Origin of the sequence: Peribacillus sp. TH16, from assembly GCF_016651095.1 — a bacterium.
In the GTDB taxonomy this organism is placed as follows: Bacteria; Bacillota; Bacilli; order Bacillales; family DSM-1321; genus Peribacillus; species Peribacillus butanolivorans.
Window position 1 is genome coordinate 230,687 of sequence record NZ_JAEKEM010000003.1, and the last position, 115,343, is coordinate 346,029.

At 37.4% G+C, this 115,343-nt stretch carries 102 protein-coding genes and 6 pseudogenes (2 of these 108 running past the window's edge); 18 read left to right on the forward strand and 90 right to left on the reverse strand.

Translation table 11 applies throughout. From position 1 onward, the window contains the following. Positions 1–409, reverse strand: partial view of a GTP pyrophosphokinase gene (locus JFV29_RS12450; RefSeq protein ID WP_201183926.1) — the 5' end (the start) only. It extends 572 nt beyond the left edge of the window; 409 of the gene's 981 nt are visible here — the first part of the coding sequence; the start codon lies at positions 407–409; its stop codon lies beyond the left edge, outside the window. Positions 410–521: 112 nt separating this feature from the next. On the opposite strand from JFV29_RS12450, the gene JFV29_RS30395 reads away from it, so the two are divergent. After that, complete coding sequence (locus JFV29_RS30395) at positions 522–644, forward strand: YolD-like family protein (RefSeq protein ID WP_242486853.1); 123 nt, start codon at positions 522–524, stop codon at positions 642–644. 698 nt (positions 645–1,342) lie between these two features. Here JFV29_RS30395 and JFV29_RS12455 read toward each other — a convergent pair. Next, complete coding sequence (locus JFV29_RS12455) at positions 1,343–1,525, reverse strand: hypothetical protein (protein ID WP_201183929.1); 183 nt, start codon at positions 1,523–1,525, stop codon at positions 1,343–1,345. A 577-nt stretch (positions 1,526–2,102) separates the two neighbouring features. On the opposite strand from JFV29_RS12455, the gene JFV29_RS12460 reads away from it, so the two are divergent. The 8 genes from JFV29_RS12460 to JFV29_RS12495 all read left to right on the forward strand — a co-directional run bounded on the left by JFV29_RS12460 (position 2,103) and on the right by JFV29_RS12495 (position 13,092). Then, on the forward strand, positions 2,103–3,032 hold the full coding sequence (locus tag JFV29_RS12460; RefSeq protein ID WP_201183931.1) for a sugar-binding transcriptional regulator: 930 nt from the start codon (positions 2,103–2,105) through the stop codon (positions 3,030–3,032). A gap of 19 nt (positions 3,033–3,051) precedes the next feature. Further along, positions 3,052–4,086 carry a galactitol-1-phosphate 5-dehydrogenase gene (locus JFV29_RS12465; RefSeq protein WP_201183935.1) on the forward strand — a complete coding sequence of 345 codons (1,035 nt, stop codon included), beginning with the start codon at positions 3,052–3,054 and terminating at the stop codon, positions 4,084–4,086. A 2-nt stretch (positions 4,087–4,088) separates the two neighbouring features. Then, on the forward strand, positions 4,089–5,648 hold the full coding sequence (locus JFV29_RS12470) for an FGGY-family carbohydrate kinase (protein WP_201183938.1): 1,560 nt from the start codon (positions 4,089–4,091) through the stop codon (positions 5,646–5,648). Next, entirely contained in the window at positions 5,614–7,095 is a 1,482-nt protein-coding gene (locus JFV29_RS12475) for a sugar ABC transporter ATP-binding protein (RefSeq protein WP_201183941.1), read from the forward strand. Before JFV29_RS12470 ends, JFV29_RS12475 begins: the two co-directional genes overlap by 35 nt. A gap of 18 nt (positions 7,096–7,113) precedes the next feature. Continuing rightward, on the forward strand, positions 7,114–8,091 hold the full coding sequence (locus JFV29_RS12480) for an ABC transporter permease (RefSeq protein WP_201183945.1): 978 nt from the start codon (positions 7,114–7,116) through the stop codon (positions 8,089–8,091). Between the two features lie 12 nt (positions 8,092–8,103). Continuing rightward, positions 8,104–9,099 carry a substrate-binding domain-containing protein gene (locus JFV29_RS12485; protein ID WP_201183947.1) on the forward strand — a complete coding sequence of 332 codons (996 nt, stop codon included), beginning with the start codon at positions 8,104–8,106 and terminating at the stop codon, positions 9,097–9,099. Positions 9,100–9,104: 5 nt separating this feature from the next. Next, positions 9,105–9,779: a deoxyribose-phosphate aldolase gene (deoC, locus tag JFV29_RS12490; protein WP_201183949.1), complete on the forward strand. Its 675-nt coding sequence runs from the start codon at positions 9,105–9,107 to the stop codon at positions 9,777–9,779. Between the two features lie 1,642 nt (positions 9,780–11,421). Further along, complete coding sequence (locus tag JFV29_RS12495; protein WP_201183951.1) at positions 11,422–13,092, forward strand: M4 family metallopeptidase; 1,671 nt, start codon at positions 11,422–11,424, stop codon at positions 13,090–13,092. Positions 13,093–13,882: 790 nt separating this feature from the next. Here the strand turns inward: JFV29_RS12495 and JFV29_RS12500 are convergent. The 14 genes and pseudogenes from JFV29_RS12500 to JFV29_RS12570 form a co-directional block, all read right to left on the reverse strand. Then, positions 13,883–14,056 carry a hypothetical protein gene (locus JFV29_RS12500; RefSeq protein ID WP_201183953.1) on the reverse strand — a complete coding sequence of 58 codons (174 nt, stop codon included), beginning with the start codon at positions 14,054–14,056 and terminating at the stop codon, positions 13,883–13,885. Positions 14,057–14,141: 85 nt separating this feature from the next. Beyond that, positions 14,142–15,281 (reverse strand): tyrosine recombinase XerS, encoded by a 1,140-nt coding sequence (gene xerS / locus JFV29_RS12505; protein ID WP_201183956.1) that lies wholly within the window; start codon positions 15,279–15,281, stop codon positions 14,142–14,144. Positions 15,282–15,419: 138 nt separating this feature from the next. After that, positions 15,420–16,163: a Fic family protein gene (locus JFV29_RS12510; RefSeq protein WP_201183959.1), complete on the reverse strand. Its 744-nt coding sequence runs from the start codon at positions 16,161–16,163 to the stop codon at positions 15,420–15,422. 784 nt (positions 16,164–16,947) lie between these two features. Next, a pseudogene (locus JFV29_RS12520) lies at positions 16,948–17,195 on the reverse strand (aldehyde dehydrogenase family protein); the annotation flags it as partial. An 11-nt stretch (positions 17,196–17,206) separates the two neighbouring features. Continuing rightward, positions 17,207–18,073, reverse strand: a complete 867-nt coding sequence (locus JFV29_RS12525; protein ID WP_201183964.1) for a sugar phosphate isomerase/epimerase family protein — start codon at positions 18,071–18,073, stop codon at positions 17,207–17,209. 18 nt (positions 18,074–18,091) lie between these two features. Beyond that, positions 18,092–19,336, reverse strand: a complete 1,245-nt coding sequence (locus JFV29_RS12530; protein ID WP_201183966.1) for an NAD(P)/FAD-dependent oxidoreductase — start codon at positions 19,334–19,336, stop codon at positions 18,092–18,094. A 13-nt stretch (positions 19,337–19,349) separates the two neighbouring features. Further along, a complete protein-coding gene (locus JFV29_RS12535; RefSeq protein ID WP_201183969.1) occupies positions 19,350–19,670 on the reverse strand; it encodes a MocE family 2Fe-2S type ferredoxin in 321 nt (106 codons plus the stop codon). Positions 19,671–19,862: 192 nt separating this feature from the next. Beyond that, on the reverse strand, positions 19,863–20,966 hold the full coding sequence (locus JFV29_RS12540) for a fatty acid desaturase family protein (RefSeq protein WP_242486854.1): 1,104 nt from the start codon (positions 20,964–20,966) through the stop codon (positions 19,863–19,865). A gap of 114 nt (positions 20,967–21,080) precedes the next feature. After that, on the reverse strand, positions 21,081–22,076 hold the full coding sequence (locus JFV29_RS12545; RefSeq protein WP_201183975.1) for an ABC transporter permease: 996 nt from the start codon (positions 22,074–22,076) through the stop codon (positions 21,081–21,083). Positions 22,077–22,095: 19 nt separating this feature from the next. Then, a complete protein-coding gene (locus JFV29_RS12550; RefSeq protein ID WP_201183978.1) occupies positions 22,096–23,586 on the reverse strand; it encodes a sugar ABC transporter ATP-binding protein in 1,491 nt (496 codons plus the stop codon). A gap of 122 nt (positions 23,587–23,708) precedes the next feature. After that, complete coding sequence (locus tag JFV29_RS12555) at positions 23,709–24,653, reverse strand: sugar phosphate isomerase/epimerase family protein (protein ID WP_201183981.1); 945 nt, start codon at positions 24,651–24,653, stop codon at positions 23,709–23,711. A 107-nt stretch (positions 24,654–24,760) separates the two neighbouring features. Next, positions 24,761–25,732: a sugar ABC transporter substrate-binding protein gene (locus JFV29_RS12560; protein ID WP_201183983.1), complete on the reverse strand. Its 972-nt coding sequence runs from the start codon at positions 25,730–25,732 to the stop codon at positions 24,761–24,763. A gap of 228 nt (positions 25,733–25,960) precedes the next feature. Continuing rightward, positions 25,961–26,983 carry a Gfo/Idh/MocA family protein gene (locus JFV29_RS12565; protein WP_201183986.1) on the reverse strand — a complete coding sequence of 341 codons (1,023 nt, stop codon included), beginning with the start codon at positions 26,981–26,983 and terminating at the stop codon, positions 25,961–25,963. 120 nt (positions 26,984–27,103) lie between these two features. Further along, positions 27,104–28,144, reverse strand: coding sequence for a Gfo/Idh/MocA family oxidoreductase (locus JFV29_RS12570; RefSeq protein WP_201183989.1), 1,041 nt, complete (start codon positions 28,142–28,144; stop codon positions 27,104–27,106). Between the two features lie 476 nt (positions 28,145–28,620). Here JFV29_RS12570 and JFV29_RS12575 point away from each other — a divergent pair, with 476 nt between their 5' ends. Beyond that, entirely contained in the window at positions 28,621–29,541 is a 921-nt protein-coding gene (locus JFV29_RS12575; protein WP_201183992.1) for an AraC family transcriptional regulator, read from the forward strand. A gap of 423 nt (positions 29,542–29,964) precedes the next feature. Here JFV29_RS12575 and JFV29_RS31035 read toward each other — a convergent pair whose 3' ends face one another. From JFV29_RS31035 to JFV29_RS30405, 5 genes and pseudogenes are all read right to left on the reverse strand, one after another. Next, a complete protein-coding gene (locus tag JFV29_RS31035; protein WP_274606942.1) occupies positions 29,965–30,093 on the reverse strand; it encodes a hypothetical protein in 129 nt (42 codons plus the stop codon). Positions 30,094–30,599: 506 nt separating this feature from the next. Then, on the reverse strand, positions 30,600–31,805 hold the full coding sequence (locus tag JFV29_RS12580) for a sugar diacid recognition domain-containing protein (RefSeq protein ID WP_201183995.1): 1,206 nt from the start codon (positions 31,803–31,805) through the stop codon (positions 30,600–30,602). Between the two features lie 182 nt (positions 31,806–31,987). Continuing rightward, a complete protein-coding gene (nhaC, locus tag JFV29_RS12585; protein WP_056520393.1) occupies positions 31,988–33,451 on the reverse strand; it encodes a Na+/H+ antiporter NhaC in 1,464 nt (487 codons plus the stop codon). A gap of 558 nt (positions 33,452–34,009) precedes the next feature. Further along, on the reverse strand, positions 34,010–35,005 hold the full coding sequence (locus tag JFV29_RS12590; protein WP_201183998.1) for an ornithine cyclodeaminase family protein: 996 nt from the start codon (positions 35,003–35,005) through the stop codon (positions 34,010–34,012). Positions 35,006–35,446: 441 nt separating this feature from the next. Then, a pseudogene (locus JFV29_RS30405) lies at positions 35,447–35,929 on the reverse strand (recombinase family protein); the annotation flags it as partial. 111 nt (positions 35,930–36,040) lie between these two features. Between JFV29_RS30405 and JFV29_RS12600 the strand changes: the two are divergent. Next, positions 36,041–36,724: an IS6 family transposase gene (locus tag JFV29_RS12600; RefSeq protein ID WP_201184001.1), complete on the forward strand. Its 684-nt coding sequence runs from the start codon at positions 36,041–36,043 to the stop codon at positions 36,722–36,724. Between the two features lie 218 nt (positions 36,725–36,942). Here the strand turns inward: JFV29_RS12600 and JFV29_RS12605 are convergent, their stop codons facing one another. The 6 genes from JFV29_RS12605 to JFV29_RS12630 all read right to left on the reverse strand — a co-directional run bounded on the left by JFV29_RS12605 (position 36,943) and on the right by JFV29_RS12630 (position 43,629). Beyond that, positions 36,943–38,385 carry an amino acid permease gene (locus JFV29_RS12605; protein WP_201184004.1) on the reverse strand — a complete coding sequence of 481 codons (1,443 nt, stop codon included), beginning with the start codon at positions 38,383–38,385 and terminating at the stop codon, positions 36,943–36,945. 62 nt (positions 38,386–38,447) lie between these two features. Continuing rightward, positions 38,448–39,722 (reverse strand): peptidase, encoded by a 1,275-nt coding sequence (locus JFV29_RS12610; protein ID WP_201184007.1) that lies wholly within the window; start codon positions 39,720–39,722, stop codon positions 38,448–38,450. Between the two features lie 24 nt (positions 39,723–39,746). Next, a complete protein-coding gene (locus JFV29_RS12615) occupies positions 39,747–40,928 on the reverse strand; it encodes a thiolase family protein (protein ID WP_201184010.1) in 1,182 nt (393 codons plus the stop codon). Positions 40,929–40,938: 10 nt separating this feature from the next. After that, positions 40,939–41,598, reverse strand: a complete 660-nt coding sequence (locus tag JFV29_RS12620; protein ID WP_201184013.1) for a 3-oxoacid CoA-transferase subunit B — start codon at positions 41,596–41,598, stop codon at positions 40,939–40,941. After that, on the reverse strand, positions 41,583–42,281 hold the full coding sequence (locus JFV29_RS12625; protein WP_201184016.1) for a CoA transferase subunit A: 699 nt from the start codon (positions 42,279–42,281) through the stop codon (positions 41,583–41,585). The genes JFV29_RS12620 and JFV29_RS12625 overlap by 16 nt, the downstream gene beginning before the upstream one ends. Beyond that, positions 42,262–43,629, reverse strand: a complete 1,368-nt coding sequence (locus JFV29_RS12630) for an aspartate aminotransferase family protein (protein ID WP_201184019.1) — start codon at positions 43,627–43,629, stop codon at positions 42,262–42,264. Before JFV29_RS12630 ends, JFV29_RS12625 begins: the two co-directional genes overlap by 20 nt. A gap of 159 nt (positions 43,630–43,788) precedes the next feature. Between JFV29_RS12630 and JFV29_RS12635 the strand changes: the two genes are divergently transcribed. Next, a complete protein-coding gene (locus tag JFV29_RS12635; RefSeq protein WP_201184022.1) occupies positions 43,789–45,348 on the forward strand; it encodes a PucR family transcriptional regulator in 1,560 nt (519 codons plus the stop codon). Between the two features lie 815 nt (positions 45,349–46,163). Here the strand turns inward: JFV29_RS12635 and JFV29_RS12640 are convergent. The 5 genes from JFV29_RS12640 to JFV29_RS12660 all read right to left on the reverse strand — a co-directional run bounded on the left by JFV29_RS12640 (position 46,164) and on the right by JFV29_RS12660 (position 54,105). Next, positions 46,164–46,541 carry a hypothetical protein gene (locus JFV29_RS12640; protein ID WP_207205138.1) on the reverse strand — a complete coding sequence of 126 codons (378 nt, stop codon included), beginning with the start codon at positions 46,539–46,541 and terminating at the stop codon, positions 46,164–46,166. A gap of 644 nt (positions 46,542–47,185) precedes the next feature. Continuing rightward, on the reverse strand, positions 47,186–47,848 hold the full coding sequence (locus JFV29_RS12645) for a DUF5710 domain-containing protein (RefSeq protein WP_201249279.1): 663 nt from the start codon (positions 47,846–47,848) through the stop codon (positions 47,186–47,188). A 201-nt stretch (positions 47,849–48,049) separates the two neighbouring features. Beyond that, positions 48,050–50,038 (reverse strand): oxidoreductase, encoded by a 1,989-nt coding sequence (locus JFV29_RS12650; RefSeq protein WP_201184031.1) that lies wholly within the window; start codon positions 50,036–50,038, stop codon positions 48,050–48,052. Between the two features lie 198 nt (positions 50,039–50,236). Beyond that, entirely contained in the window at positions 50,237–52,006 is a 1,770-nt protein-coding gene (locus JFV29_RS12655) for a hydantoinase B/oxoprolinase family protein (RefSeq protein ID WP_201184034.1), read from the reverse strand. Beyond that, entirely contained in the window at positions 52,003–54,105 is a 2,103-nt protein-coding gene (locus tag JFV29_RS12660; RefSeq protein ID WP_201184037.1) for a hydantoinase/oxoprolinase family protein, read from the reverse strand. Before JFV29_RS12660 ends, JFV29_RS12655 begins: the two co-directional genes overlap by 4 nt. Before the next feature lie 212 nt (positions 54,106–54,317). Between JFV29_RS12660 and JFV29_RS12665 the strand changes: the two genes are divergently transcribed. Beyond that, positions 54,318–55,838, forward strand: a complete 1,521-nt coding sequence (locus tag JFV29_RS12665; RefSeq protein WP_201184040.1) for a PucR family transcriptional regulator — start codon at positions 54,318–54,320, stop codon at positions 55,836–55,838. 997 nt (positions 55,839–56,835) lie between these two features. Here the strand turns inward: JFV29_RS12665 and JFV29_RS12670 are convergent. From JFV29_RS12670 to JFV29_RS30410, 15 genes and pseudogenes are all read right to left on the reverse strand, one after another. Then, positions 56,836–56,973, reverse strand: a complete 138-nt coding sequence (locus JFV29_RS12670) for an anti-repressor SinI family protein (protein ID WP_201184043.1) — start codon at positions 56,971–56,973, stop codon at positions 56,836–56,838. 1,144 nt (positions 56,974–58,117) lie between these two features. Next, a complete protein-coding gene (locus JFV29_RS12675) occupies positions 58,118–59,485 on the reverse strand; it encodes an MFS transporter (protein WP_201184045.1) in 1,368 nt (455 codons plus the stop codon). A gap of 621 nt (positions 59,486–60,106) precedes the next feature. Further along, complete coding sequence (locus tag JFV29_RS12680) at positions 60,107–60,895, reverse strand: 2-keto-4-pentenoate hydratase (RefSeq protein WP_201184047.1); 789 nt, start codon at positions 60,893–60,895, stop codon at positions 60,107–60,109. Next, positions 60,895–61,926, reverse strand: coding sequence for a 4-hydroxy-2-oxovalerate aldolase (gene dmpG / locus JFV29_RS12685; protein WP_201184050.1), 1,032 nt, complete (start codon positions 61,924–61,926; stop codon positions 60,895–60,897). Before dmpG ends, JFV29_RS12680 begins: the two co-directional genes overlap by 1 nt. Before the next feature lie 24 nt (positions 61,927–61,950). Further along, positions 61,951–62,850 carry an acetaldehyde dehydrogenase (acetylating) gene (locus JFV29_RS12690; RefSeq protein WP_201184052.1) on the reverse strand — a complete coding sequence of 300 codons (900 nt, stop codon included), beginning with the start codon at positions 62,848–62,850 and terminating at the stop codon, positions 61,951–61,953. A 15-nt stretch (positions 62,851–62,865) separates the two neighbouring features. Next, the gene (locus tag JFV29_RS12695) at positions 62,866–63,645 is read right to left on the reverse strand and encodes a 2-keto-4-pentenoate hydratase (protein WP_201184055.1); all 780 of its coding nucleotides are present in this window, start codon (positions 63,643–63,645) and stop codon (positions 62,866–62,868) included. Between the two features lie 62 nt (positions 63,646–63,707). Beyond that, positions 63,708–65,174 carry an aldehyde dehydrogenase gene (locus JFV29_RS12700; RefSeq protein ID WP_201184056.1) on the reverse strand — a complete coding sequence of 489 codons (1,467 nt, stop codon included), beginning with the start codon at positions 65,172–65,174 and terminating at the stop codon, positions 63,708–63,710. Positions 65,175–65,184: 10 nt separating this feature from the next. After that, entirely contained in the window at positions 65,185–65,646 is a 462-nt protein-coding gene (locus JFV29_RS12705) for a RidA family protein (protein WP_148359043.1), read from the reverse strand. Beyond that, positions 65,643–66,650, reverse strand: coding sequence for an amidohydrolase family protein (locus tag JFV29_RS12710; protein WP_201184263.1), 1,008 nt, complete (start codon positions 66,648–66,650; stop codon positions 65,643–65,645). Before JFV29_RS12710 ends, JFV29_RS12705 begins: the two co-directional genes overlap by 4 nt. Beyond that, positions 66,641–67,189 carry a 3-hydroxyanthranilate 3,4-dioxygenase gene (locus tag JFV29_RS12715; RefSeq protein ID WP_446728244.1) on the reverse strand — a complete coding sequence of 183 codons (549 nt, stop codon included), beginning with the start codon at positions 67,187–67,189 and terminating at the stop codon, positions 66,641–66,643. The genes JFV29_RS12710 and JFV29_RS12715 overlap by 10 nt, the downstream gene beginning before the upstream one ends. 96 nt (positions 67,190–67,285) lie before the next feature. Then, entirely contained in the window at positions 67,286–67,477 is a 192-nt protein-coding gene (locus tag JFV29_RS12720; protein ID WP_201184059.1) for a tautomerase family protein, read from the reverse strand. Between the two features lie 89 nt (positions 67,478–67,566). Next, positions 67,567–68,103, reverse strand: coding sequence for an NADPH-dependent FMN reductase (locus JFV29_RS12725; protein WP_201184062.1), 537 nt, complete (start codon positions 68,101–68,103; stop codon positions 67,567–67,569). Between the two features lie 97 nt (positions 68,104–68,200). After that, on the reverse strand, positions 68,201–68,737 hold the full coding sequence (locus JFV29_RS12730; RefSeq protein ID WP_201184265.1) for an FAD synthetase family protein: 537 nt from the start codon (positions 68,735–68,737) through the stop codon (positions 68,201–68,203). A 34-nt stretch (positions 68,738–68,771) separates the two neighbouring features. Continuing rightward, a complete protein-coding gene (locus tag JFV29_RS12735; RefSeq protein ID WP_201184065.1) occupies positions 68,772–70,247 on the reverse strand; it encodes a 4-hydroxyphenylacetate 3-hydroxylase family protein in 1,476 nt (491 codons plus the stop codon). A 477-nt stretch (positions 70,248–70,724) separates the two neighbouring features. Then, positions 70,725–70,859 (reverse strand): annotated as a pseudogene (locus tag JFV29_RS30410) (sulfite exporter TauE/SafE family protein); the annotation flags it as partial. A gap of 418 nt (positions 70,860–71,277) precedes the next feature. Here JFV29_RS30410 and JFV29_RS12740 point away from each other — a divergent pair. Continuing rightward, positions 71,278–71,907, forward strand: coding sequence for a Crp/Fnr family transcriptional regulator (locus JFV29_RS12740; protein WP_201184069.1), 630 nt, complete (start codon positions 71,278–71,280; stop codon positions 71,905–71,907). A 191-nt stretch (positions 71,908–72,098) separates the two neighbouring features. Here JFV29_RS12740 and JFV29_RS31045 read toward each other — a convergent pair whose 3' ends face one another. Next, positions 72,099–72,269, reverse strand: a complete 171-nt coding sequence (locus JFV29_RS31045; RefSeq protein WP_201184071.1) for a transposase — start codon at positions 72,267–72,269, stop codon at positions 72,099–72,101. A 134-nt stretch (positions 72,270–72,403) separates the two neighbouring features. Further along, positions 72,404–72,625 carry a transposase gene (locus JFV29_RS31050; protein ID WP_201184268.1) on the reverse strand — a complete coding sequence of 74 codons (222 nt, stop codon included), beginning with the start codon at positions 72,623–72,625 and terminating at the stop codon, positions 72,404–72,406. A 180-nt stretch (positions 72,626–72,805) separates the two neighbouring features. Between JFV29_RS31050 and JFV29_RS12755 the strand changes: the two genes are divergently transcribed. Then, positions 72,806–73,471, forward strand: a complete 666-nt coding sequence (locus JFV29_RS12755; RefSeq protein WP_201184074.1) for a Crp/Fnr family transcriptional regulator — start codon at positions 72,806–72,808, stop codon at positions 73,469–73,471. Between the two features lie 1,401 nt (positions 73,472–74,872). On the opposite strand, the gene JFV29_RS12760 is transcribed toward JFV29_RS12755, so the two are convergent. The 33 genes and pseudogenes from JFV29_RS12760 to JFV29_RS12915 all read right to left on the reverse strand — a co-directional run bounded on the left by JFV29_RS12760 (position 74,873) and on the right by JFV29_RS12915 (position 104,568). Then, positions 74,873–75,673 (reverse strand): carbon-nitrogen hydrolase family protein, encoded by an 801-nt coding sequence (locus tag JFV29_RS12760; RefSeq protein WP_201184077.1) that lies wholly within the window; start codon positions 75,671–75,673, stop codon positions 74,873–74,875. Between the two features lie 30 nt (positions 75,674–75,703). Beyond that, entirely contained in the window at positions 75,704–77,032 is a 1,329-nt protein-coding gene (locus JFV29_RS12765; protein WP_201184080.1) for an MFS transporter, read from the reverse strand. A 16-nt stretch (positions 77,033–77,048) separates the two neighbouring features. Further along, a complete protein-coding gene (locus tag JFV29_RS12770; RefSeq protein WP_201184082.1) occupies positions 77,049–77,696 on the reverse strand; it encodes an RraA family protein in 648 nt (215 codons plus the stop codon). 184 nt (positions 77,697–77,880) lie between these two features. Further along, complete coding sequence (locus JFV29_RS12775) at positions 77,881–78,651, reverse strand: creatininase family protein (protein WP_201184084.1); 771 nt, start codon at positions 78,649–78,651, stop codon at positions 77,881–77,883. A gap of 25 nt (positions 78,652–78,676) precedes the next feature. Continuing rightward, positions 78,677–79,306 carry a GntR family transcriptional regulator gene (locus tag JFV29_RS12780; protein ID WP_201184086.1) on the reverse strand — a complete coding sequence of 210 codons (630 nt, stop codon included), beginning with the start codon at positions 79,304–79,306 and terminating at the stop codon, positions 78,677–78,679. 348 nt (positions 79,307–79,654) lie between these two features. After that, positions 79,655–80,431 (reverse strand): annotated as a pseudogene (locus JFV29_RS12785) (IS3 family transposase); the annotation flags it as partial. A gap of 404 nt (positions 80,432–80,835) precedes the next feature. Beyond that, a complete protein-coding gene (locus JFV29_RS12790; RefSeq protein WP_201184089.1) occupies positions 80,836–81,642 on the reverse strand; it encodes a sugar phosphate isomerase/epimerase family protein in 807 nt (268 codons plus the stop codon). A 32-nt stretch (positions 81,643–81,674) separates the two neighbouring features. Next, positions 81,675–83,015 (reverse strand): MFS transporter, encoded by a 1,341-nt coding sequence (locus JFV29_RS12795; protein WP_201184092.1) that lies wholly within the window; start codon positions 83,013–83,015, stop codon positions 81,675–81,677. 246 nt (positions 83,016–83,261) lie between these two features. Next, positions 83,262–83,792, reverse strand: coding sequence for an MFS transporter (locus tag JFV29_RS30420; RefSeq protein ID WP_242486855.1), 531 nt, complete (start codon positions 83,790–83,792; stop codon positions 83,262–83,264). Then, a pseudogene (locus tag JFV29_RS30425) lies at positions 83,793–84,629 on the reverse strand (MFS transporter). It lies immediately after the preceding gene. 324 nt (positions 84,630–84,953) lie between these two features. After that, positions 84,954–85,766: a dioxygenase family protein gene (locus JFV29_RS12805; RefSeq protein ID WP_201184095.1), complete on the reverse strand. Its 813-nt coding sequence runs from the start codon at positions 85,764–85,766 to the stop codon at positions 84,954–84,956. Positions 85,767–85,810: 44 nt separating this feature from the next. Further along, positions 85,811–87,004 carry a thiolase family protein gene (locus JFV29_RS12810; protein WP_201184098.1) on the reverse strand — a complete coding sequence of 398 codons (1,194 nt, stop codon included), beginning with the start codon at positions 87,002–87,004 and terminating at the stop codon, positions 85,811–85,813. After that, positions 87,001–87,348, reverse strand: coding sequence for a DUF3870 domain-containing protein (locus tag JFV29_RS12815; protein WP_201184101.1), 348 nt, complete (start codon positions 87,346–87,348; stop codon positions 87,001–87,003). Before JFV29_RS12815 ends, JFV29_RS12810 begins: the two co-directional genes overlap by 4 nt. 64 nt (positions 87,349–87,412) lie before the next feature. Further along, complete coding sequence (locus tag JFV29_RS12820) at positions 87,413–88,537, reverse strand: muconate cycloisomerase family protein (protein WP_201184104.1); 1,125 nt, start codon at positions 88,535–88,537, stop codon at positions 87,413–87,415. A gap of 20 nt (positions 88,538–88,557) precedes the next feature. Continuing rightward, on the reverse strand, positions 88,558–89,190 hold the full coding sequence (locus tag JFV29_RS12825) for a 3-oxoacid CoA-transferase subunit B (RefSeq protein ID WP_201184107.1): 633 nt from the start codon (positions 89,188–89,190) through the stop codon (positions 88,558–88,560). After that, entirely contained in the window at positions 89,183–89,872 is a 690-nt protein-coding gene (locus tag JFV29_RS12830; RefSeq protein WP_201184109.1) for a CoA transferase subunit A, read from the reverse strand. The genes JFV29_RS12825 and JFV29_RS12830 overlap by 8 nt, the downstream gene beginning before the upstream one ends. A 20-nt stretch (positions 89,873–89,892) precedes the next feature. After that, on the reverse strand, positions 89,893–90,612 hold the full coding sequence (locus JFV29_RS12835; protein ID WP_201184112.1) for a carboxymuconolactone decarboxylase family protein: 720 nt from the start codon (positions 90,610–90,612) through the stop codon (positions 89,893–89,895). Positions 90,613–90,626: 14 nt separating this feature from the next. Further along, the gene (locus tag JFV29_RS12840) at positions 90,627–91,316 is read right to left on the reverse strand and encodes a cyclase family protein (protein ID WP_201184114.1); all 690 of its coding nucleotides are present in this window, start codon (positions 91,314–91,316) and stop codon (positions 90,627–90,629) included. A gap of 234 nt (positions 91,317–91,550) precedes the next feature. Next, positions 91,551–92,387 (reverse strand): alpha/beta hydrolase, encoded by an 837-nt coding sequence (locus tag JFV29_RS12845; RefSeq protein WP_201184117.1) that lies wholly within the window; start codon positions 92,385–92,387, stop codon positions 91,551–91,553. Positions 92,388–92,823: 436 nt separating this feature from the next. Beyond that, the gene (locus JFV29_RS12850; protein WP_201184120.1) at positions 92,824–93,285 is read right to left on the reverse strand and encodes a pyridoxamine 5'-phosphate oxidase family protein; all 462 of its coding nucleotides are present in this window, start codon (positions 93,283–93,285) and stop codon (positions 92,824–92,826) included. 101 nt (positions 93,286–93,386) lie between these two features. Further along, entirely contained in the window at positions 93,387–93,962 is a 576-nt protein-coding gene (locus JFV29_RS12855) for a non-oxidative hydroxyarylic acid decarboxylases subunit B (protein ID WP_201184123.1), read from the reverse strand. A gap of 104 nt (positions 93,963–94,066) precedes the next feature. After that, positions 94,067–95,554: a UbiD family decarboxylase gene (locus JFV29_RS12860; RefSeq protein ID WP_201184126.1), complete on the reverse strand. Its 1,488-nt coding sequence runs from the start codon at positions 95,552–95,554 to the stop codon at positions 94,067–94,069. Between the two features lie 132 nt (positions 95,555–95,686). Next, positions 95,687–96,583, reverse strand: a complete 897-nt coding sequence (locus tag JFV29_RS12865; RefSeq protein WP_207203186.1) for a MerR family transcriptional regulator — start codon at positions 96,581–96,583, stop codon at positions 95,687–95,689. A gap of 249 nt (positions 96,584–96,832) precedes the next feature. Then, positions 96,833–97,118 (reverse strand): annotated as a pseudogene (locus JFV29_RS12870) (IS110 family transposase); the annotation flags it as partial. A gap of 227 nt (positions 97,119–97,345) precedes the next feature. Further along, positions 97,346–97,486 (reverse strand): hypothetical protein, encoded by a 141-nt coding sequence (locus JFV29_RS12875; protein WP_201184128.1) that lies wholly within the window; start codon positions 97,484–97,486, stop codon positions 97,346–97,348. 51 nt (positions 97,487–97,537) lie between these two features. Then, a complete protein-coding gene (locus JFV29_RS12880) occupies positions 97,538–98,044 on the reverse strand; it encodes a GNAT family N-acetyltransferase (protein WP_201184131.1) in 507 nt (168 codons plus the stop codon). Positions 98,045–98,669: 625 nt separating this feature from the next. Further along, entirely contained in the window at positions 98,670–99,482 is an 813-nt protein-coding gene (locus tag JFV29_RS12885) for a dioxygenase family protein (protein ID WP_201184134.1), read from the reverse strand. A 252-nt stretch (positions 99,483–99,734) separates the two neighbouring features. Next, positions 99,735–99,980 carry a ferredoxin gene (locus JFV29_RS12890; protein WP_201184137.1) on the reverse strand — a complete coding sequence of 82 codons (246 nt, stop codon included), beginning with the start codon at positions 99,978–99,980 and terminating at the stop codon, positions 99,735–99,737. Positions 99,981–100,011: 31 nt separating this feature from the next. Further along, a complete protein-coding gene (locus JFV29_RS12895) occupies positions 100,012–101,025 on the reverse strand; it encodes an NAD(P)/FAD-dependent oxidoreductase (RefSeq protein ID WP_201184139.1) in 1,014 nt (337 codons plus the stop codon). Positions 101,026–101,063: 38 nt separating this feature from the next. Then, positions 101,064–102,278: a Gfo/Idh/MocA family protein gene (locus JFV29_RS12900; protein ID WP_201184142.1), complete on the reverse strand. Its 1,215-nt coding sequence runs from the start codon at positions 102,276–102,278 to the stop codon at positions 101,064–101,066. 25 nt (positions 102,279–102,303) lie between these two features. Then, a complete protein-coding gene (locus JFV29_RS12905; RefSeq protein ID WP_201184145.1) occupies positions 102,304–103,032 on the reverse strand; it encodes a class II aldolase/adducin family protein in 729 nt (242 codons plus the stop codon). Between the two features lie 16 nt (positions 103,033–103,048). After that, a complete protein-coding gene (locus JFV29_RS12910; protein ID WP_201184148.1) occupies positions 103,049–103,249 on the reverse strand; it encodes a hypothetical protein in 201 nt (66 codons plus the stop codon). 62 nt (positions 103,250–103,311) lie between these two features. Further along, positions 103,312–104,568: an aromatic ring-hydroxylating dioxygenase subunit alpha gene (locus tag JFV29_RS12915; protein WP_201184151.1), complete on the reverse strand. Its 1,257-nt coding sequence runs from the start codon at positions 104,566–104,568 to the stop codon at positions 103,312–103,314. A gap of 318 nt (positions 104,569–104,886) precedes the next feature. Here JFV29_RS12915 and JFV29_RS12920 point away from each other — a divergent pair, with 318 nt between their 5' ends. Together JFV29_RS12920 and JFV29_RS12925 are read left to right on the forward strand one after the other, a co-directional pair. After that, positions 104,887–105,069, forward strand: a complete 183-nt coding sequence (locus tag JFV29_RS12920; RefSeq protein WP_201184154.1) for a hypothetical protein — start codon at positions 104,887–104,889, stop codon at positions 105,067–105,069. 357 nt (positions 105,070–105,426) lie between these two features. Further along, a complete protein-coding gene (locus tag JFV29_RS12925; RefSeq protein ID WP_201184157.1) occupies positions 105,427–105,642 on the forward strand; it encodes a hypothetical protein in 216 nt (71 codons plus the stop codon). Between the two features lie 192 nt (positions 105,643–105,834). Here JFV29_RS12925 and JFV29_RS12930 read toward each other — a convergent pair whose 3' ends face one another. Then, a complete protein-coding gene (locus JFV29_RS12930; RefSeq protein WP_201184160.1) occupies positions 105,835–106,611 on the reverse strand; it encodes an IclR family transcriptional regulator in 777 nt (258 codons plus the stop codon). A 73-nt stretch (positions 106,612–106,684) separates the two neighbouring features. Continuing rightward, the gene (locus tag JFV29_RS12935) at positions 106,685–107,623 is read right to left on the reverse strand and encodes a DMT family transporter (protein ID WP_201184162.1); all 939 of its coding nucleotides are present in this window, start codon (positions 107,621–107,623) and stop codon (positions 106,685–106,687) included. A gap of 990 nt (positions 107,624–108,613) precedes the next feature. On the opposite strand from JFV29_RS12935, the gene JFV29_RS12940 reads away from it, so the two are divergent. Then, positions 108,614–109,906: an SLC13 family permease gene (locus JFV29_RS12940; RefSeq protein ID WP_201184165.1), complete on the forward strand. Its 1,293-nt coding sequence runs from the start codon at positions 108,614–108,616 to the stop codon at positions 109,904–109,906. Positions 109,907–110,350: 444 nt separating this feature from the next. Here JFV29_RS12940 and JFV29_RS12945 read toward each other — a convergent pair whose 3' ends face one another. The 6 genes from JFV29_RS12945 to JFV29_RS12970 form a co-directional block, all read right to left on the reverse strand. Next, on the reverse strand, positions 110,351–111,022 hold the full coding sequence (locus JFV29_RS12945) for a class II aldolase/adducin family protein (protein WP_201184168.1): 672 nt from the start codon (positions 111,020–111,022) through the stop codon (positions 110,351–110,353). Positions 111,023–111,046: 24 nt separating this feature from the next. Further along, positions 111,047–111,991 (reverse strand): EamA family transporter, encoded by a 945-nt coding sequence (locus tag JFV29_RS12950; RefSeq protein ID WP_201184171.1) that lies wholly within the window; start codon positions 111,989–111,991, stop codon positions 111,047–111,049. Between the two features lie 9 nt (positions 111,992–112,000). Then, the gene (locus tag JFV29_RS12955) at positions 112,001–112,237 is read right to left on the reverse strand and encodes a hypothetical protein (protein WP_201184174.1); all 237 of its coding nucleotides are present in this window, start codon (positions 112,235–112,237) and stop codon (positions 112,001–112,003) included. A gap of 856 nt (positions 112,238–113,093) precedes the next feature. Beyond that, entirely contained in the window at positions 113,094–114,368 is a 1,275-nt protein-coding gene (locus tag JFV29_RS12960) for a Rieske 2Fe-2S domain-containing protein (RefSeq protein ID WP_201184177.1), read from the reverse strand. A 155-nt stretch (positions 114,369–114,523) separates the two neighbouring features. Beyond that, positions 114,524–115,330: an ABC transporter permease gene (locus tag JFV29_RS12965; protein WP_201184179.1), complete on the reverse strand. Its 807-nt coding sequence runs from the start codon at positions 115,328–115,330 to the stop codon at positions 114,524–114,526. After that, positions 115,330–115,343 carry the final stretch of an ABC transporter ATP-binding protein gene (locus JFV29_RS12970; RefSeq protein WP_201184181.1) on the reverse strand. The gene runs 802 nt beyond the window's last position, so 14 of the gene's 816 nt are visible here — the last part of the coding sequence; its start codon lies beyond the right edge, outside the window; it ends in the stop codon at positions 115,330–115,332. The genes JFV29_RS12965 and JFV29_RS12970 overlap by 1 nt, the downstream gene beginning before the upstream one ends.

The following is a 115,343-nucleotide window of genomic DNA, read 5'->3' on the forward strand; positions in this document are numbered from 1 at the left end:
CATCATACCTTGGACCGCTATACTCTTCCTTTAATTTAACAATATAATGATAGGACATATATCCAAATTCAGTTTGGTTTCCATCTATTTTATTATCTTCTTCAATTAATAAAAAATTATCTTTAATTATTGTTTCAATTCGCTTTATATCAGAGCGGAATAAGCAAACAACTCTTAATCCTACAAAATCTGTAATCTCTTTAAAAGGCTCTTTAATTTCTTTCCTTTTGACTTTATTTATAAAAGAAACTTCATCCTTTACTCTAAAAGATATAGGTTGAGTTTTGATATCTAATGCTTTAATTTCTTTATCTAATATAAATAATGCTTCATCAATTAAAGAATTATAAAAAGGAACATTTGTTTTGTATGGCTTTAAATAATCAAGATAGTCGGTAGTAAAGTCCAAGTTGTAAACCTCCGTAAGATAATTTATATTATCCTATTATATGATAAAGATACCAACAATGGAATTTAATAGTTTTTATTCAGAACATATATTCGTGTATAATGTTTGCTAAATGATAGTAGGACGCGTTCATTACGTTGATCCTGTACGTAAGGAGGTACGCCTTAAAATGGAAGCAGACGAAGTGAACCGAGTAAAGATAGCCGACATAATTGCCGTTGAGGTTAACGAATAAATTTCGCAGATATTTGCGTGTTTCTTCCTATTATATAGGCGAGAAAACGAAGGCTGAGCGTTAATAGTTATTATTGCTTTCCGAAGTCTGTCCGTGTACAATTACGTTTAAGTGATACAATCGTACGCATCGTAATACTCGTAAATACTGAACGATAATATATAAACGCTGACGTCATCGTTCTCTACTCGTTAGGGAAACGGAGACTCTTTATAGCACGACTCAAAATCGTGTTCCTCTGGAGTGACGGTTCGACCCGGCCACTGGTATCATAAAAGCAATTGAATCAGGACTTCAACGATTACGTTGAGGTCTTTTTTCTGTTTCTAAATACGACAAAAATAACTCAGAATCGTGCCGCGCTTAAGTGTAGGCGGGAATTAAATTGAGACTAGCAAATTTGCTAGTCTTGACTTATATTTAAAGGTATTTAATTCTAATGCGCATACGATGATGAAAGGGGAGTTTGAAAACTCGCAAACTAAAAATTACATAATTTACTAAATGTGGATTATTCCATTAAGAGGATAATCCGTTCACTTTTTCTTTCTAGTTTACATAACATATATTATAGGAAGTTATTAAAAACTCAAAATCACATCTCAAAATGCCAAGTAATTTTGTAATAGTGAGACGGTATAGATAATTTCAAGAAACTTCATATTTTATAATAAAGGCAATCCCAATTAATTCTCTGTTCACGGTTCTTCACCTTCACCTACATAGTACCAGCCCTTTTGGCCAGAGTTTCGATATTCATATCCAGCATTGTGTAACGCTTCTTTCAACTTCTTTTCACCAATACCAACTTTCTTTTTTGCAATCTTGGCTATGGTGTTGCCGGTTATCAATAAGTCGTCCAATATCTCTTTTACCTTCATGCCTCACATTCCTTTCACACTGATATCATTCTAGGTTCACATATTCTAAATTTTGATGTGAATTTCCTCCAATACTTCGAACAAATCCCTGAAAATGAACGGTATTAACCAACCTATAGGCGATATCCCCTATAGGTGTCCTACCAACAAAACGCGGAAAACATACGTTAAGGAAAATACTGTAGGAAACAACGATTATTGTCTGTAAATCCGTACCAATAACGGTTATTAAACTGCTATCTTGGAGATTTGTTTTTGGTTTTTCTTTTGATTATAGAAAATCTTTAAGAAATCCACGTTACAAACTACACCTTAATCTTCACCAAAAACGTGTACCGTTTTCCGCGAAATGTTGGCGGTTCGCCTTTATTGATCTTGTTGTAAGCCCTACGGTTGATTCCTAAGCTCATATAGGGTTTTGAGCGTGCCAGACATCACACTAGTAGCACTATTTAAACACAATTGAAATTATGTTCAAAAATAAATAAAGCGTTTTCATTTATCAGAAAGTTAATTATAATCTAAATATGAAATTAATTTTAACGAGTGAACATAATTTCTCAGAAGGGAGGATGAAATGTACTCAAATGAAGAAATGATTGTAATAGCAAAGATGTATTATGAGATGAATCTTACACAGAAGGAAATAGCAGAAAAACTAAGCTATTCAAGACCAACAATAAGCCGGATTATTGATGCGGCGTTTAAAGCGGGGATTATTGATGTCAAAATAAATTACTCACTCAATTCAGTTCAGGAGTTAGCAAATAAGATAAAGGAAAAGTATAAATTAAAAAAAGTGTTCGTTTTACCGGTTTATGTAGATGATGTCCCACTCATTCAAAATGATATAGGCAAAGCGGTTGCAGGATATTTATATGAAATCTGTGAGAGACACTCGATTTTAGGTGTTTCTTGGGGGACATCCATGAGTTACGTTATTCCTCATTTAAAGGAAAAAAAATTACCCTTTATGAAAATAGTTCAATTAAATGGGGGAATAGCTAAGAGTAACTTTTCCACAGGATCAGGGGCGCTGCTTGAAAAGTTTTCAGAGGCGTTTTCAGCCGACCATTATCTTTTACCCGTTCCATCCATTGTGGATACTTCGATTATAGCTAATTCAATTATGACAGATTCTAGTATTGAACAAGTTTTAAATCTCGGTAAAAAAAGTAATATTGCGGTATTTGGAATCGGGAATGTGTCATATGAATCAGTTCTCTATAAAGGTGGGTATTTTAAAGGAGATTCGTACGAAACATTAATGAATCAAAAAGCAGTAGGCGATATTTGTTCAAGATATTTCTCGTTGGCGGGGGAAATAGTCGATAAAGACTTGAACAAACGAACCATTGGGCTAGAGTTAGAAGAATTACGAAATAAAGAGTTTTCAATCGCTTTAGCTGCAGGCAGGGCAAAAGCCGGTAGTGTAAAAGGAGCTTTAAATGGAGGGTATGTAAACGTACTTTTCATAGATGAAGAATTAGCAAAAGAAATAGTTTAATTTAAATGGGGGAAAAATCATGAAAGCAGTCAAATTGTACGAGCCAGGCAATTTACAGGTAGAAGAAGTAGAATTACCGTCAATCTCGGAAACAGAAGTATTAATTAAAGTGAAGGCAATCGGAATTTGTGGATCAGATATTCCTAGAGCACTAACAAAAGGTGCTTACTATAAAGGGTTAACACTAGGTCATGAATTTTCAGGACAGATTGTAGAATGTGGATCAGATGCTTCGGAATGGTCCGTCGGAGATCGTGTAACTATTGCTCCGTTAGAACCTTGTATGGAGTGCGTTTATTGTAAACAAGGAAAATTTGGTTTATGTGACACATACAACTATTACGGTTCAAGAACAGATGGTGCAATGGCGAACTACATTAAAGTAGGAAAAGCTAATATCCTGAAGCTTGAAGATACTATATCGTACGATGCAGGAGCAATGGTTGATCCGGCTGCAAATGCAGTTCATGGACTTTGGAGAGGAAACCTAAAAAAAGGTGATACAGCTGTAGTTATGGGACTTGGAGCGATTGGAATGTTTGCCGTGCAATTTGCACGTGAAATGGGTGCAAAAGAAGTTATTGCTGTTGATATTTTCGAGGAGAAACTTGAAATTGCTAAAAAGCTAGGAGCAGATCGGGTAGTCAACTCGAAAAAGAAAAATATAGTGCAGGTATTAATGGATACTCACGTGGACTTTGTTATTGATACATCAGGTTCTCCGATTGCACAAGATCAAGCGGTCTTGATTACTGGGAAAATGGGACGTGTTGTATTTCTTGGAATCTCTAATCAGCCATTAACCCTATCTGCTAAAACAGTTGATCGTCTATTACGATATGAAATTGGTATTCACGGCTCTTGGAATTCTTTTTCCGATCCCTTCCCTGGTAAGGAATGGTCATATGTGATTGAGAGTATGGCACAAGGGAAGATCAAAACCGAAGAAATTGTGTCCCATCGTTTTGATTTAGACGAAACACCAGCCGTGTTTAAAAAAATAAAAAACAAAGAAATTGTTTTTAATAAAATTTTGCTTTACCCCGGAGAATAATTATGAAGAACGATATCGTACTAGGTATTGATTTTGGAACACAGTCTTTAAAAGTTGGTGTCTACACAGTAGAAGGAAAGCATGTTTATACGGCAAGCGCTTCTTATCCAACATACCATAGAAAAAATGGGTATTCCGAACAAAATGCGAACGACTGGTGGGGAGCGCTGCAGAAGGCCATGCAATACGTTACTCAAGCGGTCGATTCAAAAATGATAAAAGGGATATCGCTTTGTGCTACCTCTTCAACCGTTGTCTTAACAGACGAAAGCTTGAATCCGACAACCCCAGCACAATGCTGGATGGATCAGCGGGCTACAGCCGAAGAAGAAGAGATTAATAGTAATCAGCATTTTCAAGTGGAAAATCATCTGCTATTCTCTGGCAAGAAAACATCAGTTGAGTGGATGACTACAAAATCCTTATGGTTGAAAAAGCATTATGACTTAACAGGCAAAAGAATCGTCGAACAAATTGATTGGATCAATTATCAATTAACAGGAGAGCTTGTGGCATCAAAATGTAACGCCAGCTGTAAATGGAATTATGTTGATCGACTAGAAGGATTTTCTGAATCCTTCTTCAAGGAGATTGGTCTTGAAGGCATTACTGAACACTGGCCTTCAAAAGTTCTGAGTGTCGGTGATCAAGTGGGTAACATAACATCCAATGCAGCGGAGTATTTAGGCTTGGTTACAGGAATACCGGTTTTTCAAGGAGGCATTGATGCCCATATCGGTATGATTGGCTCAGGGGCTCTTGAGCCTGGTCAGCTCAGTATGATTACAGGTACAAGTTTTGTTCACTTAATGCACCACGATAAACCGGTTTTTAATGATTCACTTTGGGGTCCTTATGATTCACCGCTTCTTGAGGAACACTGGCTTCTTGAAGGTGGTCAATTATCATGCGGATCTATCATTTCATGGTTTCTACAAGAGTTTTATGGACACCGGACGGACAAAAAAGAAATTTACAAAGAACTTGAAATGGAAATTAATAAGATTGATCCAGGTTGTGAAGGGTTGCTCGTTTTAGATAGTTGGAAAGGGAATCGAACGCCATATAAGACGCCATATGCTACTGGTGCCTTTGTTGGTCTTACACTATCACATAACAAATATCACATTTATAGAGCCATTCTTGAAGCGATTGCGTTTGGTACAAAAAATGTAATCCGAACCATGAATCATTCTTCGATCCCAGTTGAAAGAATCATTGCAGGGGGTGGTGGAACACACAATGCTTGCTGGATGCAAATCATTAGTGATGTCATTGGACTTCCAATCTCGATTCCTAAAGATATTGAAACCGGTTCAAAAGGAGCAGCCATTATCGCTTCATACGGTCTAGGATTCCACCCCACCTTGAAGGATGCGTCGATATCTATGGTAGAGATGGAAAAAACCTATTACCCAGATATGGAGAAAACAAAAAAATACGATAAGTTATTTGAAATCTATTTACATTTAAATCAGGTATTATTTCCTATTATGAAACGATTGAAAAATGGAGGGGGTGACCAGAGTGAGCAACATACTCGAAATGAAGCAAGTGTCTAAATCTTTTCCAGGTGTGAAAGCGGTGCAAAATGTAAACTTCACTCTTAAAAAAGGAGAAGTACATTGTCTAATTGGGGCGAATGGAGCTGGAAAATCTACTTTAATGAAGATCTTATCAGGTGTATATACAAAAGATGAAGGCGAGATAAGATTAGAAGGAAAGCCGGTAACAATTAAAACACCTGTTGATAGTATGTCTCTTGGAATCTCAACTATTTATCAGGAGCTCTCCCTAGTAGAAGAATTGAGTTTAGCAGAAAATATTTTCCTTGGAAACTATCTAAAGCCAAATGGAGGCTTTGTAAAATGGAGAAAGATTAATGAAGAGGCAAAAAGGCTATTTTCTGTACTAGGATTATCTGTATCACCTACCATGCAAACATCTAAGGCCAGTATGGGTTTAAAACAAATGACGGAAATCGCAAAAGCCATAGCAGCTGAATGCAAAATAATAATCATGGATGAACCCTCAACTGCATTGTCCAATGATGAAGTGTTAAAACTATATGATGTTATTAAACTATTAAAAAAACAAGGGTATACGATTGTTTATATTTCTCATAAACTCGAAGAATTATACGCTGTGGGAGACCGGGTAACCGTACTTAGAAATGGAAAATGGGTTATCACAGATGAGATGAAGAATCTCGCACAGCCTGATTTAATCCGCCACATTACCGGACGTTCTATTGAAAAAAGGGATAAGGTCCATACAGAAACAAATAGGGAAGAATTCTTAAAAGTGAAAGGGTTTACAAACCATAAAATACAAGACGTTTCTTTTTCAGTAAGTAAAGGAGAAATCGTTGGTTTATACGGACTGGTAGGTTCTGGAAGGACGGAATTACTAAGAGCGATATACGGAGCAGATCCGATACAAGCAGGGGAACTAATGATGGATGGGATGAAAAAGAGTATATCCTCTCCACAAAAAGCAGTGGATGCTGGCATGGGACTTGTGCCGGAAAATAGAAAAACTGAAGGGGCTAACCTGGACTTGTCCATTTTAGAAAATGCATTTCTGCCTTCCCTTCACACCTTTTCTAAGCGGAGTTTTGTAAAACAACAGCAAATGAAAATGGTTATGCAAGAGATGATTAAGAAATTAAATATTAAAACAAGCGGTAGTGATGTGCCCATGAGGAACCTAAGCGGGGGCAATCAGCAAAAAGTCATAATTTCCAGGTGGCTCATTAATGAATCCAAACTTCTACTATTCGATGAACCTACGCAAGGAATCGATGTAGGAGCAAAAGACGAAATTTATGGCATTATGAAGGAACTTTCAAATCAAGGGACTAGCATAATAATGGCAACATCAGAAATTGAAGAATTACTCACCGTTTGTGACAGGGTACTGATAATGTTTGAAGGTAAGTTGATCAAGGAATTTTCGCACCCTTCCAATTATAAAAGCGAAATTATGAATATCGCCGTATCTGGTTAATACAAAAGGAGGCGTACTATGAATGCAAATATAGAAGTAGCTCGAGTAAAGCAAACAAAATCCCTTTCAATTAAGAATATTTTAAAGAAGTATAATCTTTTCTTTATCTTTTTAGGTTTCATCCTGATTGGCAGCATACTATCTGATCAATTTCTTTCTGTACAAAATTTACTGAATCTTCTTCAACAGTCTTCTTTTGTAGGAATCGTTAGTATTGGAATGACGTTTGTCATTTTAGTTGCTGGTATTGATTTATCTGTTGGAGCAGTGTTAGCGCTAACAGGCATGTTAGTATCGATTTTGCTCGGTACAGGAATGAATCCTATACTAGCCATAGTCATTACACTTATAGCAGGAGCCTTCTTGGGCTTCGTAAATGGATTTGTTTCCACTAAATTTAAAGTTCCGGCCTTCATCGCAACTCTTGCCATGATGGTAAGTGCAAGAGGACTTGCCTTACTATCAACAAATGGAGAGCCAATATACGATCTCCCGGAAGGCTTTACAGCATTGGGCGGGAATGTTTTTGGAAAGATTCCATTCACCGCGATTGTTTGGATTGCTTTAACGATTGTAGCCCTGGTGGTTTTAAAATACACAACATTCGGAAGAAAAATATATGCAGTAGGCGGAAATGAAGAATCATCTAGACTCTCGGGTATTCCAGTCGAGAAGTATGTTACATGGTGTTTCGTAATCGCAGGGTTGTTAGCGGCAGTGGCCGGCATTCTCATGAGCGCGTGGCTAACCGTCGGACAACCAACGGCTGGTACTGGTCTTGAGTTAGATGTTATCGCGGCAGTTGTCATAGGTGGTACAAGCCTTATGGGCGGAAAAGGTAGCATAGGTGGAACATTCATTGGTGTGCTGATCATGAGCATGATCGTCAATATCTTCAACCTGTTAGGTTTATCATCTTACTACCAATCTATATTTATGGGCTTAATCATTGTACTAGCATTAATTATGAACCAATATATCATTAATAAAAAATAAGGGGTGTTTAATTTGAAGAAAAAGTGGATGACAGGTTTAGTGGCAATGGCACTTACGTTTACGTTAACGGCATGTGGAGGCGGTGCAGCAAAAGACTCTGGTTCAAACACAAGTAAAGATGGAGGTGGTGAATCATTAGTGATTGGTTTCTCCCAAGCAACTCTTGAATCTCCTTTTTATACATCATTGGTTGATGGAGCTAAAGCAGAAGCTAAAAAAGAGAACGCCGAATTAATCGTAGTGGACGCTCAAAATGATATAGAAAAACAAAATACAGATGTGCAATCTCTTATTACAAAAGGAATCGATGTTTTGCTCATTAATCCGGTCAATCCATCAGCTGTAGCACCCGCTTTAAAAGCAGCTGAAACAGCGGGTATACCAGTTATCACAGTGGATCGTCAAACAAAAGAAGACGTCGTTTCTTATATTGGCAGGGATAATGTAGAAATGGGTCGTCTTGCTGGTGAAAAAGCTGTCGAGCTTCTAGGGGGTAAAGGAGCTACCGGTAAGGTTATTGAATTACAAGGGGACGCTGGTGGCACAGTTATGAAGGCTCGTCATGATGGATTTCATGAAGTTGTAGAGAAAGAAAAGGGAATTAAGATTATTGAAGGTCCTTACAGTGAGTATATACGTGCAAAAGCCGTTTCATCTATGCAGGATTTACTGCAGGCTCATCCGGATGTAGAACTGGTATACGCTCATAATGACGATATGGCACTTGGGGCAATGAAAGTATTAGAGCAGGCAGGAAAACTGAAAGATGTTAAAATTGTTGGAATCGATGGGTTAATGGAAGCCGTGAAAAAAATTGAAGCAGGCACGTTTCATGCAACAGTTATCAACGATCCGATTTCCCTTGGGACACTTGCTATCCAAACAGCAATCAAAACAGGAAATGGAGAAGACGTTGAAAAAGTAATGAATGCAGATACAGGATTAATTGATGAAAAAAATGCAACGAACTATGTGGACGATTCGAAAAAATTCGCGGAAATAAAATAATGGAGATGAATGAATTGAATTATGTAAAATTGATTGATCATACTTTACTTAAAGCAGAAGCCAAGAAAGAAGACATTATTAAGTTATGCGAAGAAGCAAAACAATTCGGATTTGCCTCCGTATGTGTGAATCCATCTTGGGTAGCGAAGTCAGCGGAAATCTTACATGACACGGATGTAGAGGTTTGTACGGTCATTGGTTTTCCATTAGGTGCGAATACTCCTGAAACAAAAGCGTTTGAAGCAAAAAATGCACTGGAGAATGGAGCAACAGAAGTCGACATGGTCATAAATATAGGGGCTTTGAAAGATAAAAATGATGAACTTGTCGAACACGATATACGTTCAGTAGTTGAAGCGGTGAAAGAGAAGACAATAGTGAAAGTGATTATAGAAGCTTGCTTGTTAACAGATGAAGAGAAAGTGCGGGCTTGTGAAATATCGGTAAAAGCTGGAGCCGACTATGTTAAGACTTCAACAGGATTTTCCTTACACGGAGCAACTGTTGAGGATGTAGCTTTAATGAGGAGATCTGTTGGACCAAATATCGGAGTGAAGGCTTCAGGGGGTGTCCGAAACCTTCAAGATATAGAAGCTATGGTAGAGGCAGGGGCAACTAGAATAGGGTCTAGTTCAGGTGTCCAAATATTTACTGGAAAAGTAGCCACTCCTGACTATTAATAAATGTCGGAATACAATATTAAAGATTCTTAAAAATAGAATTACTTTCTTAAGAAGTTAGCTTATACCTTATCATTGTGAGCAGAAAGTTTACACTCATTCTCTTACTCAATAAAACTAAAGGTCGGTGTTTCCTTCGCGTAAGAAATATTAGCCTTTTTCATCCTTAAATTAGGGGGGGGTTAATTCATTAATAGTCTACCGAGGTTATGTTAAATGACGAGGTAGTAGGGATATATAATGACTGCTTTTAGAGTAAATGAAGAAGGAGGTTTAAAATCGCCGTTAAGGTATCTACCTCTGCTCAAAAGCTTGACTACGGGGGTTCGAATTGCCTTCGCATTGAAGGGATTTAAAAACCTATACGGGTTATATGCGAAGTTCACCATGGTTTTCAAGATCCTAAATATTTATATGACCTACCAAAGGGAATGTGTTCTGGAAAGAGTATGATTGAAAATTGGATACTAAAAAAGAGAATTAAGGTAGCTTGAATCAGATGGAATTAGACGCTAACCTTAGTGATATAGGGCTAAACCTAAGAAAAAGGGGATAAAACAATGGAATTTTACGTTTTAAAAGGTAATTTCTCTGAGATAAAATATGATCATTGGGGTGACAGTTAGGAGAATCTAATCACCTACCAGCTAAGGTTCTTTCACAGCCGATAAAGTCTAAGTTCCAATAACTATCTATTTTCGGAACTTAGACTTTTTGTAAATAAATCTAAGTCCTAGATTCAGATTTAAGAGATATACAATAAGATATCTCTTAAAATAGTGTGTTTCTAAAAGCTTCTATATTAAATCAAATGACATTATCCATAAAACAAAAGTTAATTTTGCTGTAGAGCGAATCTCATCATCAAAAATTAGACATATAAAGGTAAACTTTTCATAAAATTGATGATTTTTGAATAATGGATGTCACCTTGCATGGGTAATTCCTGATATTAGACGTAATGATTGCCTACCGTAACAAAAAAACAAATCCATAATAAATCCATTCCTGATTATTTAAGAAATGGATTTAACAAAATTTCTCACAATATATTAGCATTTTTTGAGATGTTTGATTTTAAATTGGTCACATAATCAATGAATAGACTATCCTACCTACAACATTCAATTGGGAAAACACTCTTCTCGAACTGATTCGAGTTGGCTACTATATCTGAATCTACGAAAATAGACATAAAATTGGTTCAGCCCATTATTAGGATTTGTTTTGTGAAACAGTAAAAAGGAGTTTACTGAGTGAAAAAACATAGCTTTAGGTTTAAATTTAACCTATCAAACACCCGGAACAAATTTTCTAAATGTACGTATGACATAACATTACTCTTAAATAGAAGAACCTATTTTGATCAATCTTTTTTCAAAATGGGTTCTTTTTATTTACGCTAATATAGGGCCAGGAGACCTTTTGATCATTCCTTATTTCAAAGTTACAGTTTTAGAAGTATTCGAAAAGAAAATTTAATTTCATCACCATGTCGAGTGGTAAATTGTACCTACCATAAGATAGCATCCGGATTATTCTTAATATTTTTTATAAAATTAAAATAATTCCAAATATTCATGTAAATTAACTTTTATTAATCTATAATAAAGTCAATGGAAAAAAATGGGGGGTATCGATATTGAAGAAAAAGTTTATTGTTCCTGCAGTTCTATCGTCAGCGTTGTTGGTAGGTTCTATCCCAGTCGGTAATGTATTTGCGAAGCCGGTTGATTCGAAGGTGGCTAGTAGTGTACAAGCTTCTAAAAAGTGGAATGAGAAGGCAAGCGTTCCTGTTTTTGTGAAGGAGCGATTTGCTGAGAAATTCTCTTCTAGCAACCCTTCCAATGCACTAAATTATTTAAAGAAAAACGAAGGTAAAACCGGAATTAAAAATCCAGATAAAAACCTAAAAGTAAAAGATTCACAAAAAGATAAACTTGGTATGACCAACGTTCGCTTTAATCAATCAATAAATGGAGTGAACGTAGAAGGATCCGAAGTTATTGTTCATTTTAATAAGAATAATGAAGTCGTATCCGTCAACGGAAGAGTAAATCAGACGATTGCCGATGATGCGGTGGACACGACTGCCTCCTTAAGCAGTGATGCAGCACTAAAGCAGGCACTATCATCTGTCAATGCCCCTGAAGAGCTAACGTATGAGCCAACTTCTGAGCTTGTAGTCTATCCTTTTGAAGGAGAGAATCATACAGCTTATAAAGTGAATGTTAACTTCATGGGGGATGAGCCTGGCAACTGGTTTGTCTTTGTGGATGCAAACACGGGAGAAATCATCGATAAGTATAATGGTTTAATGCATGCTGATGAAATGAAAACACAAAAAGGTGCTGGAAAAGGGGTACATGGTGCTCACAGGGAATTACATATTACCCAAGTGAAGAAACCTAAATCTGGAACTCAGTTTGCGTTAGCTGATTACTCTCATAATGGTCTTGATGGAATACTTACGTATGATGCTAAAAATGATAATAGTTCTAGTAATGATACTCTATATGTGGGGAATTCTGCTGCATTTATCGGCGACTATGATCGGGCTCTTGTCGATGCACACTATAATTCGGAAAAGGTATATGATTATTACCTTAATGAGCATGGCCGAAATTCTCTTGACGGTGAAGGAATGGCAATCATTTCTAAAGTCCACTATGGCAATAATTACAACAATGCATCCTGGAATGGGCGTTGGATGACCTATGGGGATGGTGACGGTGAGGTCTTTATTTCACTATCAGCCGGTCTTGACGTTGCTGCCCACGAAATGACTCATGGCGTCATCACTCATACAGCAAATTTAGTTTACCGCAATCAATCTGGAGCACTAAACGAATCATTTGCTGACGTCTTTGGTGCACTTGTTGACTACGATGATTGGGAAATGGGTGAGGATATTATGGCACCAGCTGCTAAAGCTGACGGTGTAACGAGATTGCGCAGCTTGAGTAATCCAAACAGTGTTGTAGTAAGTAATGCGGAAAGAGCTGCATATGGCAGTGGAGTCTATCCGGCTCATATGGATGAATTTTATCACATGCCAACTTCGGTAGATGGCGGCGGTGTCCATGTTAACTCCTCGATTACAAACCACGCTGCATACTTGATTGGTCAAGAAATTGGAAGGCACAAGTTAGGACAAATCTACTATCGTGCAATAAGCGTTTATTTAACGCCAAATTCCGATTTTAGTGACGCTCGTAAGGCTATTGTTCAGTCTGCAATTGATATTTATGGTGAAGGCAGCAAGGAAGAGGCTGCAGCTGCTGCCGGATTTGATTCGGTGGGAATTTACTAAGTATATTATTGGATCCGCCCGCAGGAATCAATATTTTTAGCGGATTTTAGAAGAATATTGAAGTGCGTTTTATGTTCCCCCAGAATAAGAGTTTGGGGGATTTTTTGTTATGGTCTCACCAGCCTCCCATGTGTTGCCACATACAGTCTGGACACGTGGAGTGCTGTTCACTACTTGTAAGGAAAGATAAATAAGAGATGTAACAGTGATTAAAGAGCCTTTTGTAAGGCTCTTTAATTTTATTAAGTATAGAGGGTTTTAAATAGATTGCTTATATTAACAATACATAGATAAATACTGACCTCTATGCTGCCAGAGATGAAGCTCAATGTCTTAAAATTACAGCATCAATCACCAATATTTTCTGATGATGATATTTTATATATATGTACAATGTGTTAGAGGAGAGTAACATATCAGACCAAGATATAAGAAAAAAGCATGTTGAGATGTTAAAAACGAAGGCAAGTATTAAGGCAACCAATGAAAGCCAAATTAAAGTAGCGACATGTATGACTTGTGGAAGAGCAGTATCTGGTAAAGTTGAGGTCTTTTGTTTGTTAAATAAGGAGCGGTTTAAAGGTAGTATTTATTGTTATGAGCATCAAAAACCTCATATTTAAAAATGAGTAAGATTAGCTGGACATAGACAATCCCAATTTAGTAAAGCATTGAGTTCTTGTTATGAGGACTCATAATTAAATGAAGAGGTAAGGAAATAGAAGAGAGACCTTGGATTATTATCCAGGTCTCTAATCATTTTACTGCTTAGTTTATTCGTACTGTTCAATTATCTATTGATAGTAATACTCATAATATCTTTAGATTTGAACGAAAAACTTTTAATCTTAATAACGTCCTCTTTACCATTTGACCACTCAGACAGTGCCTTGAATAATTCCACATCTGGCACACCAGACAAATCAATCCAATCACTCTTAAGTTTAACTACGATTTCAAACATAATTATACCTCACCACTTTTTTCACAGTTTGGGACGGATCCAATACTTTTATCAAATACTTGTGGTCGCTGATTAATGTAGGTTGTTAGTTTTTTGTCTGATCACGTGCCTTTTCTATTTCATGCATTACTTTTTTACTCTCTTTGGATGATAAGTTCGTATATTTCTGTGTTGTTTCAATTGAATTATGTCCTAATTGGTCACGAAGTAAAATGAGATTCCCACCGTTTTTTATCCATTCGCTTGCAAAAGTATGTCTTAATTTATGCGGACTCAAAGCTTGCCCTGAAGAGAATTCTTCCTGTGAATTAAAAGCAATTGTGTATTTAGTTACTAAATCTTGAATGGCTCTGACTGAAATCGGTCTGGCCGTACCGGCATATTTAGATACAAAAACATATGAGGTACTATTTGCTCCAGGATATCGCGTTTCTCGAATTCGGAGATATTCCTTTAGGTCATTCAAAGCAGAATCTAGGATTTCTACTGTATCCGCTTTACCGCCTTTACGAATAATGTCTAATTGCTTTTTTTGAAAGTTAATGTCTTTGAACGTAAGGGAGGAAATTTCACTAACTCGAACACCACTACCAAGCATCATGCTAATAAGCGCAATATCTCTTTCCTTGTCTCGAAGAAAAGAGCCTTTTTTGTGCGGGCTGAGTGGATTCTCATAGCCATTCTTTAAGTAATCTAGAAATTCATTGATTTCCTTGTCATTCAGTATAATAGAACTTATTTTTTTTGCGCGACGGCTGGTTGTATCTTCATCTTTTTTATTTAATTTCACCTTGCTGAATACATTCCGGTAAAAATAACATTCCCCTGTTTCTTCATCCTCAGTTTCAGTCGTAAGGTAATTAAAGAGTGATTTGATCGCATTAATATTTCTTGCTACAGCATTACCTGACCGTTTTTTTATTACATCGTCTTTTTCAGAAATGATTTCTTCTTCTAAAAATTCCTTATAAAACTCAGCATTTTTTTTTGTGAGATTTTCTAAGGCAGGTAGAGGAATATATTTTATGTGATCCACTTTTGAGATTCCCTCGTGCTGCAGCCACTCGAAAAATTTTTTGTACTCATGTATGTATCCAAGCAGGGTAGAAGAGGAGTATTTTGCTCTTTTTTTGGCTTGAACAAACTCAACGACGTACTCTGGCATAGATGCCAGGTGAGTGTTTAAGCGTTTTTCATGTATAAGTGTTTCTCTTGCAGAAGCCATGTATAAAACTCCTTATGTCGAAAAATGTCGAATGTTCGCGTTAAATACAATTTTAACGAAAAGTTAACCATAATATAATTATGGTTAACTTTAGATGTTATGATCTTATAATCTTCTAATAAATAGAGTTAATTTTCTTTATCTAATTGCATGTAAATGCTTCTTTAAGCTATCTTCAACACATTCAGAAATTAAATCAATAAAATGTTCAACATTTTGTTCCACACTTGCTGCTTCTAACGTTTCATAATACCTTATTCGTTGTTCATTTTCAGCTTTAACAATAGCAGGAGGATAGCCGTTCTTCATTAAAATTAAATTCATCAAAAGTCTTGCCGTTCGTCCATTCCCATCAGAAAAGGGGTGTATATACACAAACTTAAAATGAAATAATGCTGCTAATTCTACAGGATGCATTTCATCTTGCTTTTCTTCATACCAATTGAATAGGTCTTTCATTTCATCTTGAATTTGAAGAAAATGTGGAGGCGTATGTTTACTACCTGAAATACCAACATTAAACTGGCGATACTGTCCTGCATTTTTATTGTCGATATTTTTTAATACAAGGTAATGGATATTTTTGAGTGTACTTTCATCTATAGGTTGATTTTTATTTACACACTCTTCAACAAAATCAATTGCTTCTGAATGATTAATAACTTCTAAATGTTCTTGAAGTTTTTTACCACCGATAGTTAAACCTTCTTCAAGCACAATTTTTGTCTCAAGAAGTGATAAAGTATTTCCTTCAATTGCATTTGAATTATAAGTCCATTCCACACGATAAACCTCATAAAGATTTTTAACAGCTTCTGGTGGAAGGGGTCTGAGTTGGTCTAATTCATTCTTAAGTTTATTAATTAGAGTAAAATTCTTCATAAACATACACCTTCTTATATGGTAGTTGGTATCTTTAAAAATCATTCATTATATCTATTTTATTATCTTCAGTTTAACCTCTTAGGATAATTATACCAAACTTATGTTTCTAAGTATATATATATTCGTTAAATTAGAATTTAACGCGAACTTAAAAATCTGAACATTCCGTTCCCCTTTTCCTCTATTTGTTCTGTAACAATTAACATAGCTGCTCTTGTATTGTCTCTTCGTATCATTCATGGTAATCATCAAGAATTATAAAACGCTCTTGATTCACGTAATTGTAAGAATAAAAAAGGATTTTGTTTTCTACATGTTGATGAAAGTCTATGAATTCTTTTTGATCTGGTTTTTTATTTGATTACTTGTTTCTGAGTTGATATCAATTTTTCCATTAATAAGGATTAATCTTTCCTTCTCCACTTTCTGTATAGTTGTCAGCACTCCTTTTAGCTTGTCTAATTGCCATGGGATAATTTTGAGAGTTACTTTTCCCGAACAAAATTGTAATCATAAATGAAGTCCCCTTCTATTTTAATTTAACTATGCCTCAAGTTTACTCATTATCCAGAGACACCACCTATAAATTCCCAAGTGATTCAAGGATGCTAATTTGTGGAGTATTCCTTCTGTAACTGAGCACAAAAAAAGCACCTTAAGGGCGCTTTTTTTCTGAATATATATCAAACATACTCTTTTGAACGTTTTCAGGGTGTAATGTATATTCTATCGGATTAAATATTTTATAATCTTTTTCTTTAGAAAATACATTTAGACCAATTGCTGTAACCATTTTCTTTCTTGTATAGAATTCGACGCCCTGTGTTTGTTCGCATGAAGGTCGCCATAGAAAGAATCTTTACAGCTCGAGAATGGGAAAAAACGCCATTGGTGCAGGAACGCCAACATTGACATCTAATACCTAATTCAATGTTTTCACGGAATTGAATCATGCTGACTCCATTTTGAGTAGAAATGCAAGCTCCATTCAAAAATCTTGAAATATGGCCACTCAATAGCTTCATCTAATTTACTTTATATCAGATTTTTACATTGTTTTTTACTTGTTGGTTAGGATACTTTTCAAAACGCTTTCGGAACCGATTCGTCATAGCTAAGCAAATCTCCCATAAATCAACGACAGGCTGATTGGTAAACGGCTGGGTATGCATATATCCTGGCGGTCCGAATTCCGGAGTGAAGGTTAAGTATGGGCTCCCTTTAGACTGATGATAAGCACAAATCTCGTCCCACCATTGTTCATGCTGCTTTAATGTATACTCATATTCCGGTGCACGAAAGTCTGGCACTTGGGGACCATGTTCAAAGCCAACTCTTCCATGAATGTGGATGACATGCTGAATGGCGATTGCCAGATTCTGTTTTTGATCTTCCAACATAGACTCGCAAACATTGCACCAATGACTAAAATCGGCTGTGATGTGGAGATCCGGTAAATCTTTAAGCAGTTGAACAGTACTCCATGGAGTATATGTAGCACGACCCCGATGAGTTTCATGACCAATAGGAACCCCTATTTGCTTTTCCACCCGAATCGCATTCTCAAAAAAGTTCAGTTGATCATCATAGGGCATCGAATCTTTCGCGCTATGCGTATTGATTAATATCGGTTTGAAAGCAGCAGCTCGTTCTGCTTGTTGTTCAAGCGTTACAATATGATCTTCGACCGAGTTTGGATATGGCTTTTCATTATCCTCGCGGCCGGTGTATACATGCAGGATTAGCTCCAGACTATATTTATCCAGCAACTCTCGAAAACGACCTTCATCTTCTAGAGTCGGCAACGGAGTTTCAACTCCGTTAAACCCAGCTTCGGCTATTTGTTGAAGCTGACTATCCCAATTTCCCGACATGCCCCACACGGCTTTAAACACTAGTAAATCCATGGATCTACCTCCTTTTGACTAGATATTTTGAAGCCTCAATAAGCCTTTCAGTTTTACTTTCGGATTTTCTAAGTCGCTAGATTCAACTTTTACCTGCTTCTCAATAAGTATTTCTGCTATACGAATATCTTTGGTAATACTCGCTGCCCCAATACCGCTTGCTGCAACCAATCGACCATCAGTGGACAAATGAAAGAACAGCTTGCCGTTTTTACCTAGGTCACGAATAATGGTTTTCTCTCCACAATCAACCAGTCCGATAACTTGCAAGTTTTGCTCATATTGGTCGGACCAGAACCAAGGTACAGCTGCATAAGATTCAATGGAGTCTAACATACTTCGTGCCGCGTGCGTTCCCTGGTCTTGCGCATTACGCCAAGCTTCCAACCTGATTCTCTTTCCACCATAGAGAGGATGCGGGAATGAACAGCAATCTCCGGCAGCAAAGATATTGGGATCACTCGTTGCAAGTTTCTCGCTCACACGGATCCCGTTTTCAATCTCAAGTCCGCACTGGGCGGCTAGCGATGTCTCAGGAATCGCTCCAATTCCGGCAATCACCGTATCGCAGTGGACGAATGTACCATCAGAAAGAGCAATTACATGCCCCTCGTCGGATGTTTCTATGCTTTTGATTCCTACTCCAAGCTTGAAAACTACACCGGCCTCACTGTGACGAGCCTCCACCATATATGCAATTTCTTCAGGTACACCTCGAGTTAAAATACGCGGACCTGCTTCAACAAGCGTCACGGAGCATCCTCGTTTAATCGCACTTGCTGCCACTTCAAGACCGATGAATCCACCGCCTATGACAGCAACATGCTTACCAGGCTCCAATTGTGTACGAATCTTGATTGCATCAGCAAATGTCCGTAGATATAATAAACTCAAGAGATCTGAACCCTCTATGGATAATCTACGTGGACGCGATCCAGTAGCAAGCAAGAGGCGTTCATAACGAATCTGCTGTCCATCACCAAGTATGAGAGATTGATTGTTTCTATCAATCTCTGTTACAACACTTCCAGATAAGAAGTTGACATCAAGTTGTGCTAGCTTCCTATGATTGATAATATCCACCGTTGAGGGTTCCTCCTCCGTCACCAAACAATCTTTGGATAAAGGAGGGCGCTCATATGGAGCCCTCTTTTCTTCCCCTATTAAAGTGACCGGTCCAGTCCATCCATGCGTTCGCAGCTCGACAGCTGCCCGTGCTCCTGCCTCTCCAGCACCCACAATAACCATCCCAAATTCAGCCATGATTTTTCCCCCTTCAATCAATCTTTATAAAAATTTTTCCTGATTCAACCTTAACCGGATAAGTCTTGAGATTCACACAAACTGGTGCACGTTTGGCCTCACCCGTTGTATAATCAAATCGGCCATTATGTTTAGGACATTCAATCGTATTGCCCATTACCAAACCATCCTCCAAATGAACCTTCTCATGGGTGCAATACCCGTCAGTTGCATACACTTCATCCTCGTCTGTACGATAAATTGCAAATGTTTGATCTTCATAATCAAATCGAATTACATCTTCTTCATCGATATCATCAATCATACATGTTTCAATCCAGTCTTTAAGTTCCATAAGTTAAATTCCTCCAAATATCATTGTAGTGAATCGGACAGACATCTGATTTAGTGCATCGCTTAAGGAGTACGTTACTTATAAAAAGAGACAAAGCTCCTCTGGAGTGTATAAAACGCTTTCAAGAAGTTCATTTTAAACTTTTTTGAGAACCGTTTTCTGAGTATGAACCTTCCAACACATGGTGTCTCCTCAACCATTCGATGTCCCTTCCCTAGGTACTGGCTCCTTAACTTCTGGACCATACCTATACGGATTTGCAGTGTCAGGTATAGTGCTTATGATCACATAGTCAGGATCTTTATTCTGCTTCAACATCGCTGCAAGAGTTTCTTTTAAGGCTGCCCGGAAACTTGGGCGTGCTTGCGGACAATCGGCTTTCATCTCTTCATGCAAATCCGGTAGTGCGTGATAAGGAACCATCGGGAACATGTGATGTTCAATGTGATAGTTCATGTTCCAATAAAGGAAGCCAATAATTCGATTTGTATAGAAAGTCCGTGAATTCAATCGATGATCAAGAACATCTTCTTTGAGACCCAAGTGTTGCGTAATACCCAAAAGAATGGTAAGTGCACTGCCATAGAAAGTCGGTAATCCAATAAGCATAGCTGGCAGAATACTTCTCATAGAGATGCACCAAGCGATGATTGCAGCAAAAATAAGTATCCATATCCTTGATTCCCAACATGTTTTCCGCTGCTCAGATTCCGGCATGTATTCGCCTTCCTCTTTATCTAGCTTCCCGAAGCAGTGAATGACTACTCTCATCAATGACTTTGGCCCACCATAAAGATGAAAAATTTCCATCGCTATTATTCTCCACACCGGAGGTCTTGGGGCGATAATTTCCGGGTCACTTCCTACAATAATCGTGTCCGTATGGTGGCGGGTATGGCTCCATCGCGAAGGTGTAGCTGGCCTTAGGCTCATAAAAGAAGCAATTTGATACACGGCCTCGTTCATCCAAGGTGTTTTAAAAGCCGTTCCATGTCCACATTCATGCCACCGAGAGTCTGCTGGTGTCATGTAAAGGATTCCGTATAATACAAAGGCTGGAATAGCCCACCAGGTACCCCATGACAAGTACGCGAGGATTCCCGAAATAATGAGTAGACCGAACCAAATCAACGTATCGCGTATTGCTGGACCGTCCTTACGCTTCATCAACTGTTTAAGTCGTTTGCGCGGGATTGGACATGTATACCACTCGGCAGACACAAGCCCCTTTTCCGATGCCACCTTTTTTTCCGAACCGGTTATACTATAGTCTCTTCGTTTGGTTACGACATTCAAAATTTTCTCCTCCTTATTCATTTCTTGAATAAGCACTTCATTATCTGCAAAAGTTCTGATTTCCTAAATTTATAATCACTACAATTGCATCGGATTCCCTCCGGTACTTTCCTATTAAGATTTTTTATTTTTACGAGCATCGATTAATACAGCACTTACAATGATGATACCTTTTAATATTTGTTGCCAGTAAGAAGATACACCCAATAAATCGAGCCCATTATTCAGAACACCTATAATAAGCGCACCTATCATTGTTCCACCAATCGTTCCCACTCCACCAGACAAACTTGTTCCACCAATAACTGCTGCAGCAATGGCATCTAGCTCAAACATATTCCCCATACTTGGTTGACCTACACTGATTCTCGCTGTTAACATCATCCCAGCAATCGCAGCTAGTAAGCCAGCATAGGTGTAAATCATGATTTTGTAACGGTCTACATAGATACCACAAATTCTCGCTGCTTGTTCATTACCACCAATCGCATACGTATACTTACCGAACTTTGTTTTACTTAACATGAAATGTGAGATCATTCCCATCGCGATAAAGACTATAATCGGAAATGGAATGCCCATAATTTCACCTTTTCCAATAAAAAGAAATGATTGGGATAAATCAGGAATCGGTCTTCCATCACTATATAATAATGCTAAACCTCTAGCCGCAATCATCATTCCTAAAGTAGCAATAAACGCAGGGATTTTTCCTTTAGCTGTAATAGTACCATTGATCAAACCAGCAAGAGCACCAATCCCAAGTCCAATTGCTAATGGTACAACAACCGAATACTCGCCAGGATGTGCGAAACTAGCTGATACGACAGAAACTAAAGCAATAACTGAACCTGAAGATAAATCAATTCCCGTTGTTATAATAACCATCGTTACACCCATTGCGACAATACCAATAAATGAAATTTGGCGTACCACATTAAATAAGTTTTGAGTCGTTAGAAAGGCTTCGGAAAGAAATGACATCATCACCATCATCGCAAGTAATACTAGGAAAATCCCATACTTATTAGCTATTTGGGATCCTTTCTCTTTCCAAGCAATTTTATTATTGCTAGCATTTGTAACTGTGTTGCTAACTGGATTACTCATCTTATAACCTCCCCATGAACTATGAACTATAAGCAACTTCTAATATTTTCTCTTGATTTGCTTCTTCCCTACTTAATTCACCTTTTTTATAACCTTCATGCATGACAATGACTCGATCACTCATCCCTAATACTTCAGGCATTTCAGAAGATATCATTATGATTGCTTTCCCATCTTGCGCTAATTTTGACATAAGTTTATGAATCTCAGATTTTGCTCCAACATCAATACCTCTTGTTGGCTCATCTAAAATAAGGATGTCAGGATCATTTAACAGCCATCTCGCAAGCAAAACCTTCTGTTGATTTCCACCGCTCAAATTCATAATAAGTTGATCAATACTAGGTGTTTTAATATTTAATTTTTCTACTTGTTCGTTACAAGTTTCATCCACTAATTTTTTATTTATATAGCCATGTTTTAAAAATTGATCTACATTAGAAATAATCATATTTTCTCTAATTGAAATTGGAAGAATTGCACCTATTTTTCGATCTTCAGTTAATAATGAAAGCTTGTGCATAATGGCATCTCGAGGTGATTTAATGTTTACTTTTTCACCATGAATGTAAATGTCTCCAGAGTCAGGGGGATCAATACCAAAAATACTTTCGATTATCTCTGTCCTTCCTGAACCCATTAACCCTGCGATTCCTAATATCTCGCCTTTTCTAACTTCAAAGCTAATATTATTGAATTTTCCTTCTTTTCTTAGATTGTTAACAGATAACACAACTTCTTTAATTTCTGCCTTTTCTTTATGAAAGACTTGTTTAATTTCTCTGCCAACCATCATTTGAATTAATGTATCCTGATTTAATTCATGTGCACCTTTTGTACCGATATATTGACCATCTCTAAAAACAGTAAGTTCGTCACAAATTTTAAATATTTCATCCATTTTGTGTGAGATATAAATAATAGAAACACCTTTTGCTTTTAAAGAATTAATAATTTCAAATAATTGCTCCACTTCTTTTTCTGTAATGGCAGAGGTTGGCTCATCCATAATAATTAAATCAGCATTATATGATACAGCAGTCGTAATTTCTACCATTTGCATATTCGCTATGCTAAGGTCTTTCATTTTTGAGTTAGGATCAATGTTCATATTGAGTTTATTAAATAAGCCTCTTGCATCTTCAATCATTTTCTTATTATTAACCCATCCTAATTTCCCATAAGAAGGTTCCCTGCCTAAGAAAATATTTTCAGCTACAGTCATATGGGGAACTGGGGTTAGCTCTTGGTGAATCATAGATATCCCATTCTTTAACGCTTCCTTCGTACTTGATACTTTCAATTCTTTCCCCTTAAACTTAATCGTTCCTTTGTCAGGTGTATAAATTCCGAAGATAATTTTCATGAGTGTAGACTTCCCAGCACCGTTTTCTCCCATTAAGGCATGAACAGAACCTTTTTTGACCTTCAGTTGAATATTATCTAGCGCTTTTACTCCAGGAAATTCTTTTGTGATATTTTCCATTTCTAAGATATAGTCGCTCCCCATGCCGATCCCTCCCAGTTAATAAAATGATGACTATGTAATGAAAGGAAACTCAGCAAAAATGCTAACCTTTCATTATTCTATTCGATCCTAGATCATATTTAGTTACACTTACTGCATCTATATTATGCAAACACTCTTGGTAACGTATTTTTTAGTAGTTTCGTAGATTTTGTTACCGCGGTTAATTGATCCATTGTTTGATCTTCATTTTCAAGACTTATAGGACCATCATAACCAATCATATTAACGATCGAAAAGAATTCACTCCACCAAAGAGTATCGTGTCCATATCCCAAAGCGGCGAAATTCCATGAACGCTCGGTAAATAAATCTGTCGTTTTTGTATCAAGTAGTCCATCCGTTCCGACTAATCCTCTTTCGACACGTACATCTTTTGCATGAATATGATAAATGGCACCTCCTAAATGCCTGGCTGCTAAAATGGGATCTCCACCCATCCAAAATAAGTGGCTAGGATCAAGATTCATTCCAATCATTTCTCCTATTTGGTTTCTTAATTTAAACAGCGTTGCTGGGTTATATACTAATTGACATCCATGATTTTCCAAGGCGATTTTTTCTATTCCATGTTCTTTCGCTTTTTTTACAGTTTTTTCCCAGTAAGGGAATGCTTTCTCATTCCACTGCCAGTTCAGTATTTCAGTAGTTTCTGGAGGCCAGCTTGTTGTTATCCAGTTAGGTGATTTATCCTCTGGCCCTCCCCCAGGAAGTCCAGACATCATGACAATCTTTTTTATTCCTAAAAGCTCCGCAAGCCTAAATGTTTTTTCCACTACTATCTGATGAGCCTTACCTTCTTCATTTGGAGCTAATTGATTTCCAGAACAATTTAGTGCCTCTATGCCAAGGCCCTTACTTATTATTGAATTTACAAATTTTTCTCTTTCTATAGAACTCTCCAATAATTCGTCTATTTCAATATGTGGTGCATTGGACCAATTACCACATGCAAATTCTAGAGATTCATAGCCTAAAGATGCTGATGTATCAATCATATCTTCAAAAGATAAGGAACCCAAAGAATCCGTCACTAGACAAAGTCGCATCATCAAAACTCCCTACTAAATTAATGTAATTCCACCAGCTATCGTTTCACAGACATGAAGGATTTGAGGACACCCTAGAGAAAGCCCTCATGTCCTCCTTCGTTCTTTTATCTTTCCAACTTCTTCAAATACTCATCAACATTTTCCTTGGTTACTAATTTAAAAGGAACATTTACAAATTTCCCTTCGATTTTCTCCCCTTTTGCAGCCTTTACCGCGGTTTCAATCGCACCTTCCCCTTGGCCATAACCATCCTGGAAAGTAGTAACATTCAATTTTCCTTGTTTGACATAGTCCAAACCATCCGCTGTACCATCGATACCAGCCACGATGATGTCGCTACGCTTTCCGGATTCTTCAAGAGCCATAATCGCCCCAATTGCCATTTCATCATTGTTAGCGACAACGGCATCGATTTCTTTACCGGATTGAATCCAGTTTTCCATTAACGTCATTCCTTGTGATCTTTGGTAATCTGCAGTCGCTTCAAGTACGATCTTCAAATTCGGGTGTTTTTCAATTACTTTTTTATTTCCCTTTGTTCTTTTTGCGACTGAGTCATGACCTAATGTTCCGTTTATAATTGCAATATTTCCTTTTCCATCTAACATCTCAGCCACTTTTTCCATTTGAATAATCCCTCCCTCAAGGGACTCGGAACCAACGAAAGCATAAATTTTTTCCATTGTGTCCTCTTCGGGCATTCTGTTTACGACTATGACAGGTATTCCCGCTTCGTTCGCAGCAACAACCATTGGATCAAGCGCAGCTGTCTCAACTGGATTGATGACAATTGCGTCTACCTGTTGAGCAATCATGGTTTCAACTTGCGAAATTTGCTTTCCAGCATCGTTTTTTGCATCAACCATGTCAACTTTTACATCATCATGTTGCTTGTCGTACTCCTCAATACCACCAATTAAGTATGTGAACCAATCCTCGAACGCTGGCATGGCTACACCAATGACAATTTGATTTTTACCTCCATCACCTGAAGTTACTTTTGAAACACAACCAGCTAGTAAACTTGTTATTAAAACAGTAACCATAACCATACTTGTCATTTTCTTGAGTTTCAAAATGAAAATCCCCCCTTATATTTGTTTTATGAACCTTAGAGAACAAAACATAAGATGTGGTATTGCCCTAAGTGCCTTCACCTTTCAAAAAAGGTAGCGCTTTCAATTGATTACAAAGTGTTGGAAGACAATGTGTATCCATAACCAATACCCATTTCAACTACTTATGAGTAAAGTATATAATGGTAATATAAATTGCCGACCTACTCACTTTTGATTCCTTTTATATCACCTAGTAATTTTCGAATGACTTGATGATATATTTACGAACGTTTTTCTTTCGATTGATTCAAAACATGCTTCAATCACATTCAGATTCTGAATTGTGTTTTCTATCATATAGTTAGGGATTTTCCCTTCCAACACACATCGTGAGAAGTATTCGACTTGAAGGACGTACTGATGTCCAATCAACTTCTCCTCCCTATACTTTCCATCCTCTCCATTTATCACAATGAGAGCTTCACCATTATTAAAATGCGGTACAAAGGCGTTTGGCACCCGAATGCTGCCCTTTGTTCCAATAATCTCGTAATAATCGATTCGTGTTCGATCCATTGCAGCATCGAATAACGCTGTCACTCCATTATCAAAATCCAATACTCCTACTACAGACATATCTACTTGACTATCAGGATTCTTTTTCATTGAGGCATAGACCCTACTTGGTTCAGCGCTTAAAACATTTCGGATGGAGTGAATGCAGTAACATCCCACATCATACAGGCTCCCACCGCCTAATTCTGGCTTCACACGTATGTTTCCAGCTTTGTCTTCAAGATAAAACGAAAGGCTAGATTTCATTATTTTTAACTCACCGATCTCACCAGAAGCAATAATCTCCTTAACTCTTTGGTGTTGAGGGTGAAATTGATACATAAAGGCTTCCATAAAAAGTACACTATTTTTCTTGCAGACTTCTATCATTTCTTCCGCTTCTCCAGCAGTTAATGCTGCCGGTTTCTCACATAGAACATGCTTCCCTTTTTCTGCCGCTCTCTTTACCCAATGGGAATGAAGTGCATTCGGTAACGGAATATAAACAGCATCAATATCTGGATCTATTAACAATTCATCATAAGATTCATAAACTTTTGGAATACTAAATTTCAAAGCCATGTCCTTTACTTTTGGATTGGAACTAGCAATGGCAGTGACTTCCGCATTAGCAGCATCCATATATGCAGGCAGTAATTCATCTTGAGCAATTTGCGCAGTACTTAAGATTCCCCAACGAACAAATGTAGTCATTGATTTCAACTCCTCCAAGTTTTTTCTACTCGTGAACATTAATCCAGATTTTAGTTCTAACAAGTACATAATTAGATAAAGCCAAATCGTAAGCGCTTTAATTTTATCTAGTAAAAAATCTTAATTATTTGCAAGACTAAGAGGATTTAATTTTACTGTTTTACCTGTTTTGTGAGATTCAGTAGCAGCTACCGCAATTTCTAATGCTGCTTTCCCGTCCTTCTCATCGCATGACGAACGCTGTTTCTTAATAATAGAAAATACAAAATCATTAAGTTCCATTCGAAAAGCCTCTATTAAGGATGGTGGAAATATAGGGCCAGGCTCGTGTTTACCAACAGCATTTAATATCGTGATTTCCTTTTCGCGAATCGAAGGTATTTGAATAGCTCCTTCCGTTCCAATAACTTCACATCCTATATCAAAACCATAAGGTGAATTCCGACTAGACTCAATATCACCAGATGCTCCAGAAGCAAATTCCATATAAGTGATGGCTTGATCGACATCATTGTACTCTTCCATAAAAGAGTTCATGACAATAGTGCCAGTTGCTAATACGGAGGTAACTTCAGCTCCCATAAGATATCTCGCTATATCATAATCATGTATAGCAAGATCTAAAAAGATACCGCCGCTGTTTTTCATGAATTCAATTGAAGGAGAAATATCATATTTACCGGGAGGATTATCCCTTGTGAATCCCTTAAAATAGATCGGTTTACCTATTTCTCCTGCTTTAATTCGCTTTTTCGCCTCTACGAAAGTAGGGTGAAATCTCCTCATAAATCCTACTTGACAGAGCACATTATTCTCTTTAATAACTCGAATAACATCTGTTGTTTCATCTAATGTTTGGGTAATTGGTTTCTCCACAAAGATATGTTTCTTATTTATTGCAGCTAATTTTACCATTTCAGCATGTGTACTTGTGGGTGTTGCGATAATCACTCCGTCAATATCTGGGTCCTCAAACGCTTCATTCGGGTCTTTTGCCCATCGTTCTACTCCTAATTCTTTTGCTGCATGCTCTGCTCGACCATCCAATGGATCTACTACACATACCAAATTCCCACCATTAATATGATTGGCAAGGTTTTCTGCATGGATAGTACCTAGCCGACCTAACCCTATAACCGCAAGACGAATATTCTCTACCATTATTTAATCTTCCCTTTCATTTGTAATTTATGAAAATCTGTACATACTCTAGATCATTCATTTATTCTTTTATTCCGAATAAATAAATGTATTTACTTGGAATTAACACCATAAAACACCGCCACAAAATCCGCCTAATGAAAGGCTTTCATTTTAAAATTTAGAATATTTTATTTTAAACGAGATATCCTTTTGATCTAACCTACACCTCCGATAGTTTCATCCCAAACTCACCTATAATAAAATTCAATAACTTATTAAAATTAATAAAATAATTATTTGATAAGTTTGAATTTTCTAATATTAGGTTATCATTTTTAAATACTAAGAAACATACTTTCCTGTAAGACGTTTTTGCATAATTGTAAGATTATAGATAGAAAATTTATGATATATTTGTTTTATTCATGTAGAGAGATTCTAGATACCTTTTTCTTACCAATAATTAAAATTCAATACAGAAACGGAGGAAATTCATGAATCACTATAATCTTTCATCATTATATAGCGCTTTACGAATCATGGATATTCAATTGGATCTAGTTGAAAAAGGTTGGTCATTTCCAAAGCATCGGCATACATATTTTGAATTTATCTATTGTATCTCTGGAGAACTAGAACAATGGGTTAATGGGGAAGTATACCTTTTGAAACCGGGTAACGCGATCATCGTTAAATCCGGTATGTATCATCACTCGTTTGCACGTATCCCTACGCAATACCTAGTCTTTCACTTTGATATAGAGGTGAAAGAAGTACAATCTGTTTTTCAACTAGTAAAGGATCCAATGATTTGTGCAGATGAAATCGTTCATCATGGGTCGATTTCACGTTGGGTTTCAAATTTGATAGAAGAGTTTAATATAAAACCACAAAAAAAAACACCTAACTTAGTGCAGGAAGATTATCTAGAAAATATTCATTCTGTTGTCAACACCCTTCGCCTACATGCAAAGGTTATAGAATTAATTAGTGTACTAGCACAACATTTTCTCTCGACAGAACGTCTTCAAGATACTAATATACCGCCATCCCAAATTAGGATTGCTCACGAAGTAGCTAACTGGCTGGAAAATAACTTAAGTAAAAAAATAAAAATAGAGGATTTAGCAAAAGATCTGAATTTACATCGAGCTTATTTAAGTCAATGTTTTAAAAAAACGTATGGAATGTCGCCTTCAGATTATCTTATAAGGATTAGAATACGAGAAGCAAGACATCTCTTATTAGAAACAGATCTTTCAATTGAAATGATTAGTTACAAATTGCCCTTTTCTTCAGCCGGACATTTTAGCCGTACTTTTCGTTCAATTATGGGGCTATCCCCTCTTAAATTTAGAAAAGAGAAAAAGAATCACTATCAAAAGCCGATAAAGACGGCATTATCAAGAGAATAACGGTTCTCCTGTAAAAAAAGGTCAATATAATTCCAATTAATCTATTGAAAAGCTGCCATCAATGAAAATGACTTTTGAGGCAGCCGGTTTGGTATGTTTCTACTAAAGCACCTATTAGTTCAAGAACTATTTCATTTACTTTAAGCTTGTCCACAAAAATTCTTCTCCGAAAATCCACTTGGTTGAGTAATCTTTTTCGGTTATTCATCCCGGTATTCTAATTTACCTAGTAATACAATTAAAAGTTCCAAAAAACTTGTACCAAAGGTAAAGACTAAAAAAGTAATTAAAGTAGACATTTTTTTAATGAATACTACAAATAAATAAACAGCACAGAATAGGATAAAGACCTAGATTATAGGGAATTGAGGGTTTAATTCCGGAAAATTTTTATCCATCTTCTAAAAATAGTTAAATCCAATATCATTTATTAAAAGAGGCTACAGCCACACCAATCGGATAAAAAGTAATAAACAACTTCTTCTGATTTCTAAATAAATATACCACTACAATCCAAGGGAGGATAAATCCAATAATAATATGAAAAAGCATATTTTACCCCTTTTGTGTTTTTAAATCTTATACAATTATCCTGCCCCGTTAGTGCCATAAGAAAAAGGTTGCCGCAGCAACCCTATTTTTGAACTCAAGCATCGGTTGTTTCAAGAAATCTCTATGTAAACTCACAATAATTTCTAAGTCCGACCCTTTATATCGGACTTATTTGACTTTCTTACATACTGCAAACTGCTTTCACCTTTAGCCCCATTTTGTTGTGCTTATGCTAACGGTAGTCGGGGTAGAACGTACCTGCCCGTGGGGCTTGGACCCCGTCAGTTAAACAGTTCGCCCCCTACTTGTAGAAACATGATTAGGCTGGTTGGGACTATGATCTCGTATAACAAGCGAAGCTATGTTACTAAAAAGGTAGCTTGTTATATTGCCAAAAACCGTAGTTTTTAGTAATAATCAGCAAAGAAATCTTGCCTGTTTTCCATATACAGTAAACTACTTTGCGGATCATAGCAGAAACCCTGTCACCAAGACTATAAAGATATTTATTTTAGTAATTCATGCCGCAGAACCACTAAGTATAAATTGATTACTTTTTTAGGATCATTCATATCCAGACCAGAAAGTTCTTCTATTTTATTGAGCCTATATATTAATGTATTGCGGTGAATAAAAAGTAAATCTGCTGCTTTAGAAACTTTGAAACCACTCTCAACCCAGATGCGAATAGTACGTAAAATTTCCGTGGAATCTGGCTGATTTAAGAGGTTTATAAGTAATCTCGCTTGATGCCAATTCATATATTTTTCTTTATTACTGATTAAAACAGTTTCAATAAAGTAGTCTTCAGCAAAAAAAATATTTTCGTTTTTTAATTCTCGTAGACGCATGCCTACTTCTAATGATAACCATGCTAATTCGCATGCAGAATTCAAGCTAGATATATTATGTGAAATATTGCTAATACCACATAGTACTGTTACACCTTCTTTTTTTAATAGTTTGATTAATGTAGTACATTTACTTTGTGTTAGCTTTCTAATATGTTTATCTTCTGGATGATAATCTAGAACATGTAAAATAAGAACTTTATCATCTGTAATAGATGCACAAATATCGTTTTGATGATAGAATACCTGTTTTACAAGCGAAAGTATTTTTTCATTCTTAAGTTGTAAACCTAATTCAGGGCTTTCTTTAACTTCATTAAATATTTCATTTTCAATCTGTTTTTTTACATTAATTATATCTAAAGCTATACAAATATGTGGTGGCCTTAAGTCAATACCTATTTCAAATCCTTTTCTTATGAGTAGTTCTTCACTTCCATTTACAGTATCTAACGTAGTGATATTCTTAATCAATTGGTTGTGTGCATAAAAAGACGAAAGACGGTCTAATTGAATCAATGTAGTTTTCATAAAATATTCGGCTAAGCTTTGAACTAGTTGAGTGTATTTCCGTACCTCTTCTTTTACTCCTACAATGCCTACAGCACCGATAACATCATTTTGAAAAAATATTGGAAAACAGTGTCCAGGTTTGGTATTAATCATGTGTTTAATATATTCTCTTTTGTGGAGAAGAGGTTTTCCTGTACGGATAACTTCAACTGAGCCCTCATTAAATAAACCAATTCGTGATAAGTCACTAGATCCTATAATAATGGATTCCTTGTCAATAATTGCCACTTCACATTCTGTAGCTTTGCCGACTGAAGTAGCCAATTCTTGTGCAATTTTCTTTAACATCTCTTTCTCCATTTCTGAATATTTGTTTATCAAGATAATTATTATATTATCTTATTTTTCAATTTTATTATGTAAAAAGTTAATATTTTGTTGTTATACTAACATTTAATACAGGTTTTTCTGTTTACATTAAAAAAGAAGAAGTTCCAATGGATATTGGAAACTTCTTCTAAGGTTTAGTGTTAGAGTGCTTTTTGTTGATTATCGTATTCCACAAGAGCCTCATCAATTTGTTCTTTACTTAATTTATAAATACCTATGCCTGTATATGCGAAAATTATTGCAATTATTGGCGTGATATATGCTGTAACAGTCCAAAGAGCATAGCCTCCTGCACCAAAAATTGTAACGCCTAAAGTACTTACATAAAAAGCACCTGAACTTCCCCATGGAACCAGAGGAGCCATCATAGTTCCGACATCTTCAATGCTTCTTGAAAGTGTTAGAGGGCCCATTCCAGCTTTCAAAAAAGCTTTTTTGAACATTTCTGGAATCATGATATGTACGGTATAAGAAGTGCCAGAAAATACTAGTAGTATCAAACTAGCGAATAAGGCAACAATCATTACTGGTCCTCGATTCTTTACTCGGCTGGATAAGGGCCGGATAGCAGTTTCAATAAATCCTGCTTTACTCATAATCGCTGCATAAGCATATCCACAATAGATAATAATGACCACGCCCACCATTGATACCATGCCTCCGCGATTTAGCAGAGTCAAAGTACTTTTAGATAAATTCTCAGAAGTAATACCAGGAATCATCGTAGAATTAAATCCTCTTAAAGCTGATAGGACACCATCTTGAAGTGAGAATCCTTGATATGCTACTCCAATAATAATAGCAGACAAACAACTTAATAACATGGTTGGAACAGGAGGTTTTTTAGTAATAGATCCTAATAAAATCACAACAAATGGTATTAGCAACATGATATTCCACTTAAACATATTATCTAGGTCTACTAGTAAAGAAAGTGCTTCTCTTGATAAACCTTGAGATTCAATGTTTAAGTTATTACCTGCAATAAAGAACACGAAAAATGCTATTAATGTTGCTGGAAAAGTTGTCCAAAGCAATGATTTAATGTGATCATATAAATTGGTTCCGACACATGCTGATGCTAAATTTGTCGATTCAGATAAAGGTGATAATTTATCTCCGAAAGTTGCACCACATATGATAGCTGCCGCTGTAAGGTATAATGGAACATCTAAAGCAGTTGCAATACCCATAAATGCTACACCTGCTGTTCCAGCAGATGCCCAAGAACTACCTGTAACGGTAGAGAAGACTATACAGATTAAAAATGCTGAAATAAGGACATAATCTGGATTTACAATCTTTATTCCATAATAAATTAGCATTGGAATCGATCCGCTAAAAATAAGAGTAGCAATTACGATACCTATGACCCAAATAATTAATATCGCTGGAGTTGCTCTAGTAATACGATTAGAAATTGCTTGTTCCATGTCATGCCAACTATACCCTAATCGATAGGCTAAAATACCGGCAAAGCTAGCAGCTGCAATCATCATAAGTTCAACTCTAAGACCGAATACTAGATAGCCAACAAACACAAAGAACACCATAAAAAACAGTCCCAAAATTGCTTCAGTAAATGTTGCTTGTCTTTTCTCCATAATCCCCCTCACTTTCCATGAAATTTATTTTGAGTTCTGGTAAAAACTATGCTTTACGATTAGATTAACTCACGATAGTTGTATACTTCTTATAGAAGAACGCTATACACTTACGTAATTATTGATAGCATTCAGAAATTTATTATGAAGTCCTTGTTTTTTCACGTGGTGGTGTCTCTTAAAAAATGTTGAAAACAGCACAAATCTATTATTAAAGAATTTCTGCTGTGTTTATGGCTCATATAATATATGAATGTTTGAAAATCTAAATAGATTATCATCAATTAGAAATATCAAAAACATTAGTATAATATGAGCTAAAGAAAAAATGGACTGCTTATTACCCTGATTAACCATAGGAAGTTTGAAGAATTTGAAGTTTTTAATGTAGTTAACATTATGTTTTCAACTATTTAATGTATTAAATTCTCTTAGTGAAGTATGACAGGTCTATGCAGCTAATAGTCTAATTGGATAATATGAATAGATTAATCAGATAAATACTGTGTTATAAAGCCATAAAGTGAAGCGCTTCCAATAAAATGAAAAAAATTATATTTAAAAAATATTTTCACTTTCCATTAACGGAAGTTCAATTCCTATATTATATTCCAAAGCTCTGTTATAAATTTCTCTAGCTAATATAATATCCGAGATTGCCATTCCCTCATTAATAGCAAGGATAATATCATTGGCACTTTCTCGTCCTGGTTCTTCTCCAATTACAATTTTACCTAAAGTGCTATGTAGTTCAGGTAAACCGTCAGGGAATGCCCCTTGCTTCTCATAAGATTTAGCTAGTTCCCAATCGTCTGTAATATAGCGATCTGCATTTAAAATAGCAGATCCTTCCCAAGCACGGCCAGCTTCAAGAGCAATGCCTAAAGAGCCTTTCTTTAACCATTCTCTTTTTACGATAGGTTTATCTACTCGCTGTGTTGCAGTTACTAATATGTCTCCAAGACGTGCTGCTTCTTCGGGATTATTAGCTTCTACAACTTCAATATCTAATTTTTGAGTTATTTTTTCTTTAAATTGATTAATGGATTCCTGTCTAACATCGTATACACAAACTTTTTTAATCTCTGCAGCAACAATTTTTAACATGAGTGTATGAATAGTTCCTTGAACGCCAGCTCCTATAATAGATAGTGTTTCAGCTTTATTTGGTTTGCAATATTTAGCGGTCACGGCACTTACAGCTGCTGTTCTTACTGCAGTAATCCATCTACAATCCATGATTGAAAGAGGCATTCCTGTAATTTCATCATTATAAACTAGAATTCCCGCAATCTGTGGTAAATTACGTTTGTGATTTTCTGGATATCCACAAACCCACTTCATTCCACATATATCCTGATCAATTAAAAAAGCTGGCATAGCATGAAGAAATGTATTTTCTCTTGTGTGTATGCCAGGTTTAGGCGGACATTCTACCATATTTTTTCCCTTCGAGACCATTGCAGTCTCCACAAGTTCGATTACTTTTTCATATGGAACTGCTGTCTTTACTACATCTTCTTGTGATAAATACCTAAACGTTACTTTTTCCATCTTGTTCCTCCTATATTATATTCTTTTTCTGTAGTCAAATTTAGTATAGTAAATAGTTTGAATTTAATCACTATTGAAAATACACAAAACATTATTCTGTAAAAGCACTATTTTTGTGCGTTCGGCACAGACAAAGATAATTTGACACTCCTTTTTGTTATTCCTTAATTAACAAAAAATGTGTATCTGAAAGGGATCTGTATATGAATCAAGAGTTTTAGTAGAAATACAAGGGAATTACGGGGAAATGTCCCCGTTCTTTTTATAGATTACACTTAGTCTACTTTTTTCATTTCAGTACTGTGTTCAGACCTTTATCTGGCATGGTGGATCTGCTGGAAGATCATCAAACATACCGGCGATTATGCCCCAAAATAAAAAACCAGGCAAAAAACGCCCGGTCCAAAACCTCCATTTATCAATTCTAGATGTTTTTTAATATTACTTAATTTTTGCATATATCGTTGAACGTGGAACTCCTGTAGCTTTTACAATGTCATTCACACTCATTCCGTTTGTTTCACGTTCATTATATAGCTTGATAGCTCGTTTTAAAGTTTTTTCATCTTGACCTGGTCTTCCCATATGTTTCCCTTGCCTTTTTGCTCTCTCCCGGCCTTCTGTTGTTCTTTCTACTATAAGATCACGTTCAAATTGTGCGAATGAACCTAAAATATTAAAAAGCAGTGTTTGTAAGCTATTTCCTTCGTTTGAACCATCAAATTTCATATCCTCCTTTACAAATCTTACATTAACTCCTTTTTCAGCTAATTCATGAACTATCTTATTTAAGTCCATAATAGAACGAGCTAAACGATCTATTTTAGTTACTACTAATGTATCTCCTATTCGTGCAAATTCAATAGCTTCATAAAGTTGGGCTCTTTGTTTTGTACTTGTTCCGGTTACTTTTTCAACAAAAAGCTTTTGGCATCCTTCATTTTCGGTTCTGGTGCAAAAACTTCAATAATAGCAATTAATCTCTAAATCTTGGACATACTGATACTATTAATCTTAAAAAAGGTGCGTGATAGTATGGAAAATCAAAATTTATTCAAGTGGAAACATTATCAGCCTGACATAATTTTGTTAACAGTGAGGTGGTACCTGCGGTACAACTTGAGCTTTCGTAATGTAGTGGAGATGATGGAAGAACGCGGCTTATCGATGGCTCACACAACGGTTATGCGTTGGGTTCATCAATATGGACCGGAATTAGATGAAAGGGTACGGCGTCATCTTAAGCCAACAAATGACTCCTGGAGAGTCGATGAAACGTATATCAAAGTAAAAGGTCAATGGATGTATCTGTATCGTGCAGTGGATTCCAAAGGAAACACGATTGATTTTTATCTCAGTAAAACAAGAGACAAAAAAGCTTTGCGGTCTTTTCATGTTTCTAAGCCTCGTGTCATGACGGTCGATAAGAATCCGGCTTATCCTATAGCAATTGAAGAGTTGAAAAAAGAGAAAAGCATACCTGATGGTATGCAACTTAGACAACAGAAGTACTTGAATAACATAGTGGAGCAAGATCATCGCTTTATAAAGAAGCGAGTCCGTTCTATGCTAGGATTAAAAACGTTTCAAACAGCCAAACAGATCATCTGTGGAGTGGAAGTGATACATATGCTAAAAAAAGAACAACTTCAACAAGGGGTGAAGTCTGTCCAAGGCGAGATTGAATTCATACATAAATTATTTGGAGTACCCTCATAATTCATAGATGAAAAGGAGATTGAGATTCTATGTTTCTAACAGGTCATATTTGCACCAGAACCCAAAATGTTCAGTGAAAGATAGAAAAATAGGTTAGCAACTGCAGGCTATATAAAGCTGACAAGAAACCCTTTCTACAGCCTGAATAGGGATGCTTTTTAGCATCCCTATTTTCACCAGAACCATATAATCTGTTATTTATTGTTCACTTTTTGTGTTTAACTTTTATTAATTAAACGCGCATTTTCATAATCCTCTTGAACCGATGACTCAACAACATCTTTCTTTCCGCGTTTTTGCAAAAATAAAATATATATTAAATGAAAAGCAATGGCTACTGGAACACCAATATATATAGTCAACTTAGTTCCTTCGTCAAACACTAAACTAATTAATACAACCAGATTAAAGACAAATGCCAAGATAGGAACTAAAGGGTAAAGTGGGGTCCGGAATTTTAGATCACTAACTTTTCCACCTTCAGCTACATATCGTCTGCGGAAAAAATACTGAGATGCCGCAATACTCATCCAAGCCAACATGGATGCCATTCCTGCCACAGAAAGAATCCAGGTATAAATAGTTTCAGCTGCTACTTTTGAAACAAGAATAGACACACAGGAGATCCCCATACTAGCCGTTAAAGCAAGTAAAGGCACACCTTTTTTTGTTAACTTTTGAAAGGATCTTGGTGCCATCTTAGAACTAGAAAGAGAGTATAACATCCTAGTTGTGGTATAAAGACCAGAGTTAGCAACAGATAGTAATGAGGTAATAATTACAAAGTTCATAATATCGGCTGCATATGGTATACCGATGTTATCTAGAGCAGTAACAAACGGGCTAGCATCTGGCTGGATTTGTTGCCAAGGTACTATAGAAACAACGATAATTATTGACAAAACGAAGAATAATATAATTCGATATGCAGTTTGGTTTATAGCCTTCGGGATTGTCTTCTCTGGATTTTCACTTTCACCAGAAGCAATTCCTACAAGTTCCGTGCCACCTAACGAATAATTAACAGCCATCATAGCAATAACTACTGCAAATAATCCATTAGGGAAGGAGCCAAATTCTGTTAAGTGCGTAAAATAAGGAGCTGCTGATTCACCCTCAATTGGTACAATACCGAAAATAGCGGCTAACCCAATTAAGATAAACGAGATTATAGCGGTTACCTTAATACTCGCGAACCAGAATTCTGTTTCTGCAAAGCTGCGCGCAGAAAGGGCATTAACAGAAAATAGTACAATTCCTGCAATTAACGACCAGATCCATGGAGAAATATCCGGGAACCATCTTTGCATCAGCGAACCTATAATGATAATTTCATACGCTACGGTTGAAGACCACCCAATCCAATAAATCCACCCAACTGTAAAGCCTGTCGATGGATGAATATATTTAGTCGCATAAGTTTGAAAAGATCCAGATACTGGCATCTCTACAGTCAATTCCCCTAAGCACAGCATAACTAAATACATAATAAGTCCGCCCATCATATAGGCTAAAACTGCGCCTATAGGGCCTGACTGACTAATCGTAAAACCTGAAGCGTTGAAAAACCCTGCACCGATTACGCCACCTAAAGCAATCATAAATAAATGGCGACTTTTCATTACCCTTTTCAGACCTTGTTCATTATCTAATTCAGCCATAACACCCTCCTAAATAAAATCAGTCATTTGATGCATGAACTAATTATGGCATTTCCTTTAATTCAAATATTGTCCTTGATACTACACCACTGAATTATCGTTAATGCAATAATTTCTGCAGATTTAAAAACTTTATCCAATTCAATATACTCATCTGGGAAGTGTGCCATTTCCGTTTTCCCTGGTCCAAATATAACTGTTGGAATTTTCCCTACTTCTGTAAGTAATCCCCCATCAGTTCCCCAAGGAGAAGCCTCTATCACTGGTTCTTCACCAGTAGTTTCTCTATATTGATGAACTAACGTATTCATCAAATCATGTTCAAGATCAATTTCCCCTGGCAGCCATCGAGCACCAAACCATTCTAAGCCAGGAGGGTTATCCTTAAACCATGGGTCTAGGATTGATAATTGTTGTAGACAATCCTCCATTTCATGTTGTGCATCTTCTACCTTCTCGTTAGGTGCTACACCCATTCTTCCCTCTATTTTTAGCAAATCAGGTACTGAAGATGGCCAGTTTCCTCCTGAAACAACTCCGATATTAATAGGAATTGGGATAGGGGTTTGCTCGTAAAGAGGATCATTAATACGTTGATTCCGTGTAGATTCCAAAGCCCTGATTTGCTCCACTAGTATCATTGCTTTATCAAAAGCGCTTACTCCCTCATATCGTGTTCCCCCGTGGGCTGATCGTCCTTTGACAAAGATCCTAAACCACATAGATCCTTGCTGTTTAGGAAAAATCCTCATATTAGTAGGTTCAGTGATTAGTGCAGCATCAGCTTTATAGCCTTTTAGAATAGTAGATAAGGTCCCTGTTCCACCACTCTCTTCTTCTATAACACTCTGAAAAATAACGTCGCCTCTAAGCTTAATATCGAGTTGTTGAATGGCTTGTAAGGATAAAAGAAATGAGACTAGCCCACCTTTCATATCCGTAACACCACGACCATACATTTTTCCTTCCTTAATTGCTCCACTATAGGGATCATCTGTCCATTGTTCATGATCACCTTCAGGCACAACATCAATATGTCCATTTAGGATTATAGAACGGCCACCACCTGTTCCGGGTAGAACACCTACAACATTTGGACTTCCTGTAAAATCATCCCTTGACGAGCAAAAGTAGGGGCTTTCGGTTAATTCTTTTCCACTTGGCTCCCAGGCATCCACCTTTAACCCCATATTCGACAATACCTCAGTGATTATTGATTGCGCTTTTGACTCATTTTCAGAAATACTAGGAGATTGTACAAGTCGCTGTAATAATTCTGTACCTTCTTCATAATGCTCTTTTAACCATGTTTGAATTTGCTCTGTGATTAATTGCAATACAGTTCACCTCGCTTTAATGCGTTATAGTGTTAGATTTTCATATATGACGGTAAGCCCCATTCCACCGGCCATACATAGCGTCACCATTCCATACTTTGTTTTGGTACGTAACATTTCATTCATTAAACTAACGGTTAGCTTAGCACCAGTTGCTCCAACTGGATGCCCCAACGCAATAGCTCCACCATTAACATTTACTTTTGAATAGTCTAACTCTAGTTCTTTAATAACAGCTAATGCCTGTGCAGCAAAGGCTTCATTAAGCTCAATCAAACCAATATCATCTAAAGTTAATCCGGCTAACTTTAGTGCCTTTTTTGTTGCAGGAACAGGTCCAATTCCCATAATACCTGGTTCCACACCAGCACTAGAAAACGCTTTCACTTTTAACAAAGGTTTTATACTTTTTTGTAAAGCTTTCTTTTGTGACATCATTAATACTGCTGCTGCACCATCGTTCATAGGGCACGCATTCCCAGCTGAGATTGACCCATCTGTTTTAAAAACTGGTGGAAGATTTATTAATTTATCTAGCTGAATATCCGATCGTACAGACTCATCTGTCCTGAAAAAGTAAGATTCTTTCATCCCTTGGACCTGTACAGGTAAAATTTCCTCTTCAAAATAATGATTTTCAATAGCCTGAGCTGCCTTTTTATGGCTATCAAAGGCAAATTCATCTTGTTCCTCGCGGGAAATACTGTAAATTTGCGTTAAGCGCTCTGCCGTCAAACCCATATGTTCATTTTCCAACGAGCAAATTAAACCATCAGTTAATAGGGCATCTTCCATTTCAAGGTTCCCAAACTTTGTCCCCCATCTATTTTTAACTAAATAAGGGACCTGACTCATATTCTCTACCCCACCTGCAATTACCACCTCTTCTTGACCGGCCTTAATCGTTAAGGCCGCGTTAGTAATTGCTTTTAAACTTGAACCACATGCCTTGATTACAACATGTCCTGGAACACTTGTTGGGAATCCAGCTAATTGTGATGATATTCTAGCTGAATTTAATCCTCCACCATGTACATATCCATGTCCAAATATTACTTCATTTACATCCTCTTTGGTAAGAGTGGTCTTACCCATTAAACCTACCAATATTTGTCTTCCCATTTCAGTGGCGGAAGCACTTTTAAGTGACTTTCCAAATGCACCCACTCCAGTACGAACTCCTGCAACGATGACGGCATCTTCCATTACTTCACTCCTAAATTTTTTCAGCGGTTTTAAGTATTTTCAATTGTGCATCTGTATGTTTAATTACATCTTCCACTGTGTAAGGTTCCATAACTTCTTTTAACTCTAATCCTTGTGGCGTTACCTCAATCACAGCCATTTCAGTGATGATCAAACTAACACAGCCTTTGGCGGTAAGTGGTAATGCACATTCCTTCAGAATTTTTGATTTACCTTGTTTATTTGTATGGTTCATCAGTACAATTACCTTTTTTGACTTTTGAGCCAACTCCATCGCCCCACCCATACCAGGGACAAGTTTTCCAGGAACAATCCAATTGGCCAAGTCACCTTCTTCGCTTACTTCAAGGGCTCCTAAAATGGTAAGATCTAAACGGCCTCGCCGGATTATGCCAAATGCAGTAGCACTATCAAAAAAGGAAGCCCCTTGTACTACAGAACACGGATAACCACCGGCATTACATAAATTGGGGTTAATATTACTCCTTTTTGGTGTCGGGCCAGTGCCTAATACTCCATTTTCGGCATGGAATTGAACAGAAATACCTGATGGGATATAATCAGCAATTAATGTAGGAATCCCTATTCCAAGATTAACAATCATTCCATTATCTATTTCTTGGGCAGCGCGCTTAGCGATACGGTGGCGATCTTCTACTCCCAAACCCATTTCCAATTCACTCCTTCACTTGGAATTACCATATCCACAAAGATTCCAGGGGTTATAATCGATTCTGGATCAAGTTCACCAACTTGAACAATCTCATCTGCTTCAACTATCGTAAAATCCCCCGCCATAGCAACTAATGGGTTAAAATTACGTGCGCTTTTTTCAAATACGAGATTTCCAAGATAATCAGCCTTTGAAGCATGGATTATAGACACTTCAGCAGTTAATGCTGTTTCGATCAAATATTCCTGACCATTTACAGTAATATGTGTCTTTCCTTCCTCTGCAACGGTGGCTAATCCCACATCGGATAAAATACCACCTAACCCCATACCACCGGCCCGAATACGTTCAATCAACGTTCCTTGTGGAGAAAATGTTACTTCCATTTCCCCCTTGTTCATTAATTGACCGGCTATTGGGTTGGAACCAATATGAGAAGTAATTAGTTTCTTCACCCTTCCTGAACTAACCAATCTCCCAACCCCAACGTCCGGGAAACCTGCGTCATTACCTATTAAGCTTAAATCTTTACATCCTTTATTTAATATCCCTTCTACAATTGTAGGGGGAGTACCAATACCACCAAATCCCCCGTACATTAAGGAGCATCCGTCATAAATTCTTTGAAGGGCTGCCTCTAAAGTACTTACCTTTCCTTGTTTAGACTTGGACAGCAGCATTTATCTTCCCCTCCATACTGAGTTCACATTGTACTTCATAAATTGCCTCTTCTAAAATATCTACTAAACTATCAATTTCATCTTTTGTAATAACCAAAGGTGGCGAAATGATAATAGCATCCCCCATCCCATTAATAGCTCCTGACGCTGGATAAACAAGTAACCCTTTTTCAAAAGCTTGTTTAATTACCCTATTTGTTACATTTAATTCAGGTGGATAAGGGTTTTTCTTTTCTCGGTCTGCTACAAACTCCATTCCAATTAAAAGGCCCTTTCCTCTTACGTCCCCAATCATTTCGTAAGACTCTAAAAGCGGTTTCAATTTACTCATAAGATATATACCTTGTTCTTCTGCTTTTTCTACCAATTGATGTTTCTCAACGTATTTAATAACCTTTAGTGCAACTGCTGCAGATTGCGGATTAGCACTATAAGTATGGCCTCCTATAATAGACTTAGATCCATTTAATATAGGTTCCATAACTTTATCACTGACTAGAGTAGCTGCCATTGGGGTGTACCCTGAACTCATTCCTTTTCCTAGAGTAATAAGGTCAGGTGTAACATTCCAATGCTCTATTGCAAACATCTTCCCAGTACGTCCAATTCCGGTCATTACCTCATCTGCAATAAATAGGACGTTACAACGCTCACAAATCTCTTTGATTTTTTGATAGTAATTAGCTGGTGGCATGATAGCCCCCCCAGAAGCACCTATAATTGGCTCGGCAATAAATGCAGCAACACGTTCTTCCCCAATACGCCTAATCTCCGTTTCAAGTTCTTGGGCACAAAGAAGACCCCATTCCTCTTCAGTTAAATTATCAGGTCGACGATAAGTGTATGGGGCAGACACTGAAGGATAATCAGCTAACATCGATGAAAACCTCTGTCTTCTTAATACATGTCCTGACATAGATAATGCTCCCATTGTAATTCCATGATAACTAGTCCACCTAGATATAATGCGATCTTTTTGTGATTGTCCTTTTTCTTGCCAGTATTGTATAGCAATCTTCATCGCTGTCTCGGTCGCTTCTGAACCACTATTTACAAAGAATGACCAATTAAGGTCTCCAGGAGCCAATTGACTCAATTTTTCTGCTAGTTTTTCAGCTGGTTCATTGGTAAATTGTGATCTATAAGAAAATGAAATTTTTTCTGCCTGTGCAAGGGTTTCGTCGATAACCTCCTGTACACGGTGTCCAATACTTACCGTTACAGCTCCAGACGACCCATCAATATATTTCTTACCATCCTGATCATATATATATATGCCTTTTGCAGATGCAGCTATTGGATATTGCTGACCTAATACCGGTTTAATTAAATAATCTCGTTCCTTCATCCGTTACATCTCCCTTGGAATTATAAGAGTATACTAAAACTTTATTAAAATTTCTGACAAATAACAATTTGACAAACGTATGAAAAAATAGAGGTTCCATTATACACCGCGTATAATGGATGATAGGATAATCTAAGTTTAATCACTAGGGGGCTTTCTATGGCTATTCGGATTTATGAAGCGTTGCAACTACCTATTATGAAACAAACAAAATTAACGGCTGGAAAAAAGGGGTTACAAAATTGGATCAAATGGGTAACTATTGTGGAGGTAATTGAAGATATCTATCGTTTACAAGATGGAGAGTTTTTGATCACAACAGGATTCGGATTAGGAGAAAATACGGAGAAACGTAAGGAATTTGAAAAGCTTTTATCCATCGGAAAACTATCTGGAATAGCTATATATACAGGATTTTATCTAAAGGAAATTCCAAAATCATTTATTACTATCGCAAACGAATTTGCCTTACCTTTAATTGAAATTCCTGCAAACATAAATTTTTCTATGATTACAAAAGAACTACTGGTACAAATTGTTAACAAACAAAGCCAAACATTTGAATATTCACTACGAATCCATCAGGATTTTACACGGCTTGTATTAGAACAACACGGATTTGATCCTATTACAAAAACCCTTCATGAAATAATTGATGCAAGTGTAATCCTTATAGCACAAGATGAAATAATAAGTTCCTACATAAAACATGACTTTATTGATATTAACAATTTAAAAAATCTATATGAAAAACAAACCGATAACTACAAAATTAGTAGTCAACCTATTATAGCTAATAAAAATACTTACGGAAGTGTACTCATTATAAAGGAAAAAAGGTTATCGGAAGAATTAGATTCAATCGCAATTGAGCATGCTACTACTGTATATGCCATTGAATTTTTGCGGAGAAAAGCAGTAGAGGAGACCCAATTGCGGCTCACTAGTGACTTCCTAGAAGAAATATTAAATCCTATAATCCCAAATAATAAAGATATGATCGAGAGAGGACGTAAACTAGGAGTAGACCTTTCAAATCCGCAAAGTATCTTATACATTTATTTTCCATTATTGAAAGAGGAGAACATTAAGGAAAAATACAATGAGTTAACCGAAATTATTCAATACACTATGGGAAAGTCAAAAATCCCTTACCTCATGAGGACAAAATCCGATAGTGTCATTATTTTGGCGGAAGCAAAACCTGGAGTAAATATTTTAGAATTAGCTGAGAACCTCTTAAATAGTTGGAATTTAACATTATCAAATGAACCAATAGCAATAGGTATTGGTAATACAACTGCCGACATTTATCAATTACACAAAAGTGCTGCTGAATCTGAGCAAGCAGCACGATTTTCCCAAATTCTCTTTAAACCAAAATCTATAGTCCATTATAACGATTTTGGCATATATCAATTACTCATTGAAATGAAAGAGTCAGGGGTAGATTTAGAGGAGTTTTACCAAAAATACCTTGGTAATCTATTTGATTCAAAAGGTGTAGACCTCATTACTACACTTGAAGCTTATCTTTTTTTCAATCAAAGTATTAAAAAAACAGCAAGTGAGCTATATATTCATCGCCATACACTGAAATATAGGTTAGAACAGATACAGAAAAAAACTGGATTAGACCTAAACAATTATGATAATGGCATAAAGTTATACTTAGCTATTTTGGCATATAAATTATTAAAATGCATTCAAATTCAGTAAAGTGGAACGGATTTAACAACCTTTCACTTTTCCTTATTACTGTATCCCCCGACTCATAATTTTTGATTTTCGACTTTTAAATTAATAAAGGGGGAGGAATGGCTAAATGCATTAGATTAATAAACTTCCGGTTAGTTAGGTTGAAAACGCCAATTTAAAAAGGTTCCCTTAAAGCAAATTGGCAGAAGAATGGAGCCGAATAGGACAAAAAGCGAAGTTTTCACAAGCTCAAGGTTCCCAATCATCAGTAGGAGAGAAAATAAATTTCGGGCTAATGTTTTCTTTCCACTTCCGACTAAACCTATAGTATGTATTTTACTAGGAGAATTATTTTTCCTAACCATCACCACTTACCGAATAATTATTAGTTAGTTTTTCTTTTAACTTCCTGTATCTCCTTTTAACTTATATTTCTAAAAAGAAAAAGGGAAAACAAAGGTCGCTAATTCACAAAGTGAATGTAACTGTTGAGGAGTCGGAGTTCAAATTTAATCAAACGATTGATTAAAATGAGGAAAAGCCTATTTTAAAGCGTTCTTTAGATAAGAAGAGAGGGTGACAGATGAAATTTCTTTCTTTATCCTCTAAATCCTTTAAAATACTGGACTTTGCTCGAGCTACTCGCTCCTCGTGGAAGGGTTTGAGCCATATTACAACGTGCGGGTCAAGTAATGGAAAATGAAGAAGTTCACGATAGATTTCTTTTAACGTGGTAGAATGTGAAGTCGTCATTTATGGCGGCTTTTTATATACAATAAAAACAGCGTTCCGCATTAGAACGCCGTAACAAACTATTGTTATTATATTATTTCCTTTCATATCACGCCCCCCGCTTCTTTCCATTCCTTGAATATTTCAACGCTTGGACGTGGGTCGGCTTTGATTTCTTCTTCCGTGCGGCGATATGCGTCGCAATAGTAGACGTATTCCTCAAAAAGGTCAACGGTCAATCCGTTCAATTCCGCCAAATATTCGAAGGCTTCGTCAAATGCGTCGTGCATTTCAATTGTTGCCTCAAGAGTATTGAACCATTCCCCGAAGTTCTTGTCTTGGCGGGATAGATTCAACGCTTTATCCATTGGAAGGAGATTTGCGACAATATGACCGCCGTGTCCAGTGGCGAACGATATTACGTGTTTAAAACTTACATTCGTTGAACCCGTCAAAAAGCAGCGATTCCCGAAGCGTTTCATGATTGCCTTCCATTTGTCCGCTGTCACGTCTTGCGGAAGTGCTTTTTCGATTGCACGGCGTTTATGTGCTTTGTTGATATTGTATTGTTGAACGTGTTTCAGTTTGTTCCGTGTGTTTTACCTGTCACGCACACATGGTTTGCACCGTGGATTTTTTCCGTCCTTTGAAGCACTTAATTCCCTAAAGTCTTCAAGCGGTTTTTCTTCGCCGCATTTTCTACATTTTCTCATGCTTATTTCCCCTTCTTTCCATAAGCATAGCCGAAACCCCGACGCCACAATATAATAAAAGGGAACGGCAATCCCGAAGAACGCCGCCCCATAATCTGAGTTTTTGCCTTTCTTTCCTTTTGGCCCCTTCCTCCCTTCACAATCTAAAAGGTTATTTGCACATTCGAAATAAGTGTTATAAAGGGAAGGATGATGAAAATGAATTTGTTTTTATTAAACTCTATAGGGGGAGCCTCTTCCCCTTTCTAATCGACATACCTATGCTACGAATTTAGCGGAACAGACAGGTGGAGATCCTTAATCATGTCACAGCTTGGGCATACATCTTCTGACACTTCCCTTTTATATAGGAAAAAGCTATGAAGGCTGCAGAGCTGCTTGATAAACGTAGGGAGAAATAATTAAAATACCTTTCACTTCCCCCAAAACCAGCCTTTACGAGGTTTTTGCAAACAAATATTTATTACATCATAATCTTCAAAAATAGAACTCCATGAATGACAACCTGCAGCTTCAAAAGGCTCATCTACTTTATAAAGCTTTATTCTTTTAATCTCTTTTTCATTTACAGGACAAAAGGCAATACCTGGCTCCTCATGCAAATAGAAATCCCCTTGTAAAGCATCGCAATGATCGCAATGATTCGCGATATACTCACTTTTTGAAGCCCTGAACCTCTCGGTATGATTTAACATTGCCAGCTGCGCTTTCTCGTTGAGCCTTGTTACTTCTGAAATAAAACTAGGATAATCTTCCTCAATCCAGAAAGACTTCCAGTTTTCACTTTCGTCAAATTCTGATTCTGCATCGATAAAACAATATGATTCTAATAAAAAGCAAAAGACTTTTGTTTTTCTTTTGCATTCCCAGCATTGTCTAGCTGTTTCGGCGATATAAAAATAATCCGCTTTCAAATCAATATCCTCTTCTTTTATCGGGAGAAGCCATTTGTAAAACCTTTGTGTCTCTCCACCATAAGAGGTATACCAGACTTTTTTATCTTTATCCCATTTTGCTCCGAGGCTTTTGGCAATATCTTTGTCTTTAAATGGCACTTTGAGGTTTATCCTGGCCATGATAGCCTCCTTTTACCCTTGTAATCTAAATTAATTAAAATATCTAATGCTCTAATGCAACGACTTTAAATAACAAATATAAATCATCATCTTCTTCGCTAAGAAGAAAATTTTCCAATGAAATCTGCATATCAGGATAATGATTATCCTTAGCTTGATGGGTATGTGGTATTTTAATGAACGTAAAGGTTTCTTTTTCCCTTATACTTTAATTTCAGGGAGCATAACACCTAAATTTAAACCTGACATCATCCCCTCGTAAGTTGCTTCTTCCAAAGTACGGGGTGCCAAGCAATCTCCAATCTGATGTACAAAAGGAGCCACGCCTTTAACTTGCTCGTAGAGCTCAACATTGGGAACACGGCCAAGGGATAAGACGATAGTATCCCAGTCTTCTATCTCTTCTATATCATGAGAGAATAGATTTCTTATAATAACTTTGTCATTATTAATGCCCCCAAAATCATAGTGCGGCTTGAGAATTACATTTAATTGATACAGTTTCTTTAAATACTCATTACGAAGATACTGATGAATCTCTTGACCGATGTGTAGCTTAGCAGTGATTAGCGTTACATCATTACCTTTTTCTTTTAAGAATAAAGCTGCTTCTATTCCTGCCCAATCACCACCAAAATCAAAGACCAATACCCGTTGTCCCACCGTCTTTGGATTCCTACTGAAAAGATTATCAACTTTTATGACTCTAGGATCCTTTACTCCTTCTACATGCGGCAAGTAAGGTCTTGACCCCACTGCACAGATAATGGCATCAGGTTTTAACTCAGTTAGGTACTCATAGTTAACTTTTTGCTCCATCCGTATATCTATTTTACTCGTTGCTAACTTGCGAGAATAATTATCTATCATTGTTTCCGCTAATTCTTGTCGCATTGGGGCTCGACGCATAGTTTGTAGTAGCCCACCAATTTCCTTGCATTGATCAACCAAAATAACTTCGTGTCCTTGTGAATCTGCGGTTAATGCAGCGTGCAAACCCGCAGGTCCTGCCCCTACTATGACCACACGTTGCTTTATTCTTGAATGCTGTTTAAGCGGCAGTAATTCCTGCTCTTTCCCAGCCATTGGATTCTGTACACAACCTATAGTAAGTCCTTTATGATAATGGCCAATACAGGCTTGAAGACATCCTATGCAAGCGTCGATAGAATTAACTTCTCCCCTTTTGGCCTTGTTGGGCATTTCTGGATCGACAATCAAAGCCCTAGTCATCCCTACTACATCGGCTTTACCTGTAGCTACAATTTGCTCAGCTTCAACAGGATCAATTACCCGAGTTCCAACAAAAACGGGAACTGCCCCTGCCATCCGAATCTTAAACGCATGAGGAGCATTATAAGCATGCTTCATAGGCGAAGCTGGTGCAATATGAGTTGAACCTGAATAGGTACTTGAGTCTCCAGATGTAACATCTATAAAATCAAGCTGAACTCTTTCTACCAAATATTCAACAATCTTGACTGCGTCTGCTACAGTAGTACCATCCAAAGTCATTTCGTCTGCACTCATCCTTATTCCTACCGTAAAATCTTTACCTACCTCTTTCCAAATACGTTCCAAAAGTTCTATAGTAAACCTCATACGATTCTCAAAAGATCCACCGTATTGATCCGTTCGGTGATTGGTATGGCTAGACCAGAATTGTGAGGGTAAATACCCGTGTGAGCAAGCAATTTCTACCCCGTCAAGTCCGGATTCTTTAGCTAATTTAGCAGATAAAGCAAACCCTTCAATAACTTCTTCAATATCCTCAAGACTCATAGGTCTAGGCATAGCACCAAATCGCAAACTGGGTTCTGCGGATGGAGCCCATGCAGGATTACGATAATCTTTCGCTATCACTTCTCTTCCTCCGTGAAAAAGCTGAACAAATACTTTTGTTCCATAGTTATGTACTTGTTCTACAATTTCTGAATAAGCGGGTATTATTTTTTTGTCGTATCCCGCAATGGTTTGCCCCGTCAGCATTCCAGATTTATGCACTGCAGCGGCTTCAAGAATAATAAGACCTACACCACCTTTAGCACGGGCAACATGGTAGGCCGTCATTTCTGATGTAGGTATACCATCAACTACATGATTTGTTTGATGAGCAGTAATCATAATTCTATTTTTAAGTTCTATTTTCCCAATTTCAATACTACTGAATAGGTTCTTAAAATTTGTCATGCGATTTTCTCCTTCCTGTATAAGTGATTATGGTGATAACAGAAAACATTTACCAACAAATATACTTTTTGAATTCCAGTACTTTTCCATCAAACAACAACAATTTTTTGTAAGGGATAGTTAATGAAAGAGGAAGTAGGTTTATACCCACTTCCTCCTCTTAATTGTTATTAGGTACGAGTTCTGAATGCATGATATTTATGATTTAACTGCTGCTCGTTTAACATTGGTTGCCTGTTGATCGACTGTAAGGTCGTCTTTAAGCACTACACCATAAAGGTTTACTGCTTGCTCTTTTGAAACAATATTATTTCGTACATCTTGCGAGACCAGTTTCGGATCACGACTCAAAGGGTCGCCCCAGCCACCACCACCTGTACTCTCAAAAACAAACGCTTCACCTGGCTGGAATTGAATTCCACCTAACATCGCTGAATGCCATATTCCATCGTCTGCCATTCCACCAATAGTCTCCAGTGAACCATTGAGTGACTTACGCATTTGTCGTTGGCGTGCTGAATGCAATCCTCCATTAACTCCTGGGGAACCTTCACGTGTTCGCGAACACTCCATCCAAATTATCTCGCCACGCCCAAGGAATTCTATTTCAACATGCACACCTACACCACCACGATAACGTCCAGCTCCCGCCGAGTCAGTGCGCATTTCAAAGGCATTGTAACGAATTGGGAACAATAGTTCAGCAATTTCAGCAGGTAGATTTTGACAATTCCCAAGAGGATCCATTGTTACATGCATTCCATCATGATTAGGTGTGCCCCCCCATCCCCCAGCAGGTAAATCAGTAAAGACATGCAATTCACCAGTTTTTGGGTCAGTTGCACTTGCCACGTACCAATTAGCATCCGAACAGGTCGGAGCAACAATGAGATCAGGAATAGCCTGACCCAAAGCCATCCATATTGCTGCAGTAATCTTTGATGATGCTACCGTAGTACATCCGAGCGTTGGTGCTGGCCATTTTGGATTGAGCCATGTATTCTCTGGAATGTTCAAGTCGATTTGGCGATACATTCCAGCATTAGCTGGTGCCTCAGGATTGAGAAAGAACTTTAAAGAATAGTAAACTGCCGAAGCCGTGTTAGCATAAGGTGAGTTAATTGGACCAATAGCGGTTGGATCACTTCCTGTAAAATCCACACCAATCCGATCACCCGCAACAGTAAGCTTGACACGTAGCCGAACTGGATCATCGATAAACCCATCGCTGTCAACGTATTCACTCGCTTCGTACACGCCATCAGGAATTTGATTAATTGCTTCTATAGTAACTTGTTGAGTGTAATCAAGAATTTCACGCATCCCCTGTCGAAGAACATCAACTCCGTACTTATTGGCGAGTCTTATGAATTCATCACGAGCTGCTCGAAGAGCTCCAAGTTGTGCGTTGATGTCACCCTCAATATATTGAGGTGTGCGTGAGCTATTCCTAATAATGTTTATTAATTCGGTATTTGGTTTCCCTCCCTTGTAGAGCATTGAAGGCGGAAGACGCAGACCTTCCCCAGCGATATGAGTATCGAAACCACCACCTACATCGGTCCAGTGCGCACGGCTGACTGCAAAGCCGAGCAAAGTTCCTTCATTAAACACCGGCATGGTCATCGTAACATCGGGAGTATGAGTGCCACCATCATAAGGATCGTTTAAAATGATGACATCATCAGGACCCAACTCTTCTATTGGGAATTGTTTAAGTGAAGCTCGGGCACTGAAGTGCATGGCAGCAATATGAACAGGACAGTTAGCGGTCTGACCAATTAAATTGATGTCCGGGTCAAAAATAGCATTGGAGTAATCCACCATGTCATAAATAATTGGTGAGAATGATGCCTTTTGCAACACTTGGCTCATTCTCTCGCATGTATATTCAAATGAACGTCGAAGAACTTCAAATGTAATTGGATCAAGCTGACGCTGTACGGAGTTTGTATGGATGATTGTCATAGTACACCCTCCTCAGTGGTAGTAACGTAACTACCATTTTGATTCACTTGCTCTTCATTAGTGATAATAATATTGCCATACTTATCTATTTGAGCCAATGCATTGAGCGGAAGAACAATTTCACTGTCCGCTTGTTCTATGATTGCCGGACCATTAATCTGTTGACCATTACAAAGCAAAGTATGGTCATGTACCTCTACCTTGTAGTGCTTGCCACCAAAGTAGACTTTGCGATGATCCTTAACAGATAGTGCGTTAATCTGGTTACTTGCCCCCATTACTGCCTCTAAATCGATGGACTCTGTTCTGACAATTTGACCATATCCCGTGACACGTAATGTGACAAATGCAACGCCGAAGGATTCTGATGATACGCCATATTCACGCTCGTGCACTTCGTGGAAGGCAATAGCTATTTCATCTAATATGGATGTATTCAGTTCTCCATTAGGTACTGGGGTAGCTACTTCATATGATTGTCCAATATAGCGCATCAGGGCATTTCGCTCCAATGTAATCTTCTCTGGTTTAATTCCATCATTCTCGAGTAATTCGTGACATTCTTTTTCTAGTTTAGTGAAAGCAAGTGTTAATTCACTCGGAGATAGACCTTTTACTGGTGCATAAAAAGTCGCTTCAAGATCATGACGCACTTCCATCGTAGCGGCTCCAAATGCACATGCGACACCAGCAAAGGGAGGAATTAGAATTCGATTAATACCGGCTGCCTCGGCAACCCTATAGGCATGTAGCCCGCCGGCTCCTCCAAATGCAACAAGTGTCTGATCGCGGGGATCACGACCTCTGTCAGTTGAAACCATGCGAATTGCTCCTGCCATATTCTCACAGACGATTTCGATAATACCTTCTGCGCAATCAAGAACAGATAACCCTAGTGGTTCCGCAAGAGTACTTATAGCGGCTACAGCAGCATCGTATTCGAGTTGAAATTTACCACTTAATGTTCGGTTTAAACGTCCAAGAACAAGATTTGCATCTGTGACTGTTGGACGGCTGCCCCCTCTACCGTAGCAAGCTGGTCCCGGATCTGCTCCGGCACTTTGTGGTCCAACACGTAACGATCCACCCTGATCAATCCACGCAATTGACCCACCACCGGCACCAATACTTCGGATATCGAGCATAGGCGCAATAATCGGCATCTCCCATTCGAATTCATATTCGTCTGTTATCAGACCACGGCCATTCTCCATCAGGCAAGCTTCAAAACTAGTGCCACCTACGTCCGTAACAATCATATTCTGCGTGTTAAGTAAATTACTGAGAAATGCTCCTGCTGCAACTCCACCTGCTGGTCCTGACGCAATCAATTCTTCAGGACGCTCTTTGGCTGTAGAACTTCGCATCATACCACCATTACTTTTCACTATGAAAAGCTTTGCTGTTGATCCCGCCTCAGCTAGACAATCTTCCAATCGAGTGAAGTAATCACTCACAACAGGGAATAGGGCAGCGCGTGTGGCAGTCGTAACAAAACGACCTAGTTCGCGAATTTTAGGGCGTGTCTCTGAAGACAGAGCAATCCGTGCATCCGGAATCCTTTCTAGAATTATCTCTCTCATCGCTTGCTCATGCCGGCCACTTACATATGAGTTAATAAACGCTATAGCAATATTCTTGACGCCAAGTGAAGCAATGTGTTCAGCTACTTTTATTGCTTCCTCACGGTCGAGGGGCTTTACTGTCTTCCCATCGGCTCCCAATTTTTCGCTCACTGTGAACCGCTGACTACGGGAAATCAATGGGCGGGATTTAACTTGATAAGGATCGTATAGGTAGCGACGGCGTTGCCGCCCAATTTCAAGTGTGTCACGAAAACCAGCTGTCGTCACTAATGCAGGTTCGGGATATTTTCGTTCTAATAAGGCGTTTGTTCCAATGGTCGTCCCATGAATGATTGTGCTAATTTCCGAGGGGTCAATACCTGCAGATGAAAGCGCATTCATAAATCCGATTACTGGATCATTCGGCGTAGTAAGTACTTTTGCCGTGCGTACGCGATTTGTTCCTGTGGCTTGCTCATCCCATGCGAAAAGATCAGTAAAGGTTCCACCAACATCAATTCCAACTTGTAACATTTGCCGTCCTCCTCTTATTTGTTTCCATCCGGTTTACATAATCTCATTAGAGACTGACGATATAATTGCAATTCACTAACCATCTAGTATAATGGTAACAATTGCAATAATGAAAACTATCATTATATTGAGTATATTCTAACAATAAATATTCTTCTATACGTCTAAATTATAGTAATCTTTATTTATTTCATACGATAGGATGAATGCTTATGACAATTACTATTCAGGACCTTGTTAATAACCCACACTTGAAGACGCAAGTTCTTGCCGGGTATGGGGGATTAAAGCGAGAAGTTACTTGGGCACATGTATGTGAATTATCGGATCCTACTCCTTGGTTAAATGGAGGTGAATTAATCTTGACTACTGGGTTGGCTATTCCACGTCCTGGACAAGAGCAGAAGGACTACATAAAGCGTCTTATAGATGCAAAAGTAAGTGGAATATCAATTGCGGGAAGAATGTATGCTCCTGAAATGATTAATCCTCTTCTCTCTGAAGCCGACCGCAATGGCTTTCCAGTCCTGTTGACAGCTTATGAAGTCCCGTGGATTACAATTACACGGACTGTGTCTGATGCTAATTCACATAAAGAGCATGCACGATTATTACAGACGTTACGAATTTATGAAGTTGCGCGTCAGGCTTTTCATAATACTCCACCGTCTGGTATAGTCAAAACGCTTAGCAAGATTATTAATTGTTCGCTTTATATAATAAATCCAGTTAACAGTAAACCCCTATTTTTTGAAGGCAAGTTACCGAAAAATGTTACAGATATACTTAAAGCGGTCCGTCCACTCAGTACATTTGATTCTCCTGCTATACAACGTATAGAGTGGAGAGGAGTTCAAGCTTTACAAGTGCCAATTCCTACTTCACGACCCGCCATTCTACTGGTCTTTAATCATCCAACAGGTATACCCGATAGTATCGTATTAAGTCATACTGCGACCGTTGTGGGATTGGCAATTGAGAAAGATACAGCCATACATGAACGTCAACGACGAGTGGGAGCTGAAATAATGGAGGGATTAATTGATCAACGACTTACACCAGATTCAGCCAATTTCTTGTTAGCTAATCACGGACTAGGAAAAGAACCACGGTGCATCGTCGCTTGCTCTGCGGGGACCCAGCCTTTTGAGCACGAGTGGCTACATCTTCAGTTGAATGCATGCAATATTCCCCATTTGTTAACTCTAAGAGGAAATGTTCTGGTTGCTTTACTTCCTGCCAATGCAGAGTCAATTTCTAGCTTAAAATGTGAATTGCAAACAACAAATATATGCTTTGGTATAAGTAATAATTTTGATTGCCCTTCACGTGTAGCAGAAGCATATCAAGAAGCTTTATGGGCATTACGTGCAGCAGAGACTTATAATAAAACCTGTATGTTCTACAATGAAGAGTCTCCCGTATCACCATTTTTGCCTAGAGGCAGAAGTGAAACTAAAGAACTGGTAGAGCAAGTAATTGGAGACCTTTTAGCATATGATAAGACACATAACAGTCAACTAGCAATGACTCTTTATATCTACCTTCGTGAGAATCGCTCTTGGAAGAATGCCTCAGAAAAATTACACATACATAAGCAGACATTAGTATATCGAATTAACCGAATAGAAGAAATGACGGAACGTCGCCTAAATGTTACCAATAATGTTGCCGAACTTTGGTTAGCTTTAGAAGCAGCTATAATACTTGGTTTACTGCCTGAACTATCTTAAAATACCTTAGAGTTATCTCTAAAATAAAGCCGATATTGGCGAGCCTCACAATCCTACCACCACGAAATAATAGGAGTAGACACATAGCGCATGCACGTATAGGAAGATTATTATAGATTTTCTAAAAAGTGAGCATTTCGAGTATTTTTAAATAGGCTGGCGCATTTGTATTTTTTGAGAGTTTTGAATGATATTCTAGCTTACCTAGTCAGTTGAGCTACACTCAATAGCAGTGTGTATCTTGTTCTCAAACCCCTCTAACTGATATTCATCTAATATTGGCCAAAGTACTCCTTAAACAGAGTGCTTTTTTGTATTAATGAGATAAACCCGAATTTGCGGTAACATTTTAAAGATTCTAGCGTTATATCTGACTATTCTTCAGAAAATCATAAATTTGCAGAATACAAATCAAATAATTACGCAAAGAAGTAATTATTGGATATGAAAAGTTGTTAGTATCATTAGGGCAATCATTAAATGTCAAAATTAGATCTATGGTAAATTAAATTCAAGAAGCTGCTGGTCTTCAGCAGCTCATTATATTGACATTTAAAAAGAGCAAACTCATTTAAGAGTCTGCTCTTTAAATAATTCGAAAATATCTCCGTCACTCAAGAGGTTTTTTCCTTTGGAAATTTGGAGGCTTACCGATCTAAAACATCTTTTTCATACGTCTATCAAAATAAGATAGAAATTTACTGTTAATAATCAGTATTATGTAAACTGCTGATTCATCTAATATTTTGCCCTATTGTGTTCCATAGTTCCTAAACGGAATATAGGAAAACCTAGCTATATGTAAATAAGAAGCATAAAGCTCATCAAACTCTTTCTAGTCTTTTAGTAGCCTACAAACCACTAATTAATCGATTTAACCCTCTTCACCTTAGCCATTGACAATCACCAAATGTGGCAGTACTCCTTTTTACGAGTACATGGCCACATATAAAAATTGAAAACACCGTTCTGATTATTCGAACGGTGTTAAAAATAGTTAATCTTTATTGATTTTTGATTTTCCTTCCAAAAATCTCTTAAATTCCACTTTAGTTATATTTGATTTCATTGCTTTTTTTACTAACTCAACCCATTCTTCAGGAAGATCTTGATCCCTGTTTTCTTTTGTTGTCATGTTTATCCTCCTTTTAAGGGCATGATTTTCTTTACCAGTTATCTGTTTTATCTAATAATTGATCAATGTCAAATGTATCGAGATGGAATCGAATTGACTCTTCGGCAATTCTTCAGTAGCTAAAAGCAATTGGTCAATATCTATTATAGCCAAAACAATTCGCCTCCCTTTTAGTCACTTTTACCATCATTAAATATAATAAACATTACGTTTAATAGTTAATTCTTTTGAGGGTATCATTTGATCGGCTACACTAAGTAGGACAGATAAAATGAGGGCTGTTGTTTTGGAGTGCCAAGAGGGTTTTGGGTATGGTGACCCTATCAACTCCTTAAATTCCTTCCACTACGTTACAGTCAGCCATTTACCGTTGACAGGGGCGTTTTTTTTATTTCTTTTACGATTATAGGGATTGTACCGATATTAGATTGATCTAGATGTGAATTTAAAATAAAGTTCGACCGATTAATAAAGTTTGACTGTGTTGAAATTTACTGTACTCTAATTATTAGAGGAAAATTAGTTCAATATATTAATAAAGTTAATTGATTGGGTACCATCAAATATGAACCTTTTATTATATTTTCGTCTCTTTACCATAGTATAGAAAAAGCCCATGTATAATTTTTTACCCATTCTTAAGCATTTCGTTGGACTAATCCAATCCGTCGTACTCAAAAAAAGGGGGGCCCATTTTGCTTACTCCACCATCAGACAACAAATATAAACACTTACATTCTTGCTAACCCTACTTGAGCTATGCAGAACGCCAAGTTTGTAAAAAAAAAACACCCCTTTACCGACAAGGTGATGTGGGACCACTTATAGAATTTTGAAGAAGTGGGAACAGGAAGAGTTGCTAAATATCAAAAATAGAAAAATTTACATTCTTAAACCATCTATACTCAAGCAATATGTGATTTCTCATTAAACTTGAAACCGCGCATTCAAAAAATAACCTTCTATGTATTAAATGATCAAACCTTCGTTTAAACATATTTTCCTTTTCAAATAGATCGTAGAGCATTGAACCTGCCGCTTAATGCACCCCTTTTACAAAAGCCCTTTGGTTGTCATCCTAAAATGAAAGAAAGGGCTAAACCCCCTAAGTATGAATGTACTTATAGCTCAGCCCTTTTGATATCTAAATTTTCCCATGTGCATTTTTCGGTATAAATAACACAGATAATGAAGCTATGACCCCCGCAAAAGCAAAAACATAGAAGTTCATCACAAGATCGAATTTCCAAGACATAAACAATCCAACCAAAATAGGACCTAAAATAGCTCCTATCCTACCAAATCCAAGTGCCCACCCTAAAGCTGTAGCACGATTATCCGCATCAAAATATTTGGAAATATATGCATTTAAGATCAACGTTGTTCCGATGGTTCCAAAACCAGCGACTCCTACAAGGCTATAAACAATTAGCATCGATGATTTTAAGCTTAATAAAGCAATTGAAATTCCCGCCAGGAAATATGAAATACTGATCACTTTTTTTGAGCCCCAGCGATCTGCTGCTACACCAGCTAAAAGAGCACCCGCGGCTGCTGAAAGGTTAAGCATCAACAGAAGTCCTAGACTCGAACCAAGCGGATAACCAGCTTCTCTCATCATTTTAGGTAACCATGTTGTCAATCCATAAATCATAAACAATCCCATAAAAAAGGTAACCCAGAAAAATAAAGTTGCCCGAATGTTCTGTTTTGAGAAAAGTGTCGCTATCGTGTTGGATTTACTTTTCCCTTTCTGCCCTTTATCCGAAGACTTATTTTCTTTAATGGGCTCGATAAAAATATTATAGCGGTTGGCAATACGCTCTGCCTCTGTGTATCTATTTTTAGCTACGAGAAAATCGAGTGATTCAGGCAGATATTTGAGAATGAAAGGAACAACGAGAATCGGCGCTCCACCAACCAAAAACATTAATCGCCAACCATATTCGCCTATGAAAAACATTGAAATTAGAGCCGAAAATACACCGCCCAATGCATATCCCGTATACATTATCGCATACATCAGTGACCTGCGTTTAATAGGAGAATATTCAATAGTTAAGGCAGAAACCGTAGGAATGATACCACCGCATCCAATCCCCCCAATAAAGCGATATAATCCGAACATTTCAGGAGAAGATGCCGTAGCCGATAGAATCATCATTATAGAAAATAGAGTCAAACAGAATGCCAATATCTTTTTACGTCCAAAAATGTCAGTAATAGTTCCCACACATACTGCTCCTATTAGCATCCCAATGAGGGCATAGCTTCCAATAGAACCCGCCTGCGCTGAAGATAATGACCATGCTGGATACTCCATTAACGTTGGAAGTACAGCACCGTAGATAGCTAAATCAAAGCCTTCTGCAAGCATGCAAAACCAACAAATGGTTACAACAAGATAAGTAATACCAGGAATTGATTTACTTTCCAAATTACTCAATTCTTGTCGAAAATTTGTTTCGTTCTTCGAATAAGAGGGATCTACTGAATGTGAATTTCGGCTCATTTAAACAGCTCCTTTTGATAATTAGTGCTCATTATTATCATTAAATTGTTTCCGTTATCTGTCGTAGATGCTTCTAATCCTCAACCATCTTACATTTTAGGGAATTCAATTAACTTGTTATCTTGCTATTTAAAAATGAAACCGTCTAGAAGTTTGGTCAGATACTTAATTGAAAATAACGCTGGGCCTCTTCAACAATCTCGTGATTTGCTAATTTTTCTTTTATAAGTTCTTTTCCTTTGACTATGATTAATGTGTCCCCTAGAGGTGATACGTCCCTCTTCCGTCACCTTAGAAAGGAAATAATTCTTATTAAATATAGATTGGGGAGATGTTTCGGTCAGAACACACATTTGGTAGATACTGTCTATCGTCCATTTATTTAGAGGAACTTCAAACCGATACAAAATTCCCATACTGCGCACAATTTTCTTATAGAGATCTTCTGTATTTAAAGAGAGGGGCTTTTTATTAAGGATGTCTAGGTTCTCAAAGAGTACGTTAAGAACATCAGATTGAAAAACTAACATGTATGAATAAAAAATTGGAACAGCGCAAAGTAGAAACTACTAAGAACCTTAATGTTTTCATAGATTCAGTAAAAACATTAAGGTTTTTGCTCTATTTACAGGTGAATGATACACTCCCTAATTCTGCAAATTGAGAGTGGATAGAATCTCCTGGTTGGAAGGCGATAGCTTCGGATATGGCGCCACTTAGCACAATGTCCCCTTTCTTTAAGCCCTTTCCGATTTCCCCCATTTTATTAACTGCCCAAGCAACGGATGTGGCAGGGTGTCCCAACACAGCCGCACTTGCTCCCACCGTAGCTACTTCCCCGTTTTTAGACATAACCATTCCTAGTTCCGCCAAATTGAGACTAGTGGGAGACATCCATTTATTACCTATTACAAAGCGAGCCGAAGAACAATTATCCGCAATAACATCCACAAGGGTGAATTTAAAATCTAAATATCGGCTGTCGATAATTTCAATTGCCGGAGCAACATATTGGGTTACACTCAATACATCAGCTGCGGTAACATTGGTTCCCTGAAGATCTTCTCCAATAAAGAAAGCGATTTCCGGTTCGGCCTTCGGATGAATGAGTTGATTAAACTCAAGCGGGGCCCATTCGAAAGCAAGCATATCATCTGTCAAATAGCCGTAAATGGCTTCGTGAACCCCCATCATCTCCTGTTTGGCCTTACTTGTTAAACCCAGTTTCAATCCAATTCGCCGAGCACCTTCTTGTTCTTTTTGTTGAATTAATTTCTCCTGTAAGAAATACGCTTCTTCGAAAGTCAAGTTTGGATATTTATCTGTGATTTTTGTAACTTCCCGGCGTTCCTTTTCCGCTGATAAAAGATATTCAACGATTTCTAGATCTGCTCCTTGAGTAATAGCCATTATCGCACCCCCAATTTTTGGGATTTAGCCAATTCAGCGGCCACGTCAAGAATCATGTCTTCTTGACCTCCAACCACGTTTCTCTTTCCAAGTTCCATTAGGATATCCCTCGGATCAAGGCCAAACCGCTTGCTCGCCCGCTCTGCATGAAGGAGGAAGCTGGAATAAACACCGGCATACCCCAGAGTAAGACTTCCTTTATTAATCTCCTGTGCTCGAGGTAACAATGGTCCCACAACATCCTCAGCAACATCCATCATTTTATAAAGGTCAATCCCTACCTGGATTCCCATTCGATCCAATACAGCCAATAAAACTTCCGTCTGTGTATTTCCTGCTCCTGCCCCTAAACAGCGAATGCTTCCATCCAATCGCGTGGCTCCCTCTTCAATGGCCACAAGCGTATTTGCAACCGCAACGGATAGATTATTATGGCCGTGGAAACCAATCTCAATATCTAAGGACTCACGTAGAGCACTGATTCTCTCACGAACTTGATCAGGTAAAAGAGCCCCCGCTGAATCAGTTACATATACCGCTTGGGCACCATAACTTTCCATCAATTTGGCTTGCTCCACCAGCTTCTCTACAGGAGCCATGTGAGCCATCATTAGAAAACCTAATGTTTCCATTCCAAATTCTCGTGCCATGCTAATATGCTGAGAGGATACATCCGCTTCTGTTACATGCGTCGCAACCCTAACCAACCCTGCACCTATATCATGGGCCTGTTTCAGATCATGAACGGTACCAATTCCCGGCAATAACAGGACCGCAATCTTTGATTGCTTAGACTCTTCAACAGCAGCTTCAATCAATTTCATTTCATCAACAAGCGAACGACCGTATTGAAGAGTCGAACCTCCTAATCCATCGCCATGACTAACCTCGATGTAGTGCATCCCTGCATCATCAAGAGCACGCGTAACTTTGCGAACCTGTTCTTCCGTATATTGATGTGCCATAACGTGACTACCGTCGCGTAAACATACTTCTGTGATTTTAATGGGTTTGTCGCTTTTGCTATTCATCTGTGGTCACCTATCCCTTCCTGCCTATTCTTCACTTGAAGCCAGTTCGACTGTTGCCTGGTTCAATATATTACGTGCAAAATCTTCTGCTACACGTGTCGCTGCAGCAGTCATAATATCTAAGTTCCCTGCATAGTTCGGGAAGTAATCTCCTGCTCCTTCTACTTCAACGAAGACCGTCACTTGATTTCCTTCAAATAAAGGTTCCTGTTTAAGTCGATACCCCGGCACATATTGCTGTACAGTTCTTACCATTTCATAAATAGATTGATGAATCGCTTCTTGATCCATATTCTTTACTTCGCAATAGACAGTGTCACGCATGAGAATCGGAGGATCAGCCGGGTTAAGTATAATAATGGCCTTTCCACAATCTGCTCCCCCCACTTCTTCAATTCCTCGTCTTGTAGTAATCGTAAATTCATCTATGTTGTCACGTGTCCCCGGTCCCGCACTTTCGCTTGAAATCGTAGCAACAATTTCTGCATAGGAAACGTCTGCTACTTGATTGACAGCATGTACAATGGGAATCGTTGCCTGGCCGCCACATGTTATCATGTTGACATTCCTAGCATGAAGGTTAACACCCAGATTGACGGCTGGACTCACAAAAGGTCCTCTGGCAGCCGGTGTAAGATCAATCGCCAATTTCCCCAGTTCATTTAAGACTTTTGCATGTCTTACATGCGTTTTGGCTGATGTCGCATCAAAAACAATCTCTGCTAAATCAGGGTTATCTACTAACCCCTGAATTCCGTTTGCGAACACCCGATACCCTCGTTCTTTCGCACGTTTTAATCCGTCAGATTCGGGATCAATCCCAAACATAGTAGTTAATTCTATTACTTCACTTCTTTCCAACTTATACATAAGATCGGTACCGATATTACCTGAACCGATAATCGCTGCTTTAACTTTATTCACATAAACTACCCCCATTTACTCAAAAGCTACAGAAACCGAACCAAGAGGGCCAAAATGAGCTGAAATGGTATCCCCTTGCTTAACAGTCAATGCTCCAGAAAGTGCTCCAGGCAGAATTAACTCACCTGCTTTAAGCTGAATACCAAACTCGTGCAATTTATTCGCCAACCATGCGATCGCCTGTGCAGGATGCCCAAGTGCAGCAGCCCCAGAACCTGTTGCTACGAGCTCTTCATTGTTATAAAGAGCCATACCAACACTACGTAAATCTAAACCATCTATCGTACTCCTCTTGTTCCCAACCACTACTTTAGCTGAAGAACCATTATCGGCGACAGTATCTATTAATTGAATCTTCCAATCAGTAATACGACTATCAATAATCTCAATCGTGGGTACCACATACTTAGTAGCCATTAATACATCCAGATAAGTGACGTTCGGACCAACTAGATCTTGTCCAAGGATAAAACCAATTTCCGCCTCTACTTTCGGACTAATCATATCGCTAATTTTGACTTTCTCCCCATCTTTAACCTCCATATCATCTAACAAATGGCCATAATCCGGTTCATTGACTCCTAGCATTTTCTGCATTGCCACACTTGTAAGCCCTACTTTCTTACCAATAACCCAACGTCCTTCTGTTCTCTTTTTCTCCATGACTTTTATCTGAATTTGGTAAGCGTCGGTCACACTCAATTCAGGATATTGCTGTGTAAGTGGGTCTAGTGGCTGCTTACTTCTCTCTGCTTCTATCAATTTATCTGCTAATGCTTCTAATATTAAACTCAAGAGAATCCCCTTCCTTCCTTAGATATAAAGAGTGACGCTTAGCCACTCTTTATATTTTGCTTCTATAATTTCATCGTAATAGTTTTTGCTTCCGTGTAGAATTCAAAACTATGGCGTCCACCTTCTCGACCGATTCCGCTCGCCTTTGACCCTCCAAAAGGAGTTCTCAAATCTCTGTAATACCAGCAATTGATCCAGAACAAGCCAGAATTGACTCGGGAAGCAACTCTGTGGGCTCGCTGTAGATCATTCGTCCAGACCACACCCGCAAGACCGTAAATCGAGTCATTAGCAATTTTCACTGCCTCTTCTTCTGTTTTAAAAGGAATCACAACAAGTACAGGACCAAATATTTCATCCTGGGCTACTCTCATTTTGTTATCTACATCATAAAGAACAGTAGGCTCGTAGAAGTTTCCTTCACCTAATCCCAGAATTCGCTTACCGCCAATTGCTAGTTTTGCCCCTTCAGACATTCCAGCTTGAACATGATTATCAACCGTTTCTAAATGACTGCGGGAAACTAGGGCTCCCATATCGGTAGCTTCATCCAGCGGGTCTCCAACCTTAATCTTCTTTACAGCATTAACAAACTTTTCTAGGAATCTATCATAAATGCTTTCTTGTATTAATAAGCGAGAACCGGCCAAGCAGATTTCCCCTTGATTTCTAAAAATAGCCTCAATCGAACCTTTTACCGCCTCATCTAGGTCTGCATCTTCAAAAACGATGTTAGCTGACTTCCCGCCCAATTCAAGCGATACAGGGATTAATTGAGAGGCTGCGTTTTTCATAACTGTTTGGCCGGTCGTAGTCTCCCCAACAAAAGAAATACGGCGTACATATGGATTTGTAGACATTGCAGTACCGACGGTTCCACCCGGTCCGGTAATAATATTTAGGACACCTGGGGGAAGTCCCGCTTCATTGGCAATTTCCCCTAACATAACTGCACTGAGCGGTGTATAAGAGGCCGGCTTCACAATTACTGTATTTCCGGCAGCCAATGCTGCAGATACTTTCCATGTCATTTGCATAAAAGGAAGATTCCATGGAATGATCAAGCTAGTCACACCTGCTGCTGCATACTTTGTATAGGACATATGTTTAGATTGCTGATAATGCTCTTGGTGGACGTATTTAGCCATTTCAGCAAAGAAACGTAAATTGGATGCCGCCCTAGGAATATCAAATTCTCTACTCTCTTTAATTGGTTTTCCGACATCTAGCGTTTCAATAAGAGCTAACTCATTTACTCGTTCCATAACTAGATCAGACATTTTACAAAGAATTTTCGATCTTTCCTCAACCGGCATTTCACTCCAAACACCGCTTTCGAATGTACGTTGTGCGACCTCAATCGCATGCTTAACATCTTTCTCACTAGCATTTGCCACTGAAGCAAGTTTCCGGTTTGTTGAAGGATCAATCGTATCAAATGTCTCACCTGATACCGCATTAATATATTCACCGTTGATAAAAAGTTTTGCGTCTTTCACTTTTATTTGATTCCCCTGTAAAGAGCTCATCTGTACCCTCCTATTCCTCTATTTCTAGGATCATTTCCACTTCGACCGCATTATTATGTGGGAGCTGGGCCATTCCAACAGCCGATCTTCCATGTTTCCCGTTCTCACCGAATACTTCTACCAACAAATCTGAAGCACCATTCATTACTTTGGGCTGGTTAGTAAAATCAGGAGTACTGTTCACAAATCCTAATATTTTAACAATGCGTTTTACTTTACTTAGTTCCCCGATCTCTTGTTTTACGACCGCCAAAAGATTCATCATGCATTGTTTAGCAGCATCATATCCAACTTCAACCGTTACATCCTTACCGAGCTTGCCGCGATACTCATCGGTACCTTGTCCAGCTGTGAAAATCAAGTTTCCTGTCCGTACACAGCTGACATAGTTCCCAGCCGCTTGACGCGGTATAGGTAGTACTAATCCTAGTTCTTCCAATTTCTCTTCGGGTGTCACAGTTTGGCTTTTCATTGTTGAATCACCGCTTTTTCAATATTTAGAAATTTAAGAGCATTCTCTCCAAGCATAGCTAGCTTTTGTTCTGAAGTGAGTGCCATGGCATCGTCAATAACCTGTCCCGGTGGAACTTCTCGAAGTAAGAATGGGTAATCCGACCCCATAATCACTCGATCATGTCCAAAATTTTCAACGAGATATTTGATATTCACTGGATCATTTACGATCGAATCAAAATAAAACTTCTTGGCATAATAACTTGGAGGTTTGTCGATTAGTCTTAAATGTGGCCATACTTGCCACCCTTTATCTAATCGAGGAAGAATGAATGGAAAAGACCCTCCGCCGTGAGAAAAGCAAATTTTTAACCTAGGAAACTTCTCCATCACACCGCCCAATATTAAACTAGCTGCTGCTAGGGCCGTTTCACTAGGCATGCCGACCGTGTACATTAAATTGTGACGGGGCATCCTTTCTCCTCCTAACGTCTCCCATGGGTGAACAAATAGAGGGACCTCCCACTTCTCACACATTTCAAAAAATTCAACTAATGAAGGATCATCTAGATTTTTTCCATTTACATTAGTCCCAATTTCAATCCCCTTTAAGCCCAACTCGTGAATACAGCGATCCATCTCTCGAATAGCAAAAGTTGCATTTTGCAATGGAACCGTACCTAGTCCAATAAATTTTGTTGGATACTGATTTACTGTTTCTGCAATAAAGTCATTTTGAATACGGGCCATGATTTCCGCTTCTTCAGCAGGCGCCCAATAAGAAAATGTTACAGGAATAGGGGATAAAACCTGCATATCCACCTTTTCTCGTTCCATGTCTTGAATTCGCTTTTCAGGGCTCCAAACTTGATCTGTAACTTCTCGAAAAACTTTTCCCGCAACCATAATATTGGCTCCACAGGAACAAGTTCGTTGTAGCACAGGCCATCGATCTCCTTTAAATCTTTTTGAGAAATCTGGAATATTCTCTGGAATAATATGTGTATGAAAATCTACTCGCATTTCCATTCCCCTGCTTCCCTCGACATAACATGTCCACAATTTTTGCATGTTCGTAATTCTAGACTACCATTGAACTGGTTGATGGCTTCCTTTACTTGAATTTCAATATTGGTTAATTGAACAGTGACTCGGTGCATTTCAGAATCACACTTCTCACAGAACCATACAAAATCCTCTAATTCGCCTTCAGTCCTGTCACGTTCTATCACTATACCAATGGTATCAGCAACTCTATGTGGAGAATGAGGAACATTCGGAGGGAGTAGAAATACTTCTCCTTCTTTTACGGTTATTACTTCTCTCTTTCCTTCTTTATTAATAATTTCAACATAACAATCCCCTTTTAGCTGATAGAAAATCTCTTCTGAGGGATCTACATGAAAATCACGTCGTTTATTCGGCCCCCCAAGTATCATAAACATTAGCTCTGAATCTTTCCAAACCACTTTATTATTCACTGGAGGTTTAAGTTGATCTTTATTTTCCTCAATAAATTTCCATAGATTAATTGTATTGAAAGTTGTATTCAAAGTACTCATAGTTTTAATCACTCCATATATGTTTTTTTATTATTTCATTGTTTGATTTTTGTGAGAGCTTTAAGATCAATATCGGCTTATTTAAATGTGTCACCATTACCCTCTTCTTTTTTGAACCGTTTCTCCCCCAATGGCCCAATGTGTTGATGGAATGTCATAAATTAAAATCCTAATACTTTCGGGGGATACCCCTAACGTTTCAGATACCGTTTGTGTTACATTTTCAATCAAGCGGTTTTTTGTTTCTTGATCTCGACCCTCTATAATTTTCATTTCAACGATAGGCATTGAGATACTCCCTCTAAAGAATTATAAAAATACATTTTCATCATCCAGACTACAGGTGAAAAGGATTTCTCACTATACAATTTCATTATTTAGGCTTTTAATGCTTTTTGCATAAAGACTACTTCTTTTGCCAAATCCGAAATTCTGCTTAATACTTCCTCATCCACTATTTCATTCTGCTTATTGAAATGGTCGGTATGAACGTAAACAGAGCCCGGTGCTACGAAGGCCCGAAAATAACCAGCAATTGGTTTCAATTGATTTTCAATCACTAAGTAATGTTGATAAGTTCCACCTGTAGCAATAAACCCCATTACTTTATTGCGTAGAATTTGCGGATGCACCAAGTCAAATAAGTTTTTAAGCGCCCCAGAGAGAGAGCCTTGAAATATCGGGGTACCGATAATATAGAAATCAGCAGACGAAACAATGTCAACGACCTTTTTTGTATCATCCGAGTAACTAGAAAGGTCACGTCCATCACACAAAGAAACAGAGTAATTTCTCAAATCCAACAATTCTACGTCAACTTCTGGATGTGTTTTTTTAACTTCCTCTAAAATCTTCTGTACAACAACGCATGTTTTCGCTCCAACTACAGTTCCAGATATTCCTAATAATTTCATTTAAGATCCTCCTTGAACGTCCTAGCTACCCTTAGGTATCCATCTGTTTTCGCCACCTGAAGGTAAACAGAGCATAATGTTCCTTCGCTTTATTTCATTAACTTCCAGATAGCCGTCCCAACAGAGAAAGGGATTCTTGAATGTTTCCTGTTAATATCAGTTTTCGTATTCTGGTAGACGAAATAACCTTACCCTTTGAGCAACAAACAGGCTGATTAACTCGAATCTGGAAATACTGTTCAAGTAGTTGAATATCTCCTTCTCGATTTCCTCCAAATCGGAAGTCACTTCCTACTATGATTTCTATTGGACTAAATTTCTTTAAATCTTCAATAAAATCTATAGGGGGACGCATTGTGTAAAATTCATCAAACCGTGCAATCACAACATGATCGACCCCTAACTTATCTAATAAAACCAGTTTCTCTTCAACCGTAGTTAAAATACGAACCCCTTGAAAATAAAATCGAGGAGGGGGATCAAATGTATATATCAAACTTGGTACTCCTAGAATCTTAGCTCTTTTCACAGCTTCTCTAATCACAGCTTGATGCCCTTGATGAACCCCATCGAACGCGCCAATTGCTATGACCGAGCCTGGCAGTGTTAAAGTTCCTTCTGCATGCGTTTCTATACCCTCTACCTCCTCATTACATAAAATCAGGGTATTACTTCTTCATTAGTTCTAGCAACTCACTTACTTGTAATGCTTCATCCACCATGTCAAACTTACGCTGACGTTTAATTGTATTATAAAAAATGGCTTTCTTCCGTATCGGATCCCCTGTATAATAACGTTCATATTGAAGCAAGCGTTGTCCGAAAGCTTCTCCGCACAAATCCCAAGCAAGTTTGAAAACGCTTACACGATCAATTGCAGAAACGCCCTCTCTCCCTACATAATAGCGATCCATATCTTCTCTCAGCTCTGGATTTTCAAAATCAGCACCAGTTGGACTCAACAATAATCCGCCAGCCCCTATTGTTTGCATCAGTTCAATCGCACGCGGATACATCTTCGGCAAGAAACCTCGAATCGTTTCAAGAGGTACCCAATTCGGAATAGCCTCACCTTCTGGTGTAATCTCATACTCATGCTCAGCAACAAGCATTAATGCTCTAATAGATTCCACAGCTTGGATTAGCTCACCAAGGTTTTCCTGTACATGTAAAAATGTATCTACTCCAATTGAGTCAGCTAACCTGCATGCTACTTCGGTAGCAAATTGAAGTTTTAGGAGCCCTCTCACTGCCGATTGATGTGATGGTTGCAGAGCGATTCCTGTTTTTGGATAAAGGAGGTTTGCAGCTTCAATATTGTTATAAATAAACACTCGATCCCAAGGAACTAAAACATCTTTAAAGACTAACAGTGCATCCATTTCTTCAAAGCGTGATGCCAATGGATGATCAAATAATGGACGCTTCCCATCTTGCATCGGTTCGCGACAAATAATTCGAAGTCCTGGTGTATCAATTGGAAGTGCAAATGATAGCGCATAACGTTCATCACCCGGTTTGTATCCTGGGAAGGTATAAATAATAACTTCATCTGTTACAGGAGCAAGTGTAGCCAAAAATTTAGCACCTCTCACAATAAGTCCTTCAGGCGTCTCTTCAACAGCTCCTAAATGAGAAAACATATCCTGTTGCTCATGAGAGGATTTGCTTCGGTCATTTTGAGGATTGATAATGGCATGCGTTAAAAACAAATCATTATCGCGAACATGTCGATAGTAATTACGCATATTTTCAGCCCACTGCTGATTGTACTTTTCAAAAAAGTTAGAATTACTGTACAAAGAAGTAATTACCACGTTTAAAAAGTCTGGAGATCTTCCCATTAAACCAAAAGTAGCCTTTGCGAAGGCCTCAAACGCTGCTCTACGCTTAGTTAAGTCTTCATAGTTTTTGGGAACCAAAAACGCATTGTTCACTCTTTCCCCAGTTTCTTCACAGACATGAGTAATCCTATCTTGATATTCCGGATCATGTTGCATATCATATAGCTTTGCGATTTCAAGTACTGTCTGTTTTAATACTGGCTCATCCAACACGCTTTCAACTTTTTTCCCCGCCATCCAAATTTCGGGTTTTCGCGCCTTTACTGCATCTATATATTGAGCACCTGTACGGATTCCCATAATCATTTCTCCTTATATGTTTATTTAATAGCATCTATATCTTTTGGTTTTCATTAACATATCTTTACTATCTACTCATTTCTAAAACACGGTGGACTTCATCGACATGCATTTCTTTAATAGAAAGTTATTATCTATTTTTTATTATCACTCTCCCTCAAAGTTATTTTAAATATCATCTTTATTGATTCAATCCCTTTAGTTGATAATAAGCCCAAATCAGTTATAAAACTGTAAACTATTTAACCTTTTTGATTTTTTTATATTTTCTGAAAAATAGTTAAAAAAGGCTCGATCCCGAAGGCACGTAACATGTTTTTGAGTCAGCCCCCTTAACGTCTATTAAAATGGCATCAACGCTAAATTATCAGTAAAAAGCCGGCCAATGCAGGAGTTCCGACCACTGTCACTTTCAAAAATAATTTGGGTGCGAAGTTTGTAAATTTTGTTCCTACATAGGCTCCAAAAATGGTTCCTACTAAAACTTGAGGCCGTTAGAGAGGTCCCCAATGCTTGATAGATGGGAACTTTAAAAACTAACGTTAAACTAGATATAATGAATCCGGCACCGCACGCACAGACAAACCCAAGTAAGGTCCCTAATGCAACCATCGTTAAAATAATAGATTGATTTTAAATAAATTTATATTTAAACTAGTGTAAAGTATTTAAAAAGCTTTTTCGTCGCTGCTATATATAGAAAGGTTTTAAAGAGTCCTAAGTTACAAAAGATCATTAGTCAAATACCCAAAAAAGAAAGCGCTACCAATTATGTTTGAAGAAAATTTCCCATCAAACTATTAAACTCTAAGTAATTCCTCGTAAGAAAACATAACAAAGTTAATATAATTGAACCCATCAAATAATTACATCGAATATCTAGATTAGAAATACAATTTTATTAGTCCATTTCATAATCATTTACTCGCGTTCTATTTAAAAATAATGCTACTACTAGGGGCATTGATAATGCTCTCAAGATTCCATCAAAAAATACTCATTGAAAATTACAATTCTAGGAGTGACTACTATGATTATTTCCCAGCATACTTACATCAATTGGGAAAATTATTTAGAATTTGGAATTAGACAATTTTTCAAGGAAAAAACAGGGGTATATAAACAAGATACTATTGGAGATGGTTTTTATTATGTTCATAAGGGCTTAATTAAAGTTATTACCTCAACAACAAAGGAAAAAGACCGTATGTTAAACATTGTAGTTCCTGGTCAACTATTAGGTGTTCAAACCATGGATCAACAAGTTCACTTTACAACGGCTGTAACAGTGAAAGACTCCATACTCTATTACTTTCCTTATGAGAAGTTTAAAGAACTCCTAAGGTTACAACCAACGTTTTTAAATCTTTTCACAAAAACTGTAATACAAAAAATACACGGGCTTGTTGAGCTAATTAATTTGAATTCTCACTCTGCAGAGAGTCAAATTGCCTTGATACTTCTAAATATTTGTTATGATTTTAAAGATCATGAAGTTCATCTAACCCAAAAAGATCTCGTAACGTGTACAGGCTTGACACGGATAACTGTATACAAAATATTAAAACAATGGCAGAAAGAAAATTTAATCGAAATACAAAGTCGAAAGCTATTAATTAGAGATCCCGATCTGTTAAGAAACTATGTTATTAATTCATGAGTGTTGATTATCCAAAATTAGACAGACATATCTCTTGTAATTCTCTATAGTTTTTAAAACAACAGCTATTCGCCAGTCTATAGGTAAATTGGCTTTTAGCCATTGTCGCTGAAAAGTGATAAACAACAATTTATTGAATACTCGCCCTTCAGATGTCTTCGAATAGAGCCATTTAAATAGAACATATGCAATCAAAGCAGCAAAATCTGATTAAAGACGGCGTTTTCTGTCGTGTCAAATAAAACAGGGACACTTAGGTTCTGTTTGATCCATCGGAAGAACGTTTCGATTCTCCACCTTGTTTTGTATATATCTGCAATGGCTTCTGGCGCAACATTCATCAGATTGGTGACTTCACGCATCTCATTACCATAATCGTCCTAAAAAATACAACGCGTTGACGTTTCATTGAACGAGATTGCTCGGTACCTAGTTGGCAGGTGTTGTCACGCTTGACGGGCGATGCATTTTGCTTTAGCCGTTGTAAAGAATGTGTTCAAAAGATTTCTGTATTTTCTTTCATTCGGATGACAAACTTTTGATGGTCTTCCGTAAACTGATTGATTCTTTTGATCTTAAAATAGACTCGATTTTCTACCATGATAAATCGTAAATCGACCAACTGTTCAACAATTGGTCCATCATGCACAAGTCCAGTGGTTCCAACGACATGAAGAGGTATTTCAGTGAGAGGAGAATAGCTAACATGCAGTTTGATTCCTGCACGCTCCCTGTGATAAAGGCGACTTTCCCACTGTAATCGTGGTGGAGTCTACCAAGAGAAGTTCGTTTGAAAGCTTTAATGCTCGGTGTGTCATCCGATTACATTTAGATACGACTAAATGTAATAATTTCTTCATAAATAAAAAACACGTTATTTATCAGGAGTGGTGATAGAATGTTAAATCTTCGTTTTACATGGAGTCCATTTTTGACATATGGACAATTTATTGAGGTGAAAGAAAATACAGTTATTTATCACCAGGGAGAGGATGGAAAAGGGTTTTATTACTTAAGTAAGGGAGAAATAAAAATTACAATTCTATCCGATAAAGGAGAAGAGCGTACTGTTAATTATGTTCCGGAAGGTATGTTGTTTGGAGAGAATGGAATTAATAAAGAACCTTATTCCACTACCGCGTTTACAACCTCCCCTTCCGTTTTGTATTATTTCTCTGATGAAGCATTACTAAAAGTATGTAAAGAACACCCAAATGCAGCAACAATATTTACAAATTCCCTAATTTATAAATTTAGATTATTGGCAGAAATTATTACTTTTCTTGATAGCCCTGTTGAACAGCAAATGGCACACTACTTATTAAAGCTTGTTAACGAAAACGGTAAGTTTGCTATTAATCAAACAGCATTTGCCCGTTACGTTGGTACGTCCCGTATTACCGTAAATAAAATCATCCAAAAATGGGTTAAAGACGGTATAATCAAACTCTCTAGTCAAACAATTGATATTATTGATATAAATAGAATTAGAGAAATCCAACGCTCTGATATAAAAAATCTGTCAAACTTGGACATGCTAATATTATCCTCGTCTCAAGAATAAAAATATTGGGCAGCATCCAAAAATATGTAAGGAAGAGGAATGACGACTTTAGAACTGGATTTTACCTGAACAGCTGAGAGAGATTTCCATACTGTTGTTAATACGCCCAGCATGGAAGTACTACTAAGACACAAAAATTTAAAACTTCTTGGTTTCATACTTATCTCTGCAAAGGAGACACTGGTAAAAGATCACTCTTCGTTTCCAGTATTTGTTCAAGAAGTTAATTTAACTACTACCTCGACCTTCTATTATCCATAATTCGGAATTAAACTAATATACTAAGAGAGCAATGAAAATATTGATTACCTTGCTGAAAAAGTTGGAAAACATGAGCTAGAACTTAATAGATTAAACAGAAATTGAGGGAGCTTTTATGGGTTCTCTTTTGTTGTTATAATTGTGCTGAGATTCGCTCTCTGACGAAGTGAATTATGCTTTTTATGTACAAATATCCTTCGTTGCAAAATTCAACGCTATTACTTTTAAAATAGATGTATATCAATCTATAAAATTGGTGAAACTGATAAATTATTCCTCCTATCGTTGAAAAGCCTTTGCTCCTGTTGAGCAAAGGCTACTTTTTTGACGAGTTTCTTCTATTTGATCTTTGCTGCTGACTCGTATGTATCCAAATTTACGAATATCCAATTTATTACTCCCTCTTCTACTTTTCTCTTATTCCACCAAAACGTTCGTAAAAGTGTATATAAATATACGAACGTCCGTAAAATTATTTCTAACTTTAATGAACGTTAAAGTAAGATGATTTTGCACAAAAAAGAACCGTTTGCAAAAGTCTACTTTTACGAACTATAGTATAAAGGTCAAAATGTTTAAATATCTAACCCAATAGAGATATATACTTTTTCACTGAACTTAGGTAATTTGGACAAGCTTGTATTTTTTCATCCCACATATATAGTAGAAAAAGGAGGGTTGTATATATGGGATGGTATAACAAAAGCTACAATCAGCGTCCTCCACAGCTTCCAATCCCACCAGTCCCACCACTCTAAGCTGAAATTGGGGTACAGACATCAAAACGGAACCTGCTTAGCCTGTAATGGGCTGGGCTTTTTTACTTTTTACGGTATGGCGGAAACTATCAGAACCTTGTTAATTATGGTTGCTTTACCAGTTTGATAGAGGTAAAATTATCAGTAACTTAAAAACGAACGGATAAACAAAAAAGCCATTTCCATATGTTAGTGTTTCTCAGGCACTAACGGAAATGACTTCTTCTATAACCTAGTGTGCGACCACTAAGTTAAATTTTTATCCCTGACGCAACAGGACTATTTGATACACCTATTATAAACTCATTGTCTACTGAATTTCAAAATGTTCAAGTTGGGAAGATTAATTGCAAGATGTCAGTAAAGAACTTCTCTAGGAACATCAAGTTGTAACATAAAATTCAGGTTTACGGTTAACTAAACAAGGGAGTTTTTCTCTCACACGATGTACACGATCAAGGTCAATATCAGACATAATCAAAGTTTCTTCTTCGCCTCCACTAGTTGCTATAACTCCCATTGGATCGACAATCATACTCCGTCCAGAAAAGACATTGCCGGCTTGGTTAGAAGCACAAACGAACACAGTATTTTCAATGGCTCTGGCACGAAGTAGAGTTTCCCAATGATCCTCTTTCATAGCTCCCGCTACCCATCCAGCAGGAATAAACAGAATATCCGCTTCTTGGAGTGCTAATTGCCTTGCTATCTCTGGGAATCGTAATTCATAACAAACCATAAAACCTATTTTTCCAAATTCCGTTTCTACTACTTTATATTGATTATCACCAGGGACAATGGTATCAGACTCTTTATAGTTAAAAGCATCGTATAAGTGAGTCTTTTGATAAGATTGTATAATTTGTCCGTAACGATCGATAAATACTGTCGTATTATATGCACGCTGCTCATCATCTACTTTTGACTCAAATATTCCACAAACTATATAAATTTCGTTTTCTCGAGCCGCCTCAGCTAATCCTGAAACAAACGGACCCTCCAATGGTTCAGCAACATCAACGGGTGAAATTCCGGAACCTGGGATAGCTAGTGCCATATACAATTCAGGTAATATAACAAAATCTGCTCCCAATCCTTTTGCTTTAGAAATGTATTTTTTTGCTTTCTCCAAATTAGACATTTTATCGGTACTTGTAGATAATTGAGCAATAGCTACTTTCATAATAATCCTCCTAATAAACTTTTTAATAAATCATATTACCGTATTGCGAGTTTCGTTGTTTACGATAGCGCTTTCAATTTGTTCCTCTTCAAAAAGGGACTTGTTAGGTTTTATGAATAACCACGAGATTGCACCCAATCCACCCATAATTGTTAATAACATGATACCCATATTCCAATTTCCAGTGAGATTGACTGTTTGCACCACTAGTATAGTACCAATCGCCGTTGCAGCGTTTCCACAAAAGTTTACCCATCCTGATAATGAAGCACTATGTTTTCCTCCGATGTCCTGAACGGCAGACCAATTGGGTACTTGTATCATACCTATTCCAGCCATTGAAATCATTAATAGAATAGACATGTTAAAAGTAGAAGTCGCTTGAGAGGCAAACCATAGACAACTAGAACTGATGATGAATCCTACAATACCAAAAGGAACACGTGAGGTAATACGAGATTTTGTTTTACGATAAACGAAATCGACTAAAGTCCCCATACCCACTACAGAAGCCGCTAATGCTAACCAAGGCAATGCTGCCACAATTCCTGTACTTTCAATGGACAAGCCACGCGATTGGAGAAGAAATAGAGGTAGTAACGTGATAAAAAAGCTTTCCACCAATACTAAACAAAAATATTGAAAACCAATCGCCCAAAATTGGGACTTGCTCAAAAGTGTTTTCCATTCTTTCCGTGATGTTTTGAATACCACTTCATTGTTCTCTTCTTTGGATTTTGTTTCTTCGGTAATTAAGTCTAACTCTCCCTGATTCACAGCTGGATGATCTTTCGGATGATTCTTAAACCTCTTATACCAATACAAGCCAACAGCTACTCCAATGATTCCATAGCTATAAAAACTCCATTCCCAACCGAATCGTGAAATAATCCATGCAGTTAATGTTGTACCAATTGCCAATCCTAAATAACCAGAACTTAAAAAGATAGAATTAGCTCTGGCTTTTTCCGTTCTAGGAAACCAAGTGTTGATAGCATTTATTCCACCTGGTATATCTGCAGCCTGGGCAATACCTAATAAGCAGCGAAAGAAGATCAGTAAAATTAAGCCGGATCCAAATGGAGTAATAAATGTAACTACGGACCAAAGAATACCTGCAATAGCAATTGCCTTATGAGAGCCTATTCGTTGTACCCAAATTCCGGCAGGTACTTGACATAATGCATACGTCCAGGCAAAAGCCGATAATACAAATGAAATTTCAGTTAAACTAAGACCAAAATCTTCCTGAATGAGTGGTGCACTAACACTAATATTGATTCGATCTAATGACATCATTAATTGCATTGGAACCATGATAAAAAATATAACTCGCCATCGGACATTAGTGCTCTTCAAACAACTCACTCCTTTATTATCTAAAGAATTTTTCCGCTCCACTTAATGAAGCTAAACTAATGCCGGAATCTACTTGTCTTTTCATTTCTATCTCAGCCTCTTGTTTTTGGATAGCTGTTATCGCATACTGTTCAGCATCTTTAGGATTAATAACGAATACACCATCATCACTTGCAACCACTAAATCGCCTGGATTAATACTTACACCACATACGCTTACTGTTGTATTGATTTCTCCTTCTATTCCAAGAATTCTTGTTGTTAGAGGGCTTATACCTAGAGAAAAAACAGGTAGGCCTAGTTCTAAGATTTCTGGAACGTCATTGATGCAACCTGAAACAATCACACCAGCTACTTGTTTAGCATGCGCAACGTAAGACACCATTCCTCCCCAACAAGACCGTTGTTCGTCTCCAGACATATCTATTACCATTACATCACCTGGTTCTATTAAATCTAATGCCTTATGCACAGCAGTAGAATCCATATGTGGGATCCGAACGGTAATAGCATTACCTACAAATCGTATTGGACGAGAAAGTGGTTGTAAGCCCTTAAGAAAACCAAAATCTGTCATATGTCCAATCGTTGAAGGATCTACCTTTTGATACAAATCAATGAGCTTTGGACTAATACCTTGTACTCTAGGATTAATTTTAAACATGTTCTTCCCCTCTACTTTCATTTAATTTTATTTCTTCTCTTGCAGTTTTAATTTTCTTCTAAATCGTCAAAACCTTAGTTCCTATTACCGGTATCATTGAGATTATCCCAGATCAAAACATAAAATAGTAAATTGCAAAGGTTTTTAGTAATGTCTTCAGGAATTTAAAGCGCTTACAAAACAATTATAGAGTTTGTTGAAGTTCTTGGTTTTCCTCTGGAATATTCCAGTTTTCTTGTAAAAATTGAACAATCTTGTCTACAGAACGGTTTACCAATCGTTCACCTTTTTCTTTTGTTCCTAATTTTGCGTTTCCAACTGTCCCTGACTCACTGTAAATGCTGTATTTTGGATACTGAATAATTTCAGGGAATTGATCAATGAATTTTGGTGGCTCGTTTACCGGTTTTTCAATGTCAACCAGTTCTGGGTATAAATATAAAAGGACTGATGTACCTGCTTCACTCGCATGTCCATGGGCTAATGCTCCAGATTCAACAATTCCATTATCAAGTGTTTTTAAAAACCTCCAATAATCGATTTGTGCAAATCGAAACTCATCATAGTCACGGTGATCATAAGCAATTTGGTTGATGACAGGAACATTTCCTACATGATTATTAATAAATAAGAAGTCTTTGAATCCCCACTTTTTCAAACTGTTAACTGTATCTACCAAATACTCTTTAAAGCTTTCAGGTCGAATGGTAATTGTTCCGGGAAAATCATCCAACATTGATGAGTCACCTACTTCCAAAGTTGGACCTATTATGCTATTTACCCGTTCGGCTACGAGTTCTGCAATTTTTGCAGCTACTAACGTATCGCTTCCAAGTGGTAAATGCGGACCATATACTTCAAAAGCTCCTGTAGGAATAATCGCTAAATTGGTTTCCATTTTTCTCTCTACAAATACCTTCCAGCTCATTTCTTTAAGAACATTAGTTTTTTTCATTTTTCCATCTCCTTAATTTGTTTATTTAAAATAGGGATATTTTCCCTCCTCGAATGTGTTCTTCCAACTCATGTACTGCTAAATGGTGATTCTTCTGCTTTAAAGCTTCAAGGATGTCAATATGCTCTTGAATAAACTTCGTCATATTTTGTTTCTTTTTTAGAAAGCACGTTGAGTTATAAAAAAGTCTTTCACTTATATTGGACATTGTTTGGAGAAATAAGCTATTTCCTTCAACTTCCAAAAGATAGTAATGAAAATCAGCATCAAGCTGGACAAAGCTAAAGAAATCATCATTTTCACAACATTGTTTTTGCTCATTAACCATTTCATATAAGGTTGCAAGGTCATTTTCTTTAAGCATGTCAATCGTATTCCTAATAGAAAAAGTTTCAATTGCAATACGTGCATCAAAAAAATCATTAATCTCTTTAATCGATAATTCTTGTATAGCAATTCCTTGATTAGAGATTACTTTGACAAAACCCTCATTTTGAAGCCTTTGAAGTGCTGCAACAATAGGAGTTCGACTCATTTCAAGTTCTTCAACTAATTGATTTTGCGAGGTATAATTCTCTTCTATAAAATCCCCCCTCATAATCTTTTCTTTAATTTTGTGATATGCAATTTCATTCAAAGTTGTCCTTTTTTTCATAGGAGCCTCCTAATTTTTTTACTTGAATTCAAGTTGAATTCAACTATATTATTAAAGTAGCAAAAAAATCCAGAAAAGTAAATATTAATTTGGGTTTTAATTGAAAATTTATTAATAGGATAACATGCTCATCAAGTTGAAACTTTGCGATATTCCCTTTTAAAACAAAAAAAACCCCTAATATGGGGGCTTATAGTCTTATAGGCGTCTGAAAGGTGTACCTTTACGAACAGTAGCAACAATACTATACCGCCCATTTTAGAAATTTTATACGCTAAGAAAATTCCAACCTAAAAAGTCGATCTCCTCTACGTGAACTGACCCCATAAAGTTAGACAGGTTATTTCGTTAGGCAGCCCGTTGGACATGAGCTCGGTATTGTACCGGGCTCATGCCTTTTAATTTTGCCTTGATTCGTTTGTGATTATAGTATTCTATATATTTTGCTAGTTCGTGTTTAAAGTGTTCCACACTTTCAAATTCTTTTAGATAAAGAAGTTCCGATTTCATGATACCAAAGAAATTTTCCATAACAGCGTTATCGTAACAATTCCCTTTGCGAGACATACTTTGCGTAATGCCACGTTCACTAAGGGTATTACGGTATTGCTTCATTTGATAATGCCAGCCTTGATCTGAATGAATAAGGAGAGTATCGTCGTCTGTTAAACGTTCAAAAGCTTGATCCAACATCGTTGAAATGAGTGAGTAGGTTGGTCTTGAACCGATTGTATACGTAATAATTTCTCCATTAAATAAGTCCAATATCGGCGATAAATATAGCTTTTCTCCAAATAATTTAAACTCTGTAATATCCGTAACCCATTTCTCATTTGGTTTTTCAGCTTTGAAATTACGATCTAAAATATTTAGTGCAATCTTACCCACAGTTCCTTTGTAAGAGCGATATTTTTTCATACGGACAAGACATTTTAGTCCTAGTTCTTTCATGATTCGCTGTACCTTTTTGTGGTTTACTTTGTGTCCACGATTTCTAAGTTCATCACGAATTCGACGGTAACCAAACCGACCTTCATGTTCATCGAAAACAGATTTAATCAATCCTTTCAGTTCTGCATCTGGATCAGGACGACCGAAGTTTTTCACCCAATAGTAATAGGTGCTACCCAGTCTTTGTACCAGAACCAAACATATTGAATTTTAATTTTTTCTATAGTCATTTAGTACTGACAATTATTCACATAAGTTACCAATAAAGTTTATTTAGTGGTGATTTCAACTATTTTTAAATAAAAAGTTACGGAAATTATTAGAAACTGGTGATAAAGGACGTTTCATTTTACTGCACATGAAAAAAAGCCAAGAAAAACAAGAGAGTATAATCTTCCCTATTTTCTTAGCTTATCATTCATCAATCAATTAATAATCAGCAAACCAGTTACATATTTATAGTGGAACTTAAAATCGATAGCTTTTTGATGTATTCTTCAAGGTATTTCATAACACATTCACTATCATATCATATTTCAAAATCCCTATTGATTTCACATCTAACAAACCCAAGAGGTTCATATTGTCAGTTGATGCTTCCATTGTTCTAATGAAGCAAGCAAGTTAGGTATTCCTTCCTCACCAAAATACTCCAAAGAAACAAAACCTGTATAATTCAGCCTTCTCAATTCTTCCAGCAAACGAACATTGTCCACATCCCCGCTAAAAATAGGTGCTGGTTTGTTTTTATATCGCTCTTTATGATTGTAGTGATAATTTTTTAAATGCACATGGCTGACATGGGAGAAAACAGATTCCAATACCTCCATCGGATTCAATTGATCAACGTATAAGTTTGCACCATCGAAAATCAGTTTTATCCTTGGATGGTTTATATCTTGTAAAAGTTTATGAATGGCTTCAAGGTTATCAGCAAAGGAATCATAGTGAATTTCAATTGCTACGTCCACTCCATACAGATCTGCCATTTGAGCTAATTTATTTAATTCGGTAGCCGTTTCTGACCATTGCTCTGGTGATGCATTCCTTGACGCAATATGTCCTGCGAACGTCCGTATCAACGGGCAGTTTAACTGATGAGCCATATCTAACAATCTTCTTGCTTGATTGATTTCGTTTTGATGTTCTTTCGGATTCCAAAGTTTGGAAAATGTGGTATATCCACTAATGGACGTTATTTGTAAATCATTGGATTCTAGTAATAGAGCTAATTTATCCAGCGGCCCTTGCTTCTCCTGAAATCGTTCTATATGTTTATTCCAAAGTTCAAGTCCTTTTACATCCGTTTGCAATGGAAGTAACCATTTTATAATTTCCTCAATGTCCCATTCCTTAAATCCTGTGGTACATAAACTAAGCTTCATTGTAATTCCACCTTCCCCAAATCTAAATTTTACTATTCCGTAATTTCTATACGACGAACTTTTCCAAGAAGAAAGATATAAGCAAATGCGCCGATTAGAGCAACTACCGATATAAATGTTAGAGCTGCTGCATAAGAATGGGTTGCACTAATAATGAGACCGACGATTAACGGAGATAAAGCCCCGCCAATGTTAGCAACAAAATATAGTGAGGAACCTGTTAGGCCCACCATACCTTTCGGAGCGATATCAGCTAAAAGGGCACCGGTAACAGTGGATGCCATCCCTTGTCCGAAGAATGCAATGGCCATAAAGGTGATGACTATGTTTGGTGAATCCGTATAATTCCCCCCCAGGATTAAACAAGACAGTAACAATCCGACAATAATAGGCAGTTTACGTGCCATTCCTGTTGATAAACCACGTGTCAGCATCCAATCAGAACATCGTCCACCAATGAGAGTACCAAATATAGCTACAATATATGGGATACTTGCATAAATTCCGGTTTTTAGCATCGTCATTCCCTTTTCATCAATCAAATAGGATGGAAACCAAGTCATAAAGAAAAACAAAGTAGTTTGAATGGAAAATTGCCCGATAAACATCCCCCAAATTTGACGGTGCTTAAGCAGTTGACCTATCCGTTTCCAGGAGAATGGGTGCTTCTCTTCGGTACCAATCAGCCCCCCACCTTCCTTGATATAATCGAGTTCTTCTTGAGAAATCCTCTTATGTTCCCTTGGATTGCGATAGAACGCAAACCAAACTAAACCAATAAGTATTCCAACAATTCCTGCGATATAAAAAAGGTAATTCCACCCAAACGTTATGATTATCCAGGTGAAAACTGGAGTCAGAAAGGCTAACCCAATATATTGGGTACCCGTATAAATACCTACAGCAGTAGCACGTTCTTTTTTTGGAAACCACTCGGATACGCACCAGGCGTTAGTAGGAATAGATGGAGATTCAAATGCGCCAAGTCCAATACGATATGTAACTAACCATGTTATATTTTTCGCGGTTCCTACCAAGAATGTAAATAGAGACCAGAAAATAAGAGAAACCGTGTATACCCTTCTTGGTCCAAATTTATCAAGAAAGTAACCACTAAAAAGCATGGAGAAGGTATAGCTCCAACCAAAAACGGAAAATATAACACCCATCAAAGCCGGATCTATTTGTAGATCGGCTTGAATATTTGGCGCAGCAAGTGAAATGATTGCACGGTCGATGTAATTTATACAGGTGACTAAAGCAATGAGAAATAGGATAAACCATCGAACTGTTTTCGGTTTTCCCTTTTTTGATTTGTTGGCTGCCAGTTCATGTGTGTGATCCTCTATTATTGCCTTTAATTCTGAGCTCAATAATTCTCCCCCTTACCTAATGCCTACATTAGTACATCGTTCTACTAACTTTTTTTGGATTTCATCTATGCTGAGTTTTGCAATTACATAGATTTTCTTCAGGATTAGATTGATATTTTCAAAGCACTTTTTTTCAAAAATAGACAAAATTTAGAGTACAATCACTTGTTCATGTAGATAATAGCTCCCCTAATTGCAAAGATAACACTACTTAGGGGATAGTCTTCTGAATTATGAATCAATTATTCAGACAGTTACCGCTTTCTCTGATTCTACCTCTTCATTATCCTCCTTGACTACCCTGTCAAAAGATCCGTATTTTTCTTGAACCAGTATATAACCGATTGCTGCGATTATACTTGGCAGGGCAAAAGTAGCAAAAGCTATCTTTGGATTCATACCTGTTGTAAGAAGAAAAGCAATTATGGTAGGAGCGAGAATAGAACCAATCCTGCCGATAGCCTGTGAATAGCCCATTCCGGTTGTACGGATTTCACGAGGATAGTATTCTGTAATATAAGGGTTCGCTAAGTTCATTGCACCGACCGTACAGGCGCCTCCTAAGAATATCAGTAAATATACACTGACCACATTAGTCGTCTTGCTTAATGCGACAAAGGTAACAGCCCCCAAAAAGAATAGTGTAACTAGAATTTTACGATGTCCCATTTTTCCTGCATAATAACCTCCTACTAATGAACCGCCAATCTGACCAAGACACAAAACCAAGTTAAATGAAAGGCTTGAGGTGATACTAAATCCGGAATCTTGCATCATTTAGGGAAGCCATGTATTTAAACCGTAAGCCATCATCAGTGTGCAGAACACTGCCATCCAGATGGAAATCATACTGAATGCCCGTTTGTTCGTGAATAACTTTTTTACCGGAGACCCTTTTCCCTTCTGTTCAGCTTCCTTAAGCTGGTAATCATCTGTTACTTTAATATCCCCTTCTGGTTTGACTTTATTAAGGATTCCAACAACTTTCCCAATTTCCTTCCTTGCTAAATAGTAAGAAAGGGATTCAGGAAACTGCTTTATGAATAATTGAAGTGTAAGTAATGGTAGAATTCCAATAAAGTACAATACACGCCAATCCGTATGAGGAATTATATACATTCCCACCAAGGAAGCCATGATTCCACCTATTGAATACCCGCAATACATCGCAGCAACTATGATGGCACGATTTTTTTTAGGAGAATATTCAGTCATAAGCGATATAACATTCGGCATCAAAGCCCCCATGCCAATTGCAGCTATGAAGCGCATGATGGTAAACTATGTGAGATTGGGTGCAATTCCTGCCCCCAATGTAAATAAGCTGAATAGCAACATACAAATCAGAAGTACTTTTTTTCGACCAAATTTATCAGCAATCGGTGCTAAAATCAGAGCACCCATCATCATGCCGAATAATGAATAACTCCCAACTGCACCTGCCTGAACAGAAGATAAATTCCACTCTTCCATCATCCATGGCAGCCCCACACCATACATTGCAATATCATACCCGTCAAAAGCAATGGCATAAAAACACCAAAGAAAAACAAGTAAATGAAAGCGGTTAAACTTACTTGCAGAAACAATATCTGAAGCTACTACACTACGCATTTTCCGTCCCCCATCATTTAAAAATCTCGGTTTAGAATGTGTTTCCAGAATACCTGTATTTTACTCTGGTAATTCGCATAACATTGAAAAATCAGATAATATAGATTACAGATCACATTAAGAATAAGATAAGACTCTTGCTTCAATATTATTGATTGTTTATTAGTAAACTAGCTATTTAGGTAAATTACTTTCTTTTGGTTTTTTCAATGACAAGGTTTAAACCCCATAAATTGTAATAGCTTTTGAATTAGTCAAAGCCACTATATTAAGGGATTTAACCCTTTTCTTCGACATTCATTTCATACCCAATTGTTTGAATGATTAATTTTTCACGACAGCTTTATTGAAAACCGGTTTATCTTGTAATCTAAGTTCAAAATCTAAATGAGCCGTATAATAATCATTTTTCAATCCTTTTTCTGCACCAGAATGTTTATCTAACTTCGTAATTAAGCTTCCGCGAACACCTTGTGCAACATCATCTTCTAAATATTCATCGCCTTCAAAATAAATTTGTGTTACTAATCTATCACCATTTTCCGGTTGGAATAACAGGTGCAAATGAGCTGGACGATATGAATGATGATCAATCCACTTTAAGAACTGACCCGAAGGTCCATCTGTTGGAATTGAATAATTACCCGGTACAACTGTTTTAATTTCAAAATTACCATTTTCATCTGTGTAAAATACACCACGTAAATTATTATCTGGAATACCTTCAGCGAAGTATGAGTATTCACCATTTGTATCCGCCTGCCACATATCGATTTTTGAATTTGCCAACGGATTTCCATTTACATCTTTCACAGTTCCTGAAAAGTAAAGAGTGTCACCTGGTTCATTTTCACGTTGTGGCAACACTCCTGGATTTTGAACGACTGGCGTATTTTCAATATAATAAGGTCCTAGAATAGTAGGTTCAGTTCCTTTTACACTTTTATACATTTCTTGAAGTGCATGAGTTTCAAAGAATACATCCATAAACAACGGAATTTCTCCTGCTTTACCTAGTTGATCCATCCAATCAACAAGGGCTTGATAGTCATTATGATCAATTTCGTATTCACTAACTAATTCCTTAAATTTCACTACCAATCCATTATAAACATCGATTACTTTTTGATTCTTCATATATACTTCCTCCAATTTTTATAAGTTTTTATATAAATGTTAGTTTATATCTGAGTATTTTGAATAATTGTTGTGATTCCTAACCCACCTGCGATGCATAAAGTGATTAGCCCATATCTTTTTCCCGTTCGTTCTAGCTCGTGTATCGCTTTCGTTGCTAAAATCGCACCTGTGGCACCAATCGGATGCCCCATCGCAATAGCACCACCGTTAGGATTCACCTTATTCATATCAAGCTTCAATTCTTTGATTACTGCCAAAGCTTGAGCAGAAAAGGCTTCGTTCAATTCGATCAAATCAATATCATCCAATTTCAAGCCTGACATTTGAAGTGCTTTCAAGGTAGAGTTCACTGGTCCTATCCCCATGAAATTCGGTGATACACCTGCTGCTGCTTGTGCTACTACTCTTGCTTTTGGTTCTTTCCCAAGTCTCATGGCTTCTTCTTCCGACATAAGTAAGAGAGCAGATGCACCATCATTTCTTCCACTACTATTTCCAGCGGTTACCGTTCCATTTTTTTTGAAAACCGGTTTTAACTGAGCTAATTTTTCTAGACTGGTTTCCCTTGGGTGCTCATCCACTTTAAACTCTGTTACACCCTTTTTCGTTTTAAGTTGATAGGGAACGATTTCTTGTGAGAATTTCTCAGTAGAAATTGCTCGCTTTGCATTTTCTTGACTTCTTAAGGCAAATTCATCCTGTTCCGTTCTTGAAATAGAATACTTTTCAGCTAAATTTTCTGCTGTCATTCCCATTGTTAACATTCCGTAGTCTTCAATGGGCTGTGAACCTGGCTGGCTTTCTGTATTTGGGTCTAATAACTGCCCATTGCCTGATTTCAACCCAAAACGAATATTTCTCATATAATACGGAGCTGTACTCATTGATTCTGCTCCACCTGCAATGATTACATTTCCTAAACCACATTGAATTTGTTGACTAGCTGAATTTATTGCTTGAATACCAGATCCACATTGTCGATGAACGGTAAAACCTGGTACTTCCACCGGAAAACCTGCACGGAGTGAAGCAATTCTTGCTAAATTTGATGCGTCAGAACTTTGTTTCGCTTGTCCCATTATTACTTCATCAATAATCTCTTTTGGAATATCCGCTCTCTTTACAACTTCATCAAGGACAGCTGCTGCTAGAAAATCAGCAGGAACATTTTCTAATGATCCCCCTAATTTCCCAATGGCGGTGCGAACCGAGTCAATAATAACGACATTGGTCAATTTTCTTCCCCCCGGGTATTAGCTTTATTTACTTCTAAACTATCTTTATATCTTTGATGTGCTATTTTTAAAGCAACAATCACTGACTGCTGTGATGGCGCTAAAAAGTCGGTTTTAATATTTTCTATTAACGGATCAATATCTTTACTAAAATTAAATCCAACTATCATTCTCTTAAAAAAGTCCTGTGCCAAAGTTGTTAAAAAAGTGAATTCTGCATTAATAATAATGTGACTTTCTTTATGGATTTCAAGTACCATACCAGCGTATTTATAATTTTCGTACATACTCGTATTCTGTGGTGCCTTTGCATACGCCGTAATTAATAATGTTGGTTGTCCCATAAAACTACATCCTCTCAAGATTACTTGCATTAACTAGTCAGGGTTCCATATTCCCACTTCTAGTTTATATTACAAACAAAGCTCTTGAAAAATGTTTTACTTTTTCTTTATCTATCTCCATACCAAATCCTGGTCCATCCGGAATGATTATTTCAAAATTCTCATATTCAATTTGGTTTACCGTTATATTATCTTTGAATAGTAACGGTCCAAATAATTCAGTACCGAATTCAAACTTGGGAATGGTTGAATAAAGTTGTGCACAAATGGCTGTTCCTAATGAGGATTCAATCATCGTTCCGCCATACAAACCAAAACCTACACCTTCAGCAATGGCAGCCACTTTTTTCGTTTGAGTCATTCCACCATGTTTACATACTTTCAAAGCAAATGAATTACCTGCTCTATGCTTAGCTATTTGGAAAGAATCTTGAACCGTATTTAGGGATTCATCAGCCATGATCGGAACCTTAAAACGATTGGTCAACCTTGCCATCCCCTCATTATTCCAAGCGGGCAACGGTTGTTCGATCATTGAAACTCCACCTTCTTGTAAAGCTTCTATGCAATACGTAGCTGTTGTTTCATCCCATGCTTGATTAACATCAACCGTAATACGGGCTTGATCTCCTACTTCTGCTATAATTTTCAATACATGCTCCACATTCTTAAATGGATTACCTTTACCAATTTTCAATTTAAAAATATTATGGCGTTTTTGGTGTAAGAATTCTTTGGCTTCTTCGATATCTTTATTCGTATCTCCACTTGCTAATGTCCAAGCTACCGGTAATGATTTATGAATCTTCCCTCCGAATAATTCATAGGCAGGGATGTTTCTCCTTCTAGCCACTAAATCTACCATTGCTGATTCAACAACAGCCTTTGCGAAGTTATTTCCTCTAACGTGTAAAGAAACTTCATGCATGATTTTGTCATAATGGACTGGATTTTTCCCAATAATAAGGGGCGTAATATATTTATCAATATTCACTTTTATCGCCTCAGGAGTTCCCTCACCATATGAAGCACCACCTATTGTTGCCACCTCTGCCCATCCTTCCGCACCCTCTTCATCTTTGACACGAGCAAGAATGATTGTTTGTTCAACAATCGTATGCATGGCAAGCTGATGAGGACGAATTGTGGGTAAATCAATAATATATACATCAACTGAACGTATTTTCATTTAATCCACCTTTTTAACATTTAATAGATAAAATTCGCTTCTGTTTTTCCTCTTACTTCTTCGATACTTACACCTGGCATTAATTCAATTAGTTTCAACTGTTTTTCAACAACTTCAAAGACAGCTAACTCCGTGATAATCATGTCAACACTTCTAGTTGATGTAATGGGATAGGTGCATTCTCTTAAAATTTTACTTTTACCTTCCTTATTAGTATGTGTCATTGTCACAATCACTTTTTTGGCACCCACTAACAGGTCCATCGCTCCTCCAACACCCATAATATTTTTTCCAGGTACGGCCCAATTTGCAATTTCCCCTGTTTGATCTACCTGCAATACACCCAAGATAGCAACATCAATGTGCCCTCCACGAATCATTGCAAACGATTCTGCGCTATTAAAGAATGATGCACCAATGGATTCTCCAACTGGTAACTTGCCTGCATTTACTAAATTCGGATCCATTTTATCTTCCTCTACATCAGCAACTCCTAATAATCCATTTTCCGTATGAAAAAAAACTTTTTCGTCATCGATGAATTTTGAAACCAAAGTCGGAATACCTATTCCTAGGTTCACTATACAAGGACCCTTTAATTCTTGAGCCGCACGTCTTGCTATCAAATTTTGCATTTGTTCTTTGTCACTCATAATCTTTGACACCTTCCTTCGTCAGGATTTTCGTTGCCTTAATAATTCCATCGACGAATAAATGCGGTGTTACAATCTCCTCTGGTGATAGTTCACCGGGTTCAACAATCTCATCTACTTCTACAATAACTACATCTGCTGCTGTTGCCATAACCGGATTAAAGTTACGAGCTGTTTTGTAATAAACCAGATTGCCAAGTGTATCTGCCTTCCAGGCCCTGATCAAAGCAACATTTGCTCTTATTGCCGGTTCAAAAATATATGTCGCCCCATTTATTTCCCTTTCTTCTTTGCCTTTTGCTAAATCGGTCCCGACACTGGTTTTCGTATAATAACCGCCTATGCCAGCACCGCCAGCACGCATGGATTCTGCTAATGTCCCCTGTGGTAATAGCTCTAATTCAATTTCACCTCTTTGATAAAATTCCCCAACTTCGCGATTGCTTGTAAAATACGAACCGATTGCTTTTTTTATTTTCTTTTGGCTTAGGAGAACACCCAATCCTTTCCCTTTTTCGCCTAAGTTGTTACTGATGACTGTTAAACCTGCTACATCCTTTTTGGTCAACCCATCTATTAATGTTAGTGGGGCACCAATCAATCCAAACCCTCCTATCATTAACGTATGGTCATTTTTCACACAAGATAAAGCTGCTTCTATATCTTGATGTACTTTCGTCATGTTTTTCTCCACCAATCCTGTTACTTATTTTCAATTAATGAATCACTTGCTTCAAACCAAGCAGGGATTCCAGCAGTTAATAAGCAAATAAATCCCACATCCGCTAATTGTTCTTCTGAAGCTCCATTTTCTCTTGCCGCTTCCATCCATTCTTCTACTTGATTCCCTTTTAATTCAGTTATGAATATTCCTGCCATTAGGATATGTTTTAGCCTTTTTGAAACGACTGAATCACTCAATATATAATCTTTAAGAGAGTTTTGGTCTTCAGATTTAACTAGTTTCAATACATTCGATACATATGCCGTGTCCTCATTGCCTAAAAGCTCAAACATATAAAGAAGGATCTCTTCTGCTGTTTTATAATCCCCTCTTTTTTTCTGAAATTCAATACCTTTAAGTGCAAGGGCATATTCTAAAGATTTTACCCCTGTTTTTAATGCTTGAACTCCGTTATATAAATATGGAACAATTAGGTATTCAACAAGTTCCGGTAAAGTTGCTCCACCATCTATTGCCCCTTTTGTATGGTAGATCATACTGCGTTCATACAACCTCGCAGCATTCATACCTACTAGTAATATATCTTTCTCCTTTTTCGTTAATGCCCCTTCTTGCATAATGTTACTCCGTAAGCTTGTATAGTGATCAAGTGCATTTGGGCTATAATCGTGCATTTTTTGTACCCATCCTGGTACAACATCATACACTTCTTTAAAATACGATAATCCTTTGCTCATTTGTCTACACCTCTTTAGATTAATTGAGAGTCAAGAATTGATAGTGCTCTTATAGGTGAGGCCGTTGCATTTTTTAGTTTTAAAGGAATCCCGAAAAAAAGAAAGCGAGAATGCTTAGGTAATTTTTCAAGATTCACTAAGTTTTCCACAATATATATTTCATTACTTAGTAATTTCTGATGAATTCTACTTTCTGTATTATGGTTCAAATCAGCATTTGGCAAATCTAACCCAACAATATGTATTTGCTTTTCAATAAACCAATTGGCCGCACTGTCATCTAAAGCCTGTGCTTCAAAAAAACCCTCTTCTCCCCACGTTCTTTCCCACGTTCTAATGAGGACAATATCGTCTTTTTCAACATATACTCCTTGCCTACGTTCAGCTTCTTCAAGTAACTCTTTCGTAACAGGCTCATGCGGTACTTTTAACATACTTACATCTAGAATTAGGGCATCTCCAAACATTTTCTTCAGATTGATGTTTTCAACCGACTCCTCATTTTCCAAGAAATGTGACGGCGCATCAACATGTGTCCCGCTATGATCCGAAAAAGAAATCATCTTAGAATGAAATCCTTTAGGAAGTGGATTAGATGTATCCTTTTGTTCAAAAGAATTATTATTTTTAATGCCTACTTCTGGTAATTCATTACTTGTAACTAGACCATCGTAAAGTTCCAATGTTAAATCAATTATTTTCAACGATAAAACCCCCAAATTAATTTAAGCGTTTACATTATCACGACAAAAATGGCTACCCTAAACATTACTATCAAAAATTGACAGCAGTTGTTAAAGGTAGCCAGTTGTTCACTAGTTGTTATTAAAAAAGGTTATTTTTTAAAAGCTAATGAATAGGCAATAATTAATTTTATATTCTAATTTTACACTATTTTCTGTTAATTTCAACATTTTTTAAAAATATTTTCAAAAAAATCAAATTCCTGCTAAAAATATTTTTATTCCTTCGTTAATTTCCTCTCTATTTTCAAACACCATTGTATAGTGATTGCACTTTGAAACAATGGTTTCAATATCCGCAGTATATTTCTTCGTATCTTCATAAGCTTCTTCATAAAATAATGGGGGAAATTCTCCAATTTTACCACTAGCATAGACTAATAAGGTTTTGCAGTTTATTTGTGTACATACTTCTTTAGGGACAAATGAATAAAAACTATTGAAATCTGCAAGAATACTATATTCAGATGACTTATTCTCCCAGCCACCATCTACTTCATGAACCTCATACTCTACCACACTTTGCAGATGGTCCGTCCATTTAACACCCAACCGATTATAGATTTCTTTAATTTCTATGACATAACTTTTTTGGGATTCATATTTTTTGCTTAACCTTCCAAGTGATGGTTGTACTATGTCCCTTTGTTGTTGAGTTGAAGTAGCTGCACCATCCAGTAAAATTAAGCCTTTTACTTGATTATTTAATTTACTAGCTACAACCGCTGCTATGAATGCTCCCATTGAATACCCCATTAAAATTGGATTTTCAATGTCTAATTCTTGGATTAACGCTATAATATCTTCTGCATGTTTGAAAAGAGAAGTCTGCTCATCTGTTTCTGAACTATTCCCCCTTCCTCTCAAGTCAATCGAAATGACTCGGTACTCTCCTTTTAACATTTCTGCATAATAATGCATTTGCTTATGATTTCCCGTTAAGCCATGTATAGCAATGATTGTTCCTTTCGTTCCTGGGTAATCTGCAATTTGGATTCTTCGATTTCCCAGCTCTTTTACATACATTTTCATAGTCACACTCTCCTCATAGTACCTATCATCGTTTGTTTATTTACAAACTTATTTGCTTGTAAGCAACATTTTTCAACTAATTAACCAAATTTTCATAGCTTTCATTTATTTATCTGGAGACAAGGATTTTTCTAACTCTTTCTACAGAGTATTTTCACCCCTTTCATAAATACGCTTTCAATTTTAATAAAAAAAGCTACCTTAACTTCACCATCAAGTAACTGATCGTGAAATTAAGATAGCCGGTCACTTCATTAATTTCATTAAAAAAGGGCGTTTTCTAATAGTTAATGAATAGGCAAGATTTATATCATGTAATAATTCCATATTACATGAAATTTTAATAATATCAAATTTTTTTCGTTCTTTTGGATTTTTCATTACTCTTTAACAAATTTCCATTCCTTAAGATCGATTCCGTGAAAGTTGCTGAACTTTACCGACGTATATCCTCAATAGTCTGGCCCCATCGTTCAACGACTTCTTTAGAATTTTTCAACTTAATTTTAATGCCAGAGGTGATATCTGCATACTTAGCAACATCCTCACGTGCCGAGACAACTCTAGCTAAAAATCGTTCTCTTTGGTATCGTGCAGTTGGCAACTCTTTTAGTCTCTCAATAGAAAGTCGAATATAATGCGCTTTCCCTCTCCAAAACAGAACCAATGTAGCTTTATTTGTATGAATGATATTGGCTGTAGTCGATGTATCTGGCCATAATCCAATTCGTAGTTCCTCACCGCTTATGGCTACGATTTCTCCAACGCTTATCATCGCTGTATGTGGCCACCCATCTTCACTTACCGTTAACAACATCATGGCTTCATGCTGTTTGTCAGTAAGGTCTTCGCCATTTAACAAGTCGACTACCTCTGTTGACATTTCTATTCTATTCATTTTTTTCACCTTTTTCTTCATTTTGAACCAAGGGCCTATATAAAAAGTAATGAAAAAATATCATATAGGTTAATGATTTCAGAAAATTCACCATCATCCATCTATGTTTTGCTGCTATATTTCATTCCGTCCCACCGTTTCGCACCGAAAACATCTAGCTCAAATTGATCTAATGCTCTGTATGCCAGATGGTCAATGACATCGTCAACGTTTTCTGGATGATTATAGAAGGCTGGCATCGGAGGGAATATAATAGTTCCCATTTTTGAGAGTGCTGTCATATTCTCTAAATGAATCGTATTTAGAGGGGTTTCTCTTGTCATCAATAATAATTTTTTTCGTTCTTTTAACATTACGTCAGCAGATCGTGTTATTAAATTATCAGCTAATCCCATTCGAATCGAGGCAAGGGTTTTCATACTGCAAGGAGCTACAATCATCCCATCAACTCGAAAGGATCCACTGGATATTCTAGCAGCTTGATCTTTGTATGAATAGGAATAATCAGCTAACTCTTCCACGTCTTTAACAGAATAAGAGGTTTCGTGTTGAATAGTAGCATGAGCCCAAGGAGACATTACTAAATGAGTCTCCACTTCACTATTTTTAAGCATTTGAAGGATCCTAATCCCAAAAATGGCTCCAGTTGCTCCTGTTATTCCAACAATGATTTTCATCCAATTCCCCCTCTTTTTTCATTTTTTATGTGTTTTATAAAGTGGAACTTCCATCAATGATCCCCATCGATGGTCAGTTTCACCATACACGAAGTAAAGTTTAATTATTTATTAAATAATTCTGGAGCAAAACGACTTGGATCTACCTCTTTAAATTCTGATCTTTTAAATTCACCTTTTAAATGATAAGGCACTGTACAGTCAAAAATTGTCTTACAGGAAACCCCTTTTTCCTGAATAGACGGGCTGTAAGCCGGATCTTGTGAAGGATCTAACGGATGACAACGTACTCCAGGAATGAAAACTGTATCAACATCCCCTTGAAAACGTGTATTAAGTGCCCATAATACATCATTACTATCAAATGGATCCACATCTTCATCCACTATAAAGACATGCTTAAGCTCAGAAAATGCAGAGAATGCTAACAAGGCAGCTTGTCTTTGACGTCCTTCATCACTTGGCTGACTTTTCTTAAATTGTAAAACAGCCATGTATTTACCGCCGCCTGATGTATGGGCATAAACATTTAATAATTTGCCTGGCATTGCTCTTTCCACCATTTGAAGTATGCTTGCTTCTGTAGGAATACCAGCCATATTCACATGTTCTTCACTTGGACCAATAACTGTTTGCATAATTGGATTGACACGATGCGTAACAGCTTTTACTTTGATTAAAGGCAGTTCCGCAACAGCCGAACCCGTATAACCTGGGAATTCCGGCATTGCTTTTCCGGTATTGGTGTTTTGATCTTCTCGCACACGTACTCCAGGAACCAATTCCCCTTCTATTACATATTCAGCATTTGCGATAGCTTTTTCATCAATGGTCAAGCATTGAACTAGTTCAACAGCTTCATTTCTAATCGCTCCTGCAACACTCAATTCATTAAAGCCTAGCGGTGTCGTTGGTGCTTCAAAACAAGCAGCGACTTCAATAGCAGGGTCAACGCCGATACTAATGGAAATAGGTAATGGTTTTCCGGCTTTTTCTGCCTTTTCACGAAAAACTTCTAAATGGCGGCCTGGAACAAAGTACATAGACATCTCATCTTTACTTTGTAAACATAAACGATGTATCGTAATATCTGATTCACCCGTTTCTGAATCAGAGGCATAGCACATACCTATCGTAATGTATGGACCCGCATCTTCCTCTGTATTCGTAGGTGCAGGAATTAGTTTTCTAATATCGAAATCTGGATCTTCTGCATAGTGAACCACTTCTTGAGCTTTCGCTTTATCGTTTGAAATGGTAATGGGATTAATTGGATTTTTAACCGCTTCATTTAACAGGAACCCTAGTCGCTCTGGTTTTGTATCAAGCATGAGGCCAACTCTTTCACGACTAGCTAAAAGCCCGATCAGTACGCTTGCATCTTCATGCCCCAATACATTATTAAAAACCATGGCAGGTCCAATTTTTGTTGGACGCATTACTGTTCCGCCAGCCCCTACATGACGATAAACCCCTGATAATTCAGCATGTGGATTGACTAGTTCATTGGTTTCAATTAATTGTCCTGAAATTGTTTGTAGAAGTTCTAAAGCAGAACGTAAATCAGTTACTTTTTTCTTTTTTGTAGACATTAAAAATTCCCCCTAGCATTCATAATATCAGTGCCCTATGTACTATTCGGTTTCAACGAAACTATATGATAACGGTTACAAGGAATATATTAATGTGTATTTCTACTATACAGTCAATAGATATTTGAAAATTCAAGTAATTTTTTCTACAGGGATTTGTAACTGACAAAAATCTACACTATTATCATTCTCGTAAAAAGTCGTATCTAATAAACAAGCGTCTATAACATCCCCTACAATTCTATAATGGTTTTCACTGATCCATTGAACCAGTTTATTTAAAATCTCTATATTATAGGGCATTCCATATTTATAAACGCATGCATATTGCCCAGCAGGAAAAGTCATCATATTATCCATATCAGGGTCTGTAAAAGGTAATGAAGTATAGATTCCCGCACCCTCGAAAATATCATCCGTTCCTAGATTATCCTTTAAGATAACAGTACCAAACCCCTCGGAAGGAAGCATTTCATGTTTACTTAAGACATTCCAAGCTTTCATCAGCGTTAAATGTAATTCTTCTCGGCACAATTCATTTTCAAATGGTATAAACAAGACTTTCCTTTCTGGAAATTCTTCTATAATAGGTTTATCCAATTCACATTTAATATTTTTGGCTTCTGAATATTTCATTAATCTCTGTTGAATAAATGTACGTATATTCATCAAGGAGTTAATTTCTTTATCTATGAATTCTTGATGAAATTCCAAAAGTGACATGGCAGTAGATAAATTCCTATTTCCTATATGGTGCTTAATATCATTCAGTTTGATGCCAATAGACTTTAAAAAGCAAATTTCCCTTAGAAATGGAATCTGAACTGCACTGTAATATCGATAACCATGTTCATCAATATGTACAGGTTTAAACAATTCGATCTTATCGTAATAAATGAGTGTTTGCCTTGAGATACTATGAACGGATGCCATTTCACTGATTGATAAGTAATCTCCCACATGTGTTCCTCCTCTGCAAAGCCTTTTATATATTTTTCTTAGTCTTACTTTTACTGTTTCTTCTATCATTCATTTATTAATCCTCCCTATACAAATAGAATCTATTTCCTTATGGCAGAGGGTCAGTTTTATGATACAATCTATTCCTTCCCTAACTTATCTTTTTTTCATTTCTATTGAGTGGAATTTCAAAGACTCTGACACTCGAAAAATATGAATCATATCAACCTCTTAATAATAAGTAAAGTACGGTTAAAATGCTTATTCTATCTTGTAAAGCTTGATGTACTGAAGTGTATCCAATTTCAAAAAGCGATTTACTAACTGTGCAATGACTCTGGCATCATTCACATCATTTTTAGTCGGTGAATTGTAGTCGAGCTCCTTGCTTTTCTTTACGTGTAACGGATTGACTCGACAAACTTAATCTCATCTTCTTTTAGAATGTGAGCTAAGTTCAGCCAATAATGACCCATAGGCTCCATGCCTACCATCACTTTTTCCATGCTCTGTTCTTGCTTTAATTGATAGATCCATTCCAGGAAATATTGAAATTCTGCGCCCGTGCGACATGCTTGAACTTAGCAATATCGACATCTATAATTAGAGTCTAAGAAGTAATTTGAGCAATCTTTCCATTTTGGTTATAATTCATGGTAATGCCTCATGGTATTTGAGTAATGTCCTTTTCGCTGGCCAGCTTCAGGACTCTCTCATTCTACCAAGAGGTTATTTTTTTGCTCAAATCTCATTTTCAAACATGGATGTTATTTCTTTTGTGCCCATTAAACCTTGTGGACGATAGTTATTACAGGAATGCTGTCCCGATAGTTAGTTCGCTAGTCCTGTCACTAACATAATTGCCCCCATGAACATCATACTATACGGCATCAACTCCAAATTCTCAGTAATTAGCTGATAGGCTGATAAAGCAAGAACAATTAGCGCTAAGATAATACTAACTATTTTCAAGAATATATTTCCCCCTGAACAAAAAGTGACTGTTTTTCCTTGTGATATTATTCATTCGATAGATAGTCGGTACGCCTTCACAATGATTCCGTCATCAGCAGGTTGAAAGTCGAATTGTGGCATTCGTACAAAGCCCATACGTTCATACAATCGCATAGCAGTTTTCATAAAATCTGCGGTATGTAAGCCGATGTGCTGTGAACCTTTTACTTTTGTTCGACGAATACATTCTTTTATTAATGCCTCAGCAACACCTTTGTGTCGTGACTGTGGTGTGACTGCAAGCATTCTTATCTCAGGATAATCTAACATATCAACAAGTCCTTTGTAGGCATCTGATTTCGCAGGAAACAAAGCAACACTCCCTACCACTTCCCCATCTAATTCAGCAACTAGAAGTTCAACATCTCTCTGTTCATCGGCATCTGACGATATAGCTTTCTTCAGAGCATCCCAATGCCCTTCAGGAATGCTTTGTGCATGTTCTTCGTAGGCCTTCACTCTTTGTTCTCGAATCATTTCTACTTCATAACATAAAGCCTTACGAATTTTTACCATTTAATCAACCACTCCTCTTATTCCGCTATACTTTTATATTATAACTCTCTATGTTTATTAATCCATTCATGGAATATGAATGCCAATTAGTTTAATAAGGAAAAATTATGAAATAACAATCGTTATAGAAATTCCTATTTGTTCTATAAGATTTGCATAAAGAAAGGAGTCCTTTTTATACATAAAACATACGTAAAATCATGTCTATAAACAGGTTTTTATTGATAATCAAAGGGAATAGAATATTTAACATACTGTGGGAGTGTAATACTTATTTATTAATAAAAACCGCCTTTTAACAACTCTGCCTATCTAGTTATATAATGGTTATTAAAAACAAAACTAAAAAAGAGAGGTAATACTCATAGCAGTATTACCTCAAGAATAAAACGTTTTATTCCTCACTCAGATACAAATATTGTCCAAGTAAAACCTAACTCACTTTTACCGTTTTACTCTGACTCTTATTGCCTGATTTGTCTTGTGCATATACCTTTAATGACGAACCCTTCTTTTGCACCTTGATTTTCAGTTTATAGTTTCTCGACTCTCCACTATTCCTTGCCAATCTTTTTACTTCCATTGTAAATATAAATAGATTATCTTAATTTACGTTTATTAACAATTATTTATTCAAAACAGCTTTGTTGAAAACGGGTTTATCTTGTAATCTAAGTTCAAAATCTAAATGAGCCGTATAATAATCATTTTTCAATCCTTTTTCTGCACCAGGATGTTTATCTAACTTCGTAATTAAACTTCCACGAACACCTTGTGCAACATCATCTTCTAAATACTCATCGCCTTCAAAATAAATTTGTGTTACTAATCTATCGCCATTTTCCGGTTGGAATAACAGGTGCAAATGTGCTGGACGATATGCATGATGATCAATCCACTTTAAGAACTGACCAGAAGGTCCATCTGTTGGAATTGAATAATTACCTGGTACAACTGTTTTAATTTCAAAATTACCATTCGAATCTGTGTAGAATACACCACGTAAATTATTATCTGGAATACCTTCAGCGAAGTATGAGTATTCACCATTTGTATCCGCCTGCCACATATCGATTTTTGTATTTGCCAACGGATTTCCATTTACATCTTTCACAGATCCTGAAAAGTAAAGTGCGTCACCTGGTTCATTTTCACGTTGTGGCAACACTCCTGGATTTTGGACGACTGGCGTATTTTCAATGTAATAGGGTCCTAGAATAGTAGGTTCCGTTCCTTTTACACTTCTATACATTTCTTGAAGTGCATGAGTTTCAAAGAAAACATCCATAAACAACGGAATTTCTCCTGCTTTACCTAGTTGATCCATCCAATCAACTAGAGCTTGATAGTCATTATGATCAATTTCGTATTCACTAACTAATTCCTTAAATTTAACTACCAACCCATTATAAACATTGATTACTTTTTGATTCTTCATTCCTCTTCCCCCAATTAATGTTCAATTTATATAAGTGTTTTCAAAAATAGTTGTAATTCCTAACCCATTGCACTAAGGAGGTAATTATGCTTACCAGCTTAATATATACATTTGTTCATTCAGTTTTGGATTCACTTCTCTTCTTTAATTTCACGTAATCATTCGATTGCTGCTAGTTAAACGAATGAGCTGGAAACTAAAAGGAGAGGAGAAGATTTTCACTGAAAAGTTCCCAGCCAAAGAAAAAAATCTCTAACTGATTTTCATTTCTTCTGTAAATGCATGGTCTGATATTTTAATCGAATCTGTTGGGCAACCTTCAAGAGCATCATCTAACTCATCCAACAACTCATCTGGTACTTCACAATTACCTTGATTTTCGTCCAGGATCACGTAAGCTATCCCTTCATCGTTATAATCAAAAATTTCTGGTGCAGCTGCTCCACATGCCCCACACGCGATACAGGTGTCTTGATCTACCCATGTGAACTTCGTCATATTAAAGACCTCCATAAATCCAAATTAGCGTTTAAACTCGTACTTTATCTTTTTTGTTTTCCATTAAGCTCGTGCTATGCAGTGGCTGCACTTTAGCTGAAGGTTCTACATAAACTTTTGCATTGCTAACTGCAGTAGCTGCTTCACCAAATCCAGTCGCAATCAATTTTATTTTTCCCTCATACGTACAAATGTCTCCTGCAGCATAAATTCCTTCAATATTGGTTTCCATTTTCGAATTAACTAATATAGAATTGCTTTCAATTACGAGATCCCAATTTTTAATTGGTCCCAATGATGAAATAAATCCATAATTGACTAAAACATCCTCAACTTCGAGCTCTATCTCGCCATTCCCTTTAACTTCTTCAAGCACTACTTTTTCCACTGCGTTATCGCCAACTAGACGAATAGGAACATATGGGGTAACAATATCGACTTTCGATTCCTCAAGCATCGTTACACTATGCTCATGTGCACGGAACTTGTCACGTCGATGAACAAGTGTAACTTTTTCAGCAATCGATTCTAACATTAGCGCCCAATCAACAGCAGAGTCCCCTCCACCAAATACGACCACTCTTTTCCCAGCAAATCGGTTTAAATCATTTACAAAATAGTGAACATTCGAACTTTCCTGTTTTTCCGACGCTTTTATCGGTAACTTTCTTGCTTGAAAAGCCCCATTTCCAGCAGTAATAATAATAGCTTTTGAATAATGGGTTTCATTCTCTGTTTTGATCGTAAAGATTCCATCCTTTTTTTCAATCTGCAGAACAGATTGTCCAAGGCAAATGGTTGTATTATCTTTAAATAGACTCATTTGTTCAATTAAGTTATCCACTAATTCCTGAGCGCGCACTTTTGGAAATCCAGCTATATCGTAAATATACTTCTCGGGATATAAAGCAGAAAGCTGTCCTCCTAAGTGAGGCAAACTCTCGATGACTTTAACAGATGCTTGTCTCATCCCTGCATAAAAAGCTGTAAATAATCCGACCGGGCCTCCGCCAATAATGGTAATATCTAAAATCTTTTCTTCCATCTCATTTCACCTCTGCTCATTTTGAATCCCGTAAAAAATTACCTTTTATTCTCAACTGACTCTTTTTTAACCGGTACCTGATACTCCAAATACAACTCTTTTCTTTCTTTTGAGGATTGAATCGCTTTTATACATACCTCTAAGTTGGCTCTTGCCCACCGACCATCATGAATCGGCTTTACTCCTTTACATACAGCTTCATATAATTCATTTATAACGTTTATCCGTCCGGTCTCTTCCATAGGGATTTGAACCGTATATTTTTCTTCATCACCATAAACGATTAAACCTTCTGGACTTTGCCGGATATCACCCTTTTCACAGCTCACAATGGTTAAACCAAAAAAAGGATGGTGTTTTTCCGCCTCTTGATAATTTTTGGATCGACTTCCTCCATACCCTGCCGCCACTTTTAAGGCCACCTCATCTTCTAGAGAGTTTGTTTCTTTAATCGTCCTGCGAGCATGCGCATAAACCCCTATGTTTGAAAGAGGTCCGCCCTCCCCGATATCAAACGTTAACTCAGTCGTATGGAAATGATCGTAACCATTGTATACAGCCGTTGCTGCAATACCATTTTCGAACTCTAAAAAGACGGTATGGGTCCCTTCTGTCGGCCTTTCCTTATCCGAAATGGCTGTGACTGCCCTTATACTTCTTACCTCTCCACCACCTAAAAGCCGAATAATATCAAATTGATGAGACCCTTGACGATATGTCACACCCCCACCAAGCTCTGTCTTTAATTCTTCAGGTGTTCTAGGGCGGTAAATCCAATCGTTGTAATACCAATTGTGAATCATTAAGACTCTTCCAAGTTTCTCGCTGTCGATAATTTCCTTCATTTTTTGAATAGGCGGTTCAAAGCTGTGAGAATGACCTACAATAAGGTGAACACCATTTTTTTCAGCAAGCTCAATCATTCTCTCAGCATCTTCTAAAGAAGTAGCTAAGGGTTTTTCTACAATAATATGTTTTTTTGCCTCTGCGGCAATGCGGACATGTTCCGTGTGCAGCTCTGTCGGCGTGGCAATGTAGACAGCATCTATATCTGGATTCGTACACAATTCATTTATTGTATAATAGGTTTCTGCGTGATAATCTTTTGCAAACTTATCAAGACGTTCTTGATTCCTCGTGGCTACTGCAGCTAAGTTCACATGGGGATGTGCCAGGATTGCCGGTATCATCGATGCTCCCGCAATCCCTAAACCAACAATTCCAATATTTATACTTTGTTTTTTAAAAGGCATATGTCTCCTCCTTTTCTTTATTTATTTATTTTTCTTGCTCTTTTAATTTTTTTACATAATATTGCCAGACCCATTTAGCATTAAACTTTGTCCCCAAATCAGGTAATTCCGCAATATCTTCTTCGGAAATAGATGGGACTTCTCTTCCTGTTTTCCCTACTTCCAATGTCACTTTTGCCAGTGTGTTAAAATTCAACGCATTAATCGTTGCTTCTTCAACCGTTGCGCCCGTAGCTGTAATACCATGCCCTTTCATTAAACAAATATCTTTGTTTCCCATTGTTTCAATCATAGGGGCTGCCAGTTCTGGTCGTGTTACTAAATAAGATCTAGGGAAAACAGGAACACCTTCCAGGGCCATTCGCATTGCTGGTATGTTAAATGCACCAAAAATTGGCCGGAATTCCAGGTCGGTAATACCACAAATTAAAGTCGCTGGCGGATGGGCATGAATAACACAGCCAACTTCAGAACGCGATTTCATAATTTCACCATGTATAGAAAGTTCTTTCGGGACATGATACACGCCCTGCAAATCATCTCCATGACCATCAAAATCCACTTGCCTAATTGTTTCAAACGTCGTATATCTAAGCCCTTTTTCCGATTCACCACGGCAGCGTATAAACATTTCATCAGTTCCCGGAATACGGGCGCTTACGTGACCTAATGTTTCATCCACTAATCCTTCCATGGCTAAAATTCTACAAGATAGAGCTACTTTTTCTCTAAGCTCTTCCAATGAGTCATTCATCCTACCACCCCTTCTTTTATGATGTAACTAATTCTGGGCCGGTTACACGTGTTACCTCGATAATTTCGCCTCTCCATGAACACTCTCCACACCAGCAAAAGTAAGCTGTATCTTCAGAGATCCAATATTCATTCAGAAGACTGCCAGCTTTTAATAATGACTCCCCGCAATTCGGACAGTATTTCAATTTTATGTTGCACTTTGTCTTCTCCGCCATTTTAAAAACCTCCTAAAGGGACAATCAGCCCCTCCCTCTTAATAGAAGGGCTGTTATATAAATTAACTATTAGAAGAAATCGGTTCACCTTTACAGATTTCAATAATCTCATGTAGGTTTGGCGCATAGCGTGTATTCCAATGAATAGCTACCCCTGACAATAACCCACCCTCACTAAATTTGTCTTCTTCCTGCGGCAATTCAATGTACTGATTTTGTTGTGTATCCCGAATTGTACACTTTGGATCTTCCCCATTTTTCATCTTCTTCAACTCTCGTTTCAGCATTTGGCGATACATAATAATCCCTTTATCAGATGTTCCAAGTCGTTCCACAGTTCGATCAGCGACAGGACCTTGCGTAATCCACGCCATCATATCCTGTCCATCGATGTAGTCCGTTACAAATTTCCCGTTTTCATCATAAATTGGACATTCATAGGATGATATAGGATAGTTTTCAGGTACTTTGACACCTTCAGCTGGAACAAAACATGTATACCAAAAATGTAATGTATGTGTATCATCTATTGGTACCCGGATTTGGAAAGAGTGTGCTCCACTATCTCCGACTCTCAAGTAATTTGGAAAAACAATGGGGTGGCCGACTGCCCAATCTTCATTTTCTTCTGTTTGCCCTTCTAAAACTCGACGTTTAATAATTCCATAATCAAATTCATCAAATCCAATTTTCAGGTGTCGCTTTGTTATAGGCCATTCATTCTGCGGGCGACCTTGTTGCTCAAATACATGCTCAAAATAATGTCCATGTAACCACTCTAAATGTGTTGGGTCAAGTGAATTTTCCATAATTTGCACCCAATTACATGGTATCTCTGCATATCCAACGGTTCGAATAACATTTTCCTGAACAAATAAATCCCAATTTGGCAATTCAGGAGCAGGTTTAGGACCCATGTAACCAAATACTAAACCGCCTAACTCTCTTACTTCATAACCTGAGATCTTGATTCGTTTTTTAAATGTGCTATCTTCTGGCTCATTCGGCTGTTCGACACATTGTCCTGTTTGATCGTATAACCAGCCATGGTATTGACAGCGTAATCCACACTCATCCGGTATGGCATACTCAAGTGATACCCCACGGTGAGCACAACGATCAGCTACTAAACCAAGATTATTAGATTTATCACGGTATAAAACAAGTTCTTCATCAAGAATTTTTAATTTCTTAATGGTACCGATTTTTTCCACATCTGTACTAATAGCAATGGGGTGCCAATATCTTCTTAAAAGCTCCCCCATCGACTTTCCAGCTCCAACTTGAATCAAGTCTTCGTTTTGTTCTTTGCTTAACATTGTCATCTCTCCTTTAATAGAAAATAAGTTTATTGAAAATTTTTTATGATAACTAATTACTAATTAACCAACTGTATGCGTTTCCAGTTTTTTTAATTTTAACAATTATCAGATATTAACCCCTGATGAATCACCTCTGTTTTAGTTTTTGTAGTTCCCATTCTAAGGATTAAGTGTTTTCTATACAACTACCATGTTCTGCTATAAGCAACACTTCATTTTTTTTTTCTTATCAGTATAAGTTGAAACTATTTTTATCCCTAATCTTATAAAATAAGGTAATAGGAACCTATCGTTGCACTTGAATCAGGCGGACATATGCTAAAATCAAATGAAAATCTGCACCAAAACGAAAATTCCAAGCGGAAATTTATTTTTATAGAAAAAGTCATCACTGGCGAGAGTCGCCGTCGCCATTATTCGGCTGACTGCACTTTTTTATTGATTCCAGTAATTTTGTCCAATAATGGCTGGATACGGAACAGAGATGTGGAAAAATGAACGATGAAAAACATCTTTCATTTGTTAAGAAGACCCTTCGAAGTTTTTCTATCAGCTTCATTACCTTTTTTATCAGGTTCTTCAGGTTATTTGAGAAAATATACGAGATTGTACGAATGCTACATTTAGTTTCTTTTAAAGGTTAATTAATAAATACAAACTATACAACAGCGTTGTTCTTTTATGTGCAGCAAAAAATAAATATGTGGTTGGCACTGTAGCAGAGGGCGGAAAAGAAGACGTGGATCTTGCTCAAGCACGGCAAACACTGAACGGTCCGTGGAAAAAAAATGACGTTAGCAGAGCGTTCAAAAATTTTTGCGCCCATGCCTTACAGAAGGTAATGAAACGGCTACAGTGTTAATTCTGCAAGAAGCAGATGATTCAAGGACGATGTTGTCAATCTTGTTGACGGATTTTTGGTCCAAATTCAGCGGACGTTATCTCGCGATACTGCTAAGTGTATTTGATCATCAAAAAAAAACTACTATAGGTGTAGCAGGACAGTTATCTGGAAGCTGGAACACTGTATTACGTTTCAATAAACAACAACAAGTAAAACAAATTAGATAACAGAAAATCAAAAAAGCATTACCACCCTTATTAGGGGATAGTAATGCTTTTTATTTTCTATTGGTTTTGTTCAAATCTCCTCGATGCTCCGCCTCTAGCGCACCTTTAAAAAAGAGTAACCACCTAAAAATTGGTCTTCTCTCCTAACTTTAATTATAACGTATTCTCTTTTAAGTAATATCTATAATATACCTAATATTTCCAACAACCCAAATTCTCGGATATATCTTTCGCTGCCTTTATTACTTTATTTACTAGTGCCGGGTTCTGTGGATTCATACGATGTTCGGGACCTGTAACAGAAACTGAGTAAACCACTTTTCCGGTATAGTCACGTATAGGTGCCGCTACAGATACTACACCATCAAGAAGTTCCTCCGAACTTGTTGCGAATCCCTGTTTTTTGACGAGGTTTAAACAATCACGTAACTGTTCAGGATTAGTAATGGTATTATTCTGATATCCATACAATCCATTATCTATTAAATTAAGAATAACATCTTCCGCCCGATGAGCTATTAGAACTTTCCCGGAACTGGTAGCATGAACCGGATTTCTTTTTCCAATATGAGTTAAAATTTGCACAGGTTGCTTACAATCAACTTTATATAGATAAACCACATCCGTTCCTTCTAAGACAGCGATATGTGCAGTTTCTTTGACTTCATTTACAAGTTCTCTCAAAATAGGCTCAGAGTCTCGATTAATTTCGATATTGTTTGTCACGATGGTATTCAGATTTAAGATAGATAAGCCTAAGCGATACTTGTTTGTTTCAGGATTTTTTACAACAAAGCCTTCACTTGCTAGAGTAGATAATAAGCGACTGACAGTACTTTTTCCTAAATTTAGCGAAAGTGCTAGGTCTGTTACTTTTTTTTCCGGCTCATCTATTGTGAAACTCCGCATAATTAGCAGTGCATTCTTCACAGAAGAAAGTAAATAGTTTTTATTTAATTCGTTACCCATGATACCCCTCCCTCCCCTTATTTTTTAAGAACGATTTAGCTTCATCATATCATACACAGAATAGTCTGTATTTTTATAAGACAATAAAAACTAAACCACTTAAAACTAAGCCTATGCCTATTAAAGTCTGATAAGTAATACCCTCTTGATTTTTAAATAGGAAATAGCTCACTGGAGTTACCAAAATTGGTGTTGAGAGCGTAATAAGATTAGCTACAGAAATGGGTATATATCGCATCGATGCAATTACAGAAATTTGAGCAGATATGGTAATAATTCCGCTGATAACATAGAGCCAAACACCGGTGATATCAGCCTCTTTAAATTGTCGCCAAAAGTTACGTTTACTTTTACTCGTAGCTACATGCAACACAAATCCAAGTAATGCACCCAGTGCTCCCCCTAAAATAGGTTGATCCCAGTTTAAAATGGCAGCTCCCCTTATAACATTACCAATGGCATAGGCTAATGAACTAAGTAAAGCCACAAGGATTCCTGATTGTACTAATCCCTTGAAGGACAACTCAGGGAACGGTTGAAAGTTTATCACTTTTCTTTTTTTAACTATTTCATTTTTTGATCGTTGCGGGATATAAGATACTAGTAATAAGCCAAACAGTATTAATAGGATAGAAGATAGGTCCCTTGAACTTAATTGCTCCTTCAAAAAAAGCCAGGCAATGATTGTTGTAAATATTGGATTTGTCACTTGGAAAGCACTTGCGCGTGTTGGTCCCAATTTAGCTATCGTTTCAAAGAAAAACCATCTACCCAAATATGTACCAAAGAATCCTGCTATCAAAAAAAGAAAAAAACCTTTTGTATGCCAAGCTAGATCACCTGCATCAAAAAAGATAATTTGAATAAAAAAAAGAAAAAAAGCAAATAACACATTAACCGCTACCGATATCAGAAACCCGAGATTTAAATTCAGTCGGGCAATCGCCAACTTTGTAAGTATGATATTCGCTGAAAACAATATCATGGACAGCAGAGCGAGCATTTCTCCCATCTTTCATCCCCCTTTCTTCTATTATATATTGCTCTTTTCTGAATTCATTTGACCTAAAAATTTGTACGTTTTGGGTGCATACTCTTTTTTCTATACGGATGAAAGACAACGTGAATATCATGCAAAGGGCTGATATCTACTAAGCAAACTACTGTTGATTGCTAATGTATTATTCACCACCAATAATAAATAAGTTATAGCTATCCACCCGTAATTGCTAAAATAAATAATAATTTTATATTCTTACGTACTACTGTTGCTTCCCTTTTTAATAAAGAGAATACGATTGGCAAGTTAATGTGTATATCTTTTAATTTTCTATACCTGGTTATGGGGTGGAAATGGGTCGCAGAAAAATATTTAGCGAGGTTCCATCCCTCCTATTAATATCTTGTCTCATGTAAAGCGCTTACACGAAGTATAAAATTCTTCTACAAATATCAAACAAAATATATACATATTTGAATAATTTTCTACTATTCAAAATTCATGATAAGGGAAACTTGTTCACGATACAACTACCTCGTTCTTCTATAAGCAACAAATATATTTATTATTTTTCTTACCTCCCACACCAACATATAAATAATCTTATTACTTCTAGTAGAGCAATAATTTTTATTCGATTTTAACATTATAAAATACTGGTTTATACTAAAAAAAAGATGCAACAAGAATTTGTGAAGCTTATTTATAAAAAATATCGCGATCAAACTAATAATTTCAAAAATTTATAATTATATCATTTGTTGCATATATCAGAATACTAGTGTTGTATGAAAGACAAATATCAATTAACTTATAAATAATCCTAGTTATGAAAGAAATTCCTAGTCTTTGAAATCTATATTCAAATAATACAGGAGGTGTTAGTCAACATCTTTGCATCACTCACGGGAGAGTGTACAATCAATAAATGTAAGCGCTATTATACTGAATGCTTAAATTGTAGTATTCTTCTTTTCACATTTTTTATTTGGAGGAGATTTAATGAGTATTGAAATAATTGCAATCGGTGTACTTCTAATTATATTTGTTTTGGGCGCTTGCTTACCGATTAATATAGGTGTTTGGGGCTTTTTGGCTGTTTTTATAGTCGGTTCCCTAGTAAGTGAACTTAGCATGGATGAAATTTATGGCGCATTTCCAGTAGAACTGTTTATCATTATTGTAGGGATCACATTTTTGTTCACGATAATCCAAAAAAGTGGGGTCGTAGATCTAATCGCTGAATACGGTCTCCGCTCAGTCAATGGCAATCTTGGTCTGGTACCTTGGCTAATGTTCCTGTTGGCATTGGTACTTGCAGGCGTTGGTACGTATGGAATTGCGGTTGTTTCTCTTCTTGCTCCAATCGCATTAAAAATAGCACACAAAAATAAAATCAGTCCGTTAATGATGGGTATAATGATTATTATGGGGATGCAAGCAGGTTCCTTCTCACCACTAAATGTCTTTGGAGTTATTATAAACGGCGGTATGCAATCTAGGGATCTTGAATATTCCCCAGCATTGCTATTAATTAATTGCTTAATATATTTCGGACTCGTCGCAATGATTGTATACCTCATGTTTGGCGGCCATCGTTACTTTAGTAATAGACCGGCTACTCTAGGTATTACAGGATTCCCAGTAGAGGCCATCAAACCAGATGGCAATCCGGCAATAGGGCGTGAAGGCGGATTAGATTTATATAAAGCAGCCTGTCTTGCGGCGATTGTCGTCTTAGGTATCTTAACTCTTAAGTTTGATATAAATATTGGTTTTGCGGCGATTATAGTCGGATCAGCATTAGCATTGTTAGCCCCAAGAAAACAAGAAGGCGTATTGAAAGAAATGCCATGGGGTGTTATTTTCCTCGTAACGGGGATCGTGACATACGTAAATGTGATGGAAACAGTAGGTGTAATGACCTATGTGACCGGGCTTATATCCGGGATGGATAACCCACTCTTAGCATCTCTGGCGGTTTCATACGTTGGTGGATTTGTGTCTGCCTTTGCCTCGACAACTGGTTTCTTAGCATCTATTATCCCAATTGCAACACCACTTTTGCAGGATCCAGATATTTCATCTATCAATATTATTTCATCGATTGCTGCATCCTCCAGCATTGTTGACTTAAGTCCTCTTTCATCTGCTGGAGCACTTTTACTGGCTAATGTACAGGGAATGAAAGAAAGAGTATTCTTCAGACAACTCTTGATTACTACTGGTATCTTCATCACACTCGGCCCCGGACTCGCATGGCTGCTTTTTGTAGTAATTGGCGGTATGTTTTGATAGATAAAAAACAATAATTTAGTAGAAAAAACGATAACTATATGTACACCACAAGAAAACCTCATCGGCATCTAGCCGGTGAGGTTTTTTTGTTATTTAAAGTAGATTTACTAGTCAAAACTATGAAAAAAGAGAAAAAAATAAATAAATAATCCCTATCTATTCGAGAGGGATTTTGAGTATTATTGAAGCTTATTGCATGTCAGGCGATTGATTTACAGTGGATGTTCTTCCGGGATATGCGTAGGCAAATTTTATAAATATACCTTCACTATACTCAATTTCTAGTAATTCAATACCTTTGGTAAAATCTCTTTGGATTTGAGTAAATGTTTGATAGCAATACTGCTAAGTTCCTTTTTCTGTTATACCAGCCTACTATTTCACCATTTCTGTTTTAGAAAAAAATTATCCTCCAGCCATGTGGATCTATATAGATTATCATTATAGCTTGCTGTAATGATAATCCCATATTTTTTTAATGTTATTCGGCTGCCAAATCACATTTTTTGTTAGTTGTATATCTTCGTCCTCGAGGGAATGTGCGTACCCCAATTGACTTGCCATGTACTGACGATAAGCATTCTCTTCTAAAAATACACTGCGCACGAACGTTTCTACTATTGTTGTACCAGTAATGACCGCTCCGTGGGACTTCAATAGTATAATGTGATGCCCTGCCAATTTTTCAGCCAGATCATTCGCAATTTCTTGTTCGCTGATTGACTGTGATTTGGGGAATACCGAAATATCTCCTAATACTGCACCTTGTATAACGACCGGCCGCAATGGGATCTTAGCGATTGTAAACATTGTGGACCACCGGGGATGAGTATGAGCAATGGCTTGAATATCTTTTCTTCGCTTGTAAATTTGCGTATGAAGCGGAAATTCATTTGGTGGTCTCCCATCCCCTTCAATGACATTTCCCTGCAAATCAATCATTATTACATCGTCAGCAGTTAATGTGCTTCTACTCGCTCCAGCGGAGTTTATCAAAATAAAGTCAGTTTCAGGAACACGGGCACTCATATGACCGTTAAAGTCGATATGGTTTGCTTGTTCCATCATACGGATTGATATGGCCAGCTGTTCCTTTAAGGTTTGATTTTGCATACTACTCACCCACCACAGTTTTCTTTAACCTAAGGCTATTAACCCCGCTCCCACCATTGCCGTAATCGAAGCGTAGATGACCGTTTTTGTAATCCCCTCATGAGTTTTAAAAACCAAGGAAGACAAAAATAACGTGAAGATCACGTCTGTTGAAGCTATAACAGCTACTTGAGAAACTCCGCTTTGTGATAATGCGGCGAAATATAAGATTTGACCCATTGATGTAGCGATTCCTGCGCCAAACAACCATGGCTGAAAACTTGAGAAAGTGGACTGAATGGACTGTCTGTATCGTTTCTGAAATAAGGAAAGGATTAAAAAGACCAGAATGCCAACAAGTGCGCCAACCATTGTCCCCACATACGGATCAGGCATTTCGTCTAATCCTTCTTTTCTCACCACGTACCCAATCGCATAAGCGAAAGCAGAAATGACTCCATAAACATAACTGAAACTAGCAATCGTTTTCAATCGGATGAACCAGCCGTCACCAGCTTTCGCCTGTTTGGAAGCGTGTACATTCTTATTATTCTTTTTTGCAACGATGAACGATTCATACATGAGCACGACAGAGCTTCCGAAAATAAAAATGATGCCTAGTATACTCCAAGTGTTTAAAGATTCATGAAGAAAGAATATGCCGATTAAAACGGCAAACAAAGGGTTTAAACGCTTAATGGCGGAAGCTCTGACAGAACCTAAATGCTGAATGGATTTAAATAAAAGAATTCGCCCGATAAATGCCGTCAGTATCCCAGCTATGACAAACCACCCAATGCCTTCAGCAGTAAAAATAACCCATCCTTTTACCATTCCTCTTCCAAGAGCTATGACCCCCGCAAGAAAAAAGGTGATTAAAATAGATAAAAACGTTCCGTTATCGATTGAATTTGGTTTAGTCCCTTTCTTTACCATTACATTTGCACATCCAAATGAAAATGCAGCCAAAAACGCAAATGATTCTCCCATGATACCTTTCTACCACACTTGAATAATACTGGCTAACTCTACCGCATCCCACAGGGTTTTCACATCAAACCCATCACGTTCAGCGTCAGCCCATACATCATCAACAGGCCTCAATCCAATAACCACCGGAATTTGATGCTCCCGCAGCAACTGTGCATATTCCTTTCCTTCATTGCTGTAGCCTAAAATTGCGATTGTTTTTCCATATAAATACTCTGGAATGTGTAATTGATCTGTTTGATACATATTAAATGACCTCCTATTATATTTGTTTTTCTGTAATACTTAGTAGGGTTATTTTATATTGAAAAGTAATCTAGCAGTGAAAGCGGTTCTTATATACGGAACAATTTCTATTTTTTCATATCAAAAATAAAAAACCATTGCATCTCCACTTACGCAATGGTTTTTGCTAAGACTATTTCACGCTAAACCATTATTATTCAGCATGAAATCTTTCGTCTTCCAACAGATCTAACTCGACATTTTTCAAATACGTCTCCATTCCCACAGTTCATCTCACTTAAAAAATTGTAGACCTAACCCGTCAGCTACTAAGTCATTCGGTGTAACTGCTGCCTGGCCTTGCGTGCCTGCAGCCGATCTGCATTATCTCCTACAAGATGATTCTTACGTCTTTATTCCTAATCCTTGCTTCTGCACCCAATATTCAATTCGGAATATTGTATCCGTTTTGAGTGACTACATCAATCGCAATCTTTCCCTTAAATTACTGAGCTTTTTTTATCTTCACAATATAAATTGAAATCATAGAATAATTGTAAAGTTCCAATGATCTTACATTAGCCTCTTAAGCCACACCTGTATTAAACGACTTAGGGATGAGATAAAATGGAAGTCTTTCGTTTGTAATCCTCTTCGTTCAATAACCCTCTTTGTACATACCTGAATTTAACATTCAAATTATTTTCCTGATAGATAGTACCCCTTATTTGCTTCCAATAAAAAGGCGGAGTCGTTCAGGAGGTAATCCTACGATTCCGTCTCCTCATAAGAAGAAATTCCTGCCTCCATTTCTAAAGGAAGAAATTTCTTATATTGTAAGAATTGCCAATCTAACCTTTACAACTTATCATTCTTTTTAATATTTCGCGTACATATCTTCTTTTAGACCTTCTCGCCAGTCCACCCCTTTTGGGAGGAATTGGTCACAAGCTCGTGCATGGCGATATGATACTGGATCAACACCTTTTGGTTGTCGCCCCGCTTCTATATCTCTGGTGGCCTCCAGTAACATTTGCCGGGCAGCTATAATCGCCAAGTCAGCTGTTCCTAAACGCTCCTTTGTACGGTCCGGAAATGGCTTTTCCATCGTTTCTTGAAGTGCATAATCCTGCGTGTTAATGCCTGCAATCCCTGTAAACGTTTTGGTGCGCTGAAGTTCCCGGTCGATCAAGAAGTCATTGGATGGATTTCGTAATAAGCGGTAGCCATCCAACATATCATCCGGTCCCCGCCCAAAAAGAATTTCTTGTTGCTGGGAAAACTCAGGATCTAATGGGATTGTTGGCTCACTCGTGTATTTAAAGTTCCATACCCACACGCTTTCATCGTCAATCGGCACCCATATATGACCTCTAATCGTTGGGTAATCTTCACGACTTCCATCATGCCATTTCATCATTTGCCCGCGCATTTGCTGGGCAGGCATGATAAATTGATAGGCACGAATGTAATTTCCGTCTTCTTTTAAATCTCGGATTCCCACATACTTGAATCCGTAATCCGTTTTATCCATTTCCAGCTTTGGATTGGTTGCACGGCTTCTCATTGAGCTTTTGTCTTGAATATTATTGTTGTGGGCAAATGATGAATGAGAGGTATCAATTCCTCCTTCAAGTCCTTGAAGCCAGTTGCAGCCCTCGTAAGTTTTGGATACCTGAAAATGAGTCAAAGGTGCACGCAACCATTCGTAATCCGGCGTTTCCGGATGTTTTTCTTTTGGCCCCATATACGTCCAGACAATACCTGATTTCTCCCATGTCGGGTAGGCCGACAATTGAACTTTATGCTTAAATCTGCTTTCCTCCGGCTCATTTGGCATATCTACGCATTTTCCGTCCTTATCAAATTTCCATCCGTGGTAAACACATCTAAGTCCGCACTCCTCGTTACGCCCCCAAAACAAATGGGCCCGTCGGTGAGGACAGTATGCATCTAAAATGGCTACTTTTCCATCTGAATCACGGAAAGCCACAAGCTCTTCACCCAGCAATTTTACTTTTACAGGCGGACAGTCTTTTTCTGGGACTTCTTCTGTTAACAACGCCGGAATCCAGTATCGCCTGAAAACCTCTCCCATTGGTGTTCCTGAACCCGTTTGACAAAGCTTTTCATTATCTTCTTTCTTTAACATAACTCCCACCCCTTCTTTCATTTCTAAACAGTTATTTGCATAACTTTATTATAAAACGCCAGTTTAACTGTCTACATAAACGGTTCTTTTATGTGGAACATTATGAAAGGTTTTTTTAATAAAAAAGAGACAGTGCTCTGCACTGCCTCAACAACTTAACGATCCCGCCAAGGTGCCAATTTCTTTTCAAAGATCTTTAATAATTCCGTCAATAAAACAGATAGTATCATCAGAACAACCACATAAGCTAAATATTCAGCCGTTTGGAAAAGCTCAGAAGCATGTCTAATTGCATAACCAATCCCGATATTTCCAGCCAGCATCTCAGCAACGACAACAGCAATTAAGGCTCGGCCTATTCCTAATCGAATACCCGTTATAATAAATGGAATCGCAGAAGGGAAAATAACTTCTTTAAACATTTGACGCTCGCTCGCTCCATAGGAACGGGCAGCTTTTATTAATGATACATCGGTCATTTTGACGCCCGCCATCGTATTAATCAAGATAGGGAATATGGATAAAGCAAACACCATCATTACTTTTGATAACGTTTCCAAACCAAACCATAGTACAAACAATGGTGTTAATGCGATCATCGGTGTTGTGTAAAGGGCTGTGACATATGGATCAAAGGCTAATTCTAGTTTTTTCCAGTAACCCATCATTAAACCGATTGGAATGCCGATCAACGACATCGCAAATCCAAATCCAACTTCCATTCCGCTAACCGCCAGATGTTTAAATATCTCTCCAGTAGAGAAAAAATCCTTAGCTTCAACGAAAATTTTGCTTGGCCAGCTAAACATAAATGGGTCAATCAAGTTCAAACGCCCACACAGCTCCCAAACAAATAATAGGATGGCCAATATTCCGACAGGGTAAGAAACACTTTGAGGAATTTTTTTTGTCTTTTTCAGAGAAGATGAAGGAACATTGATCGTTGCATCTACCCTTTCCATTACGCTTCCCCCT

Coding starts and splice junctions, on each gene's coding strand:
- JFV29_RS12755 (WP_201184074.1), top strand. CDS start 72,806: ATGTTAAATCTTCGTTTTACATGGAGTCCATTTTTGACATATGGACAA.
- JFV29_RS12460 (WP_201183931.1), top strand. CDS start 2,103: ATGTACTCAAATGAAGAAATGATTGTAATAGCAAAGATGTATTATGAG.
- JFV29_RS12900 (WP_201184142.1), bottom strand. CDS start 102,278: ATGCCTTTTAAAAAACAAAGTATAAATATTGGAATTGTTGGTTTAGGG.
- JFV29_RS12935 (WP_201184162.1), bottom strand. CDS start 107,623: ATGGGAGAAATGCTCGCTCTGCTGTCCATGATATTGTTTTCAGCGAAT.
- JFV29_RS12890 (WP_201184137.1), bottom strand. CDS start 99,980: ATGACGAAGTTCACATGGGTAGATCAAGACACCTGTATCGCGTGTGGG.
- JFV29_RS12530 (WP_201183966.1), bottom strand. CDS start 19,336: ATGGCTGAATTTGGGATGGTTATTGTGGGTGCTGGAGAGGCAGGAGCA.
- JFV29_RS12640 (WP_207205138.1), bottom strand. CDS start 46,541: ATGAAACGCTTCGGGAATCGCTGCTTTTTGACGGGTTCAACGAATGTA.
- JFV29_RS12590 (WP_201183998.1), bottom strand. CDS start 35,005: ATGGAAAAAGTAACGTTTAGGTATTTATCACAAGAAGATGTAGTAAAG.
- JFV29_RS12940 (WP_201184165.1), top strand. CDS start 108,614: ATGAGTATTGAAATAATTGCAATCGGTGTACTTCTAATTATATTTGTT.
- xerS (WP_201183956.1), bottom strand. CDS start 15,281: ATGGCTTCTGCAAGAGAAACACTTATACATGAAAAACGCTTAAACACT.
- JFV29_RS12630 (WP_201184019.1), bottom strand. CDS start 43,629: ATGAAGGAACGAGATTATTTAATTAAACCGGTATTAGGTCAGCAATAT.
- JFV29_RS12845 (WP_201184117.1), bottom strand. CDS start 92,387: ATGAAAATGTATGTAAAAGAGCTGGGAAATCGAAGAATCCAAATTGCA.
- JFV29_RS12675 (WP_201184045.1), bottom strand. CDS start 59,485: ATGAGCCGAAATTCACATTCAGTAGATCCCTCTTATTCGAAGAACGAA.
- JFV29_RS12950 (WP_201184171.1), bottom strand. CDS start 111,991: ATGGGAGAATCATTTGCGTTTTTGGCTGCATTTTCATTTGGATGTGCA.
- JFV29_RS12465 (WP_201183935.1), top strand. CDS start 3,052: ATGAAAGCAGTCAAATTGTACGAGCCAGGCAATTTACAGGTAGAAGAA.
- JFV29_RS12660 (WP_201184037.1), bottom strand. CDS start 54,105: ATGTTACAAGTTGGAATTGATGTTGGTGGAACCTTTACTGATCTTTTC.
- JFV29_RS12650 (WP_201184031.1), bottom strand. CDS start 50,038: ATGACAAATTTTAAGAACCTATTCAGTAGTATTGAAATTGGGAAAATA.
- JFV29_RS12820 (WP_201184104.1), bottom strand. CDS start 88,537: ATGAAAATACGTTCAGTTGATGTATATATTATTGATTTACCCACAATT.
- JFV29_RS12635 (WP_201184022.1), top strand. CDS start 43,789: ATGGCTATTCGGATTTATGAAGCGTTGCAACTACCTATTATGAAACAA.
- JFV29_RS12945 (WP_201184168.1), bottom strand. CDS start 111,022: ATGCAAAATCAAACCTTAAAGGAACAGCTGGCCATATCAATCCGTATG.
- JFV29_RS12910 (WP_201184148.1), bottom strand. CDS start 103,249: ATGGCGGAGAAGACAAAGTGCAACATAAAATTGAAATACTGTCCGAAT.
- JFV29_RS12715 (WP_446728244.1), bottom strand. CDS start 67,189: ATGAGTACTTTGAATACAACTTTCAATACAATTAATCTATGGAAATTT.
- JFV29_RS12835 (WP_201184112.1), bottom strand. CDS start 90,612: ATGAGCAAAGGATTATCGTATTTTAAAGAAGTGTATGATGTTGTACCA.
- JFV29_RS12565 (WP_201183986.1), bottom strand. CDS start 26,983: ATGACTACATTTGTTCGTTGGGGAATCTTAAGTACTGCGCAAATTGCT.
- JFV29_RS12615 (WP_201184010.1), bottom strand. CDS start 40,928: ATGGAAGATGCCGTCATCGTTGCAGGAGTTCGTACTGGAGTGGGTGCA.
- JFV29_RS12700 (WP_201184056.1), bottom strand. CDS start 65,174: ATGAGCTCTTTACAGGGGAATCAAATAAAAGTGAAAGACGCAAAACTT.
- JFV29_RS12880 (WP_201184131.1), bottom strand. CDS start 98,044: ATGGTAAAAATTCGTAAGGCTTTATGTTATGAAGTAGAAATGATTCGA.
- JFV29_RS12670 (WP_201184043.1), bottom strand. CDS start 56,973: ATGACAACAAAAGAAAACAGGGATCAAGATCTTCCTGAAGAATGGGTT.
- JFV29_RS12680 (WP_201184047.1), bottom strand. CDS start 60,895: ATGGCTATTACTCAAGGAGCAGATCTAGAAATCGTTGAATATCTTTTA.
- JFV29_RS12965 (WP_201184179.1), bottom strand. CDS start 115,330: ATGGAAAGGGTAGATGCAACGATCAATGTTCCTTCATCTTCTCTGAAA.
- JFV29_RS12625 (WP_201184016.1), bottom strand. CDS start 42,281: ATGCTGCTGTCCAAGTCTAAACAAGGAAAGGTAAGTACTTTAGAGGCA.
- JFV29_RS31045 (WP_201184071.1), bottom strand. CDS start 72,269: ATGCGTGAAGTCACCAATCTGATGAATGTTGCGCCAGAAGCCATTGCA.
- dmpG (WP_201184050.1), bottom strand. CDS start 61,926: ATGAATAGCAAAAGCGACAAACCCATTAAAATCACAGAAGTATGTTTA.
- JFV29_RS12920 (WP_201184154.1), top strand. CDS start 104,887: ATGCTAAAATCAAATGAAAATCTGCACCAAAACGAAAATTCCAAGCGG.
- JFV29_RS31035 (WP_274606942.1), bottom strand. CDS start 30,093: ATGCTTTTTCATATTATTATTGGATTTATCCTCCCTTGGATTGTAGTG.
- JFV29_RS12575 (WP_201183992.1), top strand. CDS start 28,621: ATGAATCACTATAATCTTTCATCATTATATAGCGCTTTACGAATCATG.
- JFV29_RS12480 (WP_201183945.1), top strand. CDS start 7,114: ATGAATGCAAATATAGAAGTAGCTCGAGTAAAGCAAACAAAATCCCTT.
- JFV29_RS12780 (WP_201184086.1), bottom strand. CDS start 79,306: ATGAAAAAAAGGACAACTTTGAATGAAATTGCATATCACAAAATTAAA.
- JFV29_RS12545 (WP_201183975.1), bottom strand. CDS start 22,076: ATGAGTAATCCAGTTAGCAACACAGTTACAAATGCTAGCAATAATAAA.
- JFV29_RS12850 (WP_201184120.1), bottom strand. CDS start 93,285: ATGAATAGAATAGAAATGTCAACAGAGGTAGTCGACTTGTTAAATGGC.
- deoC (WP_201183949.1), top strand. CDS start 9,105: ATGAATGAATTGAATTATGTAAAATTGATTGATCATACTTTACTTAAA.
- JFV29_RS12620 (WP_201184013.1), bottom strand. CDS start 41,598: ATGGGTTTGGGAGTAGAAGATCGCCACCGTATCGCTAAGCGCGCTGCC.
- JFV29_RS12960 (WP_201184177.1), bottom strand. CDS start 114,368: ATGTTAAAGAAAGAAGATAATGAAAAGCTTTGTCAAACGGGTTCAGGA.
- JFV29_RS12735 (WP_201184065.1), bottom strand. CDS start 70,247: ATGGGAATCCGTACAGGTGCTCAATATATAGATGCAGTAAAGGCGCGA.
- JFV29_RS12510 (WP_201183959.1), bottom strand. CDS start 16,163: ATGAAGAATTTTACTCTAATTAATAAACTTAAGAATGAATTAGACCAA.
- nhaC (WP_056520393.1), bottom strand. CDS start 33,451: ATGGAGAAAAGACAAGCAACATTTACTGAAGCAATTTTGGGACTGTTT.
- JFV29_RS12855 (WP_201184123.1), bottom strand. CDS start 93,962: ATGAAAATCATTGTTGGAATAACAGGAGCAACTGGAGCCATTTTTGGG.
- JFV29_RS12915 (WP_201184151.1), bottom strand. CDS start 104,568: ATGTTAAGCAAAGAACAAAACGAAGACTTGATTCAAGTTGGAGCTGGA.
- JFV29_RS12605 (WP_201184004.1), bottom strand. CDS start 38,385: ATGGCTGAATTAGATAATGAACAAGGTCTGAAAAGGGTAATGAAAAGT.
- JFV29_RS12740 (WP_201184069.1), top strand. CDS start 71,278: ATGATTATTTCCCAGCATACTTACATCAATTGGGAAAATTATTTAGAA.
- JFV29_RS12805 (WP_201184095.1), bottom strand. CDS start 85,766: ATGAAGAATCAAAAAGTAATCGATGTTTATAATGGATTGGTAGTGAAA.
- JFV29_RS12955 (WP_201184174.1), bottom strand. CDS start 112,237: ATGTATCAAACAGATCAATTACACATTCCAGAGTATTTATATGGAAAA.
- JFV29_RS12860 (WP_201184126.1), bottom strand. CDS start 95,554: ATGTCTACAAAAAAGAAAAAAGTAACTGATTTACGTTCTGCTTTAGAA.
- JFV29_RS12815 (WP_201184101.1), bottom strand. CDS start 87,348: ATGGGACAACCAACATTATTAATTACGGCGTATGCAAAGGCACCACAG.
- JFV29_RS12600 (WP_201184001.1), top strand. CDS start 36,041: ATGGAAAATCAAAATTTATTCAAGTGGAAACATTATCAGCCTGACATA.
- JFV29_RS12885 (WP_201184134.1), bottom strand. CDS start 99,482: ATGAAGAATCAAAAAGTAATCAATGTTTATAATGGGTTGGTAGTTAAA.
- JFV29_RS12655 (WP_201184034.1), bottom strand. CDS start 52,006: ATGACAATCATCCATACAAACTCCGTACAGCGTCAGCTTGATCCAATT.
- JFV29_RS12570 (WP_201183989.1), bottom strand. CDS start 28,144: ATGGTAGAGAATATTCGTCTTGCGGTTATAGGGTTAGGTCGGCTAGGT.
- JFV29_RS12930 (WP_201184160.1), bottom strand. CDS start 106,611: ATGGGTAACGAATTAAATAAAAACTATTTACTTTCTTCTGTGAAGAAT.
- JFV29_RS12830 (WP_201184109.1), bottom strand. CDS start 89,872: ATGACGAAAGTACATCAAGATATAGAAGCAGCTTTATCTTGTGTGAAA.
- JFV29_RS30420 (WP_242486855.1), bottom strand. CDS start 83,792: ATGATGCAAGATTCCGGATTTAGTATCACCTCAAGCCTTTCATTTAAC.
- JFV29_RS12645 (WP_201249279.1), bottom strand. CDS start 47,848: ATGGCCAGGATAAACCTCAAAGTGCCATTTAAAGACAAAGATATTGCC.
- JFV29_RS12665 (WP_201184040.1), top strand. CDS start 54,318: ATGACAATTACTATTCAGGACCTTGTTAATAACCCACACTTGAAGACG.
- JFV29_RS12895 (WP_201184139.1), bottom strand. CDS start 101,025: ATGGAAGAAAAGATTTTAGATATTACCATTATTGGCGGAGGCCCGGTC.
- JFV29_RS12865 (WP_207203186.1), bottom strand. CDS start 96,583: ATGATAGAAGAAACAGTAAAAGTAAGACTAAGAAAAATATATAAAAGG.
- JFV29_RS12535 (WP_201183969.1), bottom strand. CDS start 19,670: ATGGAACTTAAAGACTGGATTGAAACATGTATGATTGATGATATCGAT.
- JFV29_RS12455 (WP_201183929.1), bottom strand. CDS start 1,525: ATGAAGGTAAAAGAGATATTGGACGACTTATTGATAACCGGCAACACC.
- JFV29_RS12500 (WP_201183953.1), bottom strand. CDS start 14,056: ATGTTTGAAATCGTAGTTAAACTTAAGAGTGATTGGATTGATTTGTCT.
- JFV29_RS12775 (WP_201184084.1), bottom strand. CDS start 78,651: ATGAAAAAAACTAATGTTCTTAAAGAAATGAGCTGGAAGGTATTTGTA.
- JFV29_RS12905 (WP_201184145.1), bottom strand. CDS start 103,032: ATGAATGACTCATTGGAAGAGCTTAGAGAAAAAGTAGCTCTATCTTGT.
- JFV29_RS12555 (WP_201183981.1), bottom strand. CDS start 24,653: ATGCGACTTTGTCTAGTGACGGATTCTTTGGGTTCCTTATCTTTTGAA.
- JFV29_RS12470 (WP_201183938.1), top strand. CDS start 4,089: ATGAAGAACGATATCGTACTAGGTATTGATTTTGGAACACAGTCTTTA.
- JFV29_RS30395 (WP_242486853.1), top strand. CDS start 522: ATGATAGTAGGACGCGTTCATTACGTTGATCCTGTACGTAAGGAGGTA.
- JFV29_RS12825 (WP_201184107.1), bottom strand. CDS start 89,190: ATGAGTGACAAAGAACAAATGCAAAATTTGATAGCAAGACGTGCGGCT.
- JFV29_RS12790 (WP_201184089.1), bottom strand. CDS start 81,642: ATGAAGCTTAGTTTATGTACCACAGGATTTAAGGAATGGGACATTGAG.
- JFV29_RS12720 (WP_201184059.1), bottom strand. CDS start 67,477: ATGCCTATCGTTGAAATGAAAATTATAGAGGGTCGAGATCAAGAAACA.
- JFV29_RS12710 (WP_201184263.1), bottom strand. CDS start 66,650: ATGCGAGTAGATTTTCATACACATATTATTCCAGAGAATATTCCAGAT.
- JFV29_RS12550 (WP_201183978.1), bottom strand. CDS start 23,586: ATGGGGAGCGACTATATCTTAGAAATGGAAAATATCACAAAAGAATTT.
- JFV29_RS12725 (WP_201184062.1), bottom strand. CDS start 68,103: ATGAAATTATTAGGAATATCTGGAACTGTAGTTGGAGCGAAAACATGC.
- JFV29_RS12770 (WP_201184082.1), bottom strand. CDS start 77,696: ATGTTTAAAATTAATCCTAGAGTACAAGGTATTAGTCCAAAGCTCATT.
- JFV29_RS12525 (WP_201183964.1), bottom strand. CDS start 18,073: ATGGATTTACTAGTGTTTAAAGCCGTGTGGGGCATGTCGGGAAATTGG.
- JFV29_RS12705 (WP_148359043.1), bottom strand. CDS start 65,646: ATGAAAAGCCAAACTGTGACACCCGAAGAGAAATTGGAAGAACTAGGA.
- JFV29_RS12760 (WP_201184077.1), bottom strand. CDS start 75,673: ATGAAAGTAGCTATTGCTCAATTATCTACAAGTACCGATAAAATGTCT.
- JFV29_RS12580 (WP_201183995.1), bottom strand. CDS start 31,805: ATGTTAAAGAAAATTGCACAAGAATTGGCTACTTCAGTCGGCAAAGCT.